Source organism: Paeniglutamicibacter sp. NPDC091659, assembly GCF_044756805.1.
GTDB lineage: Bacteria > Actinomycetota > Actinomycetes > Actinomycetales > Micrococcaceae > Paeniglutamicibacter.
Window position 1 is genome coordinate 1 of record NZ_JBIVTO010000002.1, and the last position, 114,733, is coordinate 114,733.

The window sequence follows — 114,733 nt, forward strand, 5'->3', positions numbered from 1 at the left end:
GTCCATCAGAACTCTCCAGGTTCGAATGTTGGTGATTACACCTCGAGTCTGGACACCCTTGCCCGCGTAGTCATCCCTTGGAATCAATCATCTAGGTGCCAGGGGCAAGGTCGCGCCTGGCGAACCGCACAAGCCCGATTGCCCACAACGCGACGGCGATCGCGGTCAAGGCCGCGAGGGTGAGTAGCACAAGGGAATCCGCCGGGAAGGCCGCCGTAGCCGTGAACAGCATGTTTTCTGCTGAGGCTAGCGGAAGTCCGAACATGCTGACGATGGATGAGACGCCAAAGTAGCACCACGACAGTGCTGCGGCTTGGCGCGGAACCACTCCGATCAGCAGAACGACGACACCCGCCGTCACCATGACGCTGGGCCACTCGAACAGGGACAATCCCGCCAGCACCCACAATTGCGAGGGGTCGTTCCGTGAGGCGCCGTAGGCCGCCCCCATGATGGTGCCTCCGACCACAAGCATCAGGATGGAGCCGATGACCGTGACCAGCAGCCGTCCCCAGGCCCACCGCAGTCGGGATAGGCTCCCCGCGAGCTGGGCCTCGGCACGCCCGGTGGCTTCCTCGGTTCTCAGCTGCAATGCACTCTCGACCACGAATGCGTTCACGGCGATCGCGTTCAGCATCGACAAGAACATGAGAACGCCGCTCGTGGTCGCCGTGCCGTGCCGGCCGACCAAGGTGATGAACACCGTGTTGGTTCCAAGCAGGTCTGCCATGGCCGATGCCACCGATCCGTACATCCAGGCCATGACCAGCACGGTGGCGAACCACCCGATGATCGGCCCGCGTTGGAGCCGCAATGACAGGCCGAACGGTGTCGCCAGGAACCGGCCTGCCGCTGCCGGCCCCGGCCGCACCGGCAGCACTCCGGTGCCGAGGTCGCGCCGGGCTTCGACGGCCATGGCAACGCCACACAGGAGGACCGCACCCAGCACCAGGGGAACCAACGGCCACCACCGGTTCTCCCCGAACGCACGCATCTGCTGGGCCCATCCGATCGGAGACAGCAGGGATGTCCAACCGGGCGCGGTCCCGTTGCCCTCCAGATCGCCGATGGCACGAAGCACGTAGGCGACGCCGAGTACCGCGGCGGCCGCACCGTTTGCGCCGCGAGCGGCGGGGAAAAGCTGTCCCATGACCGCGGAGACGCCGAGGAAAAACAGTCCGAGTGCCGCCAACGAGGCACCGAGCACCAGGCTGCCGTCCGCCGGCAGGCCCAGCGCGACGGCTGCGCCCGAGACCAGGATGCCGACGGACACGTTGTATGCGGCGACCACGAACCAGCCTGCCAGTGTGTAGGTGTGGCGGCCCTGCACGTTGGCGCGCAGCAATTCCGTCCGCCCGGATTCTTCCTCGGACCGGCCGTTGCGCGTCACCAGGAAGATCGTGGACAAGACAAGGGTGAGCGCGAGCGTCATCCAGATCTTGAGAACCAGGATCCCCCCGAAGGTGTCCGCCGCATACGGGGTTCCCGTGAGCGCGGCGACCAGGGGATTGCTTGCGATCGCGGCGTAGGCCTCGCGGTCCGCCGGGGTGGGAAACATTGCGCGTTGCGACGCATTCACCAGCGGGATCATGCCCGTGATCACGACCGCCCACGCCAGCAGGCGCCACCGGTTGTGGCGGAAAACCAGGCGCATCATGTCCGGCAACCCCTGGAATTGCGCCCGGGAAGGGTGCCGATGCGCCGACGAGTGAGGCTTTCCGGACGATAGCGGGGATCCGGGGACGCTCACGGGAGGACCTCCCGGTCCGCGGCAGGCTCCGTGCGGTAATGCCGAAGAAAAAGCTCCTCGAGCGTCGGTCGGGTGGCCACTATCCCGCGCGGCCTCAAGAGCGCCAGGCCGGCCAGGATGGCACCCATGTCGGCATCGGCCACGGTCAGTGTCGCTCGCTGGCCGTCGATGACGAGGTCGTTCACTCCCGGCATCGAGGCCAAGGCCGTCGGATCGTCCAAGATCACCGAAACGGCGGTGTGGTGCAGGCGGGGAAGCCCATCCAGCCTGCCCGATTCCACCGTCCTGCCCCGTCGAATGATCGTCACGGTGTCGCAGAGGATTTCCACCTCGGCAAAGCTGTTGCTGGAGAGCAACACCGTGCGTCCCCGGGCCTTGGCCTCCCTGATGCAGTCCCTGAACGCCGCCTCCATCAGCGGGTCGAACCCCAGGGTCGGTTCGTCGAGAACCAGAAGTTCCGCATCGGAAGCCAGCGCGGAAACCAGCGCGACCTTCTGGCGGTTTCCCTGGGAGTAGGCGCGCGCTTTCTTCGTGGGATCGAGGTCGAAGAGCTGCAGGAGCTCGTCCCGTCGACGCTTGTCCACGCCGCCCCGGAGCCTGCCAATGATGTCGATGGCCTGCCCTCCGGTGAGGTTCGGCCAGAGGCTGACTTCCCCCGGGACGTAGGCAATCCGGCGGTGCAGCGCGACGGCATCATTCCACGGATCGCCGCCCAGGACACGCATGGTCGTTGCCTCTGCCCTCAGCATCCCCAGCAGGATCCGGAAGGTGGTGGACCTGCCCGATCCGTTGGGGCCGAGGAAACCCGCGACCTGGCCCGTCTCGGCCCTCAGATCCAAGCCGTCGAGCACAATGTGGGGCCCGAACGACTTGCACAGGCCAACGACTTCGACCGCAGGGCTGGTGCTCGACATCGGTCTTCCTTGGGTGCTGGGCGGATCAGGAATCGGTGGAAACGAAAGACCGGGGAGTCGCAGCTCCGTCGGTCGACGCCTCTGCGAGCGAGCACAGGCAGGCGTCGAAGGCCGTGGCGTCGGTGAAAAGGCCGTGGCTGCATGGCCCAAGGGTGATCCGGTGCGTGGCGGCGGGAGAATCTTCGATGCCGGCCTCCGTGACAGTGCCTTGCGCCGAGGCATCGAATCCATCGACGGCGAAGCAATCGATTGCGGCGTTTTGGAATCGGGCGCTCGCCGCGTGCTCCGGGTTCTGGCTACCAAAGGATGAAATCCCTGTCGAGCTCATGCAATTCACGCTACGCGCGTGCCATGCGATCCACAACGGGCGCAGCGTGGCCATGAGCCCGGATCTGGCCGGACGGAGGTGCACGGGCGAAGGGCCTCCAAATTGCTACGGGGTAGGGAGTGGCCTGGCATCGCGGAAACCCGTGATGCTGGCTGTTCGGAGGGGAAACGAGAGCGATCTACAGGGGGTGTTTGAAACACCATCGGGGGTCTACGGTGGATTGCAGAAACTCTTATGGTTCGCAGAGTCCGGGCACATGATTGATGGGGGCAGGAGCCGTCGGCCAGCTGGTCCACTGCCAGTACTCCGCCACCCGGATGCCGGAGAGAACACGCAAGCAGGGCCGTGTCTTCGCCCGGAAGGCGGTGAGGATGAATACGGAGGGCCAGGGAAGGCCCTTTTCGTCACTTGCCTGTGGGCAACCTGCGAAAATCCAATCCTAGGAGAGCCGCGATGACCTACACCCATACCGCCACCGTCCCTGTGGGATGGGAGGAAGCCGTCCGGCGAACTCGCGAGGCCCTTGCCTCCCAGGGGTTCGGGATTCTGTCCGAAATTGACGTTCGCGCTGTATTTGCGGCCAAGCTCGGCACCGAAGCGGCCAATGCCGTTGGGGACTACGTGATCCTGGGCGCTTGTAACCCGGCGCTGGCCAGCCGCGCGCTCGCTGCCGAGAAGGATCTCGGTGCACTTCTTCCGTGCAACGTCGTCGTTCGCCGCGATGCGGACGCCACTGAAACCACCATTCAGGCCATCGATCCCCAGACCATGGTCAGGCTGAGTGACAACCCGGCGGCAAATCGCTGAATCTACCGGATCGCGTCTTCCGCACGCCGGCACATTGAAAGCGAATCCGGTTGAAAGAACTCTTGGCCGGGAATCACCGAGAACCGTTGCGCAACCGGTGCGGTGGCCGGTACTGCAGGATAAGGAGAAGGAAAATGATGGATGGATATGGATATGGTTCGATGATGGGCTGGGGGTGGCTCTTCTGGCTGCTGTTGGTCATCGGCCTCGTCCTGCTGGGCATCCTTGCGGTGCGGTCTTTTTCAGGCGGGGCTGGCGACGGCAGGAGCGCCCGGCGGATTCTGGATGAGCGCTATGCCAGGGGTGAAATGACCACCGAAGAATACCGCGAACGGCTCAAGACCCTCAGGGACGGAACCTGATGCAACCCCTGAGTCGTCGCAGCGCACTGCTCCTGGGAGGTCTCGGGGCCGCGGCCACCGCGACCGGCGCGGCAGGATTGCTGTGGAGCGGGGGGTTTCAGGCCGTCCGTGGGCAGGACATGGAGGAACCGCAGGCCCTGACCAGTGTCGATGGCCGGCTTCGACTGACGCTTTCAGCTGCCTCGGGAAAGGTAAGGATCGCCGGCAAGGATGCCACCGCCCTGTCCTACAACGGTTCCCTGCCGGGACCCACCCTGTTCCTCCGGGCCGGAGACCGGCTGAACGTGAGATTGGAGAACCGGCTGGGGAACCCGACGAACCTGCACGTGCACGGGCTGCATGTTTCCCCGCAGGGCAACAGCGACAATCCGTTGCTTGCCGTTGGCCCCGGCACGTCCTTTGACTACGAGTACCAGCTGCCGGCGGATCACCCGCCGGGCGTCTACTGGTACCACCCGCATCACCACGGCTTGGTCGCCGACCAGATTTTCGGCGGGCTGTACGGGGCCATCGTCGTCCAGGATGACCGGCCCATCCCGACGATCAGGGAACGGGTTCTGCTGATCTCCGACATTTCCCTGACTCCGGACGGAAGAATCGCCGCCGTGTCGGTGATGGAGAAGATGATGGGGCGGGAAGGCGACTTGGTCCTCGTCAACGGACAGCTGAACCCGCGCCTGGCAGCCCGGCCGGGCGAGCGTGAAAGGTGGAGGGTCGTCAATGCCTGCACCGGCCGGTACCTGAAGCTTCGCCTGGATAGTCAGTCGCTGCAACTGCTGGGCCTGGACTCCGGCCGCTTCAGGGTCCCAGACGATGTCGACGAGGTGCTGCTGGCGCCGGGGAACAGGGCGGACCTGTTGGTCACCGCCCAGGCAGGCACTGCCGTGCTGCGTGCCCTGCCCGTGAACAGGGGAAGCCTGGGGTCGATGATGGGCGGCAACGGCCCTCCGCGCTCTTCGGTTGGCCGATCCGGGGCGGTCCTGGCGACCTTCACAGTCGCAGGTGCACCCGTCGCCGGCATGGCTTCTGTCCCCGAGCAGTCGGCGCCGCGGGACCTCCGGGCCGAGCCGGTCGCCGCCCGGCGCGAACTGGTCTTCGCCATGGGCATGGGCATGAGGTTGGGTGCCGGGATGATGGATTTCACCATCAACGGCAAGTCCTTTGACCCGGCCAGGGTCGATACCACTGTTTCGGCTGGCGGCGTCGAGGAATGGACGCTGCGGAACACCAGTCTGATGGACCACCCGGTGCATCTGCACGTGTGGCCCATGCAGGTCATCGAACAGGCAGGCCTTCCCGTGGACATCCCCAGGTGGCAGGACGTGGTCAATGTCCCGGCCCGCAGCAGCGTCCGGGTTCGGATCGCCTTCGATGACTTCACCGGAAAAACCGTTTACCACTGTCACATTTTGGATCACGAGGACGCCGGGATGATGGGAGTGATCGAATCGCGATGACCCGACATCTTCCAGGTTCCGGGGCAAGCGCGCCGTGAATTTCCCCCGGTGGGAACGGCTGCGACGGTGCCAGGAAGCTCCGTTCTCAACGGTGAATCAACCTTCAATCGAAGTCGGTGTGGATCCTTCCTCTGGTCAGGGAAAAACGGGCGCCTTGATTTCAAGTGGCGATCGCGGCAGCCGCTTTCGCCAGGACTTCGCTGAATCCGCCGTTGCGGAAATTCCGGCGCTGGATGAAGGCACCGGTTCCTTGTTCCTGGATCCGGGAGATTCCGGAGGATACGTATTCGTAGTCGCCGTTGCGTTCCAAGGCGTCACTGATGTGCTCCATCAAGCTGTGAAGCATGCGGGACGCGGAGGTCTTCGTCCCGTCGAAGGGATCGAAATTGTTGCCACGCAGGCCGAATTTTGCGGCCTGCCATTGCGCCAGGTCGAGGGCTTCGGGCATGGGCTGGAGGCGCGGGGGCGCGCCGTTGAGGCTCGTGTCCACCAACGACCTGACGACCAGCGCCAACAAGATCGAATTTGAGGCGCTCAGCTGGGCATCGGCCACCCGGACCTCAATGGTGGGATACATGGTGGAAAGCCTTGCGCCCCACCGCACGTGGCCCGAATCCAGCACCACATCGGCGCCGAGGACGAGTTTCATCCGCTCTTCGTAGTCCTGCATGTCTGCGAAGTACGGCGGGATGCCCTGGAGGGCCCAACGCCGGTAGTGGATGTTTCGCCATGAGGCGAAGCCGGTGTCTGTTCCTCGCCAGTAGGGTGAATTGGAACCGCATGCAGTCAGCGCCGGGAGCCAACGGCGCAATCCGTTCAACGCAATGACGCCTGTTTCGGTGTCTTCCACGTTCACATGCACATGCAAGCCCGAGATGTAGTGCTCCGCGGCGAGCTCGCCATACAAAGAACTGATGGCACGGTACCTGTCGCCGGAGCTCACCGTCGCCGGAGCATCGGAGATGCGCGGGGGAGTGCCAAGCGCCACCGCGTGGAAACCAAGGTCCTTGGCGGCGCGCGCCAAGGCCTTGCGGTACGTTTGCGCGGTTGCAAGGGCCTCGCCGCGTTCGGTACAGATCGGGCTGTTGCTTTCCAACTGGCAGACAAGGAATTCGCCGCGGGTTCCGGTGCCGCCGGCGGTGAGCGCCAGCAGTTCGGTCCGGGCCGTGGCGGATGGAGTGCCGGGCAATCCGCTGAGCGGATCCACAATGAAGAATTCTTCCTCGATACCAAATGTACGCATTCTGCGTATCTTCCTTCACCTGGCGAGTTCTGGTTGTCCGTGGGCGGACCGGCCGCGTTGCCTTCCGTCCACGGAAGGCGTATCGCGTGGGGATGGCCGCCCCTGAAGGTGTTTCGTCCGAAACGCGATCCTCATGTGTTGTCTGCTCGGTGTTTGAGTGCAGGGGCAGCGGTTTTTGGCTCCGTGCCTGCAAGCCTTCGGCAGATGGTTTGTTGTCCAAACGCAGCAGAACGATCTGCACACAACTAATCTTGGTACGTCAGTGTTCGGCATCTACAGCATGGCCCCGAGCGAACGCAGAAACAAGTGCCGGTGCCGACTGCGCCGGCCAGCGATCGAAGGTTTCGAAAACCGCGCCGGCAGGGGACCTTCGACACTGGTGCGTGGCCGTGCAACGGGAGAGGATTGCGTGGTCCGGTCAGTTCCGCCCTCGACGGGATTGGTAATGTGCGCCCGCACCACATGCTGCCGCAGACCGGGATCGTTTCGAGCTTGAAAGGGATCCTGATGAGCAATCATGACACGGTCATCCACGCTGCGATTGTCGATGCCGCCCAGAGCCTGTTGGCAGATGCCGGTGCAGACACCGTCGACGTCGTGCACGTCGCCCGAAAGGCGGGCGTCGACGAGGCCACGATCCGTGAACATTTCGGGAGTCTGGATGACCTGTTGGCCGCGTGTCTGGATCTGCCGTTCGTTCCGGACCAGCTCTTGGCCGAGGCCTTAAGTCAGGCGCCGTCCGAACGTGGCGAATCCGTGGTGCGGACCATGCTCAGGGTCTGGGATTCGCACGCGCAGGCAGCCATGCTTGCGTTGATTGGCAAGGTGTTCAAATCCGAGGCGTACGCAACTCTCATGCGCCGGATGATCCGCCATCTTATCCTTGACCGCGTCATGGCGGATCTTGGGTACGACGAGGAGGAATCGCGCCTTCGTGGGTCGCTCGCAGCGAGCCAGATGGGTGGTCTGATGCTTGCCCGCTACGTGATCAAACTCGAACCCTTGGCGTCGGCCGGGCATGACGAGATCGCACGGCTGCTGGGACCCGTGGTTCAGCATTACCTGACCGGAACCCTCGAAGCCTTGCCGGGCACCCCGAAACCATGAAAGACCCAGACCTGCCGGGTGCCAAGCCGGCTGCGCTCGCCGACCATCGTTCAGCTTCACCGACATGGCAGCGTGCCGGGGCCGACGCAGATTTCGGCGCGGTCGAGGACCGCTATCCGAGGCCTTGGATGCGCAGGACGGCGGTGCCAGTGACACGGTCGCGGGCAAGGTCCTCGAGGGCCTGGTCGGCGGCCGCAAAGGCGTACATCGTTGTTGTGGGGCGCAACTCCATCTCGGCGGCCAGCTTCAGGAATTCCTCGCCGTCCGTTCTTGTGTTGGCGGTGACGCTGCGCAGCTGGCGTTCCTGGAAAAGGTCGGTTTCATAGTGCAGGGACGGAATGTCGGTGAGATGGATTCCCGCCACGGCGAGCGTTCCGCCTCGGTCCAGTGCACGCATGGCGACAGGAACAAGGTCCCCGACGGGGGCAAAAAGGATTGCCGAATCAAGCGGTTCGGGCGGGGCCTCCGTCGGGCCCCCGACGAACACCGCGCCGAGTTCAAGGGCGAGGGCGCGCGCCTCGGACGACCGGGTCATGACGTAGACGGAGGCGCCCATGTGGCGGGCCATCTGGGCGGTGAGGTGGGCGGATCCTCCGAAGCCGTAAATGCCCAGGCGACCGCCGGGAGGAAGCGCCGAACGCTTGAGCGCACGGTAGCCGATGATGCCGGAGCACAGCAACGGCGCGGCATGCTCGTCGGCCAGATTGGGTGGGATTCGGTAGACGAAGTCCTCGGCCGCCGTGACGAGTTCGGCGTATCCGCCGTCGCGGTCCCACCCGGTGAAGGCCGGGGCGAGGCACAGGTTTTCGTCTCCCCGACGGCAGAACCGGCAGATGCCGCACACCGAGCCCAGCCAGGGCACACCGACCCTGTCGCCGGGCTCGAACTTGCTGCAGCCCGGACCTGCCTCGCGGACGATGCCGACGATCTCGTGGCCGGGGACCACCCGGCTGTGCCTTGGGACAAGGTCGCCCTCGGCCAGATGCAGATCGGTCCTGCATACACCGCACACCTGCACGTCGAGCAGCAGCTCCCCGGCTGCGGGCTGGGGATCGGGGCGATCGCCCAGGACCAGGGGGTGCGAGACAATCGGACCGGGTTGGCCAACCCACCAAGCGCGCATGACGGACTCCTTCTCCTGCCCCGAGGATGGCGGTTGCCGGCGCTTGGGAGTAGGGCACAAGGTCCCGGTGCCCGGTCTTCCGCCCGCACGTCGCCGATCGGTGACTTAGGCCACTGGTCGGCAACTGAGTTTGCCGTCATCCTGAAGGGTAGCCGGCTTTGCTCATGCCATGCCGGACGTCAGCGACGACGCCATCCCGCCCAAATCGAACTCGTGAAGGTGAGGTCGTTCCCGTGGCCCGTGGGATCTACGTTTGTGCTTCCGTTCCGGGATCCGGCAAGAACCTGGTCTCTCTGGGGCTGGTCGATGCCCTGCACCGCCATGCCGACAGGGGCGGCTTCTTCAGGCCGATCGTCGGCGGCACGGATCCGGAGCTCGACCCGATGGTCTGCATGCTGCGGCGCCTCTACGACCTTGAGGCGTCGGTGTGCCGGGGCGGGCTGACGCTCGCCGCGGCCAGGGGCTTGCTGGCGGCCGGCCGCGGCGAGGAAATCGAAGCCGCAACCCTCGCCATGTACAGCGAGGTCGCCAAGCATTGCGACGTCCTGGTGGTCGAGGGATCGGACCTCAGCGGCCGCGACGCGGCTGCGGAATTCGGCCTCAATGCACGCCTGGCCAACAGCCTGGGACTGCCGGTGCTGGCAGTTGCCGGGGCCGGGGCCTGGGGCCGGAGGAAACCGCGGACGCCGTCGACGCGGCGCGCAAGGAGCTTGCCGCCTCGGGTTGCTCGCTCCTGGCCGTGATGCTGAATCGTGCCGATGCCGCCGCGGAGGCCCGGATCAAGGCCGGAATCCGCCCCGGAAAGAGCGGACGGCCCGTCTACGTCATCCCTGAGATCTCTATGCCGACGGTGGGCGACGTCGCTGCCGCCCTGGGGCGGAGGCACCTGGCCGGCAGCACCGAGCGGTCAAGGTGGCGGCCATGACGGCGGGCAACTTCCTGCAGGTCCTGGGCGTCGGCGACCTGGTGATAGTGCCGGGGGACCGGGTGGACGTGATGGTGGCCAGCCTTGCCTCCGCGTTCTCGCCCGAGTTCCCTATCCCCAGCGCGATGATCCTGACCGACGGGCTGACCCCGGGGCCCGATGTGCTGCGGTTCCTTGCCCGCGCGCCGTTTCCGGTCTTCGCCAGTGGGCAGGACACCTACTCCGTGGCCCACACGGTGGCGGGGATTCGAAGCGAAATCCACGTCGGCCAGCGGCGCAAGGTCGCCGCGGCCCTTGGCTCGTGGGCCCGTTGCGTCGACGAGTCCGAGATGCTGGCGCGGTTGGCCCTTCCGCGCCCCGCCACCACGACGCCCCTTCGCTTTCTGCACGAACTCATCGAACGGGCCAGATGCCAACGGCAACGCATCGTGTTGCCGGAGGGAGAGGACGTCAGGGTGCTGCGCGCCGCGGAGATCCTGCACCGCCGGGACGTCTGCGACCTGACGCTCCTGGGCAACGAGGCGGCCACCCGCGCGCTGGCCGCCAGCCACGGCATCGGCCTGGACGGGCTGAACCTGATCGATCCGGCCACCTCGGAACTGAGGGACCGTTTTGCCCTCGAATACCAGCGCCTGCGGGCACACAAGGGGATGGTGCCCGCCCGTGCCCGGGAAACCATGCTGGAGGGGGCGTACTTCGGCACCATGATGGTCCTGCTGAACATCGCGGACGGCATGGTCTCGGGGGCCGCCCACACCACTGCAGACACCATCCGCCCGGCCCTGGAATTCGTGAAGGCGCGGGAGAGCGCGGGGACCGTGTCGTCGGTGTTCTTCATGCTCTTTCCCGACCGCGTCCTGGTCTACGGGGATTGCGCCGTGAACCCCGAACCCAATGCGCAACAACTTGCCGACATCGCCGTGGCCTCGGCCGACACGGCGGCCCTGTTCGGGTGGAGCCCCGGGTGGCGTTGCTCTCCTACGCCACCGGGGGTTCAAGCACAGGAAGCCCCGTGGACAAGGTCCGGCGGGCCACCGAACTTGTCCGGGCCGCCCGCCCAGATCTGGCCGTCGAGGGGCCGATCCAGTACGACGCCGCGGTTGATGCGTCCATCGCGGCGCTCAAGCTGCCGTCCTCCGCAGTGGCGGGTCAAGCCACGGTTTTCATCTTTCCCGACCTGAACACCGGCAACAACACCTACAAGGCGGTCGAGCAGTCCTCAGGCGCCGTTGCTGTGGGGCCGATCCTGCAGGGCCTTCGACGGCCCATCAACGACCTGTCGCGGGGCTCCACGGTCGAGGACATCGTCAACACCGTCGCCATCACGGCGGTGCAGGCCCAAGGCAAAATGGCCGATGGGGTGCCGGGCACCGGTGAAGCCGGTCCGCACCGTCCCTAGAAGCCCGTGGGTTCGGTTTCGAGCTCCGGCTCCTCGGGCCGTTGTTCGTGGTGCAACGGGTGCAGCGCCGTGGCCTGCGGGATCCAGAGCAGTGCGTCGTAGCGTCCCCCCATGTGTGTGGGGACGTAGTTCCCGGCCTCGCGGTGCGGATTGTAAACCACCCCGATGGCCCGGTGGCCGTGCAGGGATTCGAGCCAGGGGCCCGAACGGTCGGGTCCGAACAGCAGCAGGGAGGCTTCGGCGAGAGCCTCGTGGAGGAGGTCTTCGTGGCTTCCGCGAACGGCGGCCGGAACCGCCATGACTTCCTCGGGCGCTCCCCAGGCCTCGGCGGCGATGACCGACCCGGAATGCGAGGCGAACCCGGCCAACAGCACCTGCCCGGGGTGGCGCCGTCGCATCAACTGCCCGATGTTCACCATGCCGCCACGGGACATGTCGGTAGCGCGGGCGTCGCCGACATGGGTGTTGTGCGCCCACACCAGCCCCTTGGATTCGATGCCGTGGTGGAGCGAGATCCGGTCGATGGTGTCGCACATGTGGTGGTCGCGGATGTTCCACGACTGCTGGTTGCCGCGGACCATGGTGCGGTAGTAGAGCTCGGCATTGGCCGCGACGACGGCGTTCTGCACCGCGTCGAAGGCCTCGGGGTCGGTGGGCAGTCTGCCCAGGGTTCGCCGGTGCACCTCGGCCAGCAGCGCGACGATGTCCGCCTCGCAGGAGTGGGGCACCAGGCGGGTGTTCCAGGCGTACCGCTGGGGATCCTCCCCGAACGGCACAAAGCATTTCCAGGCCCGCAGGGCGGCGGGCAGGGCATCGGGCGCGTTTTCCTCGAGCCAGCTGAAGATCTGCCGCAGCGAGTCCCACAGCGAGTACACGTCAAGGCCGTAGAAGCCGGTGCGCTCGGATTCGGCCCGATCGAGGTTCCACCCGCGCAGCCAGTCCAGGAACCCTGCAACCTCGGCATTGGCCCACATCCAAGTCGGCCAGCGCTCGAAGAAGGCCAGCAACCGGTACGCGTCCAGGTCCTGGTCGCCCTGACCCCTGAGCCAGCGGTTGATCCGCCAGCAGTCGGGCCAGTCGCCCTCCACCCCGATCCACCTGAAGCCGTGCTCTTCGATCAACCGTCGGCTGGCCAACGCGCGCCAGCTGTAGTACTCGTGGGTGCCGTGGGACGCCTCGCCAAGGCAGACGAAACGCCTGTCGGCTGCGAGGCGGACCAAGCCGTCCAGGTCCCCGGCGCCGGCGAGCCGGTGCGCCAGCAACCGGATCTGGGACAGCTCCTCCGAGCGGTCGGCCGCCGCGTACGGGTTCTCGTTCATTTTTGCTCCTCCGGTGCGCGTTCTGGGTTCCGTTCGGGCAAGAGGTAGCGGCCAAACCAGTCGGCGGCCAGCGTGGCGGCTTGCGCGAGGGTGCCGGGCTCCTCAAAAAGGTGGGTGGCCCCCTGTACGACCTCAAGCCGGGTCGGTGCCCGCATTTTGGCCATGGCCTCGCGGTTGAGGTCCAGGACCAGGGCATCTGCGCTTCCGACGATCAACAGGGTCGGGGCACGTACCGCCGCCAGCCGGGGGCCGGCTAGATCCGGGCGTCCGCCCCGTGAAACGACGGCGGCTATCCGCGCGTCCGGTTCGGCGGCGGCCCACAATGCGGCGCCGGCGCCCGTGCTGGCCCCGAAGTAGCCGATCTTGCATGGGGAGGCCCCGAACTTGGCGCCGAGCCACCGGGTTGCCGCCGTGAGCCGCCCTGCCAGCAGGGCAATGTCGAACACATTTGCCCGGTCGGCCTCTTCGGCGGGCGTCAGCAGGTCCAACAGCAGGGTGCCCAACCCGGCACCCTGGAGCACCGAGGCCACGAACTTGTTGCGGGGGCTGTTTCGCCCGCTGCCGCTGCCGTGGGCGAACACCACAACACTGTCGCAACGCACGGGCAGGTGGAGGTCGCCCCGGAGCACCACGGAATCGCAGGGGATTTCAACGGCCTCGTCGTCGACTGCGCCATCCGGCGCCCGGACAGCATGCCGGCGCAGCGCGGCGGCATCGAGCAACCGCACGACCTCATCGTCCTCCGTGGGCGAGAAATCACTGTAGTGGTAGCCGACGGCCTCGAAATTCCTGACGGAAATCAGGCTCACGACGTCGTCCGGCTCTGTCAGCGAAGCCAGCAGCCGGACCGGGGCCACCGGCACGGCCAGAATCACTCTTGCCGCGCCCAATTGCCGGGCAACCTGGCAGGCAACACGTGCAGTGGCTCCGGTGGCGAGGCCGTCGTCGACGATGACGGCCGTGCGGTCGTGCAGATCCAAGCGCTCCCGGCCCTTGCGGTACCTTGCGACCCTTGACTCCAACAGGTCACGCTCGCTCCGCTCAATGGATTGAAGTTCCGCTTCGTTGACGCCTGCAAGGGCGATGAGGTGTGTATCAAGCACCCGCGTGTTTCCTTCGCCTATGGCTCCCATTGCGACTTCGGGTTGGAACGGCACACCCAACTTGCGTACGACAATGACATCCAAGGGCGCGCCGAGCTTGTTGGCAACCTCGAAGGCGACAGGAACACCGCCCCGGGGCAACCCCAGAACCACCAGGTCTTGTCCGCGCAACCCTGCAAGTCGTTGGCCCAGCCTCCGGCCCGCGTCTATGCGGTCCCTGAATTCATGCATGGCTCTCACCTTTCTGCGAGCTGGTCAGGGACCCCCATGAGTCCCGTAAATTCGTGGATTCCCGACATTCTGCACGAACTGGATTTCCAATTGCCCGGGGACCCGCCCCGGGATTGCGCATGGCATGGTTGTCAATGCCGCAGACGTTTCTGTTCGGTTGAACAAACACACGCCCGGATCTATCCTTGTTGTCTCTTGCCGTGGTCATGCCAGGTGCCTTTCTCTCATGCGTCGTGGCGATGACCGGGCCGCCGGCTTCAATCCGCCCGAACTCGGAGGCACGGGACAAAATGTCGACAAATGGGTGCCAGCCGTGACGATTGCCGGGCGTTGCCACCGGTCTCGGCTCCTCGCGAACATCACCGTGCATGGTTGATCTATCCTGCCGAGACAGGGAAGCAACCTGCGCTCGGTGAGGCTGGCCGCACTTCCAGTACATGCCTTGGCTTTGGGGCATTCCAGAGGAATAAGGCCCTTGGCATCGTTCGAGTCCAGTTTGGCGGACTGCGGGCACCGAGGGGAGCCGAAGGATATCGCCGACTTGGTGCACGACCTTGCAGGGGACGAATCCGCCTTCGTTGCGGGTGCAGAATGCGTCGTTGACGGCGGCGAAACAGCCGGCACGGTAGCGTCGCCTGCTCCTTGAAATGCAGCGGCAAGCCACCGGGAGGGAACGATCCCCAGCTACCCCGGTGCCTCGTTGCCCGGTTCGGAGCTGATGGAGTTTCGACGCCGCTGAGCGTAGCCTGTGTTTGTCTCGGCCAAATAGTCATTGTCAGTCGTCGGTGCTTTTTGTTTCCCTTGGACGGAGAAATCCCATGGAATTCCCTTCGATGAAAGATGACCCTTTAACGATGGGTTCCTCCACATCTTCATCGGCGGAGATCGAGAATCTGCGCAACGGACTCGTTGCCAGCATTGAGGAACTGGTCCAATCCCAAACGCGTTTGCAGGGGCTGCTGTCGGCGGTCATCAGTATTTCCCAGGAATTGAGCCTGACTGCCGTTCTTCAGCATGTCGTCCAATCTGCATGCAAGCTCATGGACGCCAAGTATGGTGCGCTGGGGGTCATCGGAAAGGGCAAGAAACTGAGCCATTTCATCACCGAAGGCATAGACCCCGAACTGGCCGAACGGATAGGCCCACTGCCCACAGGCCATGGTGTACTCGGTGTCTTGATAGACGATCCGCAGCCGATCAGGCTGGATGATCTCCACAGTCATCCGGCATCAGTTGGATTCCCGCCCTTCCACCCGCCCATGCAATCCTTCTTGGGAGTGCCCATCCGCGTCCACAATGTCGTATTTGGAAACCTGTATCTAACGGAGAAGCGGCACGGCAAGTCGTTCACATCCGACGACGAGGACTTGGCCGTGGTGCTGGCCACGGCGGCGGGGCTCACCATAGAAAACGCGAACCTTTTTGACGAAGCCCGCTTGCGGACACAGTGGATTGAAGCGAGCATGCAGGTGGCCGTGCAGATGATGGACAAGAGAACCGAGGACGCGGAGTCGGGGAAAACGATTGTCGCGCGCCAGGCACTGGAGGCGTCGTCCTCCGTTTTGGCCCTGGTTGGAATCTGTGCAGGCGAGGACGGAATCATCCACGTCTCGGCGGGAGCCGGCGCCCTCGCGCCGGGGTTCCTGCGCCGTTCGTTCCGGATAGGCGAGGGGCTGGTCAAGAGGGTCTTCGACGAACAGCAACCTGTGCCGTTCAATCTCTCGGAGCATCTTCAGGGCACCGTGGAGAAAGCCGAGATCGGCCCCGCCCTCCTGATCGCACTGGGTTCAAGTGAAGCCGGCCGAGATCTCCTGATTCTGGCGCGTGGACCGGGGGTGCCGGCGTATACGGACTCGGAAATCACCCTTTCCGGGAAATACGGTTCCCAGTCCGCGCTGGCTCTGGAACTGATGCGCGCATACAAGCTTCGAGAGCAATTTGCGCTTTTCACGGATAGGGACCGCATCGCCAAGGACCTGCACGATGTCGTTATTCAGCGGTTGTTTGCCGCCGGCCTCAGCACCAAAAGCCTTGCACGATTCTTGGTCGACCCCGTGGCGCTCGAACGCATCGAGGCCATAACGAACGAACTCGACTCAACCATCACTGAACTGCGGGAGACGATCTACTCGCTCCAAGTGCCTTCAAGAACCGCCCAGTTTCTCAGCACGAGGATCATTCAGGTAGTTCGAAAGCTATCCATGTCCTTGCCGTTCGCACCGAGCCTCCATGTGGGAAGCGCCGTCGACGAGCTTGTCCCGTTCGTGATGGAGGGCCATGTCCTCGCCGTCGTGTCCGAGGGCATGAGCAATGCGGTTCGTCATGCGAAGGCAGAGAACATCAGCATTCGCGTCGACGTGGTCGATGGCACGGTTGTTGTAGTGGTTGTCGACGACGGGTGCGGTTTCAGCAAGCTCAAGAGCCAGAACGGCTTCGACAACATGAAGGCACGCGCCCAGGATCTCAACGGAACTTTTTTTGTGAAGAGTTCCAAGGAAAACGGGACCCATTTTGAATGGACGGCACCGCTTGCAGCTGGACTGGAGAGCGCAACCGCGGGATAGGACCGACATGCATGGAACCCGGTTTGGCGAGAAATCACGGCTTCGCCTGGCCCGGATTGGGTGGGAACCAACCCGTGCGGATCATCGGGACTGCCACTGGTTCATGGTGGCGCGTCGGCCGCAAATTTTTTCATGTCTTGGACGGTGCTTCCATTCGAGGTAGCCCGCAACACGGTACGCAAATGGTACGAAAGCGTCCGGTGCCGTCATCGGTTTCCTGTGGTTCCAGTGCGATAGAACGATATGTGCAAGCCAATGCATTGGCGCGTTCAGGAATGCCTCGTGGCGACCACAAGCTTGTCGAGCCGTCGGTGCTAGGCGGAAGGCGGCTGGACATGTTGGACCTGCCGTCTAAGGCGGGCAAGAGTGGACGCCCTTGACGCAAAATAGGATCCAGCGCCCATCGCCACGAACGCAAGGATGCTTAGCAGCACGGACCCGATGTACAGACCAACGATCACGAACACCAGCGCGACTACTGCACAGAGTGCCCCGGCGCCCACGATGAATCTTGGGCTGAACCGCGCATCAGAGCGCTTCATCTTCTGTTCAAGCAGGGGAAACTGCGTTGACAGGTCCTTTTCCAAGGATCGTAATACTTTCTGCTCGTAGTCAGAGAGTGGCATGGTCTTCTCCTCAAAACCTTACATAGGAGTCCAATCGCTGAGGCAAGTCCCGAATGACTGAACAACTCAAGACTCCGCGCATGGGCTGAACAAATGAAGAGTCGAAAGCCCCGCTTCTCGAACGCTGGACCATGGCAACACGGTGTGCCATCAAGCGTCGACGAGCCGGGCAATCGGCGAAGCAATGCGGCCCGTGCATGTTCGGCCTGCCGGCCATGGCCAAGGTCCTGGGTGCGATGGCCCGCGGCGACCACGACCCGCGGCTTGCCGGCGAACTGGAACGGCTGGGCCGGCTGGTCGGCGGCCGGGGTGCCTGCCACCACCCCGATGGGACGCTGCAGCTGGTCGGCAGTGCCCTGGAGGTGTTCTCCGGGGATGTCAAGGCCCACTTGGCGGGGGACTGCACACGGATGAACGGGAGGACGCCATGAGGGAAACACTGCACATCGACTGGACGCGGTGCGACGGGCGAGGGCTCTGCGTCGAGGTCTTGCCGGAGGTGTTTGATCGCGATGATTGGGGGTACCCCTGGTCAGGCATGTGCGGAGCGCGAACAGAACGAACGTAGCGATCGGTCCCGACGATGTCGAGGCCGCCAGGGATGTGGTCAGGCTCTGCCCCAAGCTTGCGCTCAGCTTGCGGCCCCGACAGGCAAACCAGCAAGCCCTAGGTCTGGACCGCCCGCTGCCACGCGCACCACCGAGGCGTGGAACCCTACTTGCATTCAGGACGAGTTTCGGGCGTCCCGGGGCGGAGACCAGACCCAGTCGCGAATTTCCGGCATGTCTTCCAGATGCAGGTGGATGTGGGTTTGGTGTTTTGCGAGCATTGCCAGGCAATGTTCCGCCAACTCGGTGCCACCGTCGAAGCTGTCGCCGACCCGGTTCAGGGCCTCCAGCGCAAGGTGGTAACGACTCATGCGGTTGAGCACCACCATGTCGAACGGCGTGGTGGTGGTTCCCTGTTCGTTGTAGCCGCGGACATGGAACCGACCCGGGTGCCTTCTCCCGTGCAGCAATTGGTGGAAGGCGCGGGCATATCCGTGCCAGGCCACAACCACCTCGCGGTCGGAGGTGAAAAGCCTTTCGAAGTCGACGTTGGTGAGCCCGTGGGGGTGGGCGTCGCGGGGAGGGAGCACGAACACGTCCATCACGTTGACAACACGGACCCGCAGGTCCGGCACATGGCGCTGAAGCAGCCACGCCGCGGCCAACGTCTCCTCCGTGGGAACGTCGCCGGCGCAGGCCATGACGATGTCCGGTTCGGTGGCGGTCGCGGCTGCGGGCTCGTCCGATGTCGTGGTAGAGGATGCGGTGACGGACAACGCGCCCCCGGTGGCGCTCCTGCCGCCTGGCGCGTCGTCGTTTCCGGCCCAATGCCAGATCGAGGCGCCGGCCGCGGCATGCCGGCGGGCGTCCTGAAGGTTCAGGTACTGCGGGTGCGATTGCTTGTCCACCACCACCAGGTTGAGGTGGTTCTTGCCGAGCAGGACATGTTCGGCTACTGCCAACAGCGTGTTGGAGTCCGGTGGAAGGTAGACACGAACCACCGAGCCGGACAGGGACAGTACGGTGTCGATCAGGCCGGGCCCCTGGTGGCTGAAGCCATTGTGGTCGTTGCGCCAACACGTCGAGGTAAGCAGGATGTTCAGGCTCGACACGGGCTGCCGCCAGGGAAGCTCGCGGGAATGCTGGAGCCATTTCGCGTGCTGGACGGTCATGGAGGCGCTCACCATGGCAAACGCCTCATAGGTGGCAAAGAACCCGTGCCGTCCGGTGAGGACATAGCCCTCAAGCCAGCCTTGGCAGAGGTGCTCGGAGAGGACCTCCATGACTCGGCCCTCCGGAGACAGATGGTCGTCGCCGTCCCGTGCCGGCGTCATCAGGCACCTGTCGGTCACTTCGAAGACGCCTCCCAACCTGTTGCTGTTGGTTTCATCGGGACTGAACAGCCTGAAACGGGGGTCCCGGGCAGTGTCCGTGTAGATGTCCCGGAACATTTCACCCAGCGGCCGGGTAGTCTCGTGCTTGGTGGATCCCGGGGTGCCGACGTCGAGGGCGTAGTTTTCCAGGGGTCGCAGGGGCAGCGGATCCATCGTGGTGCCGCCGTTGGCCCATCGGCCGGCGCCCATGCGCAAATTGCCCTGCGGGGCGAGGGCTGCAAGCTCTGGCACCAGACATCCGTCAGCGTCAAAGAGCGTTTCGGGCTTGTAGGAACGCAGCCATTGTTCCAGTTGGGACAGGTGGGCGGGGTTTTCACGGACGCTGCTCAACGGGACCTGGTGGGAGCGGAACGTGCCTTCGACCGGAACACCGTCAACAAAGTCCGGACCCGTCCATCCCTTGGGGGTACGCAGGATGACGGTGGGCCAGTATGCCGGCCCGGTCGTCCCGTTTCGGCGTGCCTGCTCCTGGATGCGGATGATCCTTGCGTGCGCGTTCCCGAGCTCCCTGTCAAGGTCGGCATGCACCAGCGCCGGGTCATCGCCGGCGACAACCACCGGATCCCAGCCATGTGCCCGCAGCAGTGACACGACCTGATCGTCGGACTGCCTGCCCAAGACCGTGGGGCCGGAAATCTTGTAGCCGTTGAGGTGAAGAATCGGTAGGACGGCTCCGTCACGGCTCGGATTCAGGAAGGCAGGGGCCTTCCACGCACCCGCCAGCGGTCCGGTTTCGGCTTCGCCGTCGCCGATCACGCAGGCCACGATGAGCTCAGGGTTGTCCATCGCGGCACCCGTGGCGTGGGCCAGCGAATAGCCCAGCTCCCCGCCCTCGTGGATGGAACCCGGGGTGGCCGGCCCCACGTGGCTGGGGATGCCGCCCGGGGTGGAGAACTGCCGGACTAGGTTCCGAAGCCCGGCCAGGTCCTGGCTGACCTCGGGATAGATTTCGGAATAGGTCCCCTCCAGGTAGAGATTTGCTATCACGGCGGGGCCGCCGTGACCGGGTCCCGCAACGAAAAGGACCTCAGCGCCGGACCTGCGGATGAGCCGGTTGAGATGGACGTAGATCAAGGAGAGCCCGGGGCTGGTTCCCCAGTGTCCAAGCAGCCGCGGTTTGATGTGCTCCGCAGCCAGCGGGATGCGGAGCAGGACATTTTCCTGCAGGTAGATCTGCGCCACCGTCAGGTAGTTGGCCGCATCCCAGTATCTGTTCAGGAGTTCGAGCCCTTCGGCGTCGCCGGTTCTCGCGTTGTCCTGCTGCACCGGGGGAGTCTTTCGATCGAACCGGTTCTTCAAGGGTTGCTCCATTTGGACGTGGTTGGATCCCTGCCCAGTCGGCTGGATCTTCGAATCGAAGGATGGGCGTTCCGCCGTTTCAACCGTTGCATGAATCCAGCAGAACGGTTAGGGACTTTGTGCCCTGTTCAGCCACTCCACAGGGCACAAATCATGGATGTTTAGGGACGGCTGGTTCTGTGCGTTTTTCTTCGGCGGGGAAACTCCGTTGAATCTTTGGATAAGCGAAAGACGGTTGATGCCATGGCGGACCTGAAGGACCGCGAGCGTCCGCAAATCGTGGTGGTGGGTCGACGGCTCCGTCTGTTCCGTGATGGCCCTCAAATGGGCTGCCAAATTGGCGCCGTCCCTTGATGCAGTCATTCGTGCCGTCACGGCATGGCACTTCGAGACCTCGTGGGGTGCCTATGCCCTTCCGGGATGGAACCCCGAAACCGATGCCCGGCAGATCCTGGCGGACGCGCTCGCCGAGGCCTTCGGCGAGCGCATGCCCGAAGGCCTGGTTGGCCGGTGCTGCCAGGGACAAGCCGCACAGGTCCTGATTGAGCAAGGCAAGTCGGCCGTCATGCTTGTTGTCGGATCGCGAGGTCATGGAGGATTTGCCGGCTTGTTGCTCGGGTCCGTCAGCTCGGCCTGCGCGGAGCATTCGTCATGCCCGGTCCTTGTGGTCCATTCCGCGACGACGGTACCGGAATCCGGGGGAGCGGGACGTGAAACCAACCATGGTCCAGTCGGCATGCCCTGAAACAGCGGACGCCTCGGTGCTCTCGATGGATGGCGCTGCCCGGCAAACCGTGGAACGGGTGCTGCTGGATCTGAAGTCCAGCGAAAAAGGCCTGTGCGACGGGGAGGCGGAGCGCCGCTTGGCCGTGGTTGGCCCCAACGCGCTGAGAACCCACAAGACCAGCCCTTGGTTCGTTCTGTGGCGGCAGCTGCGTAGCCCGATCCTGGTTCTTTTGATTGTCACCGCCGGGTTGTCCCTGTTTCTGGGGGACAAGACGAACTCGTTGGTTATCGCCGTCATCTTGACGGTCAGTGTCGGCTTGGGCTTCAGCAACGAATTCCGGGCCGAACGCGCCGCGGAGGCGCTCCACTCACGGGTCACGCACACCGTTGTGGTTCTTCGGGACGGAACCGCGCGTCGGATCGATGTTGTGGACCTGGTTCCCGGCGATGTGGTTCGGCTGGCCTTGGGCGCCGTCATCCCCGCGAACATCAGGCTGCTGTCCTGCGATGACCTCTTGTGTGACGAAAGCATCCTCACCGGGGAATCACTGTCGGTGGACAAGAACCCCGCCCCCGTCGGTGGCGTGGTGGCCACGGGCGGCCGGGCCGAATTCGGCCGGATCACCATGGGGCTGGGCGAATACCAGCCGCATACCGAATTCCAGCTGGGCTTGTAACGATTCTCGTACCGTCTCCTGCAGGTGGTAGTCGTCTTGACGACACTCACCTTCATTGCGAACCTGTTCCTGGGGCGACCGTTGATCGACTCGTTGGTGTTCTCCCTCGCCATAGCCGTGGGCATCACGCCCCAGCTGTTGCCCGCAGTGGTGAGCACTTGCCTGGCAGCTGGCGCCAGGGCGCTCGCCAAGCGAAATGTCTTGGTCAAGCGGCTGGTCTGCATCGAGGACCTGGGCGATATGGATGTGCTGGTGACGGACAAGACCGGCACCTTGACCGATGGGCGCATCGGATTCACGGCTGCGCTGCCGGTGCTTTCGACGATCCCGGCGGAGGAACTTCTTGTCCTGGGGTTGTTGTCCACGGAGGTCGACTTCTCACAGGACATTGTCTCGACCATGGGGCAGAACGCCTTGGACGCCGCACTGTGGGATTCGGGGCCGGCCCGGGACTTTGCGCCGGGCGGCTGGAAACGGCTGGACATCGTTCCCTTTGACCACCGGCGTCGAATGACCAGCATGCTGGTTGCGGACTCGGCCGGGAACCAAATTATTGTCAGCAAGGGCTCCCCGGAGGATGTCATGCGACTGTGCGTCGAGGTTCCGCTGCGATGCACAGGCCCGCCTGGATGAACAATACGACCAAGGCGCGCGGGTCGTTGCGGTGGCCACCCGTCCAGCCGCCGGTCTGACGGAGATCGGGCCCGCCGACGAACACGGTTTTCGCCTGGCCGGGTTCCCGTCGTCGAAGACAAGCCAAAGGACAACACGAAAAAGTCACTTGTCGATCTGGCGGACTTGGGCATTGCCGTAAAGATCGCCACGGGGGACAACGCCCGGGTCGCGGAAAAAGTGTGCAGGGACCTGGGACTGGCGCTGGGCGGGACACCGACCGGTGTCCAGATGGATGCCATGACTGACCAGGAACTCGGCGAGGCTGCCAGGGATTCGAGCATCTTTGCCCGGGTGTCCCCGGAGCAGAAGGCTCGGCTCATCAGGCTTCTGCGCCAACAAGGCCGGGCCGTCGCGTTCCTGGGCGACGGAGTCAACGACGCGCTTGCACTTCACCATGCAGACGTCGGCATTACCGTTGAAAGCGCCACGGACGTCGCCAAGGACGCAGCCGACATCGTCTTGATGGACAAGGACCTGGGTGTCTTGGCCGAAGGCGTTCGGGAAGGACGGCGGATCTTTGCAAGCACCATCAAGTACGTGCTGATGAGAACCTCAAGCAACTTCGGAAACATGTTTAGCGCCGCGACGGCTTCGGTTGTCTTGAGCTTCCTGCCCATGTTGCCGGGACCGATCCTGCTCAACAACTTGCTCTACGACACCGGCCAACTTGCCATCCCCGGGGACCGGGTGGACAAGGAACAACTGCTTGCCCCCTCGCATTGGGATATTTCGTTCATCCGGCGCTTCATGCTCCTTTTCGGTCCCATCAGTTCGCTCTTTGACTTTGCGACCTTCGGGCTGATGATCTTCGCGTTCCACGCGGCGCCGGGGGAGTTAAGGGCAGGCTGGTTCATTGAATCCATTGCCACGCAACCCCTGATCATCTTTGCGATCAGGACCCGCCGGGTGCCGTTCCTGCGGAGCAAGCCCGCGGCCGAGTTGCTTTGGGCGGCCATCGGAATTGTCGTGGTGGGCATTTACCTTCCGCTGTCCCCGGTGGTGGCGGTGTTGGGTTTCGATCCGTTGCCCGTGCCTTTTTCTTGTCCTTGCTGGTGCTGGTTGTGGTCTATCTCGTCTTGGTCAAGTGCGCCAAGGTTTGGTTCTTCTCCAGGCCCGTCCAACAGGCGCCGACGGTCCGCAAACGCGGCCGCCCCCACCATGTCCACCGCCGGGCTGCCCGGTTCAGCGTTGCCGGGCCAATCAGGCCGTGACGTTGCGGTTCCGGGCTGGCCGTGCCCCAGCAGGCTTCGTAACCTGCCCCGAGCGCCAAGGCGGGGAGAGCGCAGCGTATGAGGAGCCGTCGTCCGTTCTTGGCCTGGACCGAGTCGTCGCGGGCGCGGCGCACCCAAGTGCCCGGGGAGGGCACTTGGGTGCTGCTTGAGGCGGCGAAGGATCCCGTTCCTCGTGACCTATGGCATCGGCACGAGGGCGGCTGTGGCTTCGGCGATCGCGCGTGCTTCATCGGTGGGGACCACGAGAACCGGGAATGCGGAATCCATGGAGCTGATGCAGCGAGGTTCCCTTGATGCGCTGAGGTTGGCGGCATCGTCGAGCGCGATTCCCAGCGGGGCCAGCTTTCCGACAACCAGGGAACGGAACCGGGGCGAGTTTTCCCCGATGCCGGCGGTGAAGACCAGGGCCTTGGCGCCGCCGACGGCCACATGATAGCCGCCAATGTATTTTGCGAGCCGGTAGGCGGCAATCTCCAGGGCCAGCCGGGCCTTGTCCTGGCCGGCAATAGCGGCTTCCTCGATGGACCGCATGTCGCTTAGGCCGCACAGGGCCTGGAACCCGGACTGCAGGTTCAGGAGCTCCTCGATGGCATCGGCGTCCAGGCCCCGACGCTGCAGGAACAGCACGACCGAGGGATCGATGTCCCCGCATCGCGTACCCATGACCAATCCGTCCACCGGGGTGAACCCCATGGATGTATCGATGCTGCGGCCCCCCTTGATGGCTGTCACCGATGCGCCGTTGCCCAGATGTGCGACGACGCCGTCGAACTGCCCAAGGGGGAGCCCGAGGAAACGGGATGCCGCCCGGGTGACAAACTCGACTGAGGTTCCGTGAAAGCCGTAACGGCGGATCCCGTAGTTGTTGTAGAGGTCTTCCGGGATGGCATAGCGCCAGGCCGACTCGGGCAACGTCCTATGGAAGGCCGTGTCGAAGACCGCCACCTGGGGGATCCCGGGCCAAGTGGTGCCGGCGGCGCGGATCCCGCCGATGTCGTCGGGATTGTGAAGCGGGGCAAGGTGGGACAAACGCTCCAATTCCCCGATTGTCTCTTCGGTGAGCACCGTGGGTGCGATGAATCGCTCTCCGCCGTGAACCACCCGATGGCCGATGGCATCGATCTTCCGCCCCGCCAGGGCCGCGAGCACGAGCCGGTTGATTAGGTCCAGGGACGGGACATGGGCGTTGGATGCGTCGGTTCCGGCTCCGCCCCGGACGGCCTTCTCAACCAGGCCGTCCGCCAGGACCTCGGATTTCCCGTGGGCGTTCGAATCCCGGAACCGGTGCAACTGGAACTTGATCGACGAGGAGCCGGAATTCAGCACCAATATCAGCATGTTCCCATCCTCCGCTGGTTGTTGTTTGAGCGTACGAGTGGTTCGGGCCATGGCGAAGCGTGGCAGTGTTCCTTGCGACCTGGTCCTGGGCAACACTGCCGTTCGAAGGCCGTTGAGGCAGGCGCCGGATAGGTCCCTGCTGCGGATCTGGCCCCGTTGGCTGGCCTTGTCCGCGTCGGACCCAGCGGTCCCTGTGCGGCGGCCATGACCGTGCAATGGTGCCTCCTCCGGGGAATGTCCTCAATGCCACAGCTTAAGTCCGCGGAACCACAAATGACATGGGCATGGGAACCCCGGCCGTGCGCTGCAAAGGTGTTTCGCCGCGACCATGGTCGCGGCGTCTCGTCGTTTCCTGAATGGACCGAAGATGCCGAATTCGCAATGGGTGGTGGCCCGACGGGGTCTTTGGGCCCTATCTGTGTGCGCTGGAGGAACGTTTACTGGAGACAACAACATGCCCTTGGGCCGACTGCTGTTTGCCGCAGGTTTCAGGGGCCGGAAGATTTCAATGGGCGAGGGCCGGACAAACACCAGTGGAGCCAGGAAGGCATACCGGCCTGGGCGTCGGTCCGGCTCCGCGGGGGATGCCCTCAAGCGACTGCGACGATAAGAAGGCCTGGCATGACAAAGCATCAGCACCCGAGCCTCAGGTTTCTCGGCGGGACGGGAACCGTGACAGGTTCGAAATACCTTTTGGACACCGGTGGGCAAAGGATCTTGGTGGACTGCGGCCTTTTCCAGGGATATAAGCAATTGCGCGATCGTAATCGCACTCCACTGCCCGTGCCGGCGGCTTCCATTGACGCCGTCGTTATCACCCACGCCCACCTTGACCACACCGGCTATCTGCCTGCCTTGGTCAGGGACGGCTTTGCCGGTCCCATCCATTCCAGCAAGGGCACCGCACAATTGTGCAGCCTGCTTTTGCTTGACAGCGGCCATCTTTTGGAAGAAGAGGCGCAGTACGCCGCTCACAAGGGCTCGTCCATTCACCATCCGCCCCTGCCTCTCTATACGGCGGCAGACGCGGCGCGATCGCTCAAGAGCTTCCGAACCCATGAATTCGATGATCGATTCGAGGTTGCAGACGGCGTCGACGTCACATTGATCCCGGCCGGCCATATTCTGGGGGCCTCCCAAATCCACCTCGGCGTCGGTGGCATCGGCATTCACTTCACCGGAGACCTCGGCCGGCCGGATGATCCGCTGATGAATCCACCGCGTGGTCTGGAATCGGTCGACGTGTTGGTGACCGAGTCGACCTATGGGAACCGAAACCATTCTCCGGAGGATCCCGGCGAGGAACTGGGAAATCTGGTCACGCGGGTCGCCAAACGCGGCGGAGTCGTCCTCATCGCGGCATTTGCCGTGGGTCGCGCCGAGTCGATCCTTCTGTCTCTGTCGCGGTTGCTGGCCAAAGGCAAGATACCGGCGGTGCCGGTCTTCCTGAACAGCCCCATGGCCATCGACGCCTCCCTGATCTATCAACAACACAGGGAGGAACACCGGCTTAGCGACAAGGATTTCGCTGCGATGTACGGGCTGGCGACGCTAACACGGACGGCGGACGAGTCCAAGTTGCTGAACTTGCGAGGCGGCCCCATGATCATCATTTCCGCAAGTGGGATGCTTTCCGGCGGAAGGATTCTTCACCACCTCTCCGCCTACGGGGAGGACCCGAAGAACGCGATAGTGCTTGCTGGCTACCAGGCGGGTGGGACGCGCGGGTCCGCACTGGAGAGCGGGCAGCGGACACTGAAGATCTATGGCGAATATGTGCAGATCAGGGCCGAGGTCGTCTCAATAGATGGATTCTCCGCCCACGCGGATGCGGACACATTGATAGGCTGGATGAAGGAAGCTCCCACGGCCCCGCGGATGACATACATCACCCACGGCGAACCGGAGGCGTCGGACACGTTGCGATTGCGCATCAAACACGAGCTGGGTTGGCGTGCCCGGGTGCCCGAGCACCTGGAATCCGTGAATCTTCGAAACCCGAGCTGAGTTCCGGCGAAGCACTGGAACGGACCCGTCTGAACCAGGCAGTGTTGGTTTAGACGGGTCCGCAGGTGTTGGCCGTCGGCCGTGGTGGGCAAAAAACCCCATTGGAAGGCCGCCGGGATGTCTCGTGAAGCCCCGGCCAGGCGCCCTCTATGCGTTTTCGTTGACAACGAGAACCGGACAGTGGGCATGTGCTGCACAGGCAGCGGCAACCGAACCGATCCGCAGACCAAGGAAGCCGCCCCCGCCGCGCCGTCCCAGGACCAGCATTCGCGCGTTGGTGCTTTCCTCGACGAGGATCTTCGCGGGGTTGCCGCGCCTCAGTTCGATACTCATCCTGGTGGGCCGTTCCATGCCGAACGCCCTGTCGAGCGCGTGCTCGACCCGGCGTCCGGCTTCGCTCTCCAAGATGTCTGCCTCCCGGAACCCGTCGTCTGGAATTTCCGCGGCAAAGTAAACGCCCGACTCGTTCCAACAGCAGATGATGTGCAGGCGAAGCTTCAGCGCTGCCGCGATCTCTGCGGCAGTTTTCATGATGTGTGTGGAGTGCTCGGATCCGTCGATGCCGGCAATGACGCGACCGGAGCATTCGGGTGTCGGAGCCATTGTCTTCCTAGGGCAGTATCTTGAGCGAGGTGTCCCAGTTGAAGTTCTCGTGTTCGGGGTTGACCTGAAGACCCATGACCAAGAGCATCATGGCTTCAAGTTGGCGTGCCCGCCTGAGCGGCCCGACGTCGATCGGGCGGAGGCCTGAGTTGGCCACGACCGCGCTCACCTTGGCCTTGGCGTTCTCGGAGTCGCCGGCAATGAAGACGTCCAAGGGGAGTCCTGCCACGGACCCTGCTTCCAGCGGCTTGGCCAGACAGGTGTTGAAGGCCTTGACAACGCTGGTGGTCGGGCCCGCAAGCAACGCGATCGATTCCGCGGCCGACGTGCCCTCGGGGACCAAAAGTCGGTCGAAAGAGGCCAAGTCCACGGGATTGCTGATGTCCACGACGACCTTGCCTGCGAGTGCATCGCCGTAGGCCGACACAGCTTTCTTGCCCTCTTCAAAGGGGACTGCCAGGAACACGAGATCGCCCTCGAGGGAGGAGCCCTCGCTGCCGCCGTGGGCTCCGGCGCCGAGGAACTCAACGAGATCCCGGGTCTTGCCTTCGTTGCGGCCCAGGATCAATACGGAATGCCGGCCCTTGATCATGCGGACGGCGATGGAACGGGCCATATGCCCGTTGCCAATGATGGTGATCTGTTCCATGATGTTTATGCCTTTCAGGGCTGGGTTGGTTGGTGCGTGATAATGACTTTAAGTGCCTTCGTCTCCGTTGCTCGGGCAAAGGTGTCGTACGCGTCAAGCATCTGGTCGAACGTGAAGGTGTGCGTTGCGAACTTGGCTGCGGGGATCTTGTGCTGTGCCACGAGCTTGAGCAACATGGGAGTGGTGTTGGTATTGACCAAACCCATGCTGATACTGATGTTTCGGATCCATAGGTCCTGGAGCGCCAAGTCGACGCTCTTGCCGTGGACGCCGATATTTGCGATGCGGCCGCCGGGACGGGCGAGGTCGATGGCCATGGTGAAGGTTTCGGGCAGGCCGACGGCCTCGATGGCCACCTCGACGCCTGCCCCGTCGGTGAGGTCCAGGACCTTTTGGCGCCAGTCGACCGCCGAAGAGTCGACAATGTTCGTTGCGCCGAATTCCCTGGCTTGCCGGAGCCTGTTTTTATCGCGGTCGATGGCCACAATTGTTCCCGCGCCGCAGAGCCCAGCGGTGGCGATCGCCGCCAGTCCCACCGGACCGGCGCCGATGACTGCCACGACATCGCCGGGCTTGACCCCGCCTGACAGAACACCGATCTCGAAGCCCGTCGGCAGAATGTCGGAGAGCATGACAGCCTCGGTGTCGCTGACTCCGTCGGGTAGTTTATACAGCGAGTTGTCCGCGTACGGCACCCGAACGAATTCGGCCTGGGTGCCGTCAATCAGGTGGCCAAGCACCCAGCCGATGCCCGATTGGCCTTCGTCGCCAAGGCAGTGTGAATACAGGCCCGAGCGGCAGTTGGGACAATGGCCGCATGATTTGATGCATGAGATCAAGACGCGATCGCCCGCCGCCAAGTCACGGACGCTTGTACCCACTTCCGCGACGGTTCCGACGCCTTCGTGGCCCAAGATCCGTCCCGGCTGCACGGCTGGGACGTCGCCCTTGAGAATGTGCAGGTCGGTGCCGCAGATGGTGGTGGTTTCCACCCGCACTATCGCATCACCGGGATTGATAAGTTGTGGATTGGGAACATCTGACCATGACTTCTCACCAGGTCCTTTGTAGATCAGGGCTTTCATGCTGGTCCTTCCAATGGTTCTATAGCCGAGACGCTCAGGGGGCGGGCCAGAAATACAATGTCTGTGACGGCTGTATTCGTCATGCGGGAAAGCGACCCGGGGGCTAGCCAGTGTCCGTGCAACATGCCAAGGTCTTATGCTCGTTGGGGACGAAGATGGCAAGGATGCCCGATCGGAGCGATGGCCTAGGCAGCACAATGCGTGAGGGTTCTGGGTTGGGCACATTTTCGAGCTACGTAACTCTGTCAAAGAACGATCTTGGTTGCCTCCGGTCGGACACGTGTGCAGGATTTCCTGCTGGTCAACGCATTGCATGAAGAGCAAGGGTTTCCTGCCTGTTGCCTGATGTGGCTGTAATCCTTGAGTGATCGAGATTTCTTCCGCGGCGCTGATATCGCTGGTGTTCACGAGGCTACGTTTTACCACTTGATCTGGTTAGAGCCTTAAGTCCTGTTTCGCGAATCATTCCAACGACCTGGCGAAGTCGAATCCCGCGAGGCCGGGCATGCTTCCGATGGAGGGCGTTGTGTGCGAGCCGCGCAAAGATGATAGGGCTCTCAACGCCTTCGCCTTGGCCAGGCGTCGCCATTGCTGACCCGTCGGGGGTGCGCATGCGCGTCGGCCAATCAGTATTGCGCCGTCTGCCTGTGTTGGTCGGCCGGCGGTCGTCTTTTGGGACCAGCCGGTTTCAAGTGGAAAGTGTCACGGGCCGTTTGAAACGTTTCTTCTTGGTCGGCTGCCAGGTCCCACGATGACGACGCTCTGGTGTGGTTTATCTTTCCGGATGGTTTCGTTGGCTTGCAACTTGATCGCTTCCGCATGTAAGTGTCGGAGACGGAACTGCATTCCTAGGGCCGAAGGCGACGTGTATTTGGCCGGGAGGTCCACGCCAGATAACCACCCATGGCGCCCATAGCGCCGATTCCGCCCGCAAGCAGCTTGCCTTGCCACGAACGTAAACGTTCACTGTCGGCCGCTGTCAGATCTCCGATTCCACGGATGAACGCGGCAAGAACGATGCCGGCCACAAGACGATTGCCGATGCGTTCTGCCCGGGCAACGAGCGGCAGGAGGTCATCGGAACGGAGACGGACTTCGGGTCCGTCGTCGAGGTTGCGAAGCGCACGCTCCAACAACTCGGGCAGATCGGATCCAAGGTCTGCAGCATCCAATCCCATCTGCTTGAGCATTCCAGGGAGCCTGCGCGGGTCGAGCCGTTCAACGGCCAGCCTGCTGGCGTACGGCTTGAGCACCTCACCAAGGTTGAATTCAGGATTGAGGCGAACGCCCATGCCTTCGGTCATTAGCACCATCTTTGCCAGCATCGCCATTTCACTTGGCAGTTGAAGGTGGTGGGTGCGCAGAATGGCCAGTAGTTCGCTAACAAGGGACGTTAGCTGTATTTCACCAAGGAGCCGACCTTGGTATTGCTCAATGAAATGTGCAATGTCCCGCACGAGTAGTTCACGGTGTGCGCTGGTCCTGTTGACCGACAGTTTCAAAAGAGCTCGGGCGATCCGGTCCGGGTCGTTCCTGCTGAAAGCGAATAGGAGCTTTGCCAGATGGTCCCGAAAACGGTCGTTCACCTCACCGACCATTCCAAAATCGATCAAGCCGATGCACCCCGTGGATTCAACAAACAGATTTCCGGGGTGGGGGTCTGCATGGAAGAACCCATCATCGAAGATCATCTTGGCAATCGCTCGGGTGGCACGGTGAGCGAGCTCGTCCTTGGCAGCCAGAGGCATGGCGCGGACCTCTGCGCCATCGATCTTCATCCCGTAGATTCGTTCGATGGTCAAAACACGGGAAGTCGTCGTTTCCCAGTAGATCTTCGGAATGTGGATGCTTGCGTCGTCGGCAAAATTGCTTGCAAATTTTTCCGCATTTCGGCCTTCGTTGAGGTAGTTCAATTCGGCCCGTAGCGTTGTTGCAAAGACTGCCGCTATTGCTTCGATGTTGTAATCCGCAGCAGCCGGCCAACTGCGGCTCGCTTGGTGGGCCAAGTTCTGCAGGATCTCCAGATCCTCTTGGACCTGTGCGACAACACCGGGCCTGCGAACTTTGACGACGACAGCAGTGCCGTCGTGCAACGTCGCCGCGTGGGCTTGGCCTATGGACGCGCTGGCCAAGGGGGTATCACTGAAATCGGCAAAAACTTCATCGGGGGATGCGCCCAATTCCTGCTCGATCAGGGAACGAACAACATCCGTTGGGACGGGTGGCGCACCGTCCTGAAGCCTGGACAGTGCGGTGAGGTATGCCTGGGGAAGAACGTCAGGCCGCGTCGAAAGTGCCTGTCCAAGCTTGATGAAGGTGGGGCCCAGCTCTTCCAAGGCCAGAACCAGCCGATCGGGATTCCCGAGCGGTCCGGACACGCGAAGCCTGGGACCCGATTGCAGGCGCTCAAGACCCAGGACGGTCATCAACGAACCGAAACCATGCCGTACGAGGATCTCAGCGACCTCGGCGTAACGTTCAAAGTGCGTGGTCAAGCATCTCTCCAAGGAACAAATGCCGTGTACCGCTCAGTGGAGGAACCATAGATGGGGACACGCGTCCAGACCAGTAACATGATCGACAGCGTAGCCCCGGAACAGCTCTGAGCATAGGGCGCAAATACGCCGTTATCTGCCTGACCTGGACATCGATGATTACGTCGGGTGAACCTTCAGGCCGTTCGGCTCTATGCATCGCGTGGTGCCTGCACCAGCATGGAGAGTCGATGGATGATGAGGAAAAGGGAAGTCGAATGAATGACGGAGTAGCGCCAGGAACCACGGTTGATCACGGTCGAGGTCGCGGACGGTCGCTGGGAATCGTCCTCCAAACAGGCAGTTCGCTTGCGTGCTGTCCAGGGAGTATCGCGGCCCGTGGCAACGGCGGCGAGAGTTCGGTCCGTTGCTATTGCCCGGGCCCACTATGAGCGCGCAGGAATTGGATGTTGATGGTGCAACGGTCCGGCTCACCAGCCCCGGGAAAATTCTCTATCCGAAATCCGGTACCACCAAGCTGGACGTGGCCATGTACTACCTGCAAATTGCACCCGTGATGGTTCCGTGGGCAATGGACAGGCCCGCAACCCGCAAGCGATGGGTGGACGGAGTGGGGACGGAAGCCTGCCCCGGCGAGAGCTTCTTCCAGAAAAATCTTGATGCCGCTACCCCGGAGTGGATACTGCGTCAAAGAGTGCATCACAAGGATCACGACAATATCTATCCCCTTGTCAACGACGCGCGGACCTTGGTCTGGATGGCGCAGACAGCGACCCTCGAGATCCACGTTCCACAATGGAAGTTTGACCCCAGCGGTGCTCCCCAACACCCCGACCGGCTGGTGCTGGACCTGGATCCGGGGGAGGGAACAGGATTGTCGGAATGCGCCGCAGTGGCGCTCCTTGTCCGGGACTTGCTGTCCCAAATGGGTTTCGATTCGCTTCCCGTTACCAGTGGAAGCAAGGGAATACACGTGTACTCCCGGCTTGATGGACAAAAGACCTCGGAGGAGGTCGCAGACCGGGCCCATGAACTCGCGTTGTCGATCGAACACGATCACCCGGAGATGGTGGTCAGCCGGATGGGCAAGGAACTGCGTCGCGGGAAGGTGTTTATCGATTGGAGCCAGAACTGGCCAGGAAAAACGACGGTTGTCCCGTACTCCTTGCGAGGCAGGATGCTCCCGATGGTTGCCACGCCGCGAAGCTGGGACGAGATCGACCAGACCGGGCTGGTCCAGCTGGACTACCGTGAGGTGCTGGCGCGGGTCGAAGCAGGAATCAATCCAGGGCTCTAAAGCCGAACACCGGAAAGCCTGCGTTCTTCGTTCCCGAACGGCGCCTGTCAAATATGCGACTTCACCGCTGTCCCGGCGATGAATGGCCGCGGGTTCGACGTGGCGTGGCCGGCGAGGTCTCATCCTCGCCGGCCACAACCGTCAGGTGTTCACGGCTAGTGGCCGCGCTTGATCCACTCGTCAAGGTTCGGCGCCTCGGCGCCGATGCTGGTGGCATCCCCGTGGCCGGTGTTCACGACCGTTTCCGCCGGCAGGACCAGCAGGCGCTCGCGGATCGAGTCGATGATCGTCTCGAAGCTCGAGTAGCTGCGCCCGGTGGCTCCCGGTCCGCCGTTGAACAGCGTGTCGCCGGAGAACAATGTTCCCAGCGACTCGACGTAGAAGCAGGTCGAACCCGGCGAGTGGCCCGGGGTGTGCAGGGCGACCAAGGTGGTGCCGGCAACCTCGAAGGTGTCCCCGTCGGAGATGTCGCCATCCGCGGAGGTGCCCGGGAAGATCGCTTCCCAAAGCATCGCGTCGGCCGGATTCAGGTGGACCGGCGCGTCGACCAGGTCGGCGAACTCGCGGGCGTAGCGGATGTGGTCGTCGTGCCCGTGGGTGAGCAGCACCGCCTTGACGGTGCGGTCCCCGACGGCCGCGCGGATCTTGGCCGGCTCATGCGCCGGGTCGATCACGAAGACCTCCGAGTCGTCCCCGACGATCCACACGTTGTTGTCGACGTCCCAGGTTCCGCCGTCCAGCGAGAACGTGCCTGAGGTGACGATGTTCTGGATCTGTGCCGGCATTAGAGTTCCACCACCGAGCGCAGGACCTTGCCCTCGCCCATCTTGGTGAACGCGGCCTCGACGTCGCCCAGGGAGATGCGCTCGGAGACGAACGCGTCAAGGTCCAGGCGGCCGAGCTTGTACTGCTCGACGAGCATCGGGAAGTCGCGGCTCGGCAGGCAGTCGCCGTACCAGGAGGACTTCAGCGATCCGCCGTGGCCGAAGACGTCCAGCAGCGGCAGCTCCAGCTTCATCTCCGGGGTCGGCACGCCCACCAGCACCACGCGGCCGGCGAGGTCGCGGGCGTAGAACGCCTGCTTGTAGGTCTCGGGGCGGCCCACGGCCTCGATGACGACGTCTGCGCCGAAGCCGCCGGTGACGGCCTTGATGCCCTCGACGGCGTCGGAGGTCTTGGAGTTCACGGTGTGGGTGGCGCCCATCTTGGTGGCCATGGCGAGCTTGTCGTCGTCGATGTCCACGGCGACGATGGTGGTGGCGCCGGCCAGCTGGGCGCCGGCGATCGCCGCGATGCCCACGCCGCCGCAGCCGATGACGGCCACGGATTCGCCGCGCTTGACCTCGCCGGTGTTCATGGCGGCGCCGATGCCGGCCATGACGCCGCAGCCCAGCAGGCCCACGGCGGCGGGGTCGACGTCCTCGTCGACCTTGGTGCACTGCCCGGCGGCGACCAGGGTCTTTTCAGCGAACGCGCCGATGCCCAGGGCGGGGGAGAGCTCGGTGCCGTCCTCGAGGGTCATCTTCTGGGTGGCGTTTGCGGTGTTGAAGCAGTACTGGGCCTGGCCCTTGGCACAGGCGCGGCACTGGCCGCAGACCGCGCGCCAGTTCAGGATGACCCGGTCGCCGATGGCGACGTTGTCCACGCCCTCGCCGATCTTGGAAACCACGCCGGTGGCCTCGTGGCCCAGCAGGTACGGGTAGTCGTTGCCGATGCCGCCGAGCTTGTAGTGCAGGTCGGTGTGGCAGACGCCGCAGGTGAGGATGTCGACCACTGCCTCGCCCGGACCCGGGTCCGGAATGACGATGGTGACGGTTTCGACCGGTGCATCCTTGGCACGGACGATGACGGCCTGGACCTTCTGGGACATGACACTCCATTCATGGGTGGGCGCACCGATGCGCCACCCCTAAGACTTAACGAGGAAGGGTGCCATTCGCCGTGACCGGCTTATGGCACCCTTCCATCCAAGCACAGGATGACTAGGCGCGCTCGAGAACTTCCTCGATGCGTGGGTTTGTTGCGGCGGTGCCATCGGCGAAGATCAGCGTCGGCACGGTCTGGTTGCCACCGTTGAAGAGTTCAACGAGCTCGGCGGTGCCCTCTACTTCTTCGATGTTGACCTCGGTGTAGCCGATGCCCTTGGCGTCCATGAGGCGCTTGAGGTTACGGCAGTATCCGCACCACGAGGTGGTGAACATCGTGACGGATCCGGCTTCGGGAACGTATGGGGCAAGTTTTTCTGTTTCGGTCATACTTCATATAACCACGGACATGAGAGTCTTATTTCATGTGTGGACGCTACGTTATGGCCAAGGCCATCGGTGACCTGGTGGCGGAGGCAGAAGCCGAGGCCGATGCGAACCTTGAGTTGCGCCAGTCATGGAACATCGCCCCGACCACCGACGTGCCCGTCGTCCTGGAACGACTGATTGACGAGCAGGTTCATCGCCAGGTGCATGTTGCCAAGTGGGGTCTGGTACCCGGCTGGGCCAAGGACCCGGCCGTGGGCGTGCGGGCGTTCAACGCCCGCAGCGAGACCGTCATCGAGAAGCCCACGTTCCGTGCTGCGATCAAGGCGCGCCGTTGCGCCGTTCCTGCCGAGGGCTACTACGAATGGTTGGCCGCCGAGACCCCGAAGGGCAAGAAGCGCCCGTTCTATGTGCACCCGGAAGACGACTCACTGATCTTCTTTGCAGGACTGTACGAATGGTGGAAGGATCCGTCCAAGGAAGACGGCGATCCCGACCAATGGCTGCTCTCCACCTCGATCCTCACCTGTCCCTCGCTCGCACCCGACTCCAGTGTCCCGGTCTTGCAAGACCTGCATGGCCTGCACGACCGGTTGCCGATTCCAATGTCGAAGGACTCCATGGCTGAGTGGCTGGACCCGACCAACAAGGATGCGGAAGCGCTTGTGGCGATGGTGCGCGCCGGGGCCTACGATGTTGCAGCCGGCTGGAAGTTGCGTGAGGTCGGTGCCGAGGTGGGCAACGTCCGCAACAACGGCCCGGAACTCACCGAGCCGCATTCGGGGCTGTTCTAGATAGGCAGCCGGCAACGGCGCGCTCCTGCAGTGGTGCCTGCCCACCCCGGCACCGGAGCTTGGGGCGGTCTCTCTCGTTGGCTCCAGGGGGTGCTGAAAGCCCGGCCTGCCCCACCTTGTTGATCGCTTTGTAGGTGCCGAATGTGGATGCTAATTGGAGTCTGGCAAGTGATTTCTTTGTTTATGGCACTGCGATAGGGTAACCCTCAGGATGAGGGGGAAACGATCCCGCGTCCTTGCGCGCTGGCCCGGCTGCCGCCGGTGCCGTGGCGGGTGATGTTGTTCCGTATCGATGAAAGGAAATTAACATGGCTGTTTCCGTTGAATTGGGCAAGGCCCTCGATAAGGCCCTCGAAAATGCGACCCTGGAAGAAGTCCTCGCCGCACCGCCTTCGGCCCTTGCCGGGCTCACCGAGAAGCACGACGAAATCCTCGCCGGCATGGGCATCAAGACCATCCGCGATCTGGGCAGCAACAAATACTTCGCAGTCGCTGGCGTGCTTGTCGCCCTGTCAGGCAAGACCGGATAGCCGGCTCGCGCCAGACCGCCGACATGGCTCGAGGTCGGGTCCCGCCCTTACCCGGCCGGGCCCGACCTCTGCATGTCCGCACTACTTCGGTCCGAGGAACAAATCGGTGGTCAAGGGCCCCTGCACTGCTAATCTCGATGTCATGAAGCCGTACGAGCTAGAAACGCTCACAGCCCTGCGTCGGGCCAAGGACATGATCGACCGCGAGTACGCCAAACCCCTCGACGTGCCCACCATGGCAGCCAAGGCGCTGATGTCCACGGCGCACTTCTCCCGGCAGTTCAAGGCCGCATACGGGTTGAGTCCCTATGCCTACCTGATGACCAGGCGCATCGAGCGCTCCATGGCCCTGTTGCGCTCCGGGATGAGCGTCACCGATGCCTGCATGGCGGTCGGGTGTACCTCGCTTGGGTCCTTCAGCAGCAGTTTCACCCAGATCACCGGAGAGAGCCCCAGCGGGTACCGGAACCGGGAACACTCCGCGGTCGAAGCCATGCCGGCCTGCATCGCCAAATCCGTGACCAGGCCCAAGAACACCAATACGTCCAGGTACTAGCCCGCAGCCGGCGGGGACCGGCGAGCGCCGCGAACCATTCATGCCGGCCGCGCTCGCCGGTTTCGAGCAGGATCCAAGAAGCGTGCCGGCCACCCCGGCCGTAGCGTGGTGTGCATGGATATTTCATTGAACTACTCGCACATCACCGTCAACGACGTCGACGAAGCCATCCCGTTCTACCGCGACGGCCTGGGCCTGAAGGTGGAGAACGACGTGACCTCGGGCGAACACCGCTGGGTCACGCTTGGCTCGGATGCGCAACCGGGGTTGGGCATCGTGCTTTCGGACCCGCATGCGGGCCGCTCGGAGGCCGACGGGAACGCCATCCAGGAACTACTCACCAAGGGCGTGCTTCCGATGACGGTCTTCAGCACCAGCGACCTCGACGGACTCTTTGAGCGGGTCCGCGCCACCGGGGCCGAGATCCTCCAGGAACCCATCGACCAGCCGTGGGGTCCGCGCGACTGCGCGTTCCGCGACCCGTCGGGCAACATGATCCGGGTGAACCAGCGCGCAAACTAGGACCGCGCAGCATTCTGCCAACCACCGTCGAGGGCACTTCGCGAAGAACGCGGAGTGCCCTCGAACGTGTTTGTTCCCGATTGCTCCTACCTGATGGGTGGGTAGGGTTCGGTTGGGTCCGGTTGGCCCGGAGGGAATGGCGTGGTGGGGTCCGGCGGCATGGGCCCGGGATCCGGTGGCATCGGTATGGGTTCCGGCTCGGTCGGAGGTTCGTGCGTGGGATCGGGATGGATCGGCGGCACCCTGCTGGGTTCCGCCGGCGGGTAAGGGCGTTCCGGAGGCTGCGGAATGCTCATGGTGGTTGCTCCTTCCGGCATGGGAGTTCGCACCCAGTCTAGGTCGCGTTGGGTGGCGTTGAAAGGCTCCTGCCGATGGCACCGGAAGTAAAATGGGAGGGTTCCACTCCCTATCGAGGACGGCATCCCATGTCCCTCTCAAGCAGCCCGTTAACCACCATCATTCCAGTGACCGACGGCGAGAGGTCGCGGCATTTTTACGAAGACACTCTGGGGCTTCCATTCCAGGGACAGGCCACGGACGGCAACATGGTCTTCACCCTGGCAGGGTCGGGGGCGCTTGCCCTCCTGAGCGACCCGGACGCAAAACCCTCTCCGCACACCACCGCAAGCTTCGAAGTCCGCGACATCGCCGGTGTCATCACCGAACTCGGCGCCAAGGGCGTTGTCTTCGAGGAATACGACCTGCCGGACCTGAAGACCGTCGACCATGTTTGCGTCCTGGGGTCCGAAAAGGCGGCCTGGTTCAAGGACCCCGACGGCAACATCCTCTGCCTCCACGAGAACCTCACCTAGGGCAACCGACCCCGGGATCCCTTCCGCCGGCGCAGCTGGCCCTGGCGGTGCTCGCGGTCGGTGCCGGGTCCCTGGTTCTTTTCCCATGTCAACGACGCTGGTTTCTGGCTGGTCAAGGAGTGCCTCGGCATGAGTGTCTGGGAAACGATCAAAACGTGGGGTCGGTGATGGAAACCCTGATTTCCGTCGTGGGCCTGGCGCTGACCATGCTGCTTGCCGCGTTCCTGTAGGCCGCCGAGGGCCTCCGCGTGCCGGGAGGCAAATGACGGTGTTGCGCCGAGCATGGTCAGCAGCCCCTGGGATGATGTATTCCTTGGACGTGTATCCCCTCGAATGTGTGCAGCCAAAGGAAAGGCACGGTCATCAAAAAGGACATGAAGGACGCAGCGGAAGCGGTCGAGGACGCCTCGAACTCCCGGGCTTTTGTGGTGGCCGCCAGAACCGGCTTCACCGTGAGCGGGATCCTGCACGTCTTGATCGGGGCCATCGCCATCCAGCTGGCCTTCGGGAAAGCCCCGAAAGCGGATCAGAGCGGAGCCATGGGTGAGCTCGCCACGCAGCCGGCTGGGTACATATTGCTTTGGCTTGGGACAGCTGCGTGCGTGGCGTTGGCCCTGTGGCAGCTCAGTGAGGTGGTCTTCGGATACCGGAGGATGAAGACGAAGGCGAAGCTGGGGAAGAAGCTTTCCGCCGGAGGCCAGGGGATCGTTTTCCTGGCGCTGGCCTTGACGTTTGCCTCCTTCGCGGCGGGCCAAGGCAAGAACAGCGGGAAGACGACGAGTGATGCGTCGGTCCAGATCATGAAGGCTCCGCTCGGCCCGCAGCTGCTGGTGGCGGTGGGTGCCGTCATCGCGATCGTCGGCATTGTCTTTGTGGCCAGGGGAATGCTGCTTTCCTTCACCAAGCAGCTGAACATGCCGACGTCAAGGACCCTTCGTTTGGCAGTCACCGTTCTTGGCGTGGTGGGCTATGTGGCGAAAGGCATCGCGCTGTTCCTGGTCGGATTGCTGTTCGTCGTCACCACCTTGCAGGCCCGCCCGGAAGAATCCACCGGGTTGGACGGCGCCCTCAGGGCGGTGCGGGAGCAACCCTACGGGGTGTACCTGCTCACCCCGATCGGCGTTGGCCTGGTTTGCTACGGACTCTATCAAATTGCGAAGTCGAGGTTTGCCCGCATGTGACGGCGCCAGAGCAGTCCGGGTCCCGTGCGCGGGAACCCGGACTCCGGCTGTCCTAAACCTTCAACCGTGGTCTTCCGGCCGCACGGGTGCTCAGATGATTTCCTGGTGCGGACCCTGGTGCACGGCCCTGTAGATGCGGTTTCGCAGCTCGTTGGCGTGGCTCGAGGTCAACGTGCGCTCCAGCGGCCGGATCGTGATGCGCATCAGCGCATTGTCCTGCCCCTCGCGGATGCCGAGCCGTTGGCGCGCCGGCTCCGGAAGCTGGTCGCTGCTTGTGCGTGAGAGAAGCTCGACGGATTCGACAACCCCTGAATCGCTGCCAAGCGCCCGGCGCACCGCGTCGCCCAGCGTTTCTTCGTCCTCCCCGGCGTCGATCACCACGGAGATGTCGCGTTGCGCCGACGGAAGCTGGGACACGGGGCGCCACGGAGACAAATCCAGCATCTGGCCGGCTGCGCGCTCGCCGGTTGCCCGCAGGTATCGGATATCGGGAATGCGCTTGCGCAGCATCAGCGCCCGGTCCAGGCCCATGCCCAAGGCCAGCCCCGACCATTGCGCCGGATTCAACCCCGCACGGCGGAGCACCTCCGGGTGGATTTGCCCGCATTCGGCCAGTTCCAGCCATTCGCCCTCGTGCAGGACGTCGATCTGCCGGCCGTTGACGGTGTAGGGGTGAACCGCCGGAGTGGTTTTCCACTCGGCCCCCGGAAGCACCGCGTCGACAAGCGTGCCGATCATCCCGTGCAGCTCTTCGGCCGTGGTGTGTGGCGTCGAGCGAATGCGCCACAGGTCCACCTGGTGCGGTTCGCCCACGTGCGTGCGGTCCACGACATCGCGGCGATACACCAACCCTGGAACCGCAAGCAGCTCATCGACGCCAGTGCGCCCCTTGCAGTACCGCAGGGCCTGCGGCAACTCGGCGGAGGTGTGGCTGCGCAGCATCGTGGTCGGGCTGAGGTACCTGGTGTACCTGCGGGCCCGGGTGACGTCGTTTCCTTGGTACTGCAGGCTGTCGTAGTTGTCCCGGACGGACACGATCGGCGGGTTCCTGAGGGTGCGGGTGGTGCAGTTCCATGATTGTTGCAGGGAATCCACAACGCCCTGCAACAGGTCTTGCATGGCGTGGGCGCCCTGTGCGGGATCGCTGAGGTCGCGGACCATGAGGGAGGCATGGAGTTCGTCGGGGGTGAGGTAAATCGAGGCGTTCATGGTGTCTCCTGGAAAGCTGCGGGGAAATGGGAATCACCCCCGGTTGGCAGCAGTGGAGACAGCGAATGCTACGAGCGCACGTGCACGTACCCACGGCTGGTACCCAGCCGGGGGCTCGTAAATCGGGAATCTGTGTGCATGGACCCACCGTAACAGACGCCCGGGCAGGCATAGCGGACGGAACTTCGCCGCTGGTGTCGGGTTTGCCAAATTGGCACGGTTTGCGCGGTTGCCGGGTCTGCCCAAAGGCGCGGAAAAGGTCTAGCGTTGGCCACATGAGCGAAGAAGCCAAGGATCCGTCCGAGCACCCGGAACACGGGCATCCGCACCCTCACCACCTGTCGCACAACACCGACGAGCGTGCCGTGAGCGACGTGCAAAGTTCAAAGTGGGGCAGTGAGGGCGGAGCGGTGCCGCCGGATTACGATCCCGACCTCGATGATGATGAGGACGAAGACGACTGAATCCCCAGGCTCTGGCCGGTAAGGGGTTTGTGCGCTGGATCCTGCGCAAAATCCTTCCGGATGGTTGAACCCGGGCGTTGCCCCGGGTCCCCCGGGTTGCTCTGTGCGGAAATCATCCGGAGTCCCATTGCCCGAACACCAACGAATCAAAAGGAACAGACCATGAGTGCCACCATAGTCCTTGTCCACGGCGGTTTCGTCGACGGAGCCGGCTGGAAGCCGGTGTATGAGGAGCTTCGGCGCGACGGCTTCGACGTGCGCGTTGTACAGAACGCGACGAAGTCGCTGGCTGACGACTCGGCGACGACGCGTCAACTGATCGACGGCTTGGAGGGCCCCGTCGTCCTCGTCGGCCACTCCTACGGTGGCGCGGTGATCACCGAGGCAGGGACCCATGAAAAGGTCGCTGCCCTCGTGTATGTCACCGCGTTCGCGCCGGACCAGGGGGAATCGGTCAACACCCTCATCGCCGGTTTCCCGCAGGACGGGCCCCAGCCGCCGATCCTGCCGCCCGTCGATGGGTACCTTTTCCTGGACCGCGAGAAGTTCCATGAGGCATTTGCCGGGGACGTGCCCGCCGACGAGGCCAGGTTCATGGCCGACTCTCAGGTGCCGTGGGGCCTCGAAGCCCTGGGCGGGAACGTGAGCGAAGCGGCATGGCACGCAAAGCCGAGCTGGTACCTCCACGTGACCGAGGACCGGATGATCCCGCCCGCCGCGCAGGCCTCCATGGCAGAGCGCATCGGAGCCACCGTCGTGGAAACATCCGGCAGCCATGCGATCTACGTATCGCGCCCCAACGTCGTGGCAGACCTGATTCGGTCGGCCGCGGCCGCGGTCTCCTAGGTGGAATGAGGGGAAGAGGCCCGGTCTGTCGAACGGGCCTCTTCCCTTGCGTGCCTGAAACTGCCCGCCTAGAGATGGCGCAGGTAGCGTCCGGGCATGTTCATGAAGGACCGCCAGTTGGTGACCAGGTCCAGGTCGTCCCATTCGCTGTGCCGCAGTCCCCACGGCCCGACCTCGTAGATGTCGGCTCCCGGCAGCGCCGCCAGCAACGGCGAGTGGGTGGACATGATGACCTGGGAGTCGCCCGTGGCCATCAGGTCCTTGAGGATGCCCACGAGCGCCAGGCAGCCGGAGAAGGACAGCGCCGATTCGGGTTCGTCGAGGACCCAAAGCCCTCCCTCGCGAAAGCGGTCGATGATGAGCTCCAGGAACGATTCCCCGTGGCTCATGTCGTGGAAGCGCGGCTCGGGCCGCATTCCGGGGTTGTTTTCCAGGTAGGTGTAGAAGCCGTGCATGGTTTCCGCGCGCAGGAAATATCCGCGGCGGCTTGCTCCGGGGTTGCGAATGACCTGCAGGTGCTCATCCAGCCCCGACTCGGTGACCCTGGTGCTGTGTTGCGCGCCGGTGGAACCGCCCTCGGGCGACAGGCCGTAGCTCACCGCGATCGCCTCGACCAGAGTTGATTTGCCCGAGCCGTTTTCACCGACCAGCACCGTGGCCGAACCAAGCTCCAGCCCGTGTTCCAGGAGTTGGCGGACCGGAGGCAGGGTGTTCGGCCATTCGTTGCGGGACGCGGGGTTTCGCTCGCGTTCTGTGATGCGGCGAACGGGGAAATTCGAGATGTGCATGATGGCTGAAACCGTCTTTCGGCGGGACGCGGAGGGAGGGACTGCGTTCAGACGCCGGTGATGAAACCGTCTTCGCCGATGCCGAAGGCCGGGTTGTGGACGAAGTCCCAGCGGAAGCCGTCTGGATCCGCCACGCAGGCGCTGGTCCCGCCCCATTCCCTGGTCGTCGGGATGCCGACGGAAGTGGCACCCGCCGCCATGGCCTTTGCGTACAAGTCGTGGACCTCTTCAACGCTGCCGGTGTTGTGGCCAAGGGACATCGGGGGCGCCTGCACCCCGTGACCCACATCCCCGTACTCTCCGGGCATTGAGGCGACGTTCCACAGGGCAAGCAGGAGACCATGGCCGGCCTGGACGAAGAGGATTTCCCCGGGAATGTGTGAAATTTCGCGGAAGCCGAGACCCTGGACATAGAAGTCGCGTGAGCGCTCAACGTTGCGCACGCCCAGGGTCAAGGCGGTGATCGCGGGTGCTGGTACTGGAGTCATGGGCACGAGTCTATGCCCTTGGGATTGCCGAAAAGTAGACTTCAGGACGTAATTTGTCGTAGATGTGTTCTAGCCTCGCCTTGTATAGAACATAGTTTCTAATAAAATGGTTGAGTGCGCCATTGGATCCCGTGCGGCGCTGCTTCCTTGGTGCCGAACGGGCCCGGGGGCGGCGCCGTTTGGTGGGTGTGGGGCGAGTGAGAGGTGGGGGCGTGGGAATTTTTACCCAGTCGATCGAGGTCGACTGCACACTGGCGGGGGTTCCGATCCGCATGCGTTGGCAAGGGCGGGAATATAAGCTGGCCGCCGAGCCGGTGCGTTGGTTCCAGCGACGCAACTGGTGGAAAGAGGAATTGCGGGCCGAACGCGGACGCGGCCCGGGGCTTGTCGACTACGAGGTCTGGCGGCTGCAAGTCAGGCTCGCCGGGGTTGGCCCCCTACGTACCTTTGAGGTCTCCCGCCAGGTCGGGACCGGAAGATGGCGAATCATCAAGATCCACGACGCCTGCGGGGAAAGTGCTTAGCCCCGTTCTCTGGCTGTTCGCCGGGGCAAGTGCAAGGCTGAAGGCTAGGCATTGCATGGCGGATTTGTGGACGCAGGGGTGGTCTTGTGCAGGAAATATTCGATGTAGCCATCATCGGCATGGGCCCCGGCGGGGAGGTTGCCGCCGACAGGCTGATCACCGCGGGCAAGAAGATTGTGGTTTTTGAAACGGAACTCATCGGGGGCGAATGCGCCTACTGGGCCTGCGTTCCCTCCAAGACGGTGTTGCGGGGGCCGGAGCTTCGGGCCGAAGCCGGGCGCGCCGCCGGGACCCTGCCCTTCGCGCTCAACTGGCAGCAGGTGCGGGACTACCGCGACTACATGGTCAGGCACCTGGATGACAGTGTCCAGGCCGAAGGCTACCGGCAGCGCGGCGCACGGGTGGTCCGCGCGCGGGCAGGCATCGCGGGACCGGGCCGCATCCAGGCTGACGGCCGGGAATACTTGGCCGACCACATCATCGTCGCCACCGGAACCGCGCCGGTCTTCCCCTCCTTCCCCGGGTCCGAGCAAATCACCGCATGGGGCAACCGTGAGGTGTACACGCTCGCGGAGCTGCCGCAATCGGTGGCCATTGTCGGCGGAAGCGCCGTCGCGCTGGAAACCGCGACATTCCTGGCCGGATTCGGCGTGGACGTCACGCTGCTCAACAGGAGCCAGCGCCTGCTGGGCCGCGAGGAACCCGAGGTCTCCGCGCTCGCCGAAACCTACTTGCGCGATGCCGGGGTAAACGTGCGCATGAACCGCTCGATTGCAAGCGGGCGGGCCGATGGCGGGAGAAGCGTGCTGGCGTTGGGTGACGGAAGCGAGCTCACCGTTGACGCCGTTGTTTTCGCCACGGGACGGACCCCGCGCACCGAAGGGTTGGGCATCCCTCGCGCCGGAGGTCTCCTGGATGACAAGGGGTACATGCAGGTGGACGAGCATTGCTGGTCCGCTGAAGGCCTTTGGGCGGCGGGGGATGTCACCGGAATCATGCCCTTTACGCATGTCGCCAAATACCAAGGACGCATCGTTGCAGATTGCATCCTGGGGAAGGAGCGACGCGCCGGTTACGGGGGGATCCCTCGGGTGGTGTTCGCAAACCCGGAAATCGCATCGGTCGGACTCACTCAGGTACAGGCAGACCTGATCGACCTTGAGACCGAAGCCGTCAGCGTGAACCTGCCTGAGGCCATTGCCCGGCCGTGGACCTACGAACAAGACCCGCGAGGAGACCTGGGCATCCTGATCGACCGGCGGCGACAGGTCATGATTGGCGCCTGGGTCGTGGCGCCGCAAGCCAGCGAATGGATCCACCAAGCGGCCCTCGCCATTAGGGCACAGATCCCGCTTTCGGTCCTGCGTGACCAGGTTCCGCAATTCCCCAGCTACAACGAGGCCTACCTCGTGGCGCTCGACAAGCTCGAGCACTCCGGATAGGCCTGTTCGGCGGATAGGCCGGCGTGGGTGCGCCATCTCATGTAAACCACATAATCCCTGCTCATCGTCCGAACCGAACCGATGTGAATGTGCGCGGGTGGTAGATGCGTTCCAATGCAACTTGATTAGAACGTGTGTTCTAATATGATGGCTCTACCCCCTGCGCGGCGGACGGCCCACGTTGCTCCCACACCGAAGCGACAAAAACCTTCAAACCCGCACCTGGCAAACGAAAGGGGCGCTGCGAAGGAGAGGCGAACATACCCATGGGCTTCACCCACCTGCACGTGGCATCCGCCTTCAGCGCACACTACGGAGTCTCCTGGCCCGAGGACCTCGTCCAGGCGGCGCTCGCCGACGGCGCCGACGCACTGGCCATCACTGACCGCGACGGACTCTACGGAAGCATCAAACACCTCAATGCCTGCATCAAACACGGGATGGACCCCATCCTGGGGGTGGACCTCGCAACCCTCGTACCCACACGACAGGCAAACGACGGCAAGACCCGCAACCCCCTGCGCATCTCCGGGCGAATCATCATCCTGGCCAAGGGGCACAGCAACGGAGCCGGCTACAAGGCCCTCTGCCGTCTGGTCTCCGCCGCACACCAACCAACAACACCCGACGGGATACGCAAACAACACCTGGGCATCACCCCCGGGGAACTGGCAACCCACGCCCTCGATCCCACGGGGGAACCACTGCTCACCATCCTGCTGGGACCAAACTCCGACGTGGGCCTGGCAACCCAACACCACCACTACGACCAGGCCCGCACCCTCATCCACCGATGGCGCACACTCCTGGGGGAGAGAACACTACGGGTAGAGATCGTCACCCACCTGAACAACCCCGGGGAACGGCTCAGTACCGCACACGCCATCCGCCTGCTCCGCTGCGCAGAAACGGCAAACATCGCCCCCATCCTCACCAACGCCGTCAGATACACCGAACCCGACGGCGCGGCAACGGCAGACGTCCTGGACTCCGCACGCGCCCTCACCTCCCTCGAAACCCTCAACGACATCCAACCCAACGGACAAGGCTGGCTCAAGACCGCCGGGCACATGCGCCACCTCGCCGCGGAAATCGCCCGCGAGGCAACAAGCCCCCGGATAGGGACAACGCTCCTGCGCAACACCTCCGCGCTCGCCGACTGGGCACGCCTCGACCCCGTCAGCGACACGGGATGGGGAATACCCGTAGTGCCCGAAGCCCACATCATCGGCATCACCGGCGAACCCAACCGGGAACTCGCCGCACGCGCGGAATCCGGCATCAACAGGCTCATCCCCGGGGAGGGGAACAACCCCCTGATGCGCCAACGCCTGGGGGAGGAACTAAGCACCATCGCAGACCTCGGCTTCGCCCCCTACTTCCTCACCGTCGCGGAAGTCAGCGACATGATCACCCGCATGGGCATACGCTCCGCCGCACGAGGCTCCGGCGCCTCCTCACTGGTCAACTACCTCACCGGCATCAGCCAGGTAAACCCCCTCACCCACGACCTGCTCTTCGAGCGCTTCCTCTCCCGCGAGAGAGCCACCCTGCCGGACATAGACATAGACGTCGAATCCGCCCAACGCCACAACATCTACCAAAAAATCTTCACCCGCTTCGGCGCCGACCGAGTCAGCCTCATGAGCATGCAAAACGGCTACCGCGCCAGGGGAGCTGTACGCGACGCGGGTATGGCCCTCGGCATGGAGGAAGAAGACATAGACGTCATCGCCAAGCAACTCTGGCGCTTCTCCGCTTCATCCTTCCGCGACGCCCTGAACGAGAAACCCGAACTCGCACCCTTCGCCGACCGGCTCGGCACCGAAAAACAACTCGACCTCCTCGTGGACCTCACCGAACGCCTCGACCGGCTACCCAGACACATCTCCATGCACCCCTGCGGAGTCATCCTCTCCAACAACACGCTCCTGGACAGAACCCCTGTCCAACCCAGCGGACTAAACCTCCCCATGAGCCAATACGACAAACACGACATGGACCCCATGGGACTGCTCAAGCTCGACGTCCTGGGGGTGCGCATGCAATCGGCCATCACCTACGCGCTCGCCGAAATCCAGCGCATCCACCCGGACGCACAGACAGTCGCCAAGGCGGGGGGACACCAAGGCAAACACCCCGGGGAAATCCCCGCCTACATCAAACCCAACGGAACCATCGACCTGGCCCTCGTCCCGCTCGACGACAAACCCACCTTCGAACTCATCCGTTCCACACACACGCTCGGCTGCTTCCAGATCGAATCACCCGGACAACGCGAACTCATCGGCAAACTCGCCCCCCGCGACTTCAACGACCTCATCATCGACATCTCCCTCTTCCGACCCGGACCCATGAAATCCAACATGGTCAAGCCCTACCTGGAAAACCGCCACGGATTCGCACCCGAGAAATATCCCCACCCGAACCTGAGACCCGCGCTCGCCGAGACCCACGGGGTCACCGTCTTCCATGAACAGGTGCTGCGGATCTTCGACACGATGACCGGTTGCGGGCTGGCCAAGGCCGATGTCTACCGCCGCCTCCTGGGAAGCGCATCGGAGCCCCGGGTCGAGGCCTTCTTCCGTTCGACCGCCCAGGGCCTCGGCTACCCGCTGGACGTCATCGACGAGGTCTGGCAGACGCTGGCGGCCTTCGGCTCCTTCGGGTTCTGCAAGGCCCACGGGGCGGCCTTTGCCGTGCCCACCTACCAGTCGGCCTGGCTTAAGGCCCACCACCCGGAGGCGTTCCTCGCCGGGATCTGGGAACACGACCCCGGCATGTACCCCAAGCGACTGCTGGTGGCCGAGGCTCGGCGCATGGGGATCAAGATCCTGCCGCTGGACATCAACCGCTCGGCGGACGGCTACCGGGTGGAAAAGCTGGAGGGGCTGCTGCCGCCGGCGCAGCTGCCGGTGGTTCCCCGGGCCGTCGGCGCCATGCTGCCCGGGCGCTTCGGGATCAGGCTGTCCCTGCGCGGGATCCGCGGGGTCTCGGAGCGCGAGGTCAAGAGGGTCGTCGCCGGCCAGCCCTACGAGTCGATCGCCGATGTGCGCGACCGCTCGGGGCTCACCCGCACCTCGCTGAACCACTTCGCCGCCCTGGGAGCCTTCGACTCGCTGCAGCGCACGGCCGGCCGGGGAAACCGCGCGGACCTGGTCGCCCACCTGCGCGGCGGGGTGCACAAGCCTTTGCCGCAGCGCTACCGCCCGATTCCCGGGCAGCTCGCCCTGCCGATGGGCGACCTGGACCTCGCCGGCATGGCCATCGGTGCGGCGGAAACCCCGCTGGACGAGCTGGTGCGCACCGAGCTGGATCTGCTGAGCCTCGATGTCAGCGCGCACCTGATGGAATCCCACGCCCCGCTGCTGGACTCGCTGGGCGTCTCGCGCGCCGAGGACCTGCTGGCGATGCGCAACGGCACCGAGGTCCTGGTGGCGGGGGTCCGGGTCGCCACGCAGACCCCGCCCATGCGCGGCGGCCGGCGCGTGGTCTTCATCTCGGTCGACGACGGCACCGGTTGCGTGGATGCCACGTTCTTCCACGAGGCGCAGCAGCGTTGCGGCCCGTTGCTTTTCTCCACCCGGCTGCTGCTGATCCACGGGTTGACCCGGCGCACCGGACCGCGGGGAATCAGCGTGCAGGCGCTCGATGCCTGGGACCTGTCGCAGCAGGGAACGTTGCCGGCGCCGGGATACCTGGATGATCCGGGCCGGGCGCGCGACGGGCGCGGCCCCGGTCAGGGCAGGAAAACACCGTTGCGGGGCCGGGGGAAATCGCTGGCGCAAACCATGTCCGACGAGGGGCTGGACCAGCGCGGATACTTGGGGGCCTGATGGCTGGCATTATCCGTTGTCGGACCGAAGCGGCCGTGTGATACTGGGGCTATCGGCGGACCGCCCTGGAACGGAGGCTGGCGTTGTGATCCCGTCAATGATCTTGTTTGGGCTTGTTTTCGGTCGCTGGTGGAAGCAGGCAATTGTCGGTGGAGCGTTGCTCTGCTCGGTGCTCGTCGGTCTTGCCAGCGTGTTTGAAACCGGCGGCGTCTTTTCTTGGTCCCGGGTGTTGGGTGCCGCCGCCTTGGGCGCGGTGAGCGCCGCTTTCGGTGTCGCGATTCGCCAGATGCTCCACCAGCTTGTTGCCCGGATCCGTGTCGCCGGCAAATTCGGGGTCAAGCGGGCCTGAAGTGGTTCCTTTCGCCAGTGCGATGTGATGCACGGAAAAGCGGGATAAGACCTGTTGCTTCCCCTGTGGTGGGACTAGCCTGTGCACCATGGATTGGAAACTAGAACTGGTGTTTGTTCCCGTGTCCGACGTCGACCGGGCCAAGGACTTCTATGTCAACAAGGTGGGATTCAACGCGGACTTCGACGAGCGGCCCAACGACAAGATCCGTTTTGTCCAGCTGACTCCGCCCGGCTCGGCCTGTTCGATCTGCATCGGCGAAGGCCTGAACGATGCCGCACCGGGAACGGCACCCAGCATGCAAATGGTGGTCAGCGACATCCAGACCGCACACGACCAGCTTGCGGCCAACGGGATCGAGGTCAGCGACATCGATGTCCAGGACTGGGGGAGCTTCGTGTACTTTGCCGACCCGGACGGCAACAAGTGGGCGGTGCAGTACATCCCGCAGCGTCCCAACGGCTGACTCCCGAGCGGTTGGACCTGCCCGATTCCCGATGGCCGAATCGGCAATAAGTTGCCGATTTGGCCACGGATGATCTGAATTCGTCACCAAAAACCCTGTTTCGGCAATATCTTGCCGAAACAGGGTTTTTGGTGAAGTATGAGACTAGGGAATCATGCATATCGGCAGTATGTTGCCGTTTTGAGGGGTTGTGATGGACAGTATTTCGGCCATAGCCGCCAGCGTTCGTGCTGCACGCAAAAAGGCAGGACTCACCCAGGTCGACCTGGCCGATCTTGCCGAGGTCTCAGAACGGACGGTACGCGCCATCGAATCGGCCACGGGCAATCCTTCGCTGCGGGCGGTTGCTTCCGTGCTTGGTGTTTTGGGGCTCAATCTAACGGTTGCACGATGAACCTGGAGATGCTCAAACGCGTCCAGAGCGCTGATGTATACAAAAACGGAATTCTGGCCGGGGGGCTGTCCCGGACGGATGCAGGCGCTGTCCGTTTCGCATACGCGGAAAAATATCTGGAGGCGGGTAACCTGCCTGTGGCCTTTTCCCTGCCGCTATCCGAGGAGCCCGTTGAAACATCGAACGGGGCGCTTCCTGCGTTCTTTGCGGGGCTGCTGCCAGAAGGGCATCGATTGACGGTGCTCAAGAACGCCGCAAAAACCAGTTTTGACGATGAAATGACCTTGTTGCTGGCAGTCGGTGCGGATGTCCCGGGCGATGTTCAAGTCGTGCCCGCCGGTGAGGACCCCGTAGAACCCGATGCCTTGGCCGATGCTTCAAACCCTGCGGACCTCGAATTTGCAGTCCTTGCGAATTCCGTCGATCTACACGGATTGCCCGGCGTTCAAGACAAGGCAAGTGCCTCGATGCTCACCACCTCGTTGGCCTCTCGGGGGCAACGGTACCTGTTGAAATTGGATCCTGCGAAGAACCCCCATCTGGTGGCCAACGAGGCCGCGCATTTAGCTGGCGCCAAAGTGCTGAAGATCCCCGTGGTGTCCAGCGAAGTCGTCCATGACAAGAATGGCCAAGCCGGGCTGCTGGTTAAGCGTTTTGATCGCTACCTGGACGGAAGCAAGCAGTGGCGCAGGTTGCCGCTGGAGGACGGCACCCAGGTCATGGCATTGCCACCTGCGGCCAAATACGGAGTTGCGTCCGAGGCATTGGCACTCGCGCTGGCCGAAAGATGTGAGGCGCGTTTGCCGGCTATTCGCAATTTCTACCTGCAATTCCTCTTTGCGTGGCTGACCGGCAACGGGGATCTCCATGCCAAGAATCTCTCAATTCTGGGTGACGCATCCGGAGGATTTTCCCCTGCGCCGGTGTATGACGTTCCCTGCACGTTGTTGTACGGCGATGAAACCATGGCGTTGCCCGTCGCCGACAAAGTGAAGAACATTCGGGCGCGGCACTGGGTGGAGTTCGCGGGTGCCTTGGGGTTGCCGCTCAGGGCTGCGGCATCGGCAAACCAGCTGGCATTGAAGGCTGCAATGTCGATCAACCTGGAGATGCTGCCCTTTGAAGGTTCACCGTTGCGCAGTGCCCAACGAGAGTTGCGTTTCCGCCGCCACGAATTAGGGGCTTAGGAAAACCCGGGCCTTGGCGGCGAATCGTTCGGCTGAAGGGATGGGGCATTTTGTCGTGTTGCACCGCCGTTGGATTTCTGAAGGTGCAGGCAGCTTGAGCGCGAGGACCGGGAAACACTGGCTTCCGAGGTACCTCTGGCTGAACGGGTCGGGCAGCATGCGAAAAGTCATCGCCCGACCTCCATCCGGGGCATTGGGCATCGCCTAAGCGAGCATGCCTACCCGGGCACAGGGCATCGGGCGGAACCGGCTCGAGTGGGGGACAAGAAATGAAGGCAAATCTGGACGTTGCCGACGAAGAAGCGCCAGGGGCTACGGAGCCACCGGGTATCGGCTGGTGATTGCCACGCGGTTGAACATGTTGATCGCGGCGCTGAGCCACGCCACCGCAGAGACCTGTGCATCGGTGAGTACCGACGCAGCCATCGTGTAGGTGTCGCGGGGGACCTGACCCACCGAGACCAGGGTGATGGACTCGCTCAATGCCAAGGCCGCACGCTCGACGGCGGTGAAATACTCGGATTCACGCCACGCAGGCAGCACCGCCAAACGGTCGGTGCTTTCACCCAGCTTCAACGCGTCGCGGGTGTGCATGCGCAGGCAATAACTGCACCCATTGAGCTGCGAGGCCCGGATCTTGATGAGTTCACACAACTTCGGGTCGAGATCGGCCGCCTGGGCGGCCTCGCTGGCAGCCTTGTTCATGGCAAGCAACGCCGCATAGGCGGCAGGATCGGACTTGCTGAGGTTCACGCGGGTATCCATGCCTGCATGTTAGTCCCGGAACCCGGGAACAACTAGAGGTTGATTGCACGCATGGGCGGCGGATCGACAACCAGCATGTCGTTGCAGCATTGCCCGGCCAAAAAATCCATGACGCACACAAGCGGCCGGACCGTGCGTCATGGCAACCAAGGCGGCCACGAGACATGCTGAGGCATCTTCGGCTGGGCGGATGTAGACGTTGCCGAGCTTTAATGAAAGTATCTGCGTATGAATGCAGATAATGGAGCATGTTCCCTTGGTGTCGACAGCCAATACGTGGAACTGGCGGTGGAGGTCTTTTCCATGCTGGCCGACGCCACCCGGGTCCGGATCATTCTTGCCTTGCGCGAGAAGGAAATGGCGGTCGGGGCACTGGCCGAGGTCGTGGGGAAATCGCCCGCCGCGGTTTCACAGCACCTGGCCAAGATGCGGCTGGCCCACATGGTTTCCACGCGTCAGGAAGGCACCAAGGTCATGTACCGGCTGGAAAACGAACACGCGAGGCAGCTGGTCGTCGACGCGATCCACCAGGCCGAACACGCGCTCGGCGGGATGCCCGCGCACCACCGGGCAGGGCAGGCAACGGCATGAGGATCACCGATCAAGCGGGCCACCGCCCCGCGGATGACCATGGGCACCCGCACGCCCATCATCATGAACCCCACGCCCACGAAGATGGCCAGATGCACCACGACCACGACTGGCATTCCCACAAGCACCACTCGGGTTTCAAGGGGTGGCTGTTCGAGTTGTTCGTGCCGCACACCCACGATTCGTCCGATTCGATCGACGATGCGTTGGAGGCGAGCAAGGAAGGTGTCCGGGCGCTGAAGGTCAGTCTCGTCATCCTGCTGGCCACGACGGCGCTGCAAGTCATCGTGGTGGTGATCAGCGGTTCCGTCGCACTGCTGGCGGACACCATCCACAACTTCTCGGATGCGCTGACCGCCGTGCCGTTGTGGATCGCCTTCATCCTGGGCCGTCGAGTGGCCACGAAACGCTACACCTACGGATACGGGCGGGCCGAGGACCTCGCAGGCCTCTTCATCGTCGTGGTCATCGCGCTGTCCGCGGTTGTCGCCGCCTGGCAGTCGATCGAACGCCTGGTCAACCCGCAACCGCTCGAAAACCTGTGGTGGGTGCTTGCGGCCGGCGTGATCGGATTCGCCGGCAACGAGATCGTGGCGGTGTACCGGATCCGCGTCGGGCAAAAGATCGGGTCGGCCGCACTGGTGGCGGACGGCGTGCACGCCCGCACCGACGGGTTCACTTCCCTTGCCGTGGTGTTCGGTGCCGTGGGCGTGATGCTCGGCTTCCCCCTTGCCGACCCGATCATCGGCCTACTGATTTCCGTGGCGATCATCGTCCTGCTGATCGGGACGGTCAAAAGCATTGGGCGCCGGCTCATGGACGGCATCGAACCCGAGCTCGTGGACCGTGCCGAGACTGCCCTGTCCGGAACGCCGGGAGTCCTCGCCGTGGACGGCGTGCAACTGCGCTGGGTTGGCCACCGGCTGCAGGGTGCTGCAACCATTGCCGTCGAGGACGCGGCGCTGTCGACGGTGGCTGAAACCATTCACTCCGCCGAGCACCGGCTCGGGCACGCGCTCCCGAAACTTGACGACATGCTGATCAAGGCCGTCACGGCTTCCGCGCGCGAAAAATGTGTTGGTCTTGAGCCGTCCGCGCACAACCATCATTGACAAGGCGGCCGACCTGGGCGCATCGGTGAGCATTCCCGGCCATGGCAGTTTCATGGTGGCAGGGGAAGCGTTGGCGATGATCGACGTGTTTGGCGGGCTGTTGCATTGCTACCAGGGAGACGGCGGCTGCCGAAGGCAAGGCCTGTACTTCTCACGGACGGAACCGAAGAAACCCCTTCGATGCCTGCTCGGCGGCCCCGGGCAGTCAGGCAAGGCTTCTCCCGATGTGTGGAAGCGGCTGGCCAATGAAGAAATCGCGATCAGTGTCAGTCGCGAGCTTGCGCCCAAACTCGACGGCGCAGTCCTGGACTTCGGCTCATACAACAAGATGGAACGCTTCGTCTGGCTGGCCATGCCCGCCGTCAAGGGACCGGCCTGCACTTGCCGGCGCTCCGTCGGGCCGCCGACGGGAAAACGCTCGCCCTGTCTGGACGACCAAGGGGTCGGGCTAAGCGATCCACAAGGTTAGGAGTCAAACCTTGGACAACACGGGAGTTATCCAAGGTTGTTGAGCGGTGAATCGCCCTGCCTCGTTCATCTCGGTGGTGAGGCGCAGGGCCCGAATGGCGATGCGCAGGTATGTGGGACACGGCTTCCCCGCCCGGCATTTGCCCTGCAGGAATGCGCGTCGATTGGTGGGGCGCCGAATGGTTCCGTTAAGCTGGGTGTTGGCTGGCTGTGGTCATCGTATGCCACAAGCTATGAAGCCGGACAACGAAACGAGGAACCGTAGTGCTTGAGCAAATCACACTGACCGTCGATGGGGAACAACGAGAGGTGAATGCCGGTACTACCGGGGCCGAGCTGTACTTTGATGACCGCGACGTCGTCGTCATGCACGTCGATGGCGTGCTTCGCGACCTTTCGCGCCCGCTTGAGGCCGGGACCGCCGTCGAACGAGTCACCATCGATTCCCCCGCGGGCCTTGAGGTCTTGCGCCACTCCACCGCGCACGTCATGGCCCAGGCCGTGCAGCAGCTGCGCCCGGATGCCAAGCTGGGCATCGGCCCGTACATCACCGACGGTTTCTACTTCGACTTCGATGTCGCCGAGCCGTTCACTCCCGAGGACCTGAAGACCCTCGAGAAGATGATGCTCAAGATCGTCAACCAGAACCAGAAGTTCGCCCGCCGCGTGGTCACCGAGGACGAAGCCCGCAAGGCCATGGCCCACGAGCCGTACAAGCTCGAACTGCTGAACAAGGCCAACGAGGCCGATTCCGCCGGCGAGGGCGTGAACGTCGAGGTTGGCGCCGGCGAGATCACCATCTACGAGAACATCGACCGCAAGTCCGGCGATACCGTGTGGTGCGACCTGTGCCGCGGCCCGCACCTGCCCAACACCAAGCTGATCTCCAATGCCTTCGCGCTGACCCGCACCTCGGCCGCCTACTGGCTGGGCAACCAGAACAACCAGCAGCTGCAGCGCATCTACGGCACCGCCTGGCCGACGAAGGAAGCGCTCAAGGCCTACCAGGAGCGCATCGCCGAGGCCGAGCGCCGCGACCACCGCAAGCTTGGCGTCGAGCTTGACCTCTTCTCCTTCCCCGACGAGCTGGGCTCCGGCCTGCCGGTGTTCCACCCGCGCGGCGGCATCATCCGCAAGGAAATGGAAGACTACTCGCGTGCACGCCACGTCGAGGCCGGCTACGACTTCGTCTACACCCCGCACATCACCAAGGGCCACCTCTACGAGGTTTCCGGCCACCTTGACTGGTACAAGGACGGCATGTTCCCGGCGATGCACGTGGACGCCGAGCTCAACGAGGACGGCACGGTGCGCAAGCCCGGCCAGGACTACTACCTCAAGCCGATGAACTGCCCGATGCACAACCTGATCTTCGGCTCCCGCGGACGCTCGTACCGCGAGCTGCCGCTGCGCCTGTTCGAATTCGGTTCGGTCTACCGCTACGAGAAGTCCGGCGTGGTGCACGGCCTGACCCGCGTGCGCGGCATGACCCAGGACGACGCCCACATCTACTGCACCAAGGAGCAGATGAAGGACGAGCTGACCGAAACGCTGAACTTCGTGCTGGGCCTGCTCAAGGACTACGGGCTGGATGACTTCTACCTGGAGCTATCCACCAAGAACGAGGAGAAGTTCGTCGGCGACGACGACGTCTGGGAGGAAGCCACCCGCACCCTCGCCGAGGTCGCAGAGGCCTCCGGCCTGGAGCTGGTCCCGGATCCGGGAGGAGCCGCCTTCTACGGCCCGAAGATCTCCGTGCAGGCCAAGGACGCGCTGGGCCGCACCTGGCAGATGTCCACCATCCAGCTGGACTTCAACCTGCCCGAGCGCTTCGAGCTCGAGTACCAGGCCGCCGACGGCACCCGCCAGCGCCCGGTGATGATCCACCGTGCCCTCTTCGGTTCCGTGGAGCGCTTCATGGGTGTGCTCACCGAGCACTATGCGGGCGCGTTCCCGGCATGGCTCTCCCCGGTCCAGGTCGTGGGCATCCCCGTGGCCGAGGCCTTCAACGAGTACATGTTCGACGTGATCGACAAGCTCAAGGCCGCGGGCATCCGCGCCGAGGCCGACATCTCCTCGGACCGCTTCCCGAAGAAGATCCGCACCGCGTCCAAGGAAAAGGTCCCGTTCGTGCTCATCGCCGGCGGCGACGACGCCGAGGCCGGGGCGGTTTCCTTCCGCTTCCGCGACGGCAGCACCGACAACGGCGTGCCGGTGGACGAAGCGGTGGCCCGCATCGTCGCCGCTGTGAAGAACCGGGAAGCCTAGGTCCATGGGGGAGTCCACGCGGGCACAAGCCATCGAAGCGCCCGAGGAGCTTTCGCAGGAGGAGCGGGACACGGCAGTCACCGACGATTTCGAACTCGCCGGTGTGCCCGATTCCTTCCAGCGCCTGTGGACTCCCTACCGGATGGCCTACATCAAGGCCGGACAGGACCAAGTCAAGGGCGAGGAAACCTGCCCCTTCTGTGTCGCGCCGACCCGTAGTGACGAGGACTCGCTGATTCTTCACCGGGGCAAGACCGCATACGTGATCTTGAACCTCTTCCCCTACAACCCGGGCCACATCCTGATCTGCCCCTACCGCCACGTGCCGGATTACACCGACATCACGGAGGAGGAGACGGCGGAGATGGCTGCGCTGGCGCAGAAGTCCATGCGCGTGCTGCGCCACGTGTCGCGTCCCACCGGATTCAACCTGGGCATGAACCAGGGTGTCACCGGCGGGGCCGGCATCGCCGCGCACCTGCACCAGCACGTGGTTCCGCGCTGGGCTGGCGACGGGAACTTCTTCCCGATCATCGCCCAGACCAAGGCGATGCCCGCCACGTTGGGGGACATCCGCGAGGACCTGGCCGCCGGCTGGCTTGAGATCGACTAAAACCGAACAGCAGTTCATGGATTGACCGCCGGGCATTTTGCCCGGCGGTCATTCTGTTTAACGGCAGCGGACGCGCACCGTCCCGCGGCTGATGCGGGCGAAGGGCGTGGTCGCTGTGTTTTCCGATCGGGTGGAGACCGCGGGGGACGACACGCCCAGGTGGCTTTGGATATTACGGCACGAATCGCCCAATTGAACAGTGTTCAAGGTGTGTCGGGGTGATCGGTGTATGGTGGTTTTACCTCACGGTTGAACACTGTTCAATTATGCATTGAGCATGTTTCAGAAACCCCATGGAAGCGCTTGGAACCGCTTCTCTCATTCCAGCGGAAGGCAGCACCATGACCTTGGGCATTGCGACCAATCTTGAAGAATCCCCGGCGGAGGCGATTGCCGAGCCGCTTGACGCGCGGGCCCTTGCCGCCCGGGTGGAAGCGGGGCACCGCATCACCGAGTCCGAGGCCTTGGCTATCCTCGGTGCGCCCGATGAGCGAACCCTGGAGCTGGTGGCGGCGGCAGGGACCCTGCGGCGCAAGCACTTCGGCAACACCGTGAAGGTCAACTACCTGGTGAACCTCAAGTCGGGGCTCTGCCCAGAGGACTGCACGTACTGTTCCCAGCGCCTGGGCTCCAAGGCCGAGATCCTCAAGTACTCCTGGCTCAAGCCCGAGGAGGCCGTGCACCAGGCGGGGCTCGGCATTGCCGGCGGCGCCTCGCGGGTCTGCATGGTCGCCTCCGGGAAGGGCCCCAGCGATCGCGACGTCGACCGGGTGGCCACCATGATCGGCCAGATCAAGGACGAGCACCCGGAGATCGAGGTTTGCGCCTGCCTGGGCATCCTCAAGGCGGGTCAGGCCGAACGGCTCGCCGCAGCCGGGACGGATGCCTACAACCACAACCTGAACACCGCCGAGTCCCTCTACCCGGAGATCTGCTCGACTCACACCTTCCAGGAACGCGTGGAGACGGTCGGCCAGGCCAAGGACGCCGGGCTCTCCCCGTGCTCCGGGCTCATCGTCGGCATGGGCGAAACCCCGGAGCAGCTCGTTGAGGCGGTCTTCGCCCTGCGGGACCTTGACGCCGACTCGATCCCGGTCAACTTCCTGATGCCCTTCGACGGAACCCCGCTGGCCGGGACCTGGCACCTGACGCCGATGGCGTGCCTGCGCATCCTGGCCCTGGTCCGCCTCGCCTGCCCCGCCACCGAGCTGCGCATGGCCGGCGGGCGCGAAATGCACCTGCGTTCCCTGCAGTCCACCGCGCTGGCCGTGGCCAACTCCCTGTTCCTGGGGGACTACCTCACCTCCGAGGGCCAGGACGCACGCCGGGACCTGGAGATGATTTCGGATGCCGGCTACGTGGTGCTGGGCCAGGAAGACATCGACCCCGCCGAGCTTGCAGCGCGCATCCGCCACCGGGCCGACGAAGCCCCGGCGCAGCCCGAGGCCCCCGGGTGCGGCACCTCCTGCGGCAGCGGTTGCGGAAGCGCCACCTCGCGGGGCTGCGGCCCGACGGGCGCCGAACCCGTCCTGCGCCGCCGCGGTGCGGGCACGCAGGAAAACCCCAACGCATGAGCGTCGACACCATGGACCTGCTGGCCCGTGATTCCGGCCTGCTCTGGCACCCGTATGCCTCCCTCGACGCCGGGGCCCGCTATTCGGTGTCCGCCGCCCGGGGATCCCGGATCACGCTGGAGGACGGCCAAGGCGGCAGCCACGAGGTCATCGACGGGATGGCGTCCTGGTGGTCGATGGTGCACGGCTACAGGAACCCCGCGCTTGATGCCGCGGCACACGCGCAGATCGACAGGTTCAGCCATGTCATGTTCGGCGGGCTCACGCACGAACCCGCCGTCGAACTGGCCGAACGCCTGGTGGCCATGGCCCCGGGCGACCTGCAACACGTGTTCCTGGCCGACTCCGGCTCGATCAGCGTGGAAGTGGCACTGAAGCTGGCCCTGCAGTACCAGGACGCGTCCGGGAAACCGGAGCGGCAGCGGTTCCTGGCCCTGCGCGGCGGCTACCACGGGGACACCTTCGCCGCCATGAGCATCTGCGATCCCGTCGACGGCATGCACGCGGCCTTCGCGCCGCTGGGCAGCCGGCAGGTCTTCCTGCCCAGGCCCCCGGCCGCGCGGCACACCGGCTCCGGCGACTGGGAGTTCGACGCGGAGGAGCTGGAACGCTGGGAGGCGGAGGCGCGAAGCATCGCCGCCGAGCACGCCGGGGAGCTGGCGGGCATCGTGTGCGAACCGGTCCTGCAGGGTGCCGGCGGCATGCACATCTACCCGCCGCGGGTGTTGAATGTGCTGCGGGAAATCGCCGACCGTCACGAGCTGCTGTTGATCGTCGACGAGATCGCGACCGGGTTCGGCCGCACCGGCAAGCTCTTTGCCGTCGAGTGGGCAGGAGTCGAGCCGGACGTGATGTGCGTGGGCAAGGCGCTGACCGGCGGCTACCTTTCGCTGGCCGCGATGATGTGCACCCCGAAGGTCGCCCGGGCCATGGGGTCCGGCGGCGGATCGTCCGGATCGGCCCTGCTGCACGGGCCCACCTTCATGGGCAACCCGCTGGCGTGCGCCGTGGCGTGCGCCTCGCTGGACCTGCTCGCCGGGCCCGACGGCGCGGGAAGCGGCTCCGCGCCGTGGCGCGCGCAGGTGGCCCGGCTGGAGCGCGGCCTGCGCACCGCATTGGAGCCGGCGCGGGAACTGGCCGGCGTCAAGGACGTGCGCGTGCTCGGCGGGGTCGGCGTGATCCAGCTGCACGAACCCGTGCGCGTGGCGGAGGTGACGCGCGTTGCCGTGGAGCACGGCGCCTGGGTGCGGCCCTTCCGGGACCTGGTCTACGTCATGCCTCCCTACATCTGCACCGACGACGAGCTGCGGGTCCTGGGTTCGGCTCTCACCGAGGCGGTGGGAGCAGTCCATGGTGCCTGACCAGACCTTGACCGGACCTTCGACCCGGCTTCCGGCGGCCACGGACAACGCTCCGGTGGATCCGCGGGCCTGGGAAACCTGGCTCGCCGCCCGGTCGAGGGTGCGCGCCGCACGCGGCATGCAGCGCACCGACAACTCCCGCGGGCCGCTCACGGACCTGGCCTCCAACGACTACCTGGGTCTGGGCGGGCACCCCGAGGTCAGGGCCGCCGCGGCCGCGGCCGTGCACGAATACGGCGCCGGGGCCGCCGCCAGCCGCGTGGCCACCGGCACCCTGCAGGTCCACCGCGAGCTGGAACGATCGCTGTGCCGGTACACGGGACGGGCGGAGGCGCTGGTCTTTTCCAGCGGCTACACCGCGAACCTCGGAGTGCTCGGTGCCCTCGGCGGACCCGGCAGCCTGTTCATCCTCGACGCGCACGCCCACGCCAGCCTGATCGACGGCGCCCGGCTCTCCGGGGCGCAGGTGGAAACCTCCGAGCACAACAGCCTCGGGGACATCGAGCGGCTGTTGCTGCAGAACATGCAGAGCCCGGCGCCCAAGCCGCGCGTCGCCGTCGTCGTCGAATCCGTCTACTCGGTGCTCGGGGACGCGGCGCCGCTGGCCGAGGCCGCGGACCTCTGCGCCCGCCACGGCGCCCTGCTGGTGGTGGACGAGGCACATTCGCTCGCGGCAACGGAGCACGGCTCCGCGGCGCGCGCCGCGGGACTGGCCGGCTCCGGGCACGTGGTCGTCACCGCCACGCTCTCCAAGGCGCTCGGCGCCCAGGGCGGGGCGGCGCTGCTCGGCGGGGAATCCGCGGGCCTGCTGCGCGAGCACCTGGTCAACACCTCGCGCACCTTCCTGTTCGACACCGCCCTGGCGCCGGCGGCCGCCGCCGCGGCCCTCCGTTCCCTGGATCTTGCCGACCCGCAGCGGATCGGCGATCTCGCGCGCAGTGCGAGGGTCATCTGCGACACGCTGGCCGGGCACCCGGAACTGCGCGGACGCATCGAGCGCGGCGCGGGCGCGGTCCAGTCGATCAGGATGCCCGGCGCGGATGCCGCGATGGCCGCGACCGCTGCCCTGCGCGAACGCGGCATCGCCGTCGCCTGCTTCCGGCCGCCGAGCGTCCCGGACGGGATCTCGCGCCTGCGGATCACCGCGCACGCCCACCAAGACCCCGTCGAACTGGCCCTCGTCCTGGAGACGGTGGCCCGGACCATCCTGGAAGTGGAATCATGAGCTGTCCCTTTGCCACGGCCGCTGCCGTGGAGAGCGCCCCCTTGGCGGGCCCGCTTCCCGCGGCCTACCCGGAGGCGGTCAACCGGCGCTACCGCAGCATCGAGGACCCCGCCGTGGTGCGGCAGATCCTGCGCCGGGCCGAGGAGTTCACCCCCGCCAACGCCCTGAGCACCGCCATCAGGCTGAGCCCCGCAGCGCTGCGCATCCTCGCCGCGGCGCGCTTCGCCCTGCCGCCGGTCCTGGCCAGCGCCTCGGGCCGGGAGCACATGTCCGTCCGGCGGGTCGTGGCCGGCTTCTTCAGCCCCGCCAAGGTGCAGGCCCAGGGGGCGTTCATCGAGGAGCGGGTGCGCGGGATCTGCGGGGAACTGGAGGAAACCTACCGGGCCGGCGGCGCCGTCGACCTGGCCGACCGGCTCGCGGCGGCGATCCCGCCGGAGGTCATGCAGAAGCTCACCGGCATCCCGGTTCCGCCGATCGACCTGCTCAAGCGCTGGAGCCGGCATTCCCTGGAACTCTTCTGGGGGTGGCCGGACGAACGGCGGCAACTGGTGCTGGCCGCGAGCGCCGCGGAATTCTTCGTCTGGCTTGTCGGTGCGGTGGACGGGTCGGTGGCGCGCGAGGACGGAAACCTCTATGCCGCCCTGCACCGCGCGGGCGTGGAGAAGCGCCGCATCATCTCGCTGGGCTACTTCCTGGCGATCGCCGGACAGGAAACCACCACCATGCTCATCCAGACGGCGATGTTCGGCGCGCTGGCCGACGGGCGCTGGGACGCCTGCGCCGATCCGGAGACCGGGGGACAGGCGTCGAAGGAAGTGGTGCGCGAGGTGCTGGCCCGGGCCTCCTCGGTGCCCACCTGGCGGCGCATCGCCGCCATGGACGCGGAGGTCGAGGGCGAATCCTTCCTGGCCGGCGACGAGCTGGTGCTGCGCCTCTCCGGCGGGATGCCGGAGGGCCCGGATGACGACTCCCTGGCCTTCGGATACGGGATCCACCGCTGCCTGGGCGCCGGCATCGCGCGCCTCGAGACGGAGCTGGTGCTCGGCGCCACCGCACGCGCACTGCCCGGGATCGAACTGGTTGACCGGGAGCCGCGGTGGAACCACCTGCTCTCATTCCAGACCCCGGCGGACGTGCTGACGCGTTTGCGGGCCGACGCACCCATGCCGCGCAAGCAGAAGGAACACGCACAATGATCTACGTTGTCACCGGGACCGACACCGATGTCGGAAAAACCGTTGTCACCGCCGCACTGGCGGCCACGGCGCTGCGCCGGGGGGACCGTGTGGCGGTCTACAAGCCGACCCAGACCGGGGTGCTGCCCGGACAGGACGGCGACGTGCAAAACACGGCCAGGTGGCTCGGGGGCCCCGACCGGCTGAGCGTCGTGGAGGGGGTCCGACTGCTCGAGCCGATGGCGCCGGTGGATGCCGCGTTGGAGGAAGGCGGGGAGGCCGCCGCAGACGCGCTGCCCACGCTGGCCGAGCACGTGCGGCGCATCAAGGCGCTGGCGCAGGGCCACGATTCGGTCATCGTGGAGGGGGCGGGCGGGCTCCTTGTCTCGCTGACCCGCGCGGGGGAAACCGTGGCCGACCTGGGCGCCGCGCTCGATGCGCACCTGGTGGTGGTGACCCGTCCCGACCTCGGGACGCTGAACCACACCGCGCTCACCCTGGAGGCGGCCGTCGCCCGGGGCTTCACCCGCGGCACGCTGGTCCTGGGAAGCTACCCCGGCGCACCTACGGCACTGCATGTCCGCAACCGCGGCAACCTGGAAACGCTTGCCGCCGACCGCGGATGGGGCTGGGTGGACGGACTGCTCGCAGGCCTGGGGTCGACGGGCCCGGCCCAGGGGAGGAACGAAGACCTCTGGGCGGCGGGCGGCAGGCTGGCCTCCGTGCTGGCGTAGCCAGGACCCGGGTGCCGGCGGAATGCATGCGGGCTCAGGGGGCGGAAGCGACGCCGGTTCCCTGGAAGAGGGCCTTGGCCAGGGCGATGGCGGTGTGCGTGGCCGGGTGGAAGTCGTGGCTGCGCCAGATGAGATACACGGGCACGGGCTGCGCGTCCGCAAGCGGGCGGTAGGTGATGCCCGCGCGCCGGTACTGCGAGGCGGTCGACTCGGGGGTGACGCCGACACAACGCCCCGTGGAAATGGCGGTGAGCCAGTCATCCACGTCGTGGGTGTACTCGCTGGCGGGTTGTTCGCCCTCGGGCCACAGGTCCAGGGTGGTGGTGCCGGTGCGGTGGTCGATGGCCAAGGTGCGGGTCGGGATCTCGCGCAGGCGGACCTGGCGGCGGCGGGCCCAGGGGTCGTCCGAGGCGAGCGCAACATAGCGTGTTTCCTCGCCGACCAGGGCGTGCGCCCACGACTTCAGATCCAGCGGGGCTCGCACGACGGCGAGATCACACAACCCCTCGGCGAGTCCGCCCGTGGGAGTGTTGTGTCGAATCAGCCGCAGATCTGTCTCGGGATGTTGGTCCTGCCAGCGGCGCTGGAACTCGGTGGTGTGCCGGCCGAAGGCCGACCACGCATGGCCGATGTGAAGTTGGGTGTGGCCGGTCGTGGCTTCCCGGACGAGTTCATCGGCACCGCTGAGCAGCAGGCGGGCCCGGGCGAGGGCCTGGACGCCTGCCGTGGTGGGGGCGATGCTGCGGCTGGTCCGGTGCAGCAACCGCACCCCGAGGACATCTTCGAGGCCGGCAAGGGTGCGGGAAACCGCGGCCTGGGAAACGCCCAGCTCAAGGGCGGCATCCGTGAAGCTGCCGGTGTCGATGATGGCGACCAGGCAGCGCAGGTGCTTCAACTCCAGTGTCAACGTGTTCCCTCGATTTCATCTATGCGTTCAGCGAATAGATTACCGCGTGGATGCATTTTGCGTATCCGATCCATGGTTCCAGCATTGGAAGCATGCAACTCGACCGCTCCGATTCCGCCCAGCGACTCCAGTCCGGCGTGCCCGGCGATCCAGCCATCTCCCGCGCCCGGGGGAGCCGGGGCGGTGTGGCGCTGATGCTGCTCAGTGGCCTGTCCAACCAGGCCGGGGCCTCGCTCGCGTCGCTGGCATTCCCCGTGCTCGGTCCTGCCGGGGTGGTGGCGGTGCGCCAATGGGTGGCCGCCATCGTGCTGGTGGCGGTGGGCCGGCCGCGACTCCGGCGCTTCAGTGCCGCCCAGTGGCGGGTGGTGCTGGGGTTGGCGCTGGTTTTCGCCGTGATGAACCTGTCCCTCTATGCCGCGATCGAGCGGATCGGGCTGGGGTTGGCCGTCACCCTGGAATTCCTCGGCCCGTTGGCCGTGGCGCTGGCAGGTTCGCGCCGCATCACCAACGTGCTCTGTGCCGTGGCCGCCGCGGGCGCGGTGGCCGTGCTGGTGCGGCCCACGCCGTCCACCGACTATCTGGGGGTCGGTCTGGCATTGCTGGCCGCGGTGTGCTGGGCCGGCTACATCCTGCTTAACCGGGAAGTCGGGGCGCGACTGCCCGGACTGGAAGGGTCGGCCGCGGCCGCACTGGTCTCCGGAATCCTCTATCTGCCGGTCGGCGCCTGGGTGCTCTGGCAGCACCCGCCGACGGTCGCGGTGCTGGTCTACGCCCTGGCGGCCGGGGTGTTGTCCTCGGCGGTGCCGTTCCTCGCGGACACGTTGGCCCTGCGGCGCATGCCTGCCCATTCCTTCTCGATGTTCATGAGCGTCAACCCCGTATTTGCCGCACTGATCGGCCTCGCTGCCCTGGGCCAGCAACTCGACGTGCCCGCATGGCTGGCCATCGTTGCGATCGTCGGCGCGAACATCGTGGCACTGTCCACCTCGCACCGTTCCACCCGCAGGAGAGCGGAATGATTGCTCCCTGCGTTCCCGGGAGACCTGAAAGGCGACGTAGGCATGGCATTCGTCGATCCAGGCGGTGAAGGAGCTGCCATCCTGAAACGGAGGCCGCACCCCGGCACTTGGGGGACTGTCTTGCGCTTTCCCTCGGGAAGGCCAGTGGAGGGCGAATGCGACGAGGGTGAAGCCGGAGTTGATTTCACATATGCCCTGCACGGGGTTGCGCCGGGGCAGTTTCCTGTGTTGTGCCGAAAGAACCCTGTGATTCTGCGGCGTTCGGTGTTTTGTTGATAGATGGGCGGCGTCAAAAATCTAGGTGATTTGTCTACTGGTTTTGAATTGTGACGACATAACCGAGGTCTTTGTTACGTCCTCGTCCTACGATGATTCGCATACTGCTCACCTTATTGAAAGGAAACACAAGGTGTCTGAAAACGAAGGCGTCTCAACCCCGGCAACTACCGTAGGTAGCGACCGCGTCAAGCGCGGCATGGCGGAAATGCTCAAGGGCGGCGTCATCATGGATGTTGTCACCGCAGAACAGGCCCGCATCGCCGAAGATGCAGGCGCTGTAGCCGTCATGGCACTCGAGCGTGTCCCGGCCGACATCCGCGCCCAGGGCGGCGTTTCGCGCATGAGCGACCCGGACATGATCGACAGCATCATCGATGCGGTCTCCATCCCGGTCATGGCCAAGGCCCGCATCGGCCACTTCGTCGAGGCTCAGATCCTTCAGTCCCTCGGTGTCGACTACATCGACGAGTCCGAGGTCCTGTCCCCGGCAGACTACGAGCACCACATCGACAAGTGGCCGTTCAAGGTTCCCTTCGTCTGCGGTGCAACCAACCTGGGCGAAGCCCTGCGTCGCATCAACGAGGGCGCTGCCATGATCCGCTCCAAGGGCGAGGCCGGAACCGGCGACGTCTCCAACGCCACGGGCCACATGCGCAAGATCCGCGCCGAAATCGCCAAGCTGGCGGCCCTGCCCAAGGATGAGCTCTACGTAGCCGCCAAGGAATTGCAGGCTCCGTACGAGCTGGTCAAGGAAATCGCCGCCACCGGCAAGCTTCCGGTCGTGCTCTTCACCGCCGGTGGCATCGCCACCCCGGCCGATGCAGCCATGATGATGCAGCTGGGCGCCGATGGCGTCTTCGTGGGCTCGGGCATCTTCAAGTCCGGCAACCCGGCACAGCGTGCCGCAGCCGTGGTCAAGGCCACCACCTTCTACAACGACCCGGACGAGCTGGCCAAGATCTCCCGCGGCCTGGGCGAAGCCATGGTCGGCATCAACGTCGCCGACATCCCGGCACCGCACCGCCTCGCAGAGCGCGGCTGGTAACACCCGCTTCCCTTTGAGGCTGGCGTAAGCGCAAAGGCCCGGACCCGGATCCTCCTGCCCCGTGGGGCAATTGGATCCGGGTCCGGGCCTTCGTCGTATGCGGTTGTTGGGGGCTTGACCCAGGAGGGCTTAGCGCAGGACCATGTGCCGTCCGCGGCCGAGCAGGCGCATGCCGTTCGCCTCGAAGAACTGTGCCGAGGTCGGCGACGCGGCGGCGATCAACTCGATGTGCGACTTTTCCTCGAGTCCCAGCGGATTGACCATGCCGCGGGCCAGCCCGTGCAGCAGGGCCGAGCCGACACCCTGGCGGCGGTGTGCAGCACCCACGGCCAGCCCGTGGATCGCCAGCTGTCCGCCGAGCGACTGCTGGGCAAAGGCCCGGCCCACCAAATCACCGTCAAGGGTCCTGGCGGTTGCCTGTTCGATGCGCCGCAGGGCCGGGTGTCCGGCGCTGAGCCCCGCGGCGGCCGGATCGCGCCACAAATTCGCCACGTTAAGTTCCCTGGCGTCCGCCCCCGAGGCCTCCGGCACGTCGGTGCCCAGGCGCACGCGCCCCGGCCACAATTCCGCGGGGCTCACCAGTTCGCCTGCGTGCCAGCTGATCTGCGCGGTGTCCGTGAAGCCGGCCGACTGCAGGCCGGTGGCCGGGGCGCCGGAGTTGACCCAGGCCTCGACGCGCCGCGCGCCCAGGCGGGTTCCCTCGGCCAGGCCGGGGCGGATGCCGGCTTCCTGGGCGTGCCGGGGGAAGAGCAACACCAGCCGGCGGCGCGCCGGCTGCCAGGCCCACGAGCAGCCATGGGTCGTGAAGAGCTTGCCGCCCGTGGCGATCGCCATGGCCTCGTGCCACTGGGTGAGGGTCTCCTGGGCGAAACTGATGGTAGTCATGAGCCCTGGCCCGTTGCCAGCCCGCGGCGAACCAGCAGGGGTTCGATCCGGGCCGGGCGGCCGCGGAAGAGCTCGTAGGATTCCAGCGGGTCGCGGGTGTTGCCGCGGGAAAGCAGCTCGCTGCGGAAACGGTCCCCGTTGCCCCGGAGCAGACCGCCGTTTTCGGTGAACCACTCCACGGTGTCGGCGTCCAGGACCTCCGACCAGATGTAGGAGTAGTACCCGGCCGAGTAGCCGCCGTCGAAGATGTGCTTGAAGTAGCCGGTGCGGTAGCGCGAGGGCACCAGGTCGGGGATCAGCCCGGCCTCCCTCAGGACGCGGTCCTCGAAGGCCGCCGGATCCTCGACCGGCTCGCCGACGGGCAGCGAATGCCAGGCCAGGTCGAGGACGGCCGCGGTGAGGTATTCGGTGGTGGCAAAACCCTCGCCCCACAGGGCCGCGGCCTCCAGCTTGTCGATCGTGCCCTCCGGCAGCGGTTCGCCGGTCTGCGTGTGGGCCGCGTAGCCGGGCAGGATGTCCTGGTGCAGCGACCACATCTCGTTGACCTGCGAGGGGTACTCGACGAAGTCCCGCGGCACCGAGGTTCCGGCCAGCGACGGGTACTTCCCGGCGGAAAACAGCCCGTGCAGCGCGTGGCCGAATTCGTGGAAGAGCGTGTTGACCTCGTCGAAGCTCACCAGTGCGGGTTCCCCGGACGCCGGCTTGGGGATGTTCAGCGTGTTGGTGACCACCGGGCGTTCCCCGAAGAGCCCGGCGGACTCGCGGACCGAGTTCATCCAGGCGCCGCCGGACTTGGTGGGACGGGCAAAGAAGTCGCCCAGGAAGAGCCCCAGCACGCTGCCGTCCTCGTTGTGCACGTCCCAGATGCGCACGTCCGGGTGGTAGAGCGGCAGGTCTGTGCGTTCGGCGAAGGAAAGTCCGTAGAGCCTGTGCGCGGCGGCGAAGACGCCTCGGGACAGGACTGCGTCGAGCTCGAAGTATTCGCGCAGCGCCCCGCGGTCAAGGGTGTAGCGCTCCTTGGCGACGGCCGCGGAGTAGTAGGCCCAGTCCCACGGGTTGATCGGCGCGCCGGAAATCCTTGCCAGTTCCTCGGCCTCGGAGCGGGCGTTGGCCACGGCCGCCGGAACGAGTTCGGCCAGGCGTTCCCGGACAGCTTCCAGCGACGGTGCCGTTGCGCCCTCCAGGACGACGTCGGCATGCGTGGCGTGGCCCAGCAGGTCCGCGCGGGTGGCGCGCAGTGCGGCCATCTGCGCGGCAATCTCCAGGGTGCGGTTCTCGCCGTCCCGGCCGCGGTTCACCGAGGCCTCGAAGAGCCGCCGGCGGGATGCGGTGTTCTCCAGCGTGGCCAGCATCGGCTGGGAGGTTGGCAGCACCAGGGGCAGCAGGTACCCGGATTCGTGCCCGGCCTCGCGTGCGGCATCGGCGGCCGAAGCCAGTTCGCCCTCGCTGAGCCCCGCAAGTTCCCCGGCGTCCGCAAAATGGACGGCGGCATCGTTCATGGCGCCGAGCAGCTTGCGGGAATACTCGGACGACAGGTCGGTGATCCGCCCGTTCAGCTCCCGCAGGGTTGCCTTCTTTTTCGCGTCGAGTTCCGAGCCGGCGGCACGGAAGGTGCGCAGCGTTTCGGAGACCAGGCGCGCGTCCTCGCCCTGAAGTCCCGCGGCGTCGAGGGAGGCCAGGCGGTTGAAGAGTTCCTGGTCCAGGTGGATCGCGTCCATGTGGCCGGAGAAGAGGGCCTGGAGCGTCGGGTCGATCTCGCGCAGGTCGTCGGTGCCGTGGGCGGAGAAGACCGTCCAGTACGCCATGATGGTCCGGCGCAGCAGCTGCCCGCTGCGTTCCAGGGCGACGAAGGTGTTCTCGAACGTCGGTGCGTCCGCATTCCGCGCGATGGCGCGAAGCTCTTCCAGGTGCCGAGCCACGCCGGTTTCTGCTGCCTCCAGGTAGTGCGCTGCGGTGATGGCGGGGAAATCGGGGAATTCAAACGGCAAGGTGCTTCGCTCAAGCAACGGATTCTGCATGTTCTTAACCCTGTCACATGCCCGGCGCGCTGTCCGTTTCCCGCGCCGCCGGGGCCTCGTCAAGGTTAGGCTCGAACCCATGCGTGAACGACCCGCCGATTCCGTGCGTTTCCGAAGAGCCGTTGCCGTGCTTCCGGCACTCATGCTGGCGCTGGCCGGATGCTCGGCTGCACCCGGGCAACCGACGCCGGTCGCCGCGCCGACAACTGCCGCGCCGACCTCTTCCGCACCGCATGCCGTCGCGGCACCTTCAAGCGCCATGGAGCCAACCGGCACCGCGGCACGTGAATCAGACATGCAGGTTCCGCGTGCCAAACCGTCGGCCGACGCGGCCTGCCCCGGCGACGAATGCATCGAGGTCGCCGTCGCCGGGGACATCCTCCTGCACCCGGCCCTGTGGGAACAGGCGACAAAGGACGGCCAAGGCAAACTGGACTTCGAGCCGTTGCTCGGCGGAATTGCGCCGTTCCTTGCCGAGACCGACCTGTCGCTGTGCAACCTCGAGACGCCGCTGGCCCCCAAGGGCGGCCCGTACCAGGGCTACCCGATGTTCACCGTGCCGCAGGAAATCGTTCCGGCGCTCATGGCCGTGGGATACGACGGCTGCACCACCGCCAGCAACCACACGATGGACGGGGGAGTGCCGGGCGTCATCCGCACCCTGGACGCGCTGAAGGACGCGGGCATGGTCTCCACAGGCTCCTACCGGAGCGCAACCGATGCCGGGAAGCCGCTGCTCACGCAGGCGGGCGGCGCAAAGGTCGGGGTCATTGCCGGAACCTACTCGCTCAACGGCGTCGCCGAGGACGCCCCGTGGCGGGTCGACGACATCGACGAGGCCTCGCTGGTCGCCAGGGCCAAGGCCGCACGCGCCGCGGGGGCGGACATCGTCCTGGCGGCAATACACGACGGCGACGAATACACCGACAGGCCCACGGCCGGGCAAAAAGCGCTGTACCGGGCGCTGGCCGACAGCGGCGAATTCGACTTCGTCTACTCGCACCACACCCACTCGGTGCTTCCGATCGAAAAACGCGGCGACACCTGGATCGTCTACGGGCTGGGCAACTCCGTGGCAAAGCACGCCACCAGGACCGTGCTGAACCGCGAGGGCATCACCGTCAACATGCAATTCGTGCGCACCGCCGCCGGCTGGGAACCGGGGAGGCTGCGCTGGGCCCCGCATGTGATGGCCGAGGACCCCGAGCGCTGGTGTGCGCTGCCCGCGCCGGCCGGGAGCCACTGCACGGACCAGGCGGGCGATGCCGCGTCGCTGAAACGCACCACGTCAACCGTCAACGCCTTTGGCGCGGACACTGACGGCGCGGGACCATGGGTGCCGGCGGCCCCGTGATGCAGGCGATGCCCGACGCGCCGTGTCATCAAGATGGAATGAGGGCCCATCCGGGTTTAAGCTTGGCTGTCCGCCTGCCCAAGCCGCAGGCGGAGCATACAAGGACAACCAGAAAGCGACACACGTGTCACGAATAGGAGTGCTCGCCCTGCAGGGCGATGTGCGTGAACATCTCCACACGCTGGGCGCCCTGGGCGCGGAAGCCGTCCCGGTGAAAACGCCGAAGGAACTGGCGCAGGTCGAGGGCCTGATCATCCCGGGCGGCGAATCCACCGTCATCGACAAGCTCTCGCGCATGTACGGCGTGGCCGATGCCCTCAAGGCACGCATCGCCGACGGCTTCCCGGTCTACGGATCCTGCGCCGGGATGATCATGCTGGCCAACACCATCGCCGACCCCACCACCAACCTCAAGGGGGAGCCGCAGCAGAGCTTCGGCGGCATCGACATGGTGGTGCGCCGCAACGCGTTCGGGCGCCAGGTCGACTCCTTCGAGGTCGACATGCAGGTCCGCGGGCTGGAATCGCTCTCCAGCCAGGATCGCAACGAGCCGACCAGGCCCGTGCGCGCGGTGTTCATCCGCGCCCCGTGGGTCGAAAGCATCGGCCCGTCCGTGGAGGCGTTGGCCACTATTCCGGCCGCGAACACGCCGATGAACGCCGATGGGGTTCAGGTGGATAGAATTGTTGCAGTACGTTCGGGAAACCTGCTGGCGACGTCCTTCCACCCCGAGGTGACGGGCGAACGCCGCATTCACGAATTATTTATCCACATGATCAGAGGAGAAGCGTAAGCATGTCCGGCCACTCCAAATGGGCAACCACCAAACACAAGAAGGCTGCAATTGACGCCAAGCGCGCCAAGTCCTTCGCCAAGCTGATCAAGAACATCGAGGTCGCGGCGCGAGCCGGCGGCGCCGATATGGCTGGCAACCCGGCCCTGGAACTTGCTGTTTCCAAGGCCAAGAAGACCTCGGTCCCCAATGAAAACATCGACCGCGCCGTCAAGCGCGGCGCCGGTTTGACCGGTGAAGTCATCGACTACACCGAGATCATCTACGAAGCACGTGGCCCGCAGGGTTCGGCCCTGCTGATCGAGTGCTTGACCGACAACAAGAACCGCGCAGCCTCCGAGGTTCGCCTGGGCATCACCCGCAACGGCGGTTCCGTGGCGGACCCGGGTTCGGTTGCCTACCTCTTCGCCCGCAAGGGTGTCGTTGGCCTGCCGAAGAACGGCCTGACCGAGGATGACGTGCTCATGGCCGTCCTTGACGCCGGCGCCGACGAGGTCAAGGAAGTGGGTGACTCGTTCGAGATCCACAGCGAACCGACCGACCTGCGCGCCGTCGTTGCCGCCCTTGAAGAGGCCGGCATCGAGTACGAGAGCGACGAAGTCGAATTCGTTCCCTCGATGCAGGTCGAGCTTGATGCCGCAGCCGCTGCCAAGTTCCTGAAGCTTGCCGAGGCGCTGGAGGAGCTCGACGACGTGCAGAACGTCTACTCGAACGCCAACATCAGTGCCGAGGTCATGGCGGAACTCGAAGAGGCCTAGGCCCCTTTGGCACTGCGTGTGGTTGGCGTCGACCCCGGACTGACCCGTTGCGGTCTGGCCGTGGTCGACGTCGAACCCAACCGGCGAGCCACGCTCATCGATGTCAAGGTCATCGGCACGGAGGCGGGGACGCCACTCGACCAGCGCTTGCTGGTCATCGCCGACGGCATCGACGCATGGCTCGACCAGCACAAGCCCGATGTCGTGGCACTCGAGCGGGTTTTCAGCCAACTCAACGTCAGCACCGTCATGGGCACTGCACAGGCCTCGGGCATCGTCATCGTTGCGGCGGCCCGCCGCGAAATCCCTGTGGCGCTGCACACCCCCACCGAGGTCAAGGCCGCGGTCACGGGATCGGGTACGTCCAACAAGCAGGCGGTCGGCAAGATGGTTGCCAAGATCCTGCGCCTGGACGAGCCGCCGTCGCCCGCGGATGCCGCCGATGCCGCGGCCCTGGCCATCACCCATGGTTGGCGCGGCGCGGCATTCGGCTCCGCCGGTGCCGCGGCATCGGCGTCCTCCCCGCGCAGCGGAACCTCCTCGGGACTGACCCCCGCCCAGCGAGCCTGGATCGCCGCCGAGGCCAAGGCCCGGAGCGTCAAGTCCCGCTAGACCGGATGCGGGCCTCCGCCCCGGTACACGGGTTTGTCCGGCGATCAAATCCACGAACAAATTGCGTCCAGCCTGTAAGCTGTTCGTAGATATATTCGCATTGCTGGTTTTGGTTGCCGGCAAACCCCAAACCACCGGAGGTCGGCCCAGATGATCAGTACGCTCAGGGGAGTGGCGCAGCAAGTCAACCTGAACAGCGCGGTCATCGAGGTCGGCGGCTTCGGCATGCTCATCCAGGCAACCCCGCAAACCCTGTCGAACCTGCACGTGGGACGCGAGGCGTTCGTGCACACCTCCATGGTGGTCCGCGAGGATTCCATGACCCTCTTCGGCTTCGCCAGCGGCGAGGAGCGCGAGGTCTTCGACGTACTGATCGGCGTTTCGGGCATCGGCCCGCGCACCGGACTCGCCATCCTTTCCGTGCACACCCCGGAAGACGTCCGCATCGCGGCAAGCACCAAGGACACCAAGGCATTCACCAAGGTCTCGGGCATCGGACCCAAGGGCGCCGAACGCATTGTGCTTGAACTTTCAGGAAAACTCACCCCGACCGGAGCCGTGGCAACCGGCGGCGTGGCTGCCGCCCCGGCTTGGGAACCCCAGGTCATCGACGCACTCACCGGCCTGGGCTGGACCGACAAGGATGCCAACAAGGCCCTCGAGGCGTTGGCCAAGTCCGATCCGGAAATCACCACCAACGGCAGTGTTCCCGAGATCCTCCGGGCCGTGCTGCGTTCCCTGGGCCGCGGCACGCGACCCGGACTCTAGGAGTAGACAATGAGCGAATCCGGCATCCTCACCAACGCAGGTTCCGAACCCGAAGAGCGCGTGCTCGAGGCGGCGCTTCGTCCCAAGAACCTTGACGACTTTGTGGGGCAGGCCCGGGTCCGCCAACAGCTCTCTCTGGTCCTTGAGGCCTCGAAGATCCGTGAGCGCACGGCGGACCACGTGTTGCTCTCGGGTCCTCCCGGCCTGGGCAAGACGACGCTGTCCATGATCATCGCCGCCGAAATGAATGCGCCATTGCGCATCAGCTCGGGTCCTGCCATCCAGCATGCCGGCGACCTGGCCGCGATCCTCTCCTCGCTGACGGAGGGCGAAGTCCTCTTCCTGGATGAGATCCACCGCATGAGTCGCCCCGCCGAGGAAATGCTGTACATGGCCATGGAGGATTTCCGTGTCGACATCATCGTCGGCAAGGGGGCCGGCGCCACGGCCATCCCGCTAGAGCTTCCCCCCTTCACGCTCGTCGGCGCCACCACGCGCGCCGGCCTGCTTCCCGGCCCGCTGCGCGACAGGTTCGGGTTCACCGGGCACCTAGAGTTCTACAGCGTCGAAGAACTTGAACTGGTCTTGCGCCGTTCGGCCATGCTGCTCTCCCTGAAGGTCAACTCCGCGGCCTTCAGCGAAATCGCCTCGCGTTCGCGTGGAACGCCCCGTATTGCCAACCGCCTGTTGCGTCGCGTGCGCGACTGGGCCCTGGTGAACAGGCTGGAAAACATCGATGCACGGGCCGCATCCGCTGCGCTGGATATGTACGAGGTCGACGCGCGCGGCCTTGACCGCCTTGACCGTTCGGTGCTGCACGCGCTGTGCACCAAGTTCGGCGGGGGACCGGTGGGCCTCTCGACCCTGGCAATAGCCGTCGGCGAGGAGACCGAAACCGTCGAGACGGTTGCCGAACCCTACCTGGTGCGCGAGGGCCTCCTCGGTCGTACCCCGCGCGGACGCATCGCCACCGCGGCTGCATGGGACCACCTGGGCCTGCGCATGCCGGCAGAGGCTGTATTCGCAGGGCGTGGCACATTTGAAAACGATGGGGACGACGGGGAATAAAGAAATTCCCTGATTATTTACCGGGTGAATACCGAAAATTCAAAGGATATTTACAGGGCAAATGTTGGTCTTGGTCACAGTTTCTGCATTCTGGCACGATAGGATAAGTAGGCCCACCGGCTGCAAACATTCCGTGCGCAGACCGATGACTATGACTTAGAAACAGGTATTTACTCGTGACCGATTACGTTTTGGCCCAGGCCGCCGCAGGTGCGAAGGCCCCATTCGACCCCACCATGCTGATCATGCTTGCCGCATTTGGCCTGCTGATCTTCATGATGATGCGCGGCCGTAAGAAGGCTGCCAAGGCCCAGGAAGAGATTCGTTCGAACCTGGAACCCGGCGCCGAGGTCATGACCCAGTTCGGCCTCTTCGGTCGCATCGTGAGCATCGACACCGATGAGAACAAGATCGTCTTGGAAGTTTCCCCCGGCAACAACGTCACGGTTCACTCGCAGACCGTTGCCAAGGTGGTGGCCACCGAGGCCGCAGCCCCGGCCGTCGAGGTTCCGAACGACGCTTCTTCGCTGACCGCCGCCCCGGTGGAGCCGACAGAAACGCCGGCTGCCGACGCCGCGGCCTCCGAAACTCCGGAGGAGACCCTGCGTCGCCTCAACAACGAGGACAACGGCCCGAAGGCCTAACAAGCCTCGCCACCCCCTTAGCAGTGAACGGTTTGAGGGATTTCCAAGGTCCATGACCTTGGCCGAGTAATCCCCGTCCACCGGCATTCACCAAGCGGCCCGGGGCACTGACAAGGACCAACGGCTCCCAGTGCCCCGGGTTTTACGCGGAGTCTTCGCCCGCCATTTGATGCGGTCGCAACAATCAGAAAGCCTCACGATGTCAACTACTGGTCCGATCAAGCAGGCGCGTAAATCCCTGCTGTGGCTCGGCGTTATCTTCCTCATCTCTGCAGCCATTCTTGTAACTGGCGTGCTGGGCGGGAAGTCGACTTTTGCCCCGAAACTAGCCCTCGACCTCGAGGGTGGTACCCAGATGATCCTGGCACCACGTGTGCAAGGCGGTTCCGATGCCACACAGGAGCAGCTGGACCAGGCCGTGGAGATCATTCGCGACCGCGTCGATGGCTCAGGCGTTTCGGAAGCGGAGATCACGACCCAGTCGGGTCGCAACGTCGTTGTCTCCATGCCGGGCGTTCCAGATGCCCGCACCCGCCAGTTGATCCAGGCCTCGGCCAACATGGAATTCCGTCCGGTCATCATCGCCGGCGCCTATGAGGCCGTCCCCGAGGACCAACGCACCCCGGCGGCGGATTTGCCGAAGCCGACGGAAAAGCCGAAGAACGCCTCGGACACCAACTGGATCACCCCGGAGCTGTTCAAGTCCTTCGAGGCCTACGACTGCCCCGCGGAACTGGGCAAGGGCGCGGACACCGTCCACGACCCGGCCAAGCCGATGGTTTCCTGCGATCCCGACATGGGTGCCAAGTACATCCTCGGCCCCGTGGAGGTTCCTGGCGCGAACATCGCCGACGCCTATTCGGAAATGGCACGCTCCCAGCAGGGCGCCGTGACCGGCCAGTGGGCAGTCAACCTCGTCTTCAACGAGGAAGGCAAGAAGCAGTTCGCCGAGGTAACCCAGCGTCTGATCACCCTGCCGGGTTCGCAGAACCAGTTCGCCATCGTGCTTGACGGAACCGTGATTTCGGCGCCCACGACCAACAGCGTGATCGCTGATGGCCGTGCCCAGATCACCGGAAACTTCACCGAGGAATCCTCCAAGGCGCTGGCCGACCAGCTGAAGTTCGGCGCACTGCCGATCAGCTTCGAGATCCAGTCGGAACAGCAGATCTCCGCAACGCTCGGTGCCGACCAGCTCAAGAGCGGCCTGATTGCCGGCTTGATCGGCCTGCTCCTGGTGGGCATCTACTCGATCTTCCAGTACCGGATGCTCGGTCTGGTGACCATCGTGTCGCTGCTGGTCTCGGGTGTCCTGACCTACCTGGCCCTGGTGCTGCTCGGCTGGTCCATGAACTACCGCCTGTCGCTGGCAGGCGTCGCGGGTTTGATCGTGGCCATCGGCCTGATCGCCGACTCCTTCATCGTCTACTTCGAGCGAATCCGCGATGAGCTGCGCGACGGGCGCCCGCTGGCATCGGCCGTTGAAATGGGCTGGAAGCGCGCCAAACGCACCATCCTCGCGGCCAAGGCAGTGAACATCCTCGCCGCCATCGTGCTTTACGTCGTGGCAGTCGGCAACGTCAAGGGCTTCGCCTTCACGCTGGGCCTGACGGCAATCATCGACATCGTCGTGGTGTACCTGTTCACGCACCCGGTCCTGCAGTTGATCGCCAAGACGAGGTTCTTCGGCGAGGGACACCGCTTCTCGGGCCTGGATCCGTCGCTGCTCGGCGTGGTCCCGCTCTACCAGGGCGCGGGCAAGATCCGCAGCTTCAGCACCGAGGCCGATGCGGCCCGCGGCAAGAAGAACGCCAGTGCGGCCAAGGAAGCGGAACGTCGCCAGACCATCGCCGAACGACGCCAGGCCGCCACCCACGGCGTGGCCACCAAGCACGACGACAGCGCTGACAAGGATTCATCAAATGGCTAATCTCGCAACATGGGGCAATGAGCTCTACACGGGCAAGCGGTCCTACCCGTTCGTCGGCAAGCGCAACCTCTGGTTCGCCATCGCCGGTGTCCTGGTGCTGCTCTCGATCCTGGTTCCCGTCGTCAAGGGCGGCTTCAACCTGGGCATCGACTTCCGCGGTGGCTCCGAATTCACGGTCTCCAGCGTGGAGCACGTAGACATCGCCGCCGGTGAAAAGGCCGTGGTGGGCGTCGCGCCGGACCACCACCCGAGCGTGACAAACATTGCGCCGAACACCATGCGCGTCCAGACCGACAAGCTCACCACGGACCAGACCCTGCAGGTCGCAGAGGCCCTGGCCTCTGCCTACGGAGTGACGAAGAACGAGGTCACTTCCACGTTCGTCGGTCCGACCTGGGGCGCGGACGTCTCCAAGCAGGCAATGATCGGCCTGCTCGTGTTCGTGGTGTTGGTGGCCCTGCTGATGGCCGCGTACTTCCGGACCTGGAAGATGTCGCTTGCTGCGATTATCGGCCTGCTCGCCGTGGTTGTCATCACCGCCGGCATCTACGGGCTCTCCGGCTTCGAGGTCACCCCGTCGGCCGTCATTGGCTTCCTGACGATTCTCAGCTACTCGCTGTACGACACCGTCGTGGTTTTCGACAAGATCCGCGAGAATACGGCTGGCTTCGCCGAGCAGCATAAGCGCAACTTCGAGGAACTGGTGAACCTGGGCATCAACCAGACCCTGGTCCGCTCGATCAACACCTCCGTGGTTGCCGTCCTGCCGGTCGCCTCGATCCTCTTCATCGGTTCCTACCTGTTGGGCGCCGGCACGTTGAAGGACCTGTCGCTGGCACTGTTCGTCGGCATCATCGTGGGCACTCTGGCCACGATCTTCATCCAGGCTCCGTTGTACGCGTGGCTGCGCCACAAGGACGCGGACGTGGTTGCACACAACAAGAAGATTGAATTGGTTCGCCAAGCGGCCTGATCGCCTTCGCCGAGACGGCGGGGTAGCGGATGTAATGTCCGCTACCCCGCCGTCTTGTATCAAGCGGAAGTGCTATAACCTTGCAGGAGACGTTGGTGAACCCTTTCCTCCCGGTTGCCGGGCGGGGAAGAGATCCCCATCGCAGCGCGCGACCGCTGGTCAACCCCAGGATCGCATCATATCGAGAGGAGACACGCCCCAATGGTTGATAACCAGAGTGTCACGATGCCGGGAACCCCGGGACCCAAGCGTGGAACGATTTCCAGGCTGGTGCGGCTGGCCGGCAGGGGCGCCAGCGCCCAACCACCGACTCTCGAGCCGCTGTTGCGCACCGTGCGCGCCCAAAACCCGAAGGCCGACCTGGATCTGCTGATCCGCGCCTACGAGGTGGCCGAGCACCACCACGAGGGCCAGAAGCGCAAGAGCGGGGATCCCTACATCACCCACCCGGTGGCCGTGGCAACGATCCTCGCCGAAATGGGCATGACCGGATCGATCCTTGCGGCCGCGCTGCTGCACGACACCGTCGAGGACACGGAGTATTCCCTCGACGCGCTGACCCGCGAGTTTGGCGCGGAAATCGCCAAGCTCGTCGACGGGGTCACCAAGCTCGACAAGGTGAAGTTCGGCGAGGCCGCCCAGGCCGAGACCGTGCGCAAGATGGTCATCGCCATGTCCAAGGACATCCGCGTCCTGCTGATCAAGCTCGCCGACCGGCTGCACAACGCGCGCACCTGGCGTTACGTGTCCCCGGAGTCCAGCGCCAAGAAGGCGCGCGAGACCCTGGAGATCTTCGCCCCGCTGGCGCACCGCCTGGGCATGAACACCGTCAAGTGGGAACTCGAGGACCTCTCCTTCGCGGCCCTGCACCCGAAGGTGTACGAGGAAATCGTCCGCATGGTGGGGGAGCGCACCCCTGAACGCGAAAAGTACCTGGGCACGGTGCGCAGCGCCATCGAGGAAGACCTGAACGAGGCGCGCCTCAAGGCGACGATCAGCGGCCGCCCCAAGCACTACTACTCGATCTACCAAAAGATGATCGTGCGCGGCAAGGACTTCGACGACATCCACGACCTGATGGGCGTTCGCGTGCTCGTCGACTCGGTGAAGGACTGCTACGCGGCGCTCGGGCTCATGCACGCCCGCTGGACCCCGCTGCCGGGCCGGTTCAAGGACTACATCGCGCTGCCCAAGTTCAACCTCTACCAGTCGCTGCACACCACGGTGATCGGCCCCGGCGGCAAGCCCGTCGAGATCCAGATCCGCACCCACGACATGCACCTGCGTGCCGAGTACGGCGTGGCCGCGCACTTCAAGTACAAGCACGGCTCAGACGGCGGCGAAGTCAAGTCCGGGGGCCAGGACATGGACTGGCTGCGCAGCCTCATGGACTGGCAGAACGAGACCAGCGACTCCAGCGAGTTCCTCGACTCGCTGCGCTACGAAATAAATTCGGCCGAGGTCTTCGTCTTCACGCCGAAGGGACAGATCATGTCCCTGCCCGCCGGGTCCACCCCCGTGGACTTCGCCTACTCGGTGCACACCGACGTGGGCCACCGCACCATCGGTGCGCGGGTCAACGGCAAGCTGGTTCCGCTGAACAGCGAACTGCACCACGGCGACCTGGTCGAGGTGTTCACCTCCAAGGCCGAGGGCGCCGGGCCGAGCCAGGACTGGGCCGGCTTCGTGAAGTCCCCGCGCGCCCGGAACAAGATCCGCCAGTGGTTCACCAAGGAACGCCGCGAAGAGTCGATCGAGAAGGGCAAGGAGCAGCTGACCAAGGCGCTGCGCAAGAACAACCTGCCCTTGCAGAAGCTGATGACCCACGACGTGCTCAGTGCCGTCGCCCAGGAACTGCGCCACCACGACATTGCCGCGCTCTACGCGGCCGTCGGGGACGGGCACGTCTCGGCACAGAACGTCATCGAGCACCTCACTGCCATGGTCGGCGGGGACAGCAGCACTGTCGAGGCAGCGCTCGAGGAAACCCCGATCTACGCGGTGCCGGGGCGCCTGGCGAATTCCGATGCCGGCGTGGTGGTCCAGGGCGCCGGGGAGGTGCTGGCCAAGCTGGCGCGTTGCTGCACCCCGGTTCCGCCGGACCCCATCAAGGGGTTTGTGACCCGCGGTTCGGGCGTCTCGGTGCACCGTGCCGACTGCGTGAACCTCAAGCAGCTGGAATTGCAGCCGGACCGCGTGGTCCAGGTGCAGTGGGCACCCACCAAGTCCAGCGTGTTCCTCGTCGAAATCCAGGTCGAGGCGCTCGACCGCAAGTCGCTGCTGTCGGACGTGACCAAGGTGCTCTCCGACAACCACGTGAACATCCTGGCCGCAAGCGTGAACACCTCGCGCGACAGGGTGGCGTTCTCCCGCTTCGCCTTCGAGATGGGCGACCCGAAGTACCTGAACCACGTGCTGAACGCCGTGCGGCGCATCGACGGCGTCTACGACGTCTACCGCACCACCGGCGGGCACCGGCGCTCCTAGCGGGCAGGCTCCGCGCCCGTCCGCGGCCCGTCCGGCGGTTCCTCCATGAGCCGCCGGATGATGGCCAGGGCCCGCAGCCGCCCCGGGCGGCGCACCGAGGATTCGACCTGCTCGAGCATCCGGGGGTATCCGCATCGTAGCCGCGGCTCGCCGTGGAGGGAACGCAGGATCGCGAAGGCCTGCTCCAGCTCGCTGTTGAAGGCGACGTCCATGGCGGTGCGCAGCGGCGAGGTCACGTTGACCCCGCCAAGGCTGCAGATCTGTTCCTCGTCGACGACCCCCTCGCTCATGCGCAGCATCATCCGCGCGGTCGGCGGGCAGGGTCGGTGGTAGCGCGGAACGACGACTTCCAGTTCGCCAGGCATCGGGGCGCACCCGTAGACCCACGCCGCGGTGCGCCGGCACAGCGCACTCTGCAGGCCCAGGTATTCCGCCGCGACCACCGCGGCAACCTGGGCGCGGGCGGACGGCGTGTCGGAGATCGCGGACGGAACGTAGGCTCCGGGCAGCACCTCGCGAAGCACCCCGCGCAGCCGCATGGCCTGGAGCTCGTTGAGCGTGAAGGGTTCGCCCACCAGGGAAATGTGCGCCGCCAGCGGGCGGGGCCCGGGTTGCGGTGCCGCGTCCGCGTTCCGCGGCGATTCCGCCGGAGCGAGCGCACCCGCGGCCTCGAGGGTACGTCCCGGCCTTGCCGTGCTGTCTAGCGTGGGTGTGTTTTGCATGCATCCAGCTTCACAGCACCCGGGGCCCGACGGGCGGGAATCGGCCGGACTGTGGATAACCGTGCGTCGCCGTCCAGGTGGCCGGATCCCGAATCGCGACCCGGCCACCTGGGCGCACCGACCGTCAGCTCGGGCCGGGTTCCGGCTCCGGGACGTCATCGAGCTCGGCGTGCCTCGGGCTTTCCGGGTTCATCAGCGAGTGCCTGCGGCTGTAGGTGAAGTAGATGACCAGGCCGATCACCAGCCACACCGCGAAGCGGATCTTCGTGTCCAAGGAGAGCTGCCAGATCAGGAGCAGGGAGAACAATGCCCCGACCGCGGGAACCACGGGCATGAGCGGCAGCCGGAACGTGCGCGGGGCGTCGGGCTTGGTGTAGCGGAAGACGATCACCGCGATGCAGACCACAACGAACGCGGCCAGGATGCCGATGTTCGTCAGGTCGGCCACCAGCCGGATGGGGAATACCCCGGCCAGCAAGGCCGAACCGATGCCGGCAATCCATGTCACGCGCTTGGGCGTGCCGTGGCGGTCCACCTTGGAGAACCACTTGGGCAGCAGGCCGTCCCGGCTCATGGAGAACCAGACGCGGCTTACACCGAGCAGGAACGTGAGCATCACCGTCAGGATGGACACCACGGCGAACACGGAAATGATGCTGGCCACCACGGGCAGTCCGACGCCGGTGAAGGCGGAGGCGAACCCGGCCGTGGGGTCGATGTCCTTGTAGTTCTGCATGCCGGTCAGCACCAGGGTGGCTGCAACGTAGAGCACCATGGCAATCACCAGGGAGTAGATGATGGCCTTGGGCATGTGCTTCTGGCCGTCAGTGGCCTCCTCTGCGGCGGTGCTCATGGCGTCGTAGCCGAACACCGCGAAGAATACGGTGGCCGCACCGACGAGCACCGGGCCGAAGCCGCTGGGCATGAACGGGTTGTAGTTGTTGGTGTCGATGTAGAAGATTCCCAGCCCGATGATGAACAGGATCAACAGGATCTTGATGGCCACGGCCACCAGCTCGAACCGGCCGAAGGCCTTGGTTCCGCGGGCAAGGATCCAGGTCACCAGCAGACACACCAGGATGGCGGGCACGTTGACCACGCCGCCCGCGTCCGCGGTGGCGGAAAAGGCGAGTGGAAGCTGGACGCCGAATCCTTCGAGGAAGGCGTTGATGTAGCCGGAGATGCCGATGGCCACGACGGCGACGATCGCGATGTACTCCAGCAACAGGTCCCAGCCGATGAACCAGCCGATCAGCTCCCCGAGGGCGACGTACCCGTAGGTGTAGGCGGACCCGGCGCGAGGGATCATTCCGGCGAACTCCGCGTAAGACAGGGCGGCTGCGGCCGATGCCAAGCCTGCAATGAGGAAGGAGAACAATACGGCCGGTCCCACGCCGGGATGCTCGGCATCCCCGTGTGCCACGAGTCCGGCGAGGGAGAAGATGCCAACGCCGATGATGCCGCCGACGCCGATGGCGGTCAGCTGCCACAGGCCCAACGACTTTTGCAGTCCGCTATGCTTGCTTTCCAATTCCATCTCGGCGATGGGCTTGCGCCGCCAGACTGAATGCGGGTTTGGTTGGGTGCTCATGCTGGGTCCTCCTGACGGGTTGGCGGTGTCCGGGCAGTGGGGCCTGGCGCCCGGGAGCACCGTCAGGTGAAGAAATGCAAATGTCCCTTCAGTATGCGAGCCGCGGTCGGCGATGGAAAGGGGAATCCGCCCGCGCGACCACCAGTTCTCCGGCACGCGCGGCGGGCCAGGGCGAGGCGGTTTCCGGAAAACCTGCCGGCCCGTGCACCGGGACGAACGCCGAAGGGCCCCGATCCGGGTGGATCGGGGCCCTTCGGGTGGTGTGCAGTGTCGGTCCATGCGCCGCCGGGCGGGCGTGGACGCGGCGGCTACTGGAAGTCGGCTGCCGACTTCTGCAGGGTTTCGAGCCACAGGCGACGGGCGTCCAGGGCTTCCTGGGCCGAACGGATCTTGGACTCGACGCCCTTGGCCTGGGCCTTGGAGAGGTCGTCCTCGAGGCCTGCGATGGCGTCCTCGAGCTGGGTCAGCATCGAGTTCGAGCGGGCCTTGGTCTCCGGGTTGGAACGACGCCACTGGTCGTCCTCGGCCGAGCGAACGGCGTCCTCTACCTGGCGAAGCGAGGATTCGACGCGCTGCATGTCGGCGCGCGGAACCTTGCCGGCTGCTTCCCAGCGGTCGCGGATGGACTCCAGCAACTTCTTGGTCGCGGCCAGGTCCTTGATCGGCAGCAGTGCCTTGGCCTCGACGAGCAGGGCCTCCTTGACGATCAGGTTGGCGCCGTATTCCTCGTCGATGGCCGCGTTGGCGGACTGGCGGGCCTCGAAGAAGACGTCCTGGGCTGCGCGGAAGCGTGCCCACAGTGCGTCGTCGTCCTTGCGGGAGGCGCGCTTGGAGGACTTCCACTCGTCCATCAGGCGGCGGTATTCCCCGGCGGTTGCTCCCCAGTCGGTGGACTGCGCGAGTTCCTCGGCGCGGGCGATCAACGCTTCCTTGGTGCGCTTGGCATCGGCGTTGGTCGCGTCCAGCTGCGAGAAGTAGGCGCGGCGGTGGCGGTCGAAGGTGGTGCGGGCGCCGCGGAAGCGCTTCCACAGGGCATCTTCGGTGGAGCGGCCCAGGCGGACGCCGGACTTCTGGGCGTTCTTCCACGCATCGAACAGGTCGTTCATGCGGTTCGAGCCCTGCTTCCACTGGACCGTGGTCGGGTCCAGTGCTGCCAGTTCCTCGGCCTCGTTCACGATGGCCTCGCGGGCGGCGAGCTCGGTGGCGCGCAGCTCCTCGTTGGCCTTGCGCTCGGTGGCGACCAGATTGGCCACGGCAACGCGTACGGTTTCGATGCGGGCTTCCAGGGCTGCGATGTCGCCGACCATGGCACGCTCGGCAACGGTGGCCGCAAGGTGGTCAAGGGTCTTGTTCATGTCCGAGCTCGGGGCCTTGGCGGCAACGCGCTGCTCGAGCAGCAACAGGGCCGAGACGACCTCGTCGTGCTTGCGCACGAAGTAGGCCAGGGCTTCGTCGGCCGTTGCATCGGGGTACTGGCCCACTGGGTGCTCGGTGCCGTCGATGAGCAGGAAGACGTGTCCGTCTTCGGACACGCGGCCGAACTTAGCGGCTTCCTCCAGCGGCGTGGTGAACGTCGGGGGAGCCTGGACGGCGGCTGCCTTCTTCGCGGGGGCGCCCTTGGCGCCCGGGCGTGGAACCGCGGCGGCTGCCGGGGTCGGTACCGGTGCGACCGGGGCTGCAGGGGCCTCTGGCTGCGCCTCGGGCGCTGCCTCTACCGCCGGCTCAACCGGGGTTGCCTCGTTCTGCTGCTCTTCGGCCACGATTGCTGGCTGGAGATTGTCGTCGGATTGCTGACTGGTGGTCACCGCTGAAACTCTTTCGCTAAGGATCGGCCCCGGAATTTGCGCCGGGACTCAACTGTCACCGCCACTTTACCCGCGTTGGCGCGGCCACAGGTACTCTTGGGCGAAAATTGAGACAACTGGTCCCGCGGTTTCGCCATCGGCGCACCCGCGGCGCGACTAGACTTGTTATCCGTGTGCACCCGCGCCACGCCGCAGCCCGAGCTGCGCCTCGGCGCCGCGCACAAGAAGTTCCACACCCCCGAATTGATTCAAGGAGCACCCACTTCATGGCACGCAAGGCCTCACTATCCGGCTTCCCCGAATGGCTCCCGCAGGAGCGCGCGGTGGAGCAGCATGTACTGGACACGCTGCGCCGGATCTTCGAGCTTCACGGGTTCGCGAACATCGAGACCCGCGCCGTGGAGACCGTGGGCCAGCTGCTGCGCAAGGGCGAGATCGACAAGGAAGTCTACGGACTCTCCCGCCTGGCCGCCGAGGAGTCGGCCAAGAACGACCCCAACGCGCTGGCCCTGCACTTCGACCTGACGGTGCCCTTCGCCCGCTACGTGGTGGAGAACGCCGGGCACCTGGCCTTCCCGTTCCGCCGCTACCAGATGCAGAAGGTCTGGCGCGGCGAACGCCCGCAGGACGGCCGCTTCCGCGAATTCACCCAGGCGGACATCGACGTGGTGGGTGACGGCGAACTGCCGTTCCGCTACGACGTCGAGCTGGCACTGGTCATCGCCGAGGCGCTGTCCGCGCTGCCGATCGGCGACTTCCGCCTGCGCGTGAACAACCGCAAGCTGGCCGAGGGCTTCTACCTGGGCCTGGGGCTCGAGGACACCGCCGGCGTGTTGCGCTCGATCGACAAGCTGGAAAAGATCGGTGCCGAGAAGGTTGCCGAACTGCTCAAGACCGAACTCGGCGCCACCGACGATCAGGCGGCCGCCGCCCTGTCGCTGGCGCATATCTGCACGCAGGACACCTCCTTCGTCGAGCAGGTCCGCGCGCTGGGCGTCACCCACCCGCTCATGGAGGAGGGCCTGGACGAACTGCGCCAGGTCATCGAGGCCGCCGTGCTGCGCGCCCCGGGCAAGGTCGTTGCCGACCTGTCGATCGCCCGCGGCCTGGACTACTACACCGGCACCGTCTACGAGACCGTCCTGGTGGGCCACGAGTCCCTCGGGTCGATCTGCTCCGGCGGCCGCTACGAATCGCTGGCCTCCACCGGTAAGAAGAACTACCCGGGCGTCGGCCTGTCGATCGGCGTGACCCGCCTGGTCTCGCGCATGCTCGCCGAGAACACCGCAGTGGCCGCCCGCTCGGTGCCCAGCGCCGTGTACGTCACCCTGGCCAACGACGATTCCTGGAACGACGCTCAGGACGTCGCGGCCGCGCTGCGCTCCCGCGGCATCGCCTGCGAGGTCGCCGCCAAGGCCGAGAAGTTCGGCAAGCAGATCAAGTACGCGGACAAGCGCGGCATCCCGTTCGTCTGGTTCACTGCCGAGGACGGCACGCACGAGGTCAAGGACATCCGAACCGGCGCCCAGGCGCCGGCGGATCCGTCCATCTGGAGCCCCGCGGCCGAGGACCTTGCCAACATGGTCGGCGCGCCCGTGCCGGCCTCCGTCTAGGCTCGCCCCCCAAAGCACCGCAACCGGCCACATCGGCGGGCCGGGCTTCGGCCCGCCGACGTGACTCGGCGCACACCGGGCGCGGTTCCGTGGTTGCCACCGACCGCGTGCCGGTAAACTCGCACATAGATTCTTCACAACCGCACCCCCACTGAATTCCGCGCCACCGGCGCGCGTTGCCGGGGTCCATGCGCAATTCGCACCCTTCTGGAAAGGAATGCAGTGCTACGCACTCATCAGCTCGGCACCTTGAACGCCGAGAACATCGGAGAAACCGTCACCCTCACCGGTTGGGTGGCCCGCCGCCGCGACCACGGTGGTGTCGCCTTCCTTGATCTGCGCGACGCCTCCGGCTTCGCCCAGATCGTGGTGCGCGATGAGGAAGACTTCCACCCGCTGCGCAACGAATTCGTCCTGCAGATCACCGGCAAGGTCGAACGCCGTCCCGAGGGCAACGAGAACCCCGCGCTGGCCACCGGCGAGATCGAGATCATCGCCGACAAGGTAGTGGTGCTGAACACCGCCGCGCCGCTGCCGTTCCAGGTCGACGAGCACGTCGAGGTCGGCGAAGAGGCGCGCCTGCGCCACCGCTACCTGGACCTGCGCCGCCCGACCCCGAACCGCAACATCCGCCTGCGCTCCGAGGCAAACCGCATCGCCCGCAACCTGCTGCACGACCAGGGCTACTGCGAGATCGAGACCCCGACGCTGACCCGTTCCACCCCGGAAGGCGCCCGCGACTTCCTGGTGCCGGCACGCCTGTCCCCGGGTTCCTGGTACGCGCTTCCGCAGTCCCCGCAGCTGTTCAAGCAGCTCCTGCAGGTCGGTGGCTTCGAGAAGTACTACCAGATCGCCCGCTGCTACCGCGACGAGGACTTCCGTGCGGACCGCCAGCCGGAGTTCACCCAGCTGGACATCGAGGCATCGTTCGTCGAGCAGGATGACATCATCGAGCTCGGCGAGGCCCTGGTCAAGGAACTCTGGAAGCTGATCGACGTCGAGATCCCGACCCCGATCGCCCGCATCACCTACCACGAGGCCATGGCCAAGTACGGTTCGGACAAGCCGGACCTGCGCTTCGGCCTCGAGCTGACCGACATGACCGAGTTCTTCAAGGACACCGAATTCGGCGTCTTCAAGGCCCCGCACGTCGGTGCTGTGGTCATGCCCGGCGGTGCATCCCAGCCCCGCCGCACCCTGGACGGCTGGCAGGAATTCGCCAAGCAGCGCGGCGCCAAGGGCCTTGCCTACGTGCTGTTCAAGGAAGACGGCGAACTGGCCGGCCCGGTTGCCAAAAACCTCACCGACGTCGAACGTGCTGGCCTGGCCGAGGCCACCGGCGCCAAGCCGGGCGACTGCATCTTCTTCGCCGCAGGCTCCAAGACCGAGGCACGCGCCCTGCTCGGCGCCGCCCGCGTCGAGATCGGCCACCGCACCGGCTTGATCAAGGAAGGCGACTGGGCCTTCGTGTGGGTTGTTGACGCCCCGATGTTCGAGCCTGCAGCCGCTGCTGTTGCCTCGGGCGACGTCGCCGTCGGCACCGGCGCATGGACCGCGGTGCACCACGCCTTCACGTCCCCGAAGCCCGAGTTTATGGACACCTTCGACACCGATCCGGAGTCGGCACTTGCCTACGCCTACGACATCGTGTGCAACGGCAACGAAATCGGTGGCGGCTCGATCCGTATCCACCAGGCCGACCTGCAGCAGCGTGTCTTCAAGATGATGGGCATCGACGAGGAAGCGGCGCAGGAGAAGTTCGGCTTCCTGCTCGAGGGCTTCAAGTACGGTGCTCCTCCGCACGGCGGAATCGCCTTGGGCTGGGACCGCGTGCTGCAGCTGCTCACCGGTTCCGACTCGATCCGCGACGTCATCGCCTTCCCGAAGACCGGCGGCGGATTCGATCCGCTGACCGCCGCACCGGCACCGATCACGCCGCAGCAGCGCAAGGAAGCCGGCGTCGACGCGAAGCCGGAAGCCAAGAAGGCCGAAACGAACGAGCCGGTCGAAGCCAAGTAATTCGCATCGCCTAGTTCGAACCCGCGGGGCGGGGGAGGAGCACTGATCCACACGGATTAGCGTTCTTCCCCCGCCCCGCGGCGTTTGGCGCACCTGCGAACAAGGCAACCCCTTGGATGGGCCAAGCCTGAAGCAGGGTGGCGTCCGTTCCCGGGAGCGCTGCCGGGAACGGTTCCTGGGGCAGGAAAGTGCTCGGGCAGGAAGGCAGAGAGAAAGAAGTGTTTGGGGCATGCGGGACGAGGCGCGAAATCAACGGGGCTGATGAAAGGAGCCCCCCATTCGCGTCGAGGAAAGCCACATGCAAGACAGCAGTAGTTGCGTGGATAACTATATAACCATTTACTACCTAGATAAATTTTTGACTTAGTCATCATTTTTACAACGTGCGTCAGGCGATCAAGCGCACGCCCAAAAACACCTTGATCGGCGCCCCTGTGCCAGCCCCTCGCGTTTGGTGCAAGTCTCTGATGTGGGAGTCCGTGGCCGTTCTTCGCGGGGGAAGGGTGCTCGATTGAGGGGGGGGACTTCTTTCCAGCTGAATGGATGCCGCCGGCGTCCTTGCGAACGTGTTGGAACCCGTGAGGCATGCGGCTCAATATGGGCCGGCAAGTTGGGGCGTGCTGTAGCACGGGCCTGGACTGTAGAAAGCATCGCGGCACGGCTTGGCGGCTCCGCGATCTAGAATGCCTGCCTGGTGCCGGGGTGACCATTCCCGCGACGGTCTTCTCAGGTTGCCGCGGGAACGGCAGCACATCAGTGGGAACGACGGTTTCCTTGAGTGGCCCATCGATGAACGGCTGCCGTGGATTCGTGGCAGCCATTGGTGTCGTTAAGCATTGATACTGACCGCCTGCGTGCGTGCGTGCAGGCAGCTGTCATTCGAGGCACTGTAAGCGGGGGAGTGGAAGAGTTGCGGGCTTGTCCGGTTCCTTCTGCGGCATCCTAAACATCAGCCGGCATGTGCAGAACCACGCGGGCAACGCTGCACCGGATGGATCAAGGCAGGAGAGCCCTTTCAAGCCTGCCACCCCGAAGAAGCCAAACCCCCAAGACTCATGGGAATTTAAAATCGCGCCGCGAGCATCGTGCATATGTGGACATCTTTGGTAGTATTTATTATCTAGATAAATTTTTGACTTAGTCCGAATCTTCGCGGCGTACGTCTGGCAAGCATACCCACCACCAAAGAAAGGCCATGACATGAACCTCCTTGTTGGCGGATTGCGTCGTCGGCAATGTCCCGCAGTGCATTCAATTGACAGTGCGACGCGGGGGGAGCGGACCTCATGATCGAAGAGAAGAAGTTCCCCGGCAGCTGGCAGCGGGCGATGCTTCCCATGAGCCTGCTGGACGCGCTGGAGGCCGGCCCGAACCACGGGTACGCGCTGGCGCAGAGCCTTGAAGGGCGCGGTTTCTCACCCATCAAGGGCTCGACGCTCTACCCGGCCCTGGTGAAGTTGGAAGCGGCAGGCCTGTTGGACAGTACCTGGGAGGACGGCGACGGTGCACCGGGCCGCAAAGTGTACACGCTCACCGGCTCCGGACGCGGCCACCTCGCGGCACAGCGTGAACTCTGGTTCTTCTTCAAGGATGCCGTCCTGCGAGCCTGACTCGCGGCGTTGGCCCGCCATAGATGGCGCGACACCCCTCTACGATTAGGACGGCATGAAAAAGCTAGAAAAGCAGCCCGATCCATGGCTGTCCGAACTGGATCTCTGGCCTGAGGAATACCGCGAGTGGGCAATGCACGCTTCCGCCACGATGGTTCTCTTTGGTGCAAAGGCAGGGGATGTCGGTCCGAGGCTGGCCGAGTTGCGTGAAAGTGTATTAGCCAGCGGCCAAACCCCGACGGCGCTGTTTGGCAAGCCCGAGGCGTATGGTCGGGCCCTTGGCAAGCGCATGCGTCCACCCGCGGACATACTGGAAAAGGATCTGCCCTTCAGGAGCATCGCAGGCGGCGTCCAAGTGATACTCCTGACGTTTGGTGTAATGCTGATAGGTCTGGGTCTTTGGATTGGCATTGACGACGGCTGGAGCGGATACAGCGCGCAGGGTCAGCTGGTGGTGCTTTTCCCGCTGGCCTCCGTATTCTGCGGGCTCGGCATTTGGGGATGGGTCCTGCGCACGAGGGGCAAGCTTCATCTCGCGACAGCGTCGTGGGTCGGGGCACTTGCAGGAATCGTCGGAACCGTCGGCCTGGTTTCGTTACTGCCCGAGAACCTGATTCCAGCCCCGCCGAACTGGAGCATTCCCCTTGCCGGCGTTGTGCTATTCGCCGCTGCACTTTTCATTCGAGCCAAGGAGCAGCAGCCATTGGTCGAGGACTCGAATTGGGACGATTCTCATTGGTTTTCCCATGCGGAAAACCTGCTTCGTGGCCGCTACCTGTTCTCCCGAGCCCAGGCAAGCGAAGCGTTGCGTGAGGCAAAGGACCACCGTGCACACACTGGACATACCAAAACCCTTGCCGCGGATTTCGGAAACGTCGAGGTCTTCGCGGCTCAACTCGCCGCAATCAACCCGCCTGCCATCCGGCGAGGAGTCATTGCCAAGCGTGTGGGAATCCTCTTTGTGCTGCTCTACTTTGCGGTCTTCTTCGTTTTTGCGCGACTACTCGAGGACGGTTTGACCTGGCGAAGCGGCCTGAACATCGCTGTCCTGATTGTGGCGACTGTCTTTGTGGCCAGATCATGGAGTTCGCAGCAGATCAATGCCGACGCCAAAAAACTCAGGAAGCGCCGCATGGCGCAGGCCCGGGCACTCGGATCCGCGGACGACTTCTGACGCCAACGAGTGCGTAGTTGTCAGTCATGCCATGATCCGCAGACTTGAATGCTCTGCTCTTGTGGGCCAGCGCCGAGGGATTACGACTGCTGAAACCAGCTGCGCGATCATGGCGGGTCATGCCCGCTTGCCTTTGAGTACCTTGAGTGCGGCCGCCTCCTTTGGACCGGTGCACGACGAGGCATAGGCGCTGTTTGTGACCTTGATTCCGACCGCGCGGGTCATGCAGTCCGCATTGCGTTCCAGCCCGGTGAATCCCCTGCCGCCGTAGATCCTGTTCATGGCGGCAGCGAGTTTGTCCACGTTTCCCTTGTAGGCCCTGTACTGCCGCATGTGCATGCACTCGTGGGCGATTACGTACGTCACCCGGCTGGCCGGCATGGAACTGCGTAGCAACACCACGTTGTTGTACCAGTCGGCCATCCCGTTGGCGTACCTGCCCAACCGCTTGTCGTTGAGCCTGATTCCTGAGGACGAGCACCCATACTTGTTCAAGACAGCCCGGGCCTTGGCACGAAACTTCGAGGACGGAGTGGCCGTCTCGGGGTGGATCAGATGGGCCGCATTGCCAGCGCCTTGCAACCATGCCGTACCAGCTGTACTTGCCAAACCGGAATGAGTCTGGGTTCTGGTCGGTGTGCTGCCTGTTGGGGTGATCGGCGCGATACCCACGGCGTCAACCCAATTCACGGGAGCTGGACCGCCTGCCACCTGTTGCCTTTGGGCTTGAGCCGCTGGCAGTTCTGCGGAAGCCGGAAAAGGTGCTTGGAACGGGGAACCGGCCTGGAACGGGGAACTGGCCTGGGGCATATCGACGGTCAACAGCAGCGCGAGGGCGAGCAGCGCAGGGGTCAACGTTCTGGAGATATTCACGGCGAACCTCGAGTATCTACGGGATAGATGCTCCCCCCAGTTCAATTGGCAGTATGCGCCCAAATTCCGGTTTCCGCACCCCCTGGAACAGAAGCCATACAAACAACCTCAGTGGCCCAGAGGATTTTCCTGCTCCGCCTCCACCAACAGCCGCGCGAAAGTCCTGCGGCAGTAGGCTTGCAGGCACTCCTCCCTCGCCTCCCTGGATCGCATTCCCGGTCGCTGCCGTCGGAATCAAAGGCGGAAGTTCAACCGTGGACCTAGATTCCGAGTCCTACGATCCCGGTAGGTCATCCGTGTCAACGATGAGCGTGTAGGGTCCGGAATTCACGAGCGAAACCTCCATCATTGCCCCGAACACGCCGGATTCGACGTGTGCTCCCAGCGCCCGAAGTTGCGCCATGAACTCCTCGTACAAGGGCTCGCTCACTGCACCGGGCGCCGCAGCCGTCCATCCCGGACGACGCCCCTTGCGCACATCCCCGTACAGAGTGAACTGACTGATCACCAGCAACGGTGCATCCAAGTCCTCACACGACTTTTCATCCGCTAGCATGCGCAAGCGCCATACCTTGGCTGCCAGCTTTGCGGCCAGTGCCGGTGTGTCCTGATGCGTCACGCCGAGCAGCACGAGCAGGCCAGGAGAATCGATTTTCCCGACGACTTCTCCCTCGACCTCGACCGATGCGCGCGATACAACTTGCAAAACAGCTTTCATGACGTCCTTAGTCTTCAAAAGTGGGATCGGTCGTGGACAAGGCCTGCAACCGAAACAATGTCGGGCTGGCTGGGCGGATTCAGCGCCCAAACCGCATGCCGACTTTGACTCTACATATTTGTCCTGTCCGCCTGCACCTTGGCGCAAACGGACCACGCGTTTGGACCCCGGTTTGTGCCGACATCGGGTATTCCACTTTCCCCCACAGGTGCCGGGTTTCGGCAATTTGAGTCTTGCAAAAAGCGCAGAATGATGGACATGAGCACGCAAGCGAGCACGTCCACGGAGGTGTATGCCGACCCCGGAAAACTGGGCCAAGCCATGGCTGCGGCCGTGCTAGGCCTGCGTGAACTGGCGGCCCGGCTGCAGGGGACGCCACTGGATGCCGCGGCCAGCGCGGTCATGCTGGGCCTTCTCGAACAAGGGCACCGCGCCATCGCCTACGCCCAACTCGTGGCCACTCTTGACGCAGACATTGCCCAGATCCACAGGCTTGATCCGGCAACGGCTCAACACGTGGATGACCTGGTCGCCGATCCGCAGGCACTGGCCGACGGAACCGTGGGCATCCCGACAGAGATTATGTGCCAGGGCATGGCTCCACACCGCAATACGGTCGCGTATGCTCAGGCCCACCTGCATATCTCAGTCTCAGAGGCCCGACGCAGGCTCACCGGCGCACGGCTCCTGGTGGCTCCCGCACCCGTGCAGGAAACAGCATCTGCAGGTGCGGAAAGCACGATGTCGCCCGAAAACCCCAGGCCGAGTTACCCGGTACTGGCCGGCGCTGCCGCCGATGGCACAGCTGACGTCGGCAATCTCTCCCAACTCGCAGGACGGCTCGATGGCATGCAGCCACGCATAACCCCGCGCCCCGATGCCCGAAACATCACGACCGCTATTGAGGAATCGCTTGTTCACGAGGCACGCACAGGTGAACCCAAATCCTGTGGCAAGGCCCTGCAGGACTGGGAAGGATTCCTGGCCGACAACGGCTCTCCCATCACCGATGGCGAAATCCTGGCCAAGCGTGGCATGTTCTACCGCGGTTACAGGGACGGATGCGACGAGTTCCTGCTGCGTTGCGATCCCATCGATTCCGAGGTGATCTTGGCCTTCGGAGAGGCCTGGAGCAACCCGCGATCGGAAAAGTTGCCTCCAAGCTCTGCATCCACTGCGGCAACCCAAAATCCTTCATCCGTCATGACGGATGAAAATGCCGTCTTCTCACCCTCAGGCACACCTGTTTACTGCCCAGTCGGAACGCCGGCCCCTGCATGGGCCCTGGCACCGGGGGTCGTCGCGCTGGACGCGCCGCTAAGTCAACTGGACTGTGGAAGGCCCCCGCGGGCAGACCCTTTCGAAGGCTCAGCCAGCGATCCGCGCAGCTCATCACAATTGCTTCTTGACGCTGTCGTTGCCGCCTGTGCCGGTGTTCTCTCGAGCGACGATGTCAGCGATACCGGCGGGATGCACGTCAAGATCGGCGTGCTCATCGGCTACCAAAGCCTTCTTGGACAGATGGAAGATGCCGGATTCACCGCCCACGGCCGGCCCATTTCAGCCGCAAACATCAGGCGGATGGCCTGCAACGCCGATCTGTTGCCGGCGGTGTTGGCAACCAACGGGGAATTGCTCGACCTTGGACGAGAGGCACGTGGTTTCAACAAAGCCCAACGCCGCGCCCTTGCCTTGCGTGACCGCGGCTGCACGGTTCCCGGCTGCCACAGATCAGCCGCGACCAGCGAAGCCCACCATGTAAAGCCCTGGCTCGAGGGCGGTGAGACCAGCGTCAAGAACGGCGCGTTGCTTTGCCTTTACCATCATCTGCAGGTACATGCCGGACTGATCACTATGAAGATGATCGACGGCGTTCCATATCTCATCCAACGTGCCGGCCAACCCCGCGGAGTTCCGGAACGCAATCTCCATTGGCATCCGGAGCTCCGCACCTCCGGATACACGGCCCCGCTGTTTACCGACTGAGCGGGTACGCCCAACCTAATCCCGTGACCGTTTCCCGATTGGTTGCGCCCCGACCGTCCATGCCGGTGAACGCGCCAGCTGGAGAAACCACCAGACCGGCTGAACTAGGCTAGGGGAGTGAACGATCTTCTCAGTGCGTTGGATGACGACGAGGAAAACAACGACGACTATGTGCGCCCCCGCGCCCCCCTTGCGGTCCGAATGCGCCCGCGTTCGGTGGAAGAACTTGTTGGGCAGCAGCACCTGCTCAAGCCCGGGTCTCCGCTGCGCCAGCTGGCCGGCGTCGACGGCCCGGGGCCCTCGGGCCCTTCCAGCATCATCCTCTGGGGCCCGCCAGGCACCGGAAAGACGACCATCGCTCACGTCATCGCCCGTGCCCCGGGTCGCCGTTTCGTTGAACTCAGCGCCATCACCGCAGGCGTGAAGGACGTGCGCCGCGTCATGGACCAGGCGCTGGAGGACCGCGACCTGCGCGGGCTGACCACCGTGCTGTTCCTGGACGAGATCCACCGTTTCAACAAGGCCCAGCAGGACGCGCTGCTCCCGGGCGTTGAAAACCGCTGGGTCGTGCTCGTTGCAGCTACGACCGAAAACCCGTCCTTCTCCGTTGTTTCACCCCTGCTTTCTCGCTCGCTGCTGCTCACGTTGCGGCCGTTGGAGGAATCCGACGTCGCAGGACTGATCACGCGGGCCCTTGAGGACCCGCGCGGATTCAACGACGAGTTGGTCATGGACCTGACCGCGCTGGACCACCTGGTGCGCATGGCCGGGGGAGACGCACGACGTGCCCTCACCGCACTGGAGGCCGCGGCAGGCGTTGCCTGGAGCGCGGCGGAAGCCCAGCCGCAAAGCCCGGACCCGACCGTTGCAGCCGAGCCAACCTCGGAAGCCGAAGAATCCAAGGTTGCCGACGCAGCTGCCGAAACCAGTAGCGAAGACGTGTCGGAAGACGACGCGGGTGACGCAGGCGCCAAGGACCAGCGGATCCGCATCACCCTGGAGCACACCGAACGTGCCATGGATGCCGCGGTGCAACGCTATGACAAGGCGGGGGACCAGCACTACGACATCATCAGTGCCTTCATCAAGTCCGTCCGCGGGTCCGACGTCGACGCGGCCCTGCACTACCTGGCAAAGATGCTCGAAGCCGGCGAGGATCCGCGATTCATTGCCCGGCGCATCATGATCAGCGCCTCGGAAGACATCGGCATGGCCGATCCAACCGCACTGCAGACAGCCGTGGCCGCGGCGCAGGCCGTCCAGCTCATTGGCATGCCCGAGGCCCGCATCATCCTTGGCCACGCCGTGGTCCATGTGGCAACCGCACCTAAATCAAATGCAGCCTACAAGGGCATCAACGAGGCGGTTGCCGACGTTCGCGCCGGCCGCGGCCGCGGAGTTCCCATGCACCTGCGTGATGCCCACTATGCAGGCGCCCAGCAATTGGGCCACGGCAAGGGCTACATCTATTCGCACGATGCCCCGCATTCGATTGCCACGCAACAGTACGCGCCTGACGACCTGCAGGGCGTCGACTACTACCGCCCCACGGCAAATGGCGCCGAGCGACTTATCGGCGAGCGGCTCGAACGCATCAGGGGCATCATCCGAGCCAAGTTCCGCGGCAAAAAGTAAACCCCTGCATGCCGAGCAGGAGGGACGCGAGTCGGCGGTGATGTGCCGCAGGTTTGATGGCGGTGGTAGGATTGATCCTTGGCTGGCAAGCCCTGTGTGCAAATTCAATGGAACTTCGGTTCCGTGGGGTGCGCAGACACGGGTTGTAGTGAATAGGGAAGCGGCTTCCCACAACTCTCCACGATGGAGGCCAGTTAGATAAACAGTCGCTCTAAAAGAAAAGGACACTCGTGGCTAACAACACTCGTGCCCGCCGCAAGGTTCGCCTCTCGCGAGCCCTCGGCCTTGCTCTGACTCCTAAAGCTGAAAAGTACATGGAGCGTCGTCCCTACGGTCCGGGCCAGCACGGCCGTGCCCGCAAGAAGCAGGACAGCGATTACGCAGTACGCTTGCGCGAAAAGCAGCGTTTGCGCGCCCAGTACGGCATCCGCGAAGCACAGATGACCCGTGCCTTCGAAGAAGCCAAGCGCACCAAGGGCCAGACCGGTGAAAACCTGGTCGAGCTGTTGGAAATGCGTCTGGACGCCCTGGTTCTGCGTGCAGGCTTCGCCCGCACCATCGCCCAGGCCCGCCAGCTGGTTGTGCACCGTCACATCCTGGTTAACGGCGCCCGCGTGGACCGTCCGTCGTTCCGCGTGTCCGAGGGTCAGCTGATCCACGTTCACGAGCGTAGCGAAAAGATGGGCCCGTTCCAGATCGCCGCTGCAGGCGCTCACCGCGACGTTCTTCCGGCCGTCCCGGCTTACCTGGACGTCAAGCTTGAAGCCCTTCAGGCCAAGCTTGTTCGCCGCCCGAAGCGCTCCGAGGTTCCTGTAACCTGCGAAGAGAACCTCGTGGTCGAATACTACGCACGCTAAATTCGACGGGCTCACGCCCACCCGAATGATGGCAGTGCAACACGAAGCCCGCGGCCTTGGCCGCGGGCTTCGTGCTATCCGGCATGTTTCGGTTCTGTGCTACCGGCCACCATTCGGTAAGGTGGAAAAGCACACGTCACCAACGGCAGAGGAAAAGCACATGACAGGGTCGGATATCGCCGGACTCATCGCAGCGGGGGTCTTTGCCGTGCTCGTGGCACTGTTGGCAGTTCCCATTTGGAAGCTCGGCAAGGTATTTGACGAGCTGTGTGCCGCGGTGCGTGAAGTCTCCGACGGCACGACGCCGCTGCTCACCGAGGTCACCACCACAGTTGCAACCACGAACGACCAGCTCCGCAAGGTCGAAGGCATCACCAACAACGTTTCGGATGCCTCCGCAAATATCAGCGCGCTTTCCTCGCTCATGGCGGCAACCGTCGGGAAGCCGTTGATCAAGGTCGCCGCGTTCTCCTCCGGTGTCCGGGCCGCCCTGGGAACGAAGCCCGCGGGCAAGGGACGCCGCAGCCGCTAGGGCAACGAACGGCAAGCGCCGTTCGAACCCCGACATCGATCCCAAAGGCAGCTGGATCGTGTTCGGCGGAAGCGGTGCCGGGCAAAGTGCAAAAGAACACCGGGCGATGGCCCGGCGGGGGACGGCCGGCACATCCAACGGCCTGGGCCCAACATGAAATGAGGAAGCGCAGATGAAGAAGCTATTCTGGGTCGGCATCGGAATCGGTGTCGGCGTATTGGCCGCCCGGAAAATCGGCGAGGCCAAGTCGCTGGCGGGCCCCGAGGGACTCAACCGCACAATGGGCCGCATCAGCGATTCGATACACGAAGTTGCCACGGCATTCCGCGACGGAATGAACGAACGCGAAACAGAATTACGCCAGGCCCTGGGCCTGGATGAAACAACCGGCCACGGCCGCCACTAAACTTGTAACCGGTGTTGTGCCCGGATCGGATTGAATCCAGCGAACACCACCGCACCAGATATACCCCGTAAGCACGAAGGGACCGAAGAGGAACAATGAAATCGCAGGAAATTGCACGCCGGTGGGTCGACTACTTTGAGTCGAAGGGCCACACCGCGGTTCCCAGCGCCTCGTTGGTCTCCTCGGACCCGTCGCTGTTGTTCACGGTTGCCGGCATGGTGCCGTTCATCCCGTACCTGACCGCACGCGAAGAGCCGCCGTACACGCGCGCCACCTCGGTCCAGAAGTGCATCCGCACCGGTGACATCGAAGAAGTCGGCAAGACCGTGCGCCACGGCACCTTCTTCCAGATGTGCGGCAACTTCTCCTTCGGGGACTACTTCAAGGAAGGTGCGATCTCCTACGCCTGGGAGCTGCTGACCACCCCCGTCGCGGACGGCGGCTACGGCCTGTCCGCCGAAAAGCTGTGGATCACGGTCTACCACGAGGACGAGGAAGCACTGGCGATCTGGCGCGACAAGATCGGCGTTCCTGCCGACCGCATCCAGAAGATGGGCAAGGCGGACAACTACTGGTCCACCGGCCAGCCCGGCCCGGCGGGCCCCTGCTCGGAGATCTTCTACGACCGCGGCCCGGAGTACGGCATCGAGGGCGGCCCCGAGGCCGACGACACCCGCTACATCGAAATCTGGAACCTCGTGTTCATGCAGTACCAACGCGGCGAGGGCACCGGCAAGGACAACTTCGAGATCCTGGGCGAACTTCCCAAGAAGAACATCGACACCGGCCTGGGCCTCGAGCGCCTGGCGATGATCCTGCAGGGCGTCGAGAACATGTACGAGACCGACCAGGTCCGTCCGGTGCTCGACAAGGCCGCCGAGCTCTCCGGCAAGGAATACACCTCGACCGAGGACCACAACGACCCGCACCACGCGGACGACGTGCGCATGCGCATGGTGGCCGACCACATCCGCTCCTCGCTGATGCTGATCTCCGACGGCGTCTCCCCGGGCAACGAGGGCCGCGGCTACGTGCTGCGCCGCCTGATCCGCCGCGCCATCCGCGCCATGCGCCTGATGGGCGTGGAAACCGCGGTCCTTCCGGAACTGCTGCCGGTCTCCCGCGACGCCATGAAGGGCGTCTACCCGATCGTCGACACCGACTTCGAGCGCATCGCCCGCATCGCCTACGCCGAGGAACGCGCCTTCCTGCGCACCATCGCCTCCGGCACCACCCGCCTGGAACAAGCCCTGAGCATCTCCAAGTCCAAGGGCGAGGCACTCTCCGGCGAGGACGCGTTCGCGCTGCACGACACCTACGGCTTCCCGATCGACCTCACGCTGGAAATCGCCGCCGAGGCGGGCCTGTCGGTCGACGAGACCCAGTTCCGCGCCCTGATGAGCGAACAGCGAACCCGTGCGCAGAAGGACGCCAAGGCCAAGAAGGCTGGCCACGCGGACCTGACGGTGTTCACCCAGCTGCACGATTCCGGCGATGTCATTTTCACTGGCTACGACGAGCTGACCAGCGAATCCACCGTGCGCGGCATTGTCTACAACGGCGCCCTGGTCGAGGTGGCCGAACAGGGCCAGCAGATCGAACTGGTGCTCAATGAGACCCCGTTCTACGCCGAGGCGGGCGGCCAGGCCGGCGACGTCGGACTCATCACCGGCGACGGCTTCGTGCTCGAGGTGCTCGATGTCCAGTCCCCGATCCGCGGACTCAACGTCCACCAGGCGATCGTGCGCGAGGGTGAACTGCCCGCCAACGCCACGGTGCTTGCAGAGGTCGATCGCGCCCGCCGCCTGTCCGGCGAGCAGGCGCACTCCGCCACCCACCTGGTCCACGCCGCGTTGCACGAGATCCTCGGCCCGGACGCGCTGCAGTCCGGCTCCTTCAACAAGGCCGGCTACCTGCGCTTCGACTTCTCCTGGTCCGAGGCGCTCTCCGCCGCGGCCCGCAACGAGATCGAAGAGGTCGTGAACCTCTCCATCCGCAACAACCACCAGGTGCTGACCAACGTCATGCCGCTGGCCGAGGCACGCGCCGCCGGCGCCATGAGCCTGTTCGGCGAGAAGTACGGCAACACCGTGCGCATGGTGGAGATCAACGGCGCCTGGAGCCGCGAACTCTGCGGCGGCACCCACGTCGACGCCACCGCGCAGATCGGGTCGCTGACCCTGCTGGGCGAGGCATCTGTCGGATCCGGCAACCGCCGCGTCGAGGCGCTGGTCGGCATGGAAGCCTTCCGCCACGGTGCCGCCGAGCGCGCACTGGTCTCCGAACTCTCCTCGATGTTCAAGGTTCCGGCCGCACAGCTCAACGAGCGCATCACCGACACCGTTGCGAAGCTGAGGAACGCGGAAAAGGAAATCGAACGCCTGCGCACCGCCCAGCTTGCCGCACAGGCAGGGTCCCTGGTGGCCCAGGCCCGCGACATCAACGGCGTCCGCGTCCTGGCGCACGACGCCGGCGAGGTCTCCTCCGCGGAAGGCCTGCGCGCCCTGGCGCTTGACCTGCGCGACCGACTGGGCTCCGAGGCCTCGACCGTCGCACTGACCGGCGCCTCCAACGGGCGCCCGCTGGTGCTGGTTGCCACCAACGAGGCAGCACGCACCAAGGGCGTCAAGGCCGGCGCACTCGTGCGCACCGCCGCGAAGATCCTCGGCGGCGGCGGTGGCGGCAAGGACGACCTCGCCCAGGGTGGCGGCCAGGATGTCAGCAAGACACCCGATGCCATCGAGGCGATGATCCGTTCGATCCAGGATCTGTCATAACTTCGGCGACAAACCCCGCACGCGGGGTGCTGCTGGGCGTCGACGTGGGCATGGCCCGCGTCGGCGTCGCGGCCAGCGACCCCGATGGCATGCTTGCGACCCCGGTGAAGACCCTGAAACGCGATGCAAAGAAGAACAGCGACATCTCGGTGTTGGTTAAGCTCGCCGCGGAGCGCGAGGTCAGGCAAGTATTTGTCGGCCTGCCGCGTTCGCTCTCCGGCGGGGAGACCGCTTCGACAACCATGGCCCGGGATTATGCTGATGAATTGGCTAATGCCCTGGCGCGCGCTTCCCTGGATGCGGAGGTGCGCCTCGTCGACGAGCGGCTGACCACCGTCAGTGCGCACAGGTCACTGCGCGAGGCCGGTTTGGACGGGCGCAAGCACCGTTCGGTGGTCGACCAGGTCGCCGCCGTGGAGATTCTCCAACAGGTGCTTGAAATGCGTCGACACGGCCAGTTCGCCCCCGGGCAGCTGGTTTTCCCCGCGGATTCCGGGTTCGGCGATGTATCCTAAGGACCACAATTCCGCTGTTGATCACCCGCGGCGCGCCCGTCTCCGCGCCGGCGATGATCCGCATGACGCGTCACTTTTAGGTTACGATCAGGTCACATCTCAAAAAGCTGAACAGGTGGGCCTCCGTCGTCCCACGGCTACTACGTTGCCCGCGGGCAAGGGAGAACACCGCATGACTAACGAATCGTCCTTCGATTCCTCGCGCCACGAAAACGAGGTTTCACCGAGACGCGCCGCACGAGCGGCCCGCCAACGGGTGGAAGCCGGCGGGAACGACCCTGTTGCACCTTTCGCCGAGTCGGATTCCGCCGCCTCGGCCGCCTCCGCGGCGGAGGTCCTTGCCGCCGCGCCTGCCGCGCCGACCGAGGCCCAGCTCGCCGCGGAACAGCAGCGCGTCCAGGCCGTTGCCGCTGCGCAGCGCGCCCGCACCGAAGGCGCCCTGCGCGCCCGCACCGAAGCCATCGAGGCCCAGCGCGCCGCCGCGGAACGCGTGCGTGAAACGTTGCGCGCAAACGCCGCGGGACCCCGCCGGGCCCGCACCGCATCCGGGCGCAGCGCCGTAACCCCGGATTCGGCACACTACTTCACGCCCTCGGCCGACATGCCTGCCGCTGCAGGCGGCCACACCCCGGAGACCCCCGCGGACGCCGGAACCCCCGTCGACCAAGCCAACCTCGCGGTGCCGCCGGTTTCCCCGCCGAACGCCCTTGTGGAAGCACCCGCAGAGCCCGTGGCACCGGCACCGCCCGCAATGCCTGCGGCCACGCCTGCCGCCGCGCCGGCGACGGAGCCGGCTGTGCAGCGCTGGGACGCCCGCGAACACGCGGCCATGAGTTTCAACGACATCCTCTCGCACCCGGGTCATGCCGGTGACGGAACCACGCGCCCCGGCAAGGCCGAATCGAGCCAGGAGCAAGACTTTCCGCCGGCGTTCACGCAGGCAACCGAACCGGCTGTCGAGGCCCCGGCCCCGGAGACCTGGCTCCCCGATTCCCCGGCTTCCAGCGCCGACGTTCCCGAATGGCACACGGTTGAGCCCGCTGCCGGCCCCGTGGAGGACACCCACGGCCACGATGCAGGTTTCGCGGCCGCCACCGAGGCTTGGGCCGATGTCGAAACACCGGCGCCCGTCACCTACGGTGCGGCCTACATGGCCGTGCCCGGCGACGAAACGCACGATTACCACGACGAGGGCGACGCGTACCTCCACGAGTCCCACGAACACGAATACCCGGAACACGACCTTGCCGCCCCGGGAAGCGGGCGTGAGAGCCTGTTCCTGGGTGGCCCGACCTCGGCGGATCTCGCACAGCGCAAGCGCCGCCGCCGTCGCCGCAACGCGGTGATGGCAGCCGTGCTGCTGGGCTTCTGCGCCGTTATTTTCGGCGTTGTGATCGTCCTGCAGGGCGTCATGGACCGGCTGAACCCGAAGGATTTCCCCGCACCGGGCGGGGCAACCGTCAGCTTCGAGGTCAAGTCCGGCTGGGGCCCCCAGCAGATCGGACGTGCCCTGGTCGCGGATGACATCGTCGCCAGCGACAAGCTCTTCCTCGAGGCAATCCAAATGGTGGAAACGGAAAACCGGGAAATCCACCCCGGGAAATACGATTTGCGATTGCAGATGCCCGCACTGGACGCCGCCACCATCCTTATCGGCGACGGCCCGGAAAAGGTCGGCTATGTGGCGATCAAGCAGAACACCCGCATGCCGGCGGTCCTGGAGGAGATCTCCAAGTCCACAGGCCTGTCGCAGGCCAAGCTGGAGAACCTCGCCGGGGACCCCGCGGCCTTCGGCATCAAGGGCGACGTGAAGAGCCTCGAGGGCTTCCTGCACCCGGGGGAGTACAGGTTCCCGATCGATTCCGACGCCAAGGCCGTGCTTCAGCTGATGGTCGACGCCACCAAGAAGGCGCTGAAGGACGAGGGCGTCACCGACCCGGCCGAGCAGTACCGGGTGCTGACGATCGCGTCGATCCTGCAGGCGGAGGCCCGGCCCGACGACTACGCAACGGTCGCCGGCGCGCTGGAGAACCGCCTGCACGCCAGCAACACAGAAACCAACGGGCTGCTGCAGGTCGACTCCACCGTCATCTACGGGCTTGACCGCTACACCCTGCACTTCACCCAGGAGGAGAAGCAGGACGCGGGCAACCCGTACAACTCCTACGTCCACAAGGGCCTGCCCCCGACGCCGATCGGGTCCCCGGGCACCTCCGCCATCAAGGCGGCAGCGAACCCTTCGCCGAACGACTACTACTACTGGGTGACGGTGAACACCAACACCGGCGAAACCAAGTTCGCCAAGACCTACCGCGAACACCAGGTCAACCAGAACGAGTTCCGCACCTGGTGCGCGGCCAACACGGACGTCTGCAAGTGACCTCGGCAAGCCCGGCACCCGGCGCACGCGCCGCGGTGCTGGGCCACCCGATCGGGCATTCGCGTTCCCCGCTGCTGCACTCCACCGCGTACCGCGAGCTCGGCGTGGGGATCGACTACACGGCCATCGACATCCTCCCGGAGCAGGCTGAGCAGTTCGCCGCGCGGCTGCGCACCGAACCCGGCTGGGTCGGGGTGTCGGTCACCATGCCGATGAAGGACGCGCTGATCCCGTATGTCGACGAGCCCTCGGAACGGGTGCGCCGGCTCGGGGCGCTGAACACCATCGTGGTTTCCCGGGGCGCGGACGGGGTCCGGCTGCTTGCCGAAAACACCGACGTCGAGGGCATCATCCGGTCGCTTGAGGGCGCGCGGACAGCGGGCGCACCCGCACCCGCGTCCGGGTCCGTCGGCCAAAGCATCGCGATCCTCGGCAGCGGCAACACCGCGCTCGCGGCGCTCGAGGCGTGCTCGCTGATGGGAGCCGCAACCGTCGAATTGCTGGTGCGCAACCCGGAACGTGCGCAGGGAGCGCTTGAACTGGCCCGGACCCTCGGGCTTGAGGCAACCGCGCTGCCCTACACGGAGGCGGCCACCCGCCTGCCGGGCTACGACGCGATGATTTCCACGCTTCCGGCGCGCGCCGCGGACACCTGGGTGCAGGCGCTGGGCCTTGGCGCCAGGGACGGCGCGGAAAGCGTCGGCAACACCGGAGTCATCAAGCCGGGCGCCGTGCTGCTGGACGTGGCCTACGATCCATGGCCCTCCGCACTTGCCACCGCCTGGGAAGCGGCCGGTGGAGTGGTCGTTTCCGGTCTGAGCATGCTGGTGCACCAGGGCGTGGAGCAGGTCAAGCTTTTTTCAGGAATTCAAGATGCCGACTGGGGGCGCGTCACAAATGTGATGTGCGACGCAGTAGGCCTACCTCGGCCCTAATCGGGCAGCGAGTACATGGCAGGATGGAACACATGTTGCGTTGGTTGACGGCGGGCGAATCACACGGCCCCGCATTGGTTGGAATTATCGAGGGACTGCCCGCGGGCATTGCCATCTCTTCACAGGATGTGCGCGATGCCCTGGCACGCCGCCGCCTCGGCTACGGCCGCGGCGCCCGAATGAAGTTTGAGCAGGACGAAGTCTCCTTCATGGGCGGCGTGCGCCACGGGCTGACCCAGGGCGGCCCCGTGGCCATCGAGGTGGGCAACACCGAATGGCCCAAGTGGGCCAAGGTCATGAACCCGGACGAGGTCGATCCCGAGGCGCTGGCTTCGATGGCGCGCAATGCGCCGTTGACCCGCCCGCGCCCCGGACACGCCGACTTCACCGGCATGCAGAAGTACGGTTTCGACGACGCCCGACCGGTGCTGGAGCGCGCCTCGGCGCGCGAGACCGCCGCCCGCGTGGCCCTCGGCTCCGTGGCCGCGAACTTCCTGGCCCAGCTGGGCGTGGAACTCGTTTCCCACACGGTGTCCGTCGGCACAGTGGCTTCCCCGGAGGGCTCGGCGCTGCCGCGCGCCTCCGATGTCATGGCACTGGACGCCGACCCGCTGCGCTGCTTCGACGCGGACACGTCCGCGGCCATGGTCGCCGAGGTCGACGCCGCACACAAGGAGGGCGAGACCCTCGGCGGCATCGTCGAGGTCCTGGCCTACAACCTGCCCCCCGGGCTGGGTTCCTACGTGCACTGGGACCGCCGCCTTGACGCGCGCCTGGCCGCAGCCCTCATGGGCATCCAGGCCATCAAGGGCGTCGAGGTAGGCGACGGCTTCCTCACCGCTTCGCGCCGCGGCTCGGCCGCCCACGACGAGATCGTGCGTGGCGAGGACGGCGTCATCGACCGCTCGGGCAACAAGGCCGGCGGCATCGAGGGCGGCATGAGCATCGGGGACGTCCTGCGCGTCCGCGCGGCCATGAAGCCGATCGCCACCGTGCCGCGCGCCCTGCGCACCATCGACACCTCCACCGGCGAGGCCACCACGGCGCACCACCAGCGCTCGGACGTCTGCGCCGTTCCGGCCGCGGGCGTCGTCGCCGAGGCCATGGTCGCACTCGTGCTGGCCCAGGCCATGCTGGAGAAGTTCGGCGGCGACTCGCTCACCGAGGTCAAGCGCAACATGGAAACCTACCTGGCCGCCATCCCCGAATCCCTGGGTTCGGTCCGCCGTCCATGACCCGCACGATCTTCCTGATCGGGCCGATGGCCAGCGGCAAGAGCGCCGTCGGCGCGGAGCTGGCCCGGCTGCTTGACACCCGGGCGCTGGACACCGACGCGCTGGTGGTCCGCGACCACGGCCCGATCCCGGAGATCTTTGCGGACGGCGGCGAGGCCGGATTCCGCGCCCTCGAGACCGAGGCGCTGCGCGGGGCAGCACTGCTGTCCCGCGCAGCCGGCCCGGCCCCGCTGGTGGTTGCCACGGGCGGGGGAGCGGTGCTGGCGCCGGAGAACCAACGCATCCTCGCCGAGGGCTTCACCGTGTACCTGTACACGGACGCGGCCACGGTCGCACACCGGATCGCCGGGGACACCACGCGCCCGCTGCTTGCCGGCGCGTCCACCGGCGACACACAGGACGGCGCCGAAGCGGATGCGGAATCCCGCGCCGCCGAAGCGCTGGAATCCTGGTCGCGGATCTTTGCCGATCGGGCCGACACCTACGAGAAATGCGCTGACCTGCGCATCGACACGCGTACGCTTGGCCCCGCCGAGATCGCGGAGGCAATCATCACCGCCTACCGTGATACCGGACACTGAAACACCATCTCGCGTGCAGAAACACGTACTCTTAATTTCGTTGGGCCGCGACACCACGCTTCGGTCCAACTGCTAAGAGTCGCCCCGTTTCGGACGACGCGTTTTCACTCACGCACACACCTTCCCGCGGCATGCGGACCGGCGTGCGCGCTACGCAGCACTTGGAGGACCTACGATGAACCCCGCGCCCACGACGATCCACGTCACCGGATCGGCCCCGGCCGAGAACTACGACGTCATCGTCGGCAACGGCCTGCTCGGACGTCTACCTGGCATCCTCGGCGAACGCGTCAAGCGCGTCATGGTCATCCACCCGCGCGCCCTGCGCACCACCGGCGACACGGTCAAGGAAGACCTGACGGCCGCCGGCTATGCGGCATTCTCGGCGGAGATCCCCGACGCCGAAGAGGGCAAGCACATCCAGGTTGCCGCCTTCTGCTGGCAGGTGCTCGGCCAGAACGACTTCACCCGCTCGGATGCGATCGTCGCCGTCGGCGGCGGCGCCGTCACCGACCTCGCGGGCTTCGTCGCGGCCACCTGGCTGCGCGGCGTGAAGGTCGTGCACATCCCGACCTCGCTGTTGGGCATGGTCGATGCCTCCGTGGGAGGCAAGACCGGCATCAACACCGCCGAGGGCAAGAACCTCGTCGGCGCCTTCCACCCGCCGGCCGGCGTGCTGGTCGACCTCGACACCCTGGCCACGCTGCCGAAGAACGAGCTTGTCACCGGCATGGCGGAGGTCGTGAAGTGCGGCTTCATCGCCGACGAGCGCATCCTGGAACTCATCGAAGAGGACCCGGTGGATGCCACCACGGCCGGATCGGCCCGCCTGCGCGAACTCATCGAGCGTTCCATCGCCGTCAAGGCACGCGTCGTCTCCTCGGACCTGCGCGAGTCGGGGGAGCGCGAGTTCCTGAACTACGGCCACACCCTGGGCCACGCCATCGAGCTGGCCGAACGCTACTCGATGCGCCACGGCGCCGCGGTGTCCATCGGCCTGGCGTTCGCCGCCGAGCTGGGCCGCACCGTCGGCAAGACTTCCGATGCCGTGGCCGACCGCCACGTGTCGATCCTGAAGTCGCTGGGCCTGCCCACCACCTACCGCGGGGACCGCTGGAGCTCGCTGCTCGACGGCATGCGCCGCGACAAGAAGACCCGCGGCGACCTGCTGCGCTTCGTGGTGCTCGACGAGATCGGGCACCCGCGGATCCTCGACGTGCCAGACACCTCGCTGCTCTTCGCCGCCTACCAGGAGATTGCCGAATGACCACCCAGGAAATGACGCACGAGCTGACCCACACCCAGGAACTGCTGCGGGTGCCGGCCTCCGCCGCCCCGTCTGCGACCCACAACATCGAGTCGGGCATCCCCGGCGTGCGCTTCGACCCGCAGTCGATGAGCCAGACCATCTCCGACGAGGCCCTGGCCGACGAGACCATGGCCCGCGGCAACGCCGCCGAGCAGGTCGTGGTGCTGCTGGCCCGCGGCCACGTCCGCGCCGCCAGCGAGCTGGTCGCCGAGACCCGCTTCATGGAACCGCAGAACTTCGCCATGCGCGTGCTGGACACCTCGCTGACCCGTGCCTCGGGCGACCCGCAGCGTGCGGCAAACCGCCTGCGCGCCCTGCTGACAGAGTTCGACGGCACCGCGCACGAATCGGTGCTGCAGCAGCACCTGGGCATGGCGTACGTGGAAAGCGGCGACCTGCGCGCCGCGGCCACGCGTTTCCGCAAGGCACTTGACCTGCGCATCGCCGAGGGTGCCGACGAGCGACTCGTCGACTCCTCGCGGCGTTGCCTGGAGGCGCTCACCGCGCGCCTCGAGACCCTGGCCCCGCAGGCCGGCTAGCACCATCTTCGGCCCGGTTTGCCGCACTCCGCGTGCGGCAAACCGGGCCCGCACGACTTCTGCCGGGCCTTGCGTCCTGCAGATCACCAAGGAAAATTGAGCGGCGGTGCATATCCGTGCGCTAAACTGGATCTTGGATTTTTGATAACACGCCCGGGCGGCCGCCATTTCACGGCCCCGCCCGCCGCGGCACCCCTGGGTGCCGGCGGGCATCGGGCGCATACGGGAAAAGAGTAGATCGTGGCTTCAACCACCGACATTAAAAACGGACAGGTCCTCAAGATTGAGAACCAGCTCTGGACCATCATCGACTTCCAGCACGTGAAGCCGGGCAAGGGCGGCGCCTTCGTGCGCACCAAGATGCGCAACGTGCTCACCGGCAAGGTCGTCGACAAGACGTACAACGCCGGCGCAAAGATCGAGACCGCCACCGTTGACCGCCGCGACTACCAGTACCTGTACCAGGACGGCGAAGACTACGTGTTCATGGATCTGACCGACTACGACCAGATCACCGTTCCGGGCACCGTCGTCGGCGACCAGGCCGGCTACATGCTGGAGAACCAGAACGCCACCATCGCCATGCACGAGGGCGCCCCGCTGTACATCGAGCTCCCGGCCTCCGTGGTCCTGGAAATCACCTACACCGAGCCGGGCCTGCAGGGTGACCGCTCCTCGGCCGGCACCAAGCCTGCCACGCTGGAGACCGGCGTCGAGATCCAGGTGCCGCTGTTCGTCGAGCAGAACACCAAGGTCAAGGTCGACACCCGCACCGGCGATTACCTGGGGCGTGTCTCCTAGTGAGCGCACGCGCCAAGGCCCGCCGCAGGGCACTTGACATCCTTTTCGAAGCAGAACAGCGCGACGTCTCGCCGCTGGCTGCCATGCGTTTGCGTCGTGAAGCAACTGACATCACGATCAACGAGTACACCGTCACCCTGATCGAGGGCGTCATGGCCGAGCTGGACCGGATCGACGAGATCCTCTCCTCCTACTCCAAGGGCTGGACCCTGGAGCGCATGCCGACCGTCGACCGCACCGCGCTGCGCATCGGCGCCTGGGAACTGTTGTTCAACGACGACGTTCCCGATGGCGTTGCCGTGGCCGAGGCCGTGGCCCTGGTCCGCGAGCTGTCCACCGACGAGTCCCCGGAGTTCGTCAACGGCCTGCTCGGGCGCATCCAGCAGATGAAGCCGACGCTGCTGGCCTAGCCACGCAGTCGCAGCGGCAAGCGCCGCAGCCCGGCACGACCGGGCAGGCTTTCGATGGCCGGGTTCCACACGCACCAGCGCGTGGAACCCGGCCATCGGCCGTTTAACGGTGGGCTCGCTTCTAGCGGTCGCTGTCGTCAGTCGACGGCTCCGCGGGGGCGGGCTCGCCCGTGGCGTTTCGCGGCGGCCGCGGCCCGGCGACCAGCGCGAGCTGGTCCAGGTAGTCCCCGCCGTTGATGATGCGGGACATGTGCCGCGGCTTGATGCCCGTCATCCGGCGCTTCCAGCGCCCCCGGTAGGTCACCTCCAGCAGCCACGCGCGCTTCTTGTCGAACTCGACCAGCGAGCCGACGACCATGGAGTCCGGCCGCGCCACGTCGCGCAGCACGCTGACCAGCGCCCCGCCGTCGGCCAGCGCCTTGAGCACCCCGCGGGTCGAGTCCAGGTCCTGCATTCCCAGCTCCGACTGCGGAACCGGCAACTTCCGGGCCTCCAGCGTTCGCGCGGCAAAGTGCTTGGTCTTGGCCACGTGGGAGATGTGCTTGCGGCGGATGGCCACCGTCTCATCCGGGGCCCCGCCGGCGGTGGTCTCGTGCACCAGGATCCACTTGCCGCCCATGGCCAGCACGTAGCCGCGGGAGATGTACGCATCCCGGCCCTTGAGCGTCACATCGACCATGTGGCGGTAGTCCAGCGCCTTCACCAAGCGGGTCGAATTCTGTTTTGAGTGTTTCACCTGTGCTCCTTGCGTGGGGTTGATGGCGGCGGTGCCGCCGCGGCGGTTTTGGAACCTAGACTACGACGTCCGCCAGCAATTGCGCGCGCTGCCTGTGGGACTCATGCAGCAGGGCGACCTCGCGGGCGAAGTCGCCCGCGTCCGCATGGTCCGCGGAGATGCGCTGGCGCACCCCGGCCAGGCGCATCGCGGTCTGCGTGAAGTCCTTCATCACCGCTCCGCGACCGTGCGCCGCGGCCCAGACCCTGGCGGACTTGCGGCCCGCGGGCGTCGCGAACATCGCCACCTCCGCGGGCGTGAACCAGCCCGCCTGCCGGTACTCGTCGAGCCGCCGGGCGATGAGCCGCAATTCGGCCCGCTGCAGCAACACGACCGACACAACGGCTGCGACAAAGAGCGGCACCTGGAGCAGGAAGTAGAAGCCCAGGAACGAGTCGAAGAAGATGCCCACCCCGCCGTTCCACAGGAAATGGCCGAACATCGCCGGCAGCAGTCCCAGCCCCAGATAGAGCGGCCAGCGGGACCTGTCCCCGCGCTCGGCGCACAGCCCCAGCGCAAAGCCCGTCCACGCGGTGAACATCACGTGCGCAAAGGGGGAGAAGAGCCCGCGCAGCACGAACACCGCGGCAAGGTCGCCCGGGGTGCCGGATTCGGCGTAGCTGGAGCCGAAGTAGAGGATGTTCTCGGTGAACGCGAAGCCCGCGCCGACCATGCCGCCGTAGACGATGCCGTCGACCGGCCCGTCGAAGTGCGCGCGGTTGATCCAGAAGATCAGCAGCACGCCGGCACCCTTGGCCAGTTCCTCGACGATCGGCGCCTGGACCACGGCCCCGAAGGTGTCGGGATCAAGGCGCCCGGCGGGATCGAAGAACAGCTCGGTGAACAGGTCGCCCACCAGCAGCGCGCCGGCCACCGAGGCCCCGGCGCCCCAGAGCAGCGCCAGCAGCAGCACGGGCCGTGGCTCCGGGTCCCAGCGGTCCACCCAGCGCAGGCCGACCAGGCACAGGCCCAGCGGGACCATGGCCAGCACGCCGAGCCACAGCACGGTGCCCGTGCCGAAGATGCCGGAGAGGAAGAACGTGACGCCCAGCAGCAGCAGGGTGCACAGCGCCAGCGCGATCAGTACCCCCGAACCGGTCCTGCCGGGCTGCCCGGTCGGCATTCCGGCGGCGGCCGGGACGCCGGTTCCGGCGCGGGGCGCCCCGGTCCACGGATCTCGCGGGTTGGGCTCGGGCGACGGGCGCAGGGGGTGTGAGGTATCGCTCATGCACTAAAGACTACGTGTGATGCACGCCGTGGTAATTTTGATGGAGCAGCAAAACACCGAAAATGAGCCAGCAACCTTTAAATTCCGTCCTGTGAGGCGGGGAAGGAGGCCGCATCATGAGTGACGACGCCAACGCGGCACGGAACTTAGCGCCCAAAACCGCCCGGACAGTCCTCTCGAGCGAGGACATCGACCGCGTATTGACCCGCATCGCCCACGAGATCATCGAGGCGAACAAGGGCACCCGGGACCTGGTCCTGTTGGGCATTCCCTCCCGCGGATTCCCGCTGGCGCAGCGGTTGGCAGAGCGCATCGCCGCCACCGAACCCGGCCTGGACGCGACCTCCATCGTCGGCCAACTCGACGTCACCATGTACCGTGACGACCTGCGCCACTCCACCACCCGCACCCCGCTTCCCACGCGGCTTCCCGCCGGCGGCATCGACTCCAAGGTCGTCGTGCTGGTCGACGACGTGCTCTACTCCGGCCGCACCATCCGCGCCGCCCTGGACGCCATCGCCGACCTGGGCCGCCCCCGCATCGTGCGCCTTGCCGTGCTGGTGGACCGCGGCCACCGCGAACTCCCGATCCGCGCCGACCACGTCGGCAAGAACCTGCCCACCGCCACCACCGAAAAGGTGCGCGTCCACCTGGCAGAGGTCGATGGCGAGAACAACAACGAAGTCATCATCGAGGCCGCCGCATGAAACACCTGCTCTCCACCCTTGATCTGTCGCGCGCCGACGCCATCCGCATCCTCGACATCGCCGAGGAAATGGCCGCCGTCGGCACCCGCGAGGTCAAGAAGCTTCCCGCGCTGCGCGGCCGCACCGTGGTGAACCTCTTCTTCGAGGACTCGACCCGCACCCGCATCTCCTTCGAGGCCGCCGCCAAGCGCCTGAGCGCCGACGTCATCAACTTCTCCGCCAAGGGATCGTCCGTCTCCAAGGGCGAGTCGCTCAAGGACACCGCACAGACCCTGCAGGCCATCGGCGCCGACGCCGTGGTCATCCGGCACGGCGCCTCCGGCGCCCCGGCGCGCCTGGCCGCCACCGACTGGATCGACGCGCCGGTGGTCAACGCGGGCGACGGCACGCACGAACACCCCACCCAGGCGCTGCTCGACGCGTTCACGCTGCGCAACCACTGGGCGCGCGTCAACGGGACCGCCACGCTGGGCACCGACCTGGCGGGCATGAAGGTCGCGATCGTCGGCGACATCCTGCACTCCCGCGTGGCGCGCTCCAACCTCTGGCTGCTGCGCACCCTGGGCGCCGAGGTCACCATGGTGGCCCCGCCGACCCTGCTGCCGCACGGCTCCAACGTGTGGCCGTGCGAGATCAGCTACGACCTGGACGCCACGCTGGCCGGCGGCATCGACGCGGTCATGATGCTGCGCGTGCAGGGCGAACGCATGCACGCCTCGTTCTTCCCGAACACCCGCGAGTACTCGCGCCTCTGGGGCTTCGACGACGCCCGCCTGGCCGCGCTGGACGCGCAGGGCCAGTCCGAGACCATCATCATGCACCCCGGCCCGATGAACCGCGGCCTGGAGATCTCCTCCGCCGCGGCCGACTCGCCGCGCTCCACCGTCCTGGAACAGGTTTCCAACGGCGTCGCGGTGCGCATGGCCGTCCTCTACCTACTGCTATCGGGGGACCAGCAGCGTCCCTCCGGCCTCTAAGAACCTCAGAAACGGGAGTCATCGATGAGCACCAACACCAACACCTACCTGGTCCGCGGCGCGAAGCCGCTGGGCGCAGAGGCCACCGACCTGCTGATCTCCGACGGAACCATCGTCGCCCTGGGCGCCGACGCCGCAACCCACCCGGCCGCAGCCGGCGCCACCGTCATCGAGGCGGCCGGCCAGATCGCCCTGCCCGGCATGGTCGACCTGCACACCCACCTGCGCGAGCCGGGCCGCGAGGACGCGGAAACCGTCGAGACCGGCACCCGGGCCGCGGCGCTGGGCGGCTTCACCGCCGTGCACGCCATGGCCAACTCCAACCCGGTGGCGGACACCGCCGGCGTCGTCGAGCAGGTCTGGTCGCTGGGCCGCCGCTCCGGCTGGGTCGACGTGCGCCCGGTGGGCGCCGTGACCGTGGGCCTCGCCGGCGAGCAGATGAGCGAGATCGGCGCGATGGCCGATTCCCGCGCGCAGGTCCGCGTCTTCTCCGACGACGGCATCTGCGTGTTCGACCCGCTGATCATGCGCCGCGCGCTGGAATACGTGAAGGCGTTCGACGGCGTGATCGCCCAGCACGCCCAGGAGCCGCGCCTCACCGAGGGCGCCCAGATGAACGAGGGCGAGGTCTCCGCGGTGCTGGGGCTGGCCGGCTGGCCGGCCGTCGCCGAGGA

102 protein-coding genes and 3 pseudogenes (1 of these 105 cut by a window edge) are annotated in these 114,733 nt (G+C 65.2%); 73 read left to right on the forward strand and 32 right to left on the reverse strand.

Going from position 1 to position 114,733, the window contains the following annotated elements:
- Positions 1-91 precede the first annotated feature (91 nt).
- The 3 genes from ACIQLF_RS04905 to ACIQLF_RS04915 form a co-directional block, all read right to left on the reverse strand.
- Positions 92-1,657 (reverse strand): ABC transporter permease, encoded by a 1,566-nt coding sequence (locus ACIQLF_RS04905; protein ID WP_400295067.1) that lies wholly within the window; start codon positions 1,655-1,657, stop codon positions 92-94.
- Positions 1,658-1,746: 89 nt separating this feature from the next.
- Positions 1,747-2,664: an ATP-binding cassette domain-containing protein gene (locus ACIQLF_RS04910; RefSeq protein WP_400295070.1), complete on the reverse strand. Its 918-nt coding sequence runs from the start codon at positions 2,662-2,664 to the stop codon at positions 1,747-1,749.
- A 25-nt stretch (positions 2,665-2,689) separates the two neighbouring features.
- Positions 2,690-2,992 (reverse strand): hypothetical protein, encoded by a 303-nt coding sequence (locus ACIQLF_RS04915; RefSeq protein ID WP_400295072.1) that lies wholly within the window; start codon positions 2,990-2,992, stop codon positions 2,690-2,692.
- Between the two features lie 453 nt (positions 2,993-3,445).
- Here ACIQLF_RS04915 and ACIQLF_RS04920 point away from each other — a divergent pair, with 453 nt between their 5' ends.
- From ACIQLF_RS04920 to ACIQLF_RS04930, 3 genes are all read left to right on the forward strand, one after another.
- On the forward strand, positions 3,446-3,799 hold the full coding sequence (locus ACIQLF_RS04920; RefSeq protein ID WP_400295074.1) for a DUF302 domain-containing protein: 354 nt from the start codon (positions 3,446-3,448) through the stop codon (positions 3,797-3,799).
- A gap of 134 nt (positions 3,800-3,933) precedes the next feature.
- Positions 3,934-4,161: an SHOCT domain-containing protein gene (locus ACIQLF_RS04925; RefSeq protein WP_400295077.1), complete on the forward strand. Its 228-nt coding sequence runs from the start codon at positions 3,934-3,936 to the stop codon at positions 4,159-4,161.
- On the forward strand, positions 4,161-5,618 hold the full coding sequence (locus ACIQLF_RS04930) for a multicopper oxidase family protein (protein ID WP_400295079.1): 1,458 nt from the start codon (positions 4,161-4,163) through the stop codon (positions 5,616-5,618). The genes ACIQLF_RS04925 and ACIQLF_RS04930 overlap by 1 nt, the downstream gene beginning before the upstream one ends.
- 160 nt (positions 5,619-5,778) lie before the next feature.
- On the opposite strand, the gene ACIQLF_RS04935 is transcribed toward ACIQLF_RS04930, so the two are convergent.
- Entirely contained in the window at positions 5,779-6,861 is a 1,083-nt protein-coding gene (locus tag ACIQLF_RS04935; RefSeq protein WP_400295081.1) for a YbdK family carboxylate-amine ligase, read from the reverse strand.
- Between the two features lie 462 nt (positions 6,862-7,323).
- Here ACIQLF_RS04935 and ACIQLF_RS04940 point away from each other — a divergent pair, with 462 nt between their 5' ends.
- Positions 7,324-7,968, forward strand: a complete 645-nt coding sequence (locus tag ACIQLF_RS04940; RefSeq protein ID WP_400295083.1) for a TetR family transcriptional regulator — start codon at positions 7,324-7,326, stop codon at positions 7,966-7,968.
- A gap of 112 nt (positions 7,969-8,080) precedes the next feature.
- On the opposite strand, the gene ACIQLF_RS04945 is transcribed toward ACIQLF_RS04940, so the two are convergent.
- Positions 8,081-9,091, reverse strand: coding sequence for a zinc-dependent alcohol dehydrogenase family protein (locus ACIQLF_RS04945; RefSeq protein WP_400295085.1), 1,011 nt, complete (start codon positions 9,089-9,091; stop codon positions 8,081-8,083).
- Positions 9,092-9,324: 233 nt separating this feature from the next.
- On the opposite strand from ACIQLF_RS04945, the pseudogene pta reads away from it, so the two are divergent.
- Positions 9,325-11,415, forward strand: a pseudogene (gene pta / locus ACIQLF_RS04950) (phosphate acetyltransferase).
- Here the strand turns inward: pta and ACIQLF_RS04955 are convergent.
- Positions 11,412-12,734, reverse strand: coding sequence for an erythromycin esterase family protein (locus ACIQLF_RS04955; protein WP_400295091.1), 1,323 nt, complete (start codon positions 12,732-12,734; stop codon positions 11,412-11,414). The pseudogene pta and the gene ACIQLF_RS04955 overlap by 4 nt on opposite strands.
- A complete protein-coding gene (locus ACIQLF_RS04960; RefSeq protein ID WP_400295094.1) occupies positions 12,731-14,068 on the reverse strand; it encodes a phosphoribosyltransferase family protein in 1,338 nt (445 codons plus the stop codon). Before ACIQLF_RS04960 ends, ACIQLF_RS04955 begins: the two co-directional genes overlap by 4 nt.
- Before the next feature lie 818 nt (positions 14,069-14,886).
- Here ACIQLF_RS04960 and ACIQLF_RS04965 point away from each other — a divergent pair.
- Positions 14,887-16,632 (forward strand): GAF domain-containing protein, encoded by a 1,746-nt coding sequence (locus ACIQLF_RS04965; protein ID WP_400295097.1) that lies wholly within the window; start codon positions 14,887-14,889, stop codon positions 16,630-16,632.
- 314 nt (positions 16,633-16,946) lie between these two features.
- Here the strand turns inward: ACIQLF_RS04965 and ACIQLF_RS04970 are convergent, their stop codons facing one another.
- Positions 16,947-17,258, reverse strand: a complete 312-nt coding sequence (locus tag ACIQLF_RS04970; RefSeq protein WP_400295099.1) for a DUF3040 domain-containing protein — start codon at positions 17,256-17,258, stop codon at positions 16,947-16,949.
- Between the two features lie 131 nt (positions 17,259-17,389).
- Here ACIQLF_RS04970 and ACIQLF_RS04975 point away from each other — a divergent pair, with 131 nt between their 5' ends.
- Positions 17,390-17,689 (forward strand): NADH-ubiquinone oxidoreductase-F iron-sulfur binding region domain-containing protein, encoded by a 300-nt coding sequence (locus tag ACIQLF_RS04975; RefSeq protein ID WP_400295101.1) that lies wholly within the window; start codon positions 17,390-17,392, stop codon positions 17,687-17,689.
- Entirely contained in the window at positions 17,686-17,826 is a 141-nt protein-coding gene (locus ACIQLF_RS04980) for a ferredoxin (protein WP_400295104.1), read from the forward strand. Before ACIQLF_RS04975 ends, ACIQLF_RS04980 begins: the two co-directional genes overlap by 4 nt.
- Positions 17,827-17,982: 156 nt before the next feature.
- On the opposite strand, the gene ACIQLF_RS04985 is transcribed toward ACIQLF_RS04980, so the two are convergent.
- Positions 17,983-20,466, reverse strand: a complete 2,484-nt coding sequence (locus ACIQLF_RS04985; RefSeq protein WP_400295107.1) for a phosphoketolase — start codon at positions 20,464-20,466, stop codon at positions 17,983-17,985.
- A gap of 346 nt (positions 20,467-20,812) precedes the next feature.
- Here ACIQLF_RS04985 and ACIQLF_RS04990 point away from each other — a divergent pair, with 346 nt between their 5' ends.
- From ACIQLF_RS04990 to ACIQLF_RS05005, 4 genes and pseudogenes are all read left to right on the forward strand, one after another.
- A complete protein-coding gene (locus tag ACIQLF_RS04990) occupies positions 20,813-21,244 on the forward strand; it encodes a universal stress protein (RefSeq protein ID WP_400296373.1) in 432 nt (143 codons plus the stop codon).
- 25 nt (positions 21,245-21,269) lie between these two features.
- A pseudogene (locus ACIQLF_RS04995) lies at positions 21,270-22,037 on the forward strand (HAD-IC family P-type ATPase); the annotation flags it as partial.
- 384 nt (positions 22,038-22,421) lie between these two features.
- Positions 22,422-22,535, forward strand: coding sequence for a hypothetical protein (locus ACIQLF_RS05000; RefSeq protein ID WP_400296375.1), 114 nt, complete (start codon positions 22,422-22,424; stop codon positions 22,533-22,535).
- Between the two features lie 156 nt (positions 22,536-22,691).
- The gene (locus ACIQLF_RS05005; RefSeq protein ID WP_400296378.1) at positions 22,692-23,870 is read left to right on the forward strand and encodes an HAD-IC family P-type ATPase; all 1,179 of its coding nucleotides are present in this window, start codon (positions 22,692-22,694) and stop codon (positions 23,868-23,870) included.
- Between the two features lie 116 nt (positions 23,871-23,986).
- Here the strand turns inward: ACIQLF_RS05005 and ACIQLF_RS05010 are convergent, their stop codons facing one another.
- Positions 23,987-25,147 (reverse strand): acetate/propionate family kinase, encoded by a 1,161-nt coding sequence (locus ACIQLF_RS05010; protein ID WP_400295110.1) that lies wholly within the window; start codon positions 25,145-25,147, stop codon positions 23,987-23,989.
- 621 nt (positions 25,148-25,768) lie between these two features.
- On the opposite strand from ACIQLF_RS05010, the gene ACIQLF_RS05015 reads away from it, so the two are divergent.
- Positions 25,769-27,154 (forward strand): MBL fold metallo-hydrolase RNA specificity domain-containing protein, encoded by a 1,386-nt coding sequence (locus ACIQLF_RS05015; RefSeq protein WP_400295112.1) that lies wholly within the window; start codon positions 25,769-25,771, stop codon positions 27,152-27,154.
- Between the two features lie 147 nt (positions 27,155-27,301).
- On the opposite strand, the gene ACIQLF_RS05020 is transcribed toward ACIQLF_RS05015, so the two are convergent.
- The 4 genes from ACIQLF_RS05020 to ACIQLF_RS05035 form a co-directional block, all read right to left on the reverse strand.
- Positions 27,302-27,757, reverse strand: coding sequence for a universal stress protein (locus tag ACIQLF_RS05020; protein ID WP_400295115.1), 456 nt, complete (start codon positions 27,755-27,757; stop codon positions 27,302-27,304).
- 7 nt (positions 27,758-27,764) lie between these two features.
- Positions 27,765-28,406, reverse strand: a complete 642-nt coding sequence (locus tag ACIQLF_RS05025; RefSeq protein WP_400295118.1) for an NADPH-dependent F420 reductase — start codon at positions 28,404-28,406, stop codon at positions 27,765-27,767.
- Between the two features lie 14 nt (positions 28,407-28,420).
- The gene (locus ACIQLF_RS05030; RefSeq protein WP_400295121.1) at positions 28,421-29,491 is read right to left on the reverse strand and encodes a zinc-dependent alcohol dehydrogenase family protein; all 1,071 of its coding nucleotides are present in this window, start codon (positions 29,489-29,491) and stop codon (positions 28,421-28,423) included.
- 848 nt (positions 29,492-30,339) lie between these two features.
- On the reverse strand, positions 30,340-31,986 hold the full coding sequence (locus tag ACIQLF_RS05035; protein WP_400295124.1) for an ABC1 kinase family protein: 1,647 nt from the start codon (positions 31,984-31,986) through the stop codon (positions 30,340-30,342).
- A 427-nt stretch (positions 31,987-32,413) separates the two neighbouring features.
- Between ACIQLF_RS05035 and ligD the strand changes: the two genes are divergently transcribed.
- Positions 32,414-33,283: a non-homologous end-joining DNA ligase gene (gene ligD, locus ACIQLF_RS05040; protein ID WP_400295127.1), complete on the forward strand. Its 870-nt coding sequence runs from the start codon at positions 32,414-32,416 to the stop codon at positions 33,281-33,283.
- Between the two features lie 155 nt (positions 33,284-33,438).
- Here ligD and ACIQLF_RS05045 read toward each other — a convergent pair whose 3' ends face one another.
- The 3 genes from ACIQLF_RS05045 to ACIQLF_RS05055 form a co-directional block, all read right to left on the reverse strand.
- The gene (locus ACIQLF_RS05045) at positions 33,439-34,068 is read right to left on the reverse strand and encodes an MBL fold metallo-hydrolase (protein ID WP_400295130.1); all 630 of its coding nucleotides are present in this window, start codon (positions 34,066-34,068) and stop codon (positions 33,439-33,441) included.
- Positions 34,068-35,153 carry an S-(hydroxymethyl)mycothiol dehydrogenase gene (locus ACIQLF_RS05050; RefSeq protein WP_400295133.1) on the reverse strand — a complete coding sequence of 362 codons (1,086 nt, stop codon included), beginning with the start codon at positions 35,151-35,153 and terminating at the stop codon, positions 34,068-34,070. The genes ACIQLF_RS05045 and ACIQLF_RS05050 overlap by 1 nt, the downstream gene beginning before the upstream one ends.
- 112 nt (positions 35,154-35,265) lie before the next feature.
- Positions 35,266-35,538 carry a glutaredoxin domain-containing protein gene (locus tag ACIQLF_RS05055; RefSeq protein WP_400295135.1) on the reverse strand — a complete coding sequence of 91 codons (273 nt, stop codon included), beginning with the start codon at positions 35,536-35,538 and terminating at the stop codon, positions 35,266-35,268.
- A gap of 35 nt (positions 35,539-35,573) precedes the next feature.
- Here ACIQLF_RS05055 and ACIQLF_RS05060 point away from each other — a divergent pair, with 35 nt between their 5' ends.
- The 7 genes and pseudogenes from ACIQLF_RS05060 to ACIQLF_RS05090 all read left to right on the forward strand — a co-directional run bounded on the left by ACIQLF_RS05060 (position 35,574) and on the right by ACIQLF_RS05090 (position 39,930).
- Positions 35,574-36,329, forward strand: coding sequence for an SOS response-associated peptidase (locus ACIQLF_RS05060; RefSeq protein ID WP_400295138.1), 756 nt, complete (start codon positions 35,574-35,576; stop codon positions 36,327-36,329).
- Positions 36,330-36,637: 308 nt separating this feature from the next.
- Positions 36,638-36,859: a hypothetical protein gene (locus ACIQLF_RS05065; protein ID WP_387524732.1), complete on the forward strand. Its 222-nt coding sequence runs from the start codon at positions 36,638-36,640 to the stop codon at positions 36,857-36,859.
- 142 nt (positions 36,860-37,001) lie between these two features.
- The gene (locus ACIQLF_RS05070; RefSeq protein ID WP_400295141.1) at positions 37,002-37,415 is read left to right on the forward strand and encodes a helix-turn-helix domain-containing protein; all 414 of its coding nucleotides are present in this window, start codon (positions 37,002-37,004) and stop codon (positions 37,413-37,415) included.
- 114 nt (positions 37,416-37,529) lie between these two features.
- Entirely contained in the window at positions 37,530-37,937 is a 408-nt protein-coding gene (locus ACIQLF_RS05075) for a VOC family protein (protein WP_400295144.1), read from the forward strand.
- Between the two features lie 425 nt (positions 37,938-38,362).
- Positions 38,363-38,749, forward strand: coding sequence for a VOC family protein (locus ACIQLF_RS05080; RefSeq protein WP_400295146.1), 387 nt, complete (start codon positions 38,363-38,365; stop codon positions 38,747-38,749).
- Between the two features lie 5 nt (positions 38,750-38,754).
- Positions 38,755-38,979: pseudogene (locus tag ACIQLF_RS05085) on the forward strand (gluconate transporter); the annotation flags it as partial.
- A 144-nt stretch (positions 38,980-39,123) separates the two neighbouring features.
- A complete protein-coding gene (locus ACIQLF_RS05090; RefSeq protein ID WP_400295149.1) occupies positions 39,124-39,930 on the forward strand; it encodes a DUF1206 domain-containing protein in 807 nt (268 codons plus the stop codon).
- A 90-nt stretch (positions 39,931-40,020) separates the two neighbouring features.
- Here the strand turns inward: ACIQLF_RS05090 and ACIQLF_RS05095 are convergent, their stop codons facing one another.
- Positions 40,021-41,139: a hypothetical protein gene (locus ACIQLF_RS05095; RefSeq protein WP_400295152.1), complete on the reverse strand. Its 1,119-nt coding sequence runs from the start codon at positions 41,137-41,139 to the stop codon at positions 40,021-40,023.
- A gap of 275 nt (positions 41,140-41,414) precedes the next feature.
- On the opposite strand from ACIQLF_RS05095, the gene ACIQLF_RS05100 reads away from it, so the two are divergent.
- A complete protein-coding gene (locus ACIQLF_RS05100) occupies positions 41,415-41,603 on the forward strand; it encodes a hypothetical protein (RefSeq protein WP_400295155.1) in 189 nt (62 codons plus the stop codon).
- A 162-nt stretch (positions 41,604-41,765) separates the two neighbouring features.
- Positions 41,766-42,449: an alpha/beta fold hydrolase gene (locus tag ACIQLF_RS05105; RefSeq protein WP_400295158.1), complete on the forward strand. Its 684-nt coding sequence runs from the start codon at positions 41,766-41,768 to the stop codon at positions 42,447-42,449.
- Between the two features lie 68 nt (positions 42,450-42,517).
- Here ACIQLF_RS05105 and ACIQLF_RS05110 read toward each other — a convergent pair whose 3' ends face one another.
- Positions 42,518-43,237 carry an ATP-binding cassette domain-containing protein gene (locus ACIQLF_RS05110; protein WP_400295160.1) on the reverse strand — a complete coding sequence of 240 codons (720 nt, stop codon included), beginning with the start codon at positions 43,235-43,237 and terminating at the stop codon, positions 42,518-42,520.
- Positions 43,238-43,284: 47 nt separating this feature from the next.
- The gene (locus ACIQLF_RS05115) at positions 43,285-43,725 is read right to left on the reverse strand and encodes a VOC family protein (protein ID WP_400295163.1); all 441 of its coding nucleotides are present in this window, start codon (positions 43,723-43,725) and stop codon (positions 43,285-43,287) included.
- A 212-nt stretch (positions 43,726-43,937) separates the two neighbouring features.
- Here ACIQLF_RS05115 and ACIQLF_RS05120 point away from each other — a divergent pair, with 212 nt between their 5' ends.
- The 3 genes from ACIQLF_RS05120 (at position 43,938) to ACIQLF_RS05130 (ending at position 49,527) form a co-directional block, all read left to right on the forward strand.
- The gene (locus ACIQLF_RS05120) at positions 43,938-44,249 is read left to right on the forward strand and encodes a hypothetical protein (RefSeq protein ID WP_400295166.1); all 312 of its coding nucleotides are present in this window, start codon (positions 43,938-43,940) and stop codon (positions 44,247-44,249) included.
- A gap of 86 nt (positions 44,250-44,335) precedes the next feature.
- Positions 44,336-45,691, forward strand: coding sequence for a dihydrolipoyl dehydrogenase family protein (locus tag ACIQLF_RS05125; RefSeq protein ID WP_400295169.1), 1,356 nt, complete (start codon positions 44,336-44,338; stop codon positions 45,689-45,691).
- 266 nt (positions 45,692-45,957) lie between these two features.
- Positions 45,958-49,527: a DNA polymerase III subunit alpha gene (locus ACIQLF_RS05130; RefSeq protein WP_400295172.1), complete on the forward strand. Its 3,570-nt coding sequence runs from the start codon at positions 45,958-45,960 to the stop codon at positions 49,525-49,527.
- Between the two features lie 94 nt (positions 49,528-49,621).
- Here the strand turns inward: ACIQLF_RS05130 and ACIQLF_RS05135 are convergent, their stop codons facing one another.
- Positions 49,622-49,909, reverse strand: coding sequence for a hypothetical protein (locus ACIQLF_RS05135; protein ID WP_400295175.1), 288 nt, complete (start codon positions 49,907-49,909; stop codon positions 49,622-49,624).
- Positions 49,910-49,964: 55 nt separating this feature from the next.
- Here ACIQLF_RS05135 and ACIQLF_RS05140 point away from each other — a divergent pair, with 55 nt between their 5' ends.
- The 3 genes from ACIQLF_RS05140 (at position 49,965) to ACIQLF_RS05150 (ending at position 51,923) form a co-directional block, all read left to right on the forward strand.
- Complete coding sequence (locus ACIQLF_RS05140) at positions 49,965-50,342, forward strand: glyoxalase superfamily protein (RefSeq protein WP_400295177.1); 378 nt, start codon at positions 49,965-49,967, stop codon at positions 50,340-50,342.
- 193 nt (positions 50,343-50,535) lie between these two features.
- Positions 50,536-50,736: a helix-turn-helix domain-containing protein gene (locus ACIQLF_RS05145; protein WP_400295180.1), complete on the forward strand. Its 201-nt coding sequence runs from the start codon at positions 50,536-50,538 to the stop codon at positions 50,734-50,736.
- Positions 50,733-51,923, forward strand: coding sequence for a type II toxin-antitoxin system HipA family toxin (locus ACIQLF_RS05150; protein ID WP_400295183.1), 1,191 nt, complete (start codon positions 50,733-50,735; stop codon positions 51,921-51,923). Before ACIQLF_RS05145 ends, ACIQLF_RS05150 begins: the two co-directional genes overlap by 4 nt.
- Before the next feature lie 312 nt (positions 51,924-52,235).
- Here ACIQLF_RS05150 and ACIQLF_RS05155 read toward each other — a convergent pair whose 3' ends face one another.
- Complete coding sequence (locus ACIQLF_RS05155) at positions 52,236-52,688, reverse strand: carboxymuconolactone decarboxylase family protein (RefSeq protein WP_400295186.1); 453 nt, start codon at positions 52,686-52,688, stop codon at positions 52,236-52,238.
- 228 nt (positions 52,689-52,916) lie between these two features.
- On the opposite strand from ACIQLF_RS05155, the gene ACIQLF_RS05160 reads away from it, so the two are divergent.
- From ACIQLF_RS05160 to bioD, 10 genes are all read left to right on the forward strand, one after another.
- Entirely contained in the window at positions 52,917-53,279 is a 363-nt protein-coding gene (locus tag ACIQLF_RS05160; RefSeq protein ID WP_400295189.1) for an ArsR/SmtB family transcription factor, read from the forward strand.
- Positions 53,276-54,391, forward strand: a complete 1,116-nt coding sequence (locus ACIQLF_RS05165; RefSeq protein ID WP_400295192.1) for a cation diffusion facilitator family transporter — start codon at positions 53,276-53,278, stop codon at positions 54,389-54,391. The genes ACIQLF_RS05160 and ACIQLF_RS05165 overlap by 4 nt, the downstream gene beginning before the upstream one ends.
- On the forward strand, positions 54,363-54,860 hold the full coding sequence (locus ACIQLF_RS05170) for a peptidase (protein WP_400295195.1): 498 nt from the start codon (positions 54,363-54,365) through the stop codon (positions 54,858-54,860). The genes ACIQLF_RS05165 and ACIQLF_RS05170 overlap by 29 nt, the downstream gene beginning before the upstream one ends.
- 263 nt (positions 54,861-55,123) lie before the next feature.
- Positions 55,124-57,127, forward strand: a complete 2,004-nt coding sequence (gene thrS / locus ACIQLF_RS05175; RefSeq protein ID WP_400295198.1) for a threonine--tRNA ligase — start codon at positions 55,124-55,126, stop codon at positions 57,125-57,127.
- 4 nt (positions 57,128-57,131) lie between these two features.
- Positions 57,132-57,740 (forward strand): HIT family protein, encoded by a 609-nt coding sequence (locus ACIQLF_RS05180; protein ID WP_400295201.1) that lies wholly within the window; start codon positions 57,132-57,134, stop codon positions 57,738-57,740.
- A 341-nt stretch (positions 57,741-58,081) separates the two neighbouring features.
- Positions 58,082-59,314 (forward strand): biotin synthase BioB, encoded by a 1,233-nt coding sequence (gene bioB / locus ACIQLF_RS05185; RefSeq protein WP_400295204.1) that lies wholly within the window; start codon positions 58,082-58,084, stop codon positions 59,312-59,314.
- On the forward strand, positions 59,311-60,675 hold the full coding sequence (bioA, locus tag ACIQLF_RS05190; RefSeq protein ID WP_400295207.1) for an adenosylmethionine--8-amino-7-oxononanoate transaminase: 1,365 nt from the start codon (positions 59,311-59,313) through the stop codon (positions 60,673-60,675). Before bioB ends, bioA begins: the two co-directional genes overlap by 4 nt.
- Entirely contained in the window at positions 60,665-61,900 is a 1,236-nt protein-coding gene (locus ACIQLF_RS05195) for an aminotransferase class I/II-fold pyridoxal phosphate-dependent enzyme (protein WP_400295210.1), read from the forward strand. Before bioA ends, ACIQLF_RS05195 begins: the two co-directional genes overlap by 11 nt.
- A complete protein-coding gene (locus ACIQLF_RS05200) occupies positions 61,897-63,096 on the forward strand; it encodes a cytochrome P450 (protein WP_400295213.1) in 1,200 nt (399 codons plus the stop codon). The genes ACIQLF_RS05195 and ACIQLF_RS05200 overlap by 4 nt, the downstream gene beginning before the upstream one ends.
- Positions 63,093-63,809, forward strand: coding sequence for a dethiobiotin synthase (gene bioD, locus ACIQLF_RS05205; protein WP_400295215.1), 717 nt, complete (start codon positions 63,093-63,095; stop codon positions 63,807-63,809). Before ACIQLF_RS05200 ends, bioD begins: the two co-directional genes overlap by 4 nt.
- A gap of 34 nt (positions 63,810-63,843) precedes the next feature.
- Here the strand turns inward: bioD and ACIQLF_RS05210 are convergent, their stop codons facing one another.
- The gene (locus tag ACIQLF_RS05210; protein ID WP_400295218.1) at positions 63,844-64,716 is read right to left on the reverse strand and encodes a LysR family transcriptional regulator; all 873 of its coding nucleotides are present in this window, start codon (positions 64,714-64,716) and stop codon (positions 63,844-63,846) included.
- 92 nt (positions 64,717-64,808) lie between these two features.
- Here ACIQLF_RS05210 and ACIQLF_RS05215 point away from each other — a divergent pair, with 92 nt between their 5' ends.
- Positions 64,809-65,735, forward strand: a complete 927-nt coding sequence (locus ACIQLF_RS05215; protein ID WP_400295221.1) for an EamA family transporter — start codon at positions 64,809-64,811, stop codon at positions 65,733-65,735.
- Positions 65,736-66,144: 409 nt separating this feature from the next.
- Positions 66,145-67,059, forward strand: a complete 915-nt coding sequence (pdxS, locus tag ACIQLF_RS05220; RefSeq protein WP_217387879.1) for a pyridoxal 5'-phosphate synthase lyase subunit PdxS — start codon at positions 66,145-66,147, stop codon at positions 67,057-67,059.
- A 129-nt stretch (positions 67,060-67,188) separates the two neighbouring features.
- On the opposite strand, the gene ACIQLF_RS05225 is transcribed toward pdxS, so the two are convergent.
- Positions 67,189-67,944, reverse strand: coding sequence for a GNAT family N-acetyltransferase (locus ACIQLF_RS05225; RefSeq protein WP_400295224.1), 756 nt, complete (start codon positions 67,942-67,944; stop codon positions 67,189-67,191).
- Positions 67,941-69,962: a M3 family metallopeptidase gene (locus ACIQLF_RS05230; protein WP_400295227.1), complete on the reverse strand. Its 2,022-nt coding sequence runs from the start codon at positions 69,960-69,962 to the stop codon at positions 67,941-67,943. The genes ACIQLF_RS05225 and ACIQLF_RS05230 overlap by 4 nt, the downstream gene beginning before the upstream one ends.
- A 79-nt stretch (positions 69,963-70,041) precedes the next feature.
- On the opposite strand from ACIQLF_RS05230, the gene ACIQLF_RS05235 reads away from it, so the two are divergent.
- The 10 genes from ACIQLF_RS05235 (at position 70,042) to ACIQLF_RS05280 (ending at position 81,349) form a co-directional block, all read left to right on the forward strand.
- Complete coding sequence (locus ACIQLF_RS05235; protein WP_400295230.1) at positions 70,042-71,316, forward strand: CapA family protein; 1,275 nt, start codon at positions 70,042-70,044, stop codon at positions 71,314-71,316.
- Between the two features lie 124 nt (positions 71,317-71,440).
- The gene (gene pdxT, locus ACIQLF_RS05240) at positions 71,441-72,109 is read left to right on the forward strand and encodes a pyridoxal 5'-phosphate synthase glutaminase subunit PdxT (RefSeq protein WP_400295233.1); all 669 of its coding nucleotides are present in this window, start codon (positions 71,441-71,443) and stop codon (positions 72,107-72,109) included.
- A gap of 2 nt (positions 72,110-72,111) precedes the next feature.
- Positions 72,112-72,867: a YebC/PmpR family DNA-binding transcriptional regulator gene (locus tag ACIQLF_RS05245; RefSeq protein WP_400295236.1), complete on the forward strand. Its 756-nt coding sequence runs from the start codon at positions 72,112-72,114 to the stop codon at positions 72,865-72,867.
- 6 nt (positions 72,868-72,873) lie between these two features.
- Positions 72,874-73,479 carry a crossover junction endodeoxyribonuclease RuvC gene (gene ruvC, locus ACIQLF_RS05250; RefSeq protein WP_400295239.1) on the forward strand — a complete coding sequence of 202 codons (606 nt, stop codon included), beginning with the start codon at positions 72,874-72,876 and terminating at the stop codon, positions 73,477-73,479.
- Positions 73,480-73,629: 150 nt separating this feature from the next.
- A complete protein-coding gene (gene ruvA / locus ACIQLF_RS05255; protein WP_400295241.1) occupies positions 73,630-74,247 on the forward strand; it encodes a Holliday junction branch migration protein RuvA in 618 nt (205 codons plus the stop codon).
- A 9-nt stretch (positions 74,248-74,256) separates the two neighbouring features.
- Positions 74,257-75,315 (forward strand): Holliday junction branch migration DNA helicase RuvB, encoded by a 1,059-nt coding sequence (gene ruvB / locus ACIQLF_RS05260; RefSeq protein ID WP_400295243.1) that lies wholly within the window; start codon positions 74,257-74,259, stop codon positions 75,313-75,315.
- Positions 75,316-75,491: 176 nt separating this feature from the next.
- A complete protein-coding gene (gene yajC, locus ACIQLF_RS05265; RefSeq protein ID WP_400295246.1) occupies positions 75,492-75,959 on the forward strand; it encodes a preprotein translocase subunit YajC in 468 nt (155 codons plus the stop codon).
- Positions 75,960-76,158: 199 nt separating this feature from the next.
- Positions 76,159-77,889 carry a protein translocase subunit SecD gene (secD, locus tag ACIQLF_RS05270; protein WP_400295248.1) on the forward strand — a complete coding sequence of 577 codons (1,731 nt, stop codon included), beginning with the start codon at positions 76,159-76,161 and terminating at the stop codon, positions 77,887-77,889.
- Positions 77,882-78,862, forward strand: a complete 981-nt coding sequence (secF, locus tag ACIQLF_RS05275) for a protein translocase subunit SecF (protein ID WP_400295251.1) — start codon at positions 77,882-77,884, stop codon at positions 78,860-78,862. Before secD ends, secF begins: the two co-directional genes overlap by 8 nt.
- 201 nt (positions 78,863-79,063) lie before the next feature.
- Positions 79,064-81,349, forward strand: coding sequence for a RelA/SpoT family protein (locus ACIQLF_RS05280; RefSeq protein ID WP_400295253.1), 2,286 nt, complete (start codon positions 79,064-79,066; stop codon positions 81,347-81,349).
- Here ACIQLF_RS05280 and ACIQLF_RS05285 read toward each other — a convergent pair.
- From ACIQLF_RS05285 to ACIQLF_RS05295, 3 genes are all read right to left on the reverse strand, one after another.
- Positions 81,346-82,071 (reverse strand): type IV toxin-antitoxin system AbiEi family antitoxin, encoded by a 726-nt coding sequence (locus tag ACIQLF_RS05285; protein ID WP_400295255.1) that lies wholly within the window; start codon positions 82,069-82,071, stop codon positions 81,346-81,348. The two genes, ACIQLF_RS05280 and ACIQLF_RS05285, sit on opposite strands and share 4 nt — an antisense overlap.
- Before the next feature lie 124 nt (positions 82,072-82,195).
- Positions 82,196-83,662: an amino acid permease gene (locus ACIQLF_RS05290; protein ID WP_400295257.1), complete on the reverse strand. Its 1,467-nt coding sequence runs from the start codon at positions 83,660-83,662 to the stop codon at positions 82,196-82,198.
- A gap of 308 nt (positions 83,663-83,970) precedes the next feature.
- Positions 83,971-85,467 carry a DUF349 domain-containing protein gene (locus ACIQLF_RS05295; RefSeq protein WP_400295260.1) on the reverse strand — a complete coding sequence of 499 codons (1,497 nt, stop codon included), beginning with the start codon at positions 85,465-85,467 and terminating at the stop codon, positions 83,971-83,973.
- 266 nt (positions 85,468-85,733) lie between these two features.
- On the opposite strand from ACIQLF_RS05295, the gene hisS reads away from it, so the two are divergent.
- The 4 genes from hisS (at position 85,734) to ACIQLF_RS05315 (ending at position 91,883) form a co-directional block, all read left to right on the forward strand.
- Positions 85,734-87,080: a histidine--tRNA ligase gene (hisS, locus tag ACIQLF_RS05300; protein WP_400295262.1), complete on the forward strand. Its 1,347-nt coding sequence runs from the start codon at positions 85,734-85,736 to the stop codon at positions 87,078-87,080.
- A gap of 222 nt (positions 87,081-87,302) precedes the next feature.
- Positions 87,303-89,099, forward strand: coding sequence for an aspartate--tRNA ligase (aspS, locus tag ACIQLF_RS05305; RefSeq protein WP_400295265.1), 1,797 nt, complete (start codon positions 87,303-87,305; stop codon positions 89,097-89,099).
- 1,286 nt (positions 89,100-90,385) lie between these two features.
- The gene (locus ACIQLF_RS05310; protein WP_387524598.1) at positions 90,386-90,709 is read left to right on the forward strand and encodes a PadR family transcriptional regulator; all 324 of its coding nucleotides are present in this window, start codon (positions 90,386-90,388) and stop codon (positions 90,707-90,709) included.
- 55 nt (positions 90,710-90,764) lie between these two features.
- Positions 90,765-91,883 (forward strand): hypothetical protein, encoded by a 1,119-nt coding sequence (locus ACIQLF_RS05315; RefSeq protein ID WP_400295269.1) that lies wholly within the window; start codon positions 90,765-90,767, stop codon positions 91,881-91,883.
- A gap of 117 nt (positions 91,884-92,000) precedes the next feature.
- Here the strand turns inward: ACIQLF_RS05315 and ACIQLF_RS05320 are convergent, their stop codons facing one another.
- On the reverse strand, positions 92,001-92,378 hold the full coding sequence (locus ACIQLF_RS05320; protein ID WP_400295272.1) for a hypothetical protein: 378 nt from the start codon (positions 92,376-92,378) through the stop codon (positions 92,001-92,003).
- Between the two features lie 652 nt (positions 92,379-93,030).
- Complete coding sequence (gene dtd / locus ACIQLF_RS05325) at positions 93,031-93,474, reverse strand: D-aminoacyl-tRNA deacylase (RefSeq protein WP_400295274.1); 444 nt, start codon at positions 93,472-93,474, stop codon at positions 93,031-93,033.
- A gap of 258 nt (positions 93,475-93,732) precedes the next feature.
- On the opposite strand from dtd, the gene ACIQLF_RS05330 reads away from it, so the two are divergent.
- From ACIQLF_RS05330 to nusB, 15 genes are all read left to right on the forward strand, one after another.
- Positions 93,733-95,460: a DUF222 domain-containing protein gene (locus tag ACIQLF_RS05330; protein ID WP_400295276.1), complete on the forward strand. Its 1,728-nt coding sequence runs from the start codon at positions 93,733-93,735 to the stop codon at positions 95,458-95,460.
- 117 nt (positions 95,461-95,577) lie between these two features.
- Positions 95,578-97,095, forward strand: coding sequence for a replication-associated recombination protein A (locus tag ACIQLF_RS05335; RefSeq protein ID WP_400295279.1), 1,518 nt, complete (start codon positions 95,578-95,580; stop codon positions 97,093-97,095).
- Positions 97,096-97,325: 230 nt separating this feature from the next.
- Positions 97,326-97,952, forward strand: coding sequence for a 30S ribosomal protein S4 (rpsD, locus tag ACIQLF_RS05340; RefSeq protein WP_068734506.1), 627 nt, complete (start codon positions 97,326-97,328; stop codon positions 97,950-97,952).
- A 160-nt stretch (positions 97,953-98,112) separates the two neighbouring features.
- Positions 98,113-98,484, forward strand: coding sequence for a DUF948 domain-containing protein (locus ACIQLF_RS05345; protein ID WP_400295282.1), 372 nt, complete (start codon positions 98,113-98,115; stop codon positions 98,482-98,484).
- Between the two features lie 172 nt (positions 98,485-98,656).
- Entirely contained in the window at positions 98,657-98,890 is a 234-nt protein-coding gene (locus ACIQLF_RS05350) for a hypothetical protein (RefSeq protein ID WP_400295285.1), read from the forward strand.
- Between the two features lie 95 nt (positions 98,891-98,985).
- Positions 98,986-101,667: an alanine--tRNA ligase gene (gene alaS, locus ACIQLF_RS05355; RefSeq protein WP_400295287.1), complete on the forward strand. Its 2,682-nt coding sequence runs from the start codon at positions 98,986-98,988 to the stop codon at positions 101,665-101,667.
- A 26-nt stretch (positions 101,668-101,693) separates the two neighbouring features.
- The gene (ruvX, locus tag ACIQLF_RS05360) at positions 101,694-102,182 is read left to right on the forward strand and encodes a Holliday junction resolvase RuvX (RefSeq protein WP_400295290.1); all 489 of its coding nucleotides are present in this window, start codon (positions 101,694-101,696) and stop codon (positions 102,180-102,182) included.
- A 172-nt stretch (positions 102,183-102,354) separates the two neighbouring features.
- Positions 102,355-104,562, forward strand: a complete 2,208-nt coding sequence (gene mltG, locus ACIQLF_RS05365) for an endolytic transglycosylase MltG (protein WP_400295293.1) — start codon at positions 102,355-102,357, stop codon at positions 104,560-104,562.
- The gene (locus tag ACIQLF_RS05370; protein WP_400295296.1) at positions 104,559-105,497 is read left to right on the forward strand and encodes a shikimate dehydrogenase family protein; all 939 of its coding nucleotides are present in this window, start codon (positions 104,559-104,561) and stop codon (positions 105,495-105,497) included. The genes mltG and ACIQLF_RS05370 overlap by 4 nt, the downstream gene beginning before the upstream one ends.
- A 32-nt stretch (positions 105,498-105,529) precedes the next feature.
- Entirely contained in the window at positions 105,530-106,732 is a 1,203-nt protein-coding gene (aroC, locus tag ACIQLF_RS05375) for a chorismate synthase (RefSeq protein WP_400295300.1), read from the forward strand.
- The gene (locus ACIQLF_RS05380) at positions 106,729-107,313 is read left to right on the forward strand and encodes a shikimate kinase (protein WP_400295302.1); all 585 of its coding nucleotides are present in this window, start codon (positions 106,729-106,731) and stop codon (positions 107,311-107,313) included. Before aroC ends, ACIQLF_RS05380 begins: the two co-directional genes overlap by 4 nt.
- A 175-nt stretch (positions 107,314-107,488) precedes the next feature.
- A complete protein-coding gene (gene aroB, locus ACIQLF_RS05385) occupies positions 107,489-108,580 on the forward strand; it encodes a 3-dehydroquinate synthase (protein ID WP_400295305.1) in 1,092 nt (363 codons plus the stop codon).
- Entirely contained in the window at positions 108,577-109,161 is a 585-nt protein-coding gene (locus ACIQLF_RS05390) for a tetratricopeptide repeat protein (protein WP_400295307.1), read from the forward strand. Before aroB ends, ACIQLF_RS05390 begins: the two co-directional genes overlap by 4 nt.
- Before the next feature lie 240 nt (positions 109,162-109,401).
- Positions 109,402-109,962 carry an elongation factor P gene (gene efp / locus ACIQLF_RS05395; RefSeq protein WP_400295309.1) on the forward strand — a complete coding sequence of 187 codons (561 nt, stop codon included), beginning with the start codon at positions 109,402-109,404 and terminating at the stop codon, positions 109,960-109,962.
- Entirely contained in the window at positions 109,962-110,372 is a 411-nt protein-coding gene (gene nusB / locus ACIQLF_RS05400) for a transcription antitermination factor NusB (RefSeq protein WP_387524547.1), read from the forward strand. The genes efp and nusB overlap by 1 nt, the downstream gene beginning before the upstream one ends.
- Positions 110,373-110,493: 121 nt before the next feature.
- Here nusB and ACIQLF_RS05405 read toward each other — a convergent pair whose 3' ends face one another.
- Both ACIQLF_RS05405 and ACIQLF_RS05410 read right to left on the reverse strand, forming a co-directional pair.
- Complete coding sequence (locus tag ACIQLF_RS05405; RefSeq protein ID WP_400295312.1) at positions 110,494-111,108, reverse strand: hypothetical protein; 615 nt, start codon at positions 111,106-111,108, stop codon at positions 110,494-110,496.
- A 55-nt stretch (positions 111,109-111,163) separates the two neighbouring features.
- Positions 111,164-112,375: a PrsW family intramembrane metalloprotease gene (locus tag ACIQLF_RS05410; RefSeq protein WP_400295315.1), complete on the reverse strand. Its 1,212-nt coding sequence runs from the start codon at positions 112,373-112,375 to the stop codon at positions 111,164-111,166.
- A 116-nt stretch (positions 112,376-112,491) separates the two neighbouring features.
- Between ACIQLF_RS05410 and pyrR the strand changes: the two genes are divergently transcribed.
- The 3 genes in view from pyrR to ACIQLF_RS05425 are tightly spaced (at most 24 nt apart) and all read left to right on the forward strand, a layout consistent with a single transcriptional unit that may run on beyond the window.
- Positions 112,492-113,082, forward strand: coding sequence for a bifunctional pyr operon transcriptional regulator/uracil phosphoribosyltransferase PyrR (gene pyrR, locus ACIQLF_RS05415; protein ID WP_400295318.1), 591 nt, complete (start codon positions 112,492-112,494; stop codon positions 113,080-113,082).
- Complete coding sequence (locus tag ACIQLF_RS05420) at positions 113,079-114,059, forward strand: aspartate carbamoyltransferase catalytic subunit (RefSeq protein ID WP_400295320.1); 981 nt, start codon at positions 113,079-113,081, stop codon at positions 114,057-114,059. Before pyrR ends, ACIQLF_RS05420 begins: the two co-directional genes overlap by 4 nt.
- A 24-nt stretch (positions 114,060-114,083) precedes the next feature.
- Positions 114,084-114,733 carry the 5' portion of a dihydroorotase gene (locus tag ACIQLF_RS05425; protein ID WP_400295323.1) on the forward strand. The gene runs 685 nt beyond the window's last position, so the window shows 650 of its 1,335 coding nt (coding positions 1-650); its start codon is at positions 114,084-114,086; the stop codon falls past the right edge of the window.

Excerpts from the sequence above, each read along its gene's own strand:
- ACIQLF_RS04905 (WP_400295067.1), bottom strand. The coding sequence starts at position 1,657 with ATGATGCGCCTGGTTTTCCGCCACAACCGGTGGCGCCTGCTGGCGTGG.
- ACIQLF_RS04910 (WP_400295070.1), bottom strand. The coding sequence starts at position 2,664 with ATGTCGAGCACCAGCCCTGCGGTCGAAGTCGTTGGCCTGTGCAAGTCG.
- ACIQLF_RS04915 (WP_400295072.1), bottom strand. The coding sequence starts at position 2,992 with ATGAGCTCGACAGGGATTTCATCCTTTGGTAGCCAGAACCCGGAGCAC.
- ACIQLF_RS04920 (WP_400295074.1), top strand. The coding sequence starts at position 3,446 with ATGACCTACACCCATACCGCCACCGTCCCTGTGGGATGGGAGGAAGCC.
- ACIQLF_RS04925 (WP_400295077.1), top strand. The coding sequence starts at position 3,934 with ATGATGGATGGATATGGATATGGTTCGATGATGGGCTGGGGGTGGCTC.
- ACIQLF_RS04930 (WP_400295079.1), top strand. The coding sequence starts at position 4,161 with ATGCAACCCCTGAGTCGTCGCAGCGCACTGCTCCTGGGAGGTCTCGGG.
- ACIQLF_RS04935 (WP_400295081.1), bottom strand. The coding sequence starts at position 6,861 with ATGCGTACATTTGGTATCGAGGAAGAATTCTTCATTGTGGATCCGCTC.
- ACIQLF_RS04940 (WP_400295083.1), top strand. The coding sequence starts at position 7,324 with ATGCTGCCGCAGACCGGGATCGTTTCGAGCTTGAAAGGGATCCTGATG.
- ACIQLF_RS04945 (WP_400295085.1), bottom strand. The coding sequence starts at position 9,091 with ATGCGCGCTTGGTGGGTTGGCCAACCCGGTCCGATTGTCTCGCACCCC.
- ACIQLF_RS04955 (WP_400295091.1), bottom strand. The coding sequence starts at position 12,734 with ATGAACGAGAACCCGTACGCGGCGGCCGACCGCTCGGAGGAGCTGTCC.
- ACIQLF_RS04960 (WP_400295094.1), bottom strand. The coding sequence starts at position 14,068 with ATGCATGAATTCAGGGACCGCATAGACGCGGGCCGGAGGCTGGGCCAA.
- ACIQLF_RS04965 (WP_400295097.1), top strand. The coding sequence starts at position 14,887 with ATGGAATTCCCTTCGATGAAAGATGACCCTTTAACGATGGGTTCCTCC.
- ACIQLF_RS04970 (WP_400295099.1), bottom strand. The coding sequence starts at position 17,258 with ATGCCACTCTCTGACTACGAGCAGAAAGTATTACGATCCTTGGAAAAG.
- ACIQLF_RS04975 (WP_400295101.1), top strand. The coding sequence starts at position 17,390 with ATGGCAACACGGTGTGCCATCAAGCGTCGACGAGCCGGGCAATCGGCG.
- ACIQLF_RS04980 (WP_400295104.1), top strand. The coding sequence starts at position 17,686 with ATGAGGGAAACACTGCACATCGACTGGACGCGGTGCGACGGGCGAGGG.
- ACIQLF_RS04990 (WP_400296373.1), top strand. The coding sequence starts at position 20,813 with ATGGCCCTCAAATGGGCTGCCAAATTGGCGCCGTCCCTTGATGCAGTC.
- ACIQLF_RS05000 (WP_400296375.1), top strand. The coding sequence starts at position 22,422 with ATGCTGGTTGCGGACTCGGCCGGGAACCAAATTATTGTCAGCAAGGGC.
- ACIQLF_RS05010 (WP_400295110.1), bottom strand. The coding sequence starts at position 25,147 with ATGCTGATATTGGTGCTGAATTCCGGCTCCTCGTCGATCAAGTTCCAG.
- ACIQLF_RS05015 (WP_400295112.1), top strand. The coding sequence starts at position 25,769 with ATGACAAAGCATCAGCACCCGAGCCTCAGGTTTCTCGGCGGGACGGGA.
- ACIQLF_RS05020 (WP_400295115.1), bottom strand. The coding sequence starts at position 27,757 with ATGGCTCCGACACCCGAATGCTCCGGTCGCGTCATTGCCGGCATCGAC.
- ACIQLF_RS05025 (WP_400295118.1), bottom strand. The coding sequence starts at position 28,406 with ATGGAACAGATCACCATCATTGGCAACGGGCATATGGCCCGTTCCATC.
- ACIQLF_RS05030 (WP_400295121.1), bottom strand. The coding sequence starts at position 29,491 with ATGAAAGCCCTGATCTACAAAGGACCTGGTGAGAAGTCATGGTCAGAT.
- ligD (WP_400295127.1), top strand. The coding sequence starts at position 32,414 with ATGAGCGCGCAGGAATTGGATGTTGATGGTGCAACGGTCCGGCTCACC.
- ACIQLF_RS05045 (WP_400295130.1), bottom strand. The coding sequence starts at position 34,068 with ATGCCGGCACAGATCCAGAACATCGTCACCTCAGGCACGTTCTCGCTG.
- ACIQLF_RS05050 (WP_400295133.1), bottom strand. The coding sequence starts at position 35,153 with ATGTCCCAGAAGGTCCAGGCCGTCATCGTCCGTGCCAAGGATGCACCG.
- ACIQLF_RS05055 (WP_400295135.1), bottom strand. The coding sequence starts at position 35,538 with ATGACCGAAACAGAAAAACTTGCCCCATACGTTCCCGAAGCCGGATCC.
- ACIQLF_RS05060 (WP_400295138.1), top strand. The coding sequence starts at position 35,574 with ATGTGTGGACGCTACGTTATGGCCAAGGCCATCGGTGACCTGGTGGCG.
- ACIQLF_RS05065 (WP_387524732.1), top strand. The coding sequence starts at position 36,638 with ATGGCTGTTTCCGTTGAATTGGGCAAGGCCCTCGATAAGGCCCTCGAA.
- ACIQLF_RS05070 (WP_400295141.1), top strand. The coding sequence starts at position 37,002 with ATGAAGCCGTACGAGCTAGAAACGCTCACAGCCCTGCGTCGGGCCAAG.
- ACIQLF_RS05075 (WP_400295144.1), top strand. The coding sequence starts at position 37,530 with ATGGATATTTCATTGAACTACTCGCACATCACCGTCAACGACGTCGAC.
- ACIQLF_RS05080 (WP_400295146.1), top strand. The coding sequence starts at position 38,363 with ATGTCCCTCTCAAGCAGCCCGTTAACCACCATCATTCCAGTGACCGAC.
- ACIQLF_RS05090 (WP_400295149.1), top strand. The coding sequence starts at position 39,124 with ATGAAGGACGCAGCGGAAGCGGTCGAGGACGCCTCGAACTCCCGGGCT.
- ACIQLF_RS05095 (WP_400295152.1), bottom strand. The coding sequence starts at position 41,139 with ATGAACGCCTCGATTTACCTCACCCCCGACGAACTCCATGCCTCCCTC.
- ACIQLF_RS05100 (WP_400295155.1), top strand. The coding sequence starts at position 41,415 with ATGAGCGAAGAAGCCAAGGATCCGTCCGAGCACCCGGAACACGGGCAT.
- ACIQLF_RS05105 (WP_400295158.1), top strand. The coding sequence starts at position 41,766 with ATGAGTGCCACCATAGTCCTTGTCCACGGCGGTTTCGTCGACGGAGCC.
- ACIQLF_RS05110 (WP_400295160.1), bottom strand. The coding sequence starts at position 43,237 with ATGCACATCTCGAATTTCCCCGTTCGCCGCATCACAGAACGCGAGCGA.
- ACIQLF_RS05115 (WP_400295163.1), bottom strand. The coding sequence starts at position 43,725 with ATGACTCCAGTACCAGCACCCGCGATCACCGCCTTGACCCTGGGCGTG.
- ACIQLF_RS05130 (WP_400295172.1), top strand. The coding sequence starts at position 45,958 with ATGGGCTTCACCCACCTGCACGTGGCATCCGCCTTCAGCGCACACTAC.
- ACIQLF_RS05140 (WP_400295177.1), top strand. The coding sequence starts at position 49,965 with ATGGATTGGAAACTAGAACTGGTGTTTGTTCCCGTGTCCGACGTCGAC.
- ACIQLF_RS05145 (WP_400295180.1), top strand. The coding sequence starts at position 50,536 with ATGGACAGTATTTCGGCCATAGCCGCCAGCGTTCGTGCTGCACGCAAA.
- ACIQLF_RS05150 (WP_400295183.1), top strand. The coding sequence starts at position 50,733 with ATGAACCTGGAGATGCTCAAACGCGTCCAGAGCGCTGATGTATACAAA.
- ACIQLF_RS05155 (WP_400295186.1), bottom strand. The coding sequence starts at position 52,688 with ATGGATACCCGCGTGAACCTCAGCAAGTCCGATCCTGCCGCCTATGCG.
- ACIQLF_RS05160 (WP_400295189.1), top strand. The coding sequence starts at position 52,917 with ATGAATGCAGATAATGGAGCATGTTCCCTTGGTGTCGACAGCCAATAC.
- ACIQLF_RS05165 (WP_400295192.1), top strand. The coding sequence starts at position 53,276 with ATGAGGATCACCGATCAAGCGGGCCACCGCCCCGCGGATGACCATGGG.
- ACIQLF_RS05180 (WP_400295201.1), top strand. The coding sequence starts at position 57,132 with ATGGGGGAGTCCACGCGGGCACAAGCCATCGAAGCGCCCGAGGAGCTT.
- bioB (WP_400295204.1), top strand. The coding sequence starts at position 58,082 with ATGACCTTGGGCATTGCGACCAATCTTGAAGAATCCCCGGCGGAGGCG.
- bioA (WP_400295207.1), top strand. The coding sequence starts at position 59,311 with ATGAGCGTCGACACCATGGACCTGCTGGCCCGTGATTCCGGCCTGCTC.
- ACIQLF_RS05195 (WP_400295210.1), top strand. The coding sequence starts at position 60,665 with ATGGTGCCTGACCAGACCTTGACCGGACCTTCGACCCGGCTTCCGGCG.
- ACIQLF_RS05200 (WP_400295213.1), top strand. The coding sequence starts at position 61,897 with ATGAGCTGTCCCTTTGCCACGGCCGCTGCCGTGGAGAGCGCCCCCTTG.
- bioD (WP_400295215.1), top strand. The coding sequence starts at position 63,093 with ATGATCTACGTTGTCACCGGGACCGACACCGATGTCGGAAAAACCGTT.
- ACIQLF_RS05215 (WP_400295221.1), top strand. The coding sequence starts at position 64,809 with ATGCAACTCGACCGCTCCGATTCCGCCCAGCGACTCCAGTCCGGCGTG.
- ACIQLF_RS05225 (WP_400295224.1), bottom strand. The coding sequence starts at position 67,944 with ATGACTACCATCAGTTTCGCCCAGGAGACCCTCACCCAGTGGCACGAG.
- ACIQLF_RS05230 (WP_400295227.1), bottom strand. The coding sequence starts at position 69,962 with ATGCAGAATCCGTTGCTTGAGCGAAGCACCTTGCCGTTTGAATTCCCC.
- ACIQLF_RS05235 (WP_400295230.1), top strand. The coding sequence starts at position 70,042 with ATGCGTGAACGACCCGCCGATTCCGTGCGTTTCCGAAGAGCCGTTGCC.
- ACIQLF_RS05245 (WP_400295236.1), top strand. The coding sequence starts at position 72,112 with ATGTCCGGCCACTCCAAATGGGCAACCACCAAACACAAGAAGGCTGCA.
- ruvA (WP_400295241.1), top strand. The coding sequence starts at position 73,630 with ATGATCAGTACGCTCAGGGGAGTGGCGCAGCAAGTCAACCTGAACAGC.
- ruvB (WP_400295243.1), top strand. The coding sequence starts at position 74,257 with ATGAGCGAATCCGGCATCCTCACCAACGCAGGTTCCGAACCCGAAGAG.
- secD (WP_400295248.1), top strand. The coding sequence starts at position 76,159 with ATGTCAACTACTGGTCCGATCAAGCAGGCGCGTAAATCCCTGCTGTGG.
- secF (WP_400295251.1), top strand. The coding sequence starts at position 77,882 with ATGGCTAATCTCGCAACATGGGGCAATGAGCTCTACACGGGCAAGCGG.
- ACIQLF_RS05280 (WP_400295253.1), top strand. The coding sequence starts at position 79,064 with ATGGTTGATAACCAGAGTGTCACGATGCCGGGAACCCCGGGACCCAAG.
- ACIQLF_RS05285 (WP_400295255.1), bottom strand. The coding sequence starts at position 82,071 with ATGCAAAACACACCCACGCTAGACAGCACGGCAAGGCCGGGACGTACC.
- ACIQLF_RS05290 (WP_400295257.1), bottom strand. The coding sequence starts at position 83,662 with ATGAGCACCCAACCAAACCCGCATTCAGTCTGGCGGCGCAAGCCCATC.
- hisS (WP_400295262.1), top strand. The coding sequence starts at position 85,734 with ATGGCACGCAAGGCCTCACTATCCGGCTTCCCCGAATGGCTCCCGCAG.
- ACIQLF_RS05310 (WP_387524598.1), top strand. The coding sequence starts at position 90,386 with ATGATCGAAGAGAAGAAGTTCCCCGGCAGCTGGCAGCGGGCGATGCTT.
- ACIQLF_RS05315 (WP_400295269.1), top strand. The coding sequence starts at position 90,765 with ATGAAAAAGCTAGAAAAGCAGCCCGATCCATGGCTGTCCGAACTGGAT.
- dtd (WP_400295274.1), bottom strand. The coding sequence starts at position 93,474 with ATGAAAGCTGTTTTGCAAGTTGTATCGCGCGCATCGGTCGAGGTCGAG.
- ACIQLF_RS05330 (WP_400295276.1), top strand. The coding sequence starts at position 93,733 with ATGAGCACGCAAGCGAGCACGTCCACGGAGGTGTATGCCGACCCCGGA.
- ACIQLF_RS05345 (WP_400295282.1), top strand. The coding sequence starts at position 98,113 with ATGACAGGGTCGGATATCGCCGGACTCATCGCAGCGGGGGTCTTTGCC.
- ACIQLF_RS05350 (WP_400295285.1), top strand. The coding sequence starts at position 98,657 with ATGAAGAAGCTATTCTGGGTCGGCATCGGAATCGGTGTCGGCGTATTG.
- alaS (WP_400295287.1), top strand. The coding sequence starts at position 98,986 with ATGAAATCGCAGGAAATTGCACGCCGGTGGGTCGACTACTTTGAGTCG.
- mltG (WP_400295293.1), top strand. The coding sequence starts at position 102,355 with ATGACTAACGAATCGTCCTTCGATTCCTCGCGCCACGAAAACGAGGTT.
- aroC (WP_400295300.1), top strand. The coding sequence starts at position 105,530 with ATGTTGCGTTGGTTGACGGCGGGCGAATCACACGGCCCCGCATTGGTT.
- ACIQLF_RS05380 (WP_400295302.1), top strand. The coding sequence starts at position 106,729 with ATGACCCGCACGATCTTCCTGATCGGGCCGATGGCCAGCGGCAAGAGC.
- aroB (WP_400295305.1), top strand. The coding sequence starts at position 107,489 with ATGAACCCCGCGCCCACGACGATCCACGTCACCGGATCGGCCCCGGCC.
- ACIQLF_RS05390 (WP_400295307.1), top strand. The coding sequence starts at position 108,577 with ATGACCACCCAGGAAATGACGCACGAGCTGACCCACACCCAGGAACTG.
- ACIQLF_RS05410 (WP_400295315.1), bottom strand. The coding sequence starts at position 112,375 with ATGAGCGATACCTCACACCCCCTGCGCCCGTCGCCCGAGCCCAACCCG.
- pyrR (WP_400295318.1), top strand. The coding sequence starts at position 112,492 with ATGAGTGACGACGCCAACGCGGCACGGAACTTAGCGCCCAAAACCGCC.
- ACIQLF_RS05420 (WP_400295320.1), top strand. The coding sequence starts at position 113,079 with ATGAAACACCTGCTCTCCACCCTTGATCTGTCGCGCGCCGACGCCATC.